Raw genomic sequence first — 115,343 nt, 5'->3', positions numbered from 1 at the left:
CCCCAGAACACCGAACACAGGCACTCGCCGCCCCTCCGGCTCCGCCACAGTGATGCCAGGTTCCCCACCACACCGGCTTGGTGGCCGTCTGACCCCTTTCCTCGCCCGTGCTGCCGACCTCACCCCCGGGCCGGCTGCGGGACGCCGGGTGTTCTGCAGGAGATCGCTGAGGTCTTGTGGCAAGGTTCGAGTCGGGTACAGCCTGGGGAGTTACGAAGGAGGGCTGATGAGCGTTCCCTCTGCACGCGGCCGTTCTGGCCGCAGTGAGCGACCTGCCGCTGGCCAGCCCGCTGACGGCACCCTGATCCCCATCGACCGCATCCGTGCGGACGAGCCGTACTACTCGATGAAGCACCGCCGACATGGCATGAACGTGCAGGTCATCGCCCGCCCGACGGCACACCACTGTGGTATCCCGCGCGACACCGGGACGCACCCACGATCTGACCGCAGCCCGATCCCACGGCATCGTCCAGGCCTGCCTCACCCGGCAGATCCTCGTCCTGGCCGACCGCGCTTACCAGGGTGCCGGCGCCACCGCCCGCACCCCGTACAAGAGCCACCGCGAACACCCCGAGCGCTACCAGCAGTTCAACCGCGACCACGCACGGCTGAGAGCACCCGGCGAACGGGCCTTCGCGCGGTTGAAGTCCTGGCGGATCCTCCTCCGCCGGGCCCGATGCTCCACCCGACGCATCGGCACCATCGTCCAAGCCATCCACACTCTCCTGACCTGCAACTATTCAGGATGTAAAAGGCTCAGTAACGGGACACGGCAGATTTCAAACACGGTCTGGTGGAAGGGATCGCCCCGGCCCGGGTCGTGCTCGCATAATCCGCTGTCCATTCGGACATGGCCGAGGCCCTTGCGGTCGACTCGTTTGTCGATCCGCAAGGGCCTCGGTTTCGGTCCGTCAGGGCTACGGCTCGACCGGGTCACCGCTTCCCAGTTGCAGCCACCACGCTTCATCGGCGCGGGAGAGCTGCACGGTCTGGGTCGTTCCGTCGGCGTACTTGAGCTCGACGCTCGCCAGGTAGGGGACGACGGGATCGGCGACTGTCGCCTTGACCACCTTGTCCGCCTTGCCTCCGTACTGGTCGATGAGGACCTTGGCTGCCTGCTGCTTGGCCGTGAACCACGGCGCGCCCAGGGCGGCCAGGTCCTCCGCGTCGCCGATACGCAGCCGCTGGACGTATGCCTTGATCAGGAGCTCGGCCTCTTCGGCGACCTCCTTCCCCTCCGAGTCGGAGGATGGAGCCGCCCGGAGGTCCACCTGCACCTTCGGCGAGTCGAGCAGGGAATAGGGCTCGTCTTCCCCCAGGGCCCACCAAGTGGCCCCGGCTCCTGCGAGGGCGGCCGAGAGCGCCGCGGCGACGACCCGCCTGGTGCGCGTGGATCCCGGCATCAGTACCACCTTGGCTTGACACGGACGATGTTGGCCCACGTGCCGCGCTGGCTCTGCACATAGACGTCGAGTCGCTGGTTGAGTCGGTTGTTGTTGTGGGCGCTGACGTAGGCCTTGCCTCCGGCCATCTTGGTCACGACTCCGGCGTGGTCCCAGCCGCCCTTGCCGCCCCAGTTGAAGAAGACGACGTCACCGACCGCAGCGTACCTCTGGTGCGTTTCCTGGTACACGGCCCCGCTGCTGTTCCTCGACAGGAACCTCTCCATGTTGTCGGCGACGGTCCACGTGTGGGACCAGAGGTAGTACGTGCCGCCACCGGAGTGCGGCGGGGACATGTGCTTCGTCCGGTACCAGTTGTCGACGTTCTTCTTGTCCTTGTTCACTCCCTTCATCCGCATGCCACCGCCGAAGTGCAGCGCCTTGGAGATGTAGTTGGTGCAGTCCTGAGGGTAGTCGTGGCGGGCGTTCCAGTTGTTCCGTGCCCACGTCGCCGTGCCGTTGGCGGAGATCGAGGCGAACGGGGCGATCTGCACATCGGTGGCGGAGGGGGCGGCAGCCGTGTATGCCGTGCGCTGGGGTGGGGAGGTCGGTTCGGGCCCGTCATTGTCGACGGTTCCGTACACGACCGCGTTGAAGGCGCTCTCGTCCGTGGCCAGACGCTGTTCGACCTGGCCTGCGCTGGCCTTGCTGCGCAGCTTCGGGCTCGCGCCGGCGGAGAAGGAGTAGTAGTAGGGCCCCTCGCTCTGCTCCGGCTCGGACGGCATGTCGGCGGCTGTCTTCTTCTCCAGCACCGTGGCCCGCAGGGTGACGGTGCCGTCGGCGGCCGGCATGGCCAGGACCTCGGACAGCGTCGAGGTCATCCCCGTGTACACGAGGTCCTTGGTCCTCAGCGCGTCGCGCGTGTCGATCAGCCAGGACTCCTCGGTTGCGAGGAGGTTCGAGTACAGCGCGGCGTTGGGTCGTCCCGCGACTGCTTCTTCGGAGGTGTTTTTGGCTCCGGTCACCAGTGCGGCCGTCGATGTCAGGTACTCGTTGACGGCGTCACGGTAGACCGTGGGCGCAAGGGGCGCCGCCAGGGGCGCGACCGCGTTCGTCGTGACGGTGGGGCTTGAACCGTACGGGCTGGAGGCGTGTACAGCGAAGGTGTAGGAGGCGCCGTTGTCCAGGCTGGTGAACACCGCGGCCGTGCTGTTCGTGGTGCGCTGGGCCACGGTCGTACCGGTGCTGTCGACTGCCGTCACGTGGTAGGTGAGGGCGGTGTCCTCGTAGCCGCTGTCCTTGCTCGTGCCCCAAGTCACCAGCGCACCGCCGTCACCGGGACGCGAGTGCGGGGCGACCGGTGCCGACGGGGGCGCCGCAGCCTCGTACTTGACGGTGAGGGTGGCTCCCGTGAAGGTGATGCCCTCGGCCGCGGGTGCGCCCTCCGGCTTGCGCAGGACGATTCCGTGGTTGGCGTCGGCCCCGCCGGTCCAGCCGATGACCAGACCGGTGACATCGACTGCCCAGGGTGCGGTCGCTTCCACGTTCACGCCTGGAGCGGTCACATTGTCGAGGACCGCGCCGGTCTCAGAGGTCGCCCAGGCGGCGTTGAGGGCATGGACGCTTACTTCGGGAACCGTGGTAACTGCCGTGAGCTGCAGCTTCGCGTCCACCACGGTGGCGCCGGCTGGGATTCCCGAGACATCGGCCTTGAGGTAGCCGCGCCAGTTCTTGCCGGACACGGCTCCGACCTTCAGCGTGCTGCCGGTCGTCCCGGTGCAGGTCTCGGAGTCGGTGCACACCGTGGCCTTGGTCAAGGGGAGGACCACGGAGGTGCCGGCGGTTGAGGCGGAAGGCTGCGCCACGGGGTTCGTGGCGATGGCGGTGTTCGCGGTCCAGGCGGAGCACTTGCCCGCGTAGCACCCGCGCATGGACCAGGCGAACGGTCCTCCCGTGGCGAGGTTCTCAGCCGGGATCTGGAAGCCGGCCCTTTCACCGTTCGGAACCAGCTGAGTGCCGAGCGTCTGGGTGGTGGCGCCGTTGTAGAGCCGGAACTGGGCCTCCACCATGCCCCCGTTCGGAGAGGTGACCACTCCGGAGACGAGGGGCGAGGCGGTGTCGGTCGCGCCGGACTGGAGGTGCTGGGGCACGTCCGCGGGCAGCACTGCGTTCGCATCCACGCGGAACGCCAGCCAGCCGGACCATGCGGAGGAAGCGACGCCGTCACTGGAACGGGCGCGGATCCTCAGGTGCGCACCGTCCGGTACGGCAGCGGACGTGGGGATCTGCACCGTGGCCAGTGCCCCGGACACGGCCTGGGCGGTCTTGCCTGTCCAGGTGTACGTCGTGTCCGTATGGGCGGGGTCGGGTTCGACCTGGAACTCCGCCGTCAGGGTCGAGCCCGCGTCGAGGTCGGCAACCTTCGCCTGCAGCGTGGGGGTGAGGGAGGAGACGGTGCGCAGCGAGGCCTCCGCCCTGAGCGGGTTGACGGCCAGGTTGGCGGGAACCGCCGGCGTCGAGTTGTAGGTGACAATCAGCGACGGCTCCGAAGCGGAGTCGTGCGAGCCGTCCACGTAATTCGACGATCGGTAGCGGCGCCAGGTCAGCGGGTCGGTCTCGTCGACCGCGGCAAGGCGCACTCCGTAGTTCGGCTGGCCGTCCGCCCATGCCTGGACGATGCCGTCCACGTCCCACGACACGTGGCCGCCCGGGCAAGTGGCGTTGTACCCCTTGGCGACCTTCGAGACGGGAGCCCCCACACTGGTCGTGGCCGGCTGGGCGGACCAGGTGATCCCGGACGGGTCCCAGTCCGAGGTGACGCGGCGGACCTGGATCCCGGCGTTGTTCGTCGAGCATGACGAGGACCAGTGGGAGAACAGCCGGAGGTCAGCGTCGACCACATTCTTGTCGGCGAACCGTGAGGTGTCGAACTTCAGATACGAGCGTGCGCGCTCGGTTCCGTTGTACGTGCCGGCCTTGAGCTCGGTGGATCCGCGCTGCGAGGTGGGGTACGCCGCGTCCTGGACCCAGGTGTCCGTCAAGGGGCCCAGCAGGGTGTTCGTCGGGTCGATCGTGACCGGGTAGGTGACGTCCGGATTCTTCAGGAAGCCCGAGTCCGGCTTCAGGACCAGTGTCTGCTCTCCGGCCGGTCCCTCCACCGAAGCTGTGACGTCACTGACGTGCTCGGGCTCGTTGGCTGCAGGGCGTTCGTCGGCACCCCACATCATCGGTACCGGAGCCGCGGCGATGTCCTTGCCGTCTGCGCTCTCCCACAACAGGCGCTCGTCCGCGGTCTCGCGAAGCTTGAGCCCTTCGGCGGCCACGGGGATCCGGAGCTCGACCTGCTCCGTCGGGCGCTCGTTGAGGATCAGCAGGTGCGAGAAGCCCTCGGGCAGTGCGGTGACCACCAGGTCGGCATTCGGCTGGACGTTCTTGTACGTCGCGGTGTTGCCCTCGAGCACGGGACGGGGCAGCGGACCGTCCCAACCGAGTCCGAGGGATCTGGCGCCTTCGGTGACCTCGGCCAGAGGCCCTTCCCCTCCGTCGGAGAACTGGATCTCCGCAGCGGCCTGATTGGGCTGCACACTGCCGTCCCGGAACACCAGGGTGGTGTCGACGTCCTGCCAATCGCCGGCTTCGTCCTTGACCCGGACGGGTCCGGTGGTCGACTCCTCGGTCAGGGTGCCGTCCGGATTAGCGTACGTGATCGACGACTCGGTGCGGAGCGGCTCGATCTCCACTCGCTGTCCCAGGATGGCCGCACGTGCTCGCGCGACTCCTGCCGCCTGGTCCGCACTCTGCGGCTGGGCCTCCGCGGACGCTGCGGGCAGCACCCGATGGAGTGGTGCGCTGGACACCAGGCCCGTTTCGATGGCAAGGAATCCGGCCATCGACCACACCATGCCCTGAACCGCGATGGTACGCAGCGGTCTTTTTCTCTTCTCCAAAACCTGTCCCCCTATATCTACTCGCCACAATGGGCGATTTCGGGATTCTCACATGATCGACTCGATGCCTCGAAATCCAGTTCGAAGGTTGAGACGCGGACCACAGTGAGCCGTTTTCATCCTGAAGAGCTGCAGACCTGCAGCGTGTGGACGGCCTGGACGACGGTGCCGATCCGGGGTGGAGCATCGGGCCGTCGGAGCAGTCGCCAGGACTTGAGCCGAGCGCGGGCGTCTTCGCCTGGGGCTCGGAGCCTGATGTGGCTTCGCTTGAACTCCTGGTGATGCAGCAGCTGTTCGCGGTGGTGATGCGGGGTGCGGAAGATGCCAGGACTTCAGCCCTGCGATGCTCGTGCGACTGATGATCGCCCCGCTGACAGGGCCGGGTTGATCGTCCGCTGGGTCGTGGTGAGGTCCTGGCGGGGAAACCGGCTGACGGTCACCCAGAGGCCGACCCTTGGAACAGTACCTCCCACGCCGCCGTGATCACCCCGTCCAGCCGCTCCTTGAGCTCTCCGAACTCCGTGGGAGCGCCCAGCTCTTCGTCGCGGTGATGGAGGCGATCCGGGTGCCCGGAGGGGGCCAGGGCGGCCCCGGGTCCGGACCGATCACTCCCTGGGCGACAAGGGCTACTACGTGAAGGCGATCTGCGCCTGGTTCCGTCGCCACGGCATCCCGTACACGACTCGCGAGCGTGCTGACCAGGTCGGCAACCGAGCCAGGCGGGGCAGCCGCGGAGGCCGCCCGCCGGCCTTCGATCGCGAGCCGTACAGGCACGCAACGTCGTGGAACGCTGCTTCAGCCGCTTCAAGCAGCGGCGCGGCATAGCCACCCGTTGCGACAGACCGCCCAGTCCTACGAAGCAGCCGTCGTCCTCGCATCACGCCTGATGTGGGCCTGACGTTTGACGGCAGAACCTAACGCTTGCCACCCCTGCGAACGGCTTCCGCAGGGGTGGCAAGCGTTACTTCCGACGCCAAAAAACGAGGTCCTTCAGCACGCTACCGACCTCGGCAATGATGGCCGGTCGATCGGCTCCCTTGACGCCGTCGAGGCTGTGGCGGAGAGCACGGAGGAACGTCAGGCAGATAACTGTGATTACAAGGAGGACGGTCGCGAGCACCGCACCAAAGGCATACGGAGAAATGGAAAGGATGTCGATAAGAGACACAGACACAGCAATGGACCCTTCACCTGCACTGCGGAGGGCTCATAGGCTCACTCCGTTGCGGTCAAACAACTGCAAGCTGCCTTCTGCATGAAGGCGTCCACGTGGGTCCACGCCCGTGGTGGCGGCGTCCGGCTTACTAATTCGGTGCGCGAGCACCTTCACATGGGAACACTCTCACAGTCAAGGCGTGTTGACGAAGTGGCCCGGAGCCGGCCGGGCCCCGAGGGCCCCGGCCGGCCGTAAAGGTGCTGGTGCTCTCCGCTTGTACTGGTCTTGGGGGGATCCGGAGCGACTCGCTGTCCTCGCCTCGTGGGTGGGCCGGTAAGTGCCTGCGCAGCGTTCCTGCCGTAAAAGCGCGACTCACTGGCATAGCTGACGAACATGCAGCAGTAGGTGAGAGACTTGAAAGTCTGAACCGTCCCAGGGGGGCGGGCGCCGATACGACGGCATCGCGGCACCCGCACGCCCCTGCGAGCTACTCGTCGAGAGGGGCTCGCTGACTGAGAGCGCGACGACGTCCTGCCTCGACTTCGACCTTTACGTTGTAGTACTCGCGTACGACTTTGCGCGCTTCGCGCAACACAGGGGTGGCCTTCTTGAAGGCCAAGAAGATCATGCCCAGGATCACGCCGACGACGGTGACCCATCCGGAGATGTCCATTCGGTCCCTCACCCTTCTCGGGCGGTCGGACCAGGGCGCAGGCGCACTCGGCCCGACCACACACTGTGTAGTCGAAACCGAGATGCGCTACCCAACAAACCCCGGACTAGCGGGGCGCAGCGGATCTCGAAGAAGCTAGTTCTTGATCTTTTAGGCAAGATTTCTGGCTGTAGTCCACGCCGCCAGCGTTGGGAGCTGGAGGCGGTTAGGGGACCAGCGCCCGTAGGCCCGTTCCCGCTGCCGAGCACCCACTGGGGTCTCGGCAGTGCACACACCGTACCACTCGCGCACTGCAACACCCGCATGGCTGAACCCAGTTAAAGGACCCGCAGCAGCCACGCTGCGGGGCTTGTGTACCTTGGCTTCGAGAGGTAGTGAGGTGCCCGTTGGACGGAATAACCCGTGCGCCCGAGGCGGCCGCACCTTCCTCCCGGTGCTGAACGAGGTCATCGTCGCCGACATCCTGCACTCGCCCGCCGCCGTTTTGCCTGCGAACAGCTGCTGACCGGCAAGGACGGCCCGGTCAGATTGGCTGACTTCGCCATCACGACTGACGTCCCTGCCAGGCTCATCATCCGGGAGCACCTGGGCATGCTCAACGACCCTGCGTACGCCGCCGGTACGTCGAGCAAGGCACCCTTGAGGCGACGGGGGCTCGAACGGGCTGCTGCTGGTCACGGTCGACAGCGGTGGGGGAGTGGGAATAGGAAGCTGCGTTCCCTAAAGCTTTCGGCCCCTCCGTCAGCATCAGGCCACGTTCCACCCCCAGGCGACGCGAACCTCCGGAGAGGCATCGCCACCCGCTGCGACAGCACCACCTGGCCTTACGGGGCGGCCGTCACGCCCGCGTCACTCCAGATGCGGGCGTGACATTTGACGACAGAACCTAGCATCGTGCATACGGCGGATCAGAGGTCCCTCGAAGGGAACACGCGCAGTCTTTGAGGGGTGGCAGATGAACACGGCCAGACCAGGTGCTCTGGGCGGGGCGAGCAACGAGGCAGGTGCCAGTCACCGGTCCGGGATTGCGGCGCTCATCGCCGTCTACGGGCTGCTGGAGGAGGGGGTCCCGTGGCTCCGTTCCGACGCCGTGCCCGTGAAACTGCGCATGGAGGCGGATCTCCACGTCGACGATATCGTTGTTGACCTTGCTGACGGTACGACGGCATTCATCCAGGCCAAGCTTTCCCCCACCCCGGCAGCCTTCAACGCAACCGTCGACCAGTGGTGCAGGGCTGTCGCATCCAGGGAATGCCGCGAGGGCGACGAACTGCTCTTCGTCGTCACCCGGACCGACGGTCCACTTACCCGCACCGCACAGGCTCTCACGACTCACCAGAGCGGTGCGTCGCTGACCACACCCGCCGTCCGGCGGCTGGACGCATTGCGCAACTTGGCAGCCGGGCACGGCCTGGATCACGCCGGCACAGAACAGCTCCTGGCCGCGGCGAAGGTGATCGCTTTGGACGCACGGGACAACGGCCCTGACGAGGCCCTGGGCGCGGCCTGTCTGAACGCGGCCGTCGTTACCGCAGGCCATGGCCGGACAGCCTTCCGTGCCATGAAGGCAGCTGCGCGTAGCCAGGCCGAGCAGCGCACCGCATCCCACGTGACACAGTGGCGTACCTGGCTCGCCGACGCGATGCTGCCCCTGGTCGCAGACGAGGCAGGAACGCGAGCCGCCCGGCTCCAGGCCAGGGACCAGGCGCTGACCCAGTACCGGGAAAACTGGGCAGCCGGCCAGGACACCTTGCCGCTCGCCGACCTCGGCCGCGGACTGACTTCGATGACCGTCCCCGGGGCCGCTGGACACCTCCAAGCCAAAACTCCCGGCCAAGGCCCCGGCCGCAGCGGGCTTGTGGACACCGTCCGCCGCCAAGGCCGTCTCTTCCTCGTCGGAGCCCCCGGCTCGGGAAAGACCGTCGCCTCACGTCTCCTTGCCGCGCACTGGGCCGCACACCCCTATGCCCCCGTCCCCGTGTGGCTGCGGATGAAAGACCTGGTCCCACTTCTGCCGCAGACCGGTCCCTACCTGCTCCAGCCCGCCGACCTGGTCCACGCCGCCGTCGGACTCTCCAGCCCCCTGCTTGCAGCAGCACTTGTCTCGCAGATCGACGCAGGCGAAGCACTCATCGTCCTCGACGCCCTCGACGAAGTCCACGAGCGCCAAGACGCCGTCGTAGAAGCCGTCGCCACCTTGATCAACCAACTGCCCGCCGACTGCGACGTCGTCGTCACCTCCCGGTACTCCTCCCAGCAAGGAGCCAGGCGCCTCGGCCTTCCCCTCTACGAGCTCCGCCCTCCCAACGACCTGAGCAGCACCCTCGACCACCTCCTGGACACCGTTGCAGAGCGAGCCGTCCACTCTTCCGATCAACCTCACTCGCGCGAAGCCCTCCGCCGCCGCGTCGAGCGATCCCGCCGCGCCGAACCCGACCTGTGGAACGTGCCGCTTCTGGCCACACTCATGACGCTGCTCATCGCGGAACGCCCGGATGCCGCCGTGGCAGGCAACAGGGCCCGTCTCCTCACCGAAGTAGTCGACAGCAGTGTCCGCGGATGGGAGATGCGCCGTTCCGCGAAAACCCTGCCCGACACCGATCCCCAGCTGACCGCCGACATCCTGACCGACTGCTTCGACGACATCGCACACGCCATCAATCCCTCCGGTTCGGCAACCTGGGATACCGCCCACCGGGCCGTCGTATCCCGCCTCCAACAGCACTGGGGCAAACCGCCGGGCACCGCCGCGACCATGGCACGCCACGCCCTGGAGTACTGGGACGCCACGGCCGGCGTGTTCATCACCGACACACACCAAGGAAACCTCACCGCCCGCACACGACTGTTTGCCGAGATCGGCGATGCGCGCTGGGCCACACGGCACCCCGATCACATGACCGAGTGGATGCAGAACACCTTCGCGGACCCCGAACGCCGGGAAACCGCCCGACTCGCCGCAAGCCTCTCCCCACATGCCGCAGACGCCCTCATCCGGCAAGCGCTCCGCACAGGCGGATCAGCACTCGACCTGGTAAACGAAGCGCTGACCGACGGAACTGGCTTCGACGACAACGCACTGCACGAATACCGCGACGCCCAGCTCGCCCGCCTCCAGACCCTCCAGCCCCGCTACCCAAAGGCCACCGAAGACGACGGCGTCCTCCATCTCTCCGCCGAAGGATCCCCACGTGCCGAACTCGCAGCCCGCCTCGCCGAAGAAGACCTCGATGCCACCCAAACCCAGCAGCTCATCGAGACCGCAGAAACCCTGGGACCCGAGCAGAAGGCTGTCATCACCGCCCTGCGCGCCCAGCGACAGGCCACCAGACGAGGCAGCGCACCCACCGAGAGCGAACTCGACACCATCGAAGCCGGCCTTGCCGCTGCGGCGACCACTACCTCAGCCCGTGACCCTGGAATCGCCGGAACCGACTCCCTCGCCCGTTTCGCCGTCGAGCACGTCCTGGCCGCACGGCCCAGCATCCTGCCTCACCTGATCGCAACCACCCACCACGTCACCGTAGACACCTTCGAGTGGCTGGAGACAGAACTTTCACAGCGCGGGCACCACGGAGCGCTTGCCACCCTCCTCACGGAGGTGAGCGGGAACATCCTGGCCACCTTCAAAGACTCATACAAGAAGATGGCCGTTCCCTTCGAATTCCTGGCCGCGCTGAACACCACCGGAACCCAGCTCACCCCAGCCCAGGCATGGCACCTGAATGAGGCCGCCGCTCTCACGGCCGCCCTCAGGATGAAAGACCGACCGATGAACGTTGTTGCGGACGCTGTCACACACCACGCCGAGCTGACGCAGGCCCTCTTCAGCCTGATCGCAGAAGCCAGCGGTCTGGACAGGGCACTGGCCGGCTCGCAGCTCCGCAGCCTGCGCGACGAGCTTCCTCAGAACCCGGACTGGGGGCTGCTCTACCTGCCCAGCACCCGCACACCCACACCCCAGCTCCACCTGGAAAGCATCGACGCCGACCTCGTCATCGACACGCTCAACACCAACAATCCCTGGCTCGCGTACCTTGCCCTGTTGCTCACCGCGGCCACCGTCACTCCGCCGCCGGACCTTGCAGAACGCGCGCTCGCGGCACTCCCCAGCCTCACCGCGTTCGACCGCATGAACACCGCTGCCCTTCTCGCTCACCGGTGGCCGGGCCTGGCCCTGCCGGCAGACGATCCACTGGTCAGGGCAGGCGCCGCACGGGTCACCGCCGCCACGCTCAGCCATAGCCGTCGGCACCGCGAAGCCCAGCACCTCCTGGCCGACCCAGACCTGCTCGTACGGCACACCGCAGCACAGGAACTGGATGGCCCGTCACCTGGCGACCGGACCGTCCTTGTAACAGCCCTGCAGTCCCCGGCACAGCAATGGACCTGCAGGTTCTGTGGTGCCACGGGGCCTGCCGATGCCGATACCTGCCCGCGGAACCATCCCAGACCCACTCCACGACTTCCCTAACATGCGTTGTGCAAGTCAAGAGCAAGGCCGGCGTGCTTTCGCGGACTTCCGGACGACGAGCCCTCCTACAAGCCCTGACCGGCAATCTGCTCGATGCGTCTACACCCCGTGTCATCGTGGGCCTCATAAACGACGCGGACGGCCATCCGCGGCGCCGACCTCTGGACGGGCACCCGGGCTACCTCGGTTACCCGACCAGCGACGGCCAGCGATTCATCGTGGCGATGCATGCTGACTGGCCGGTGTACCCGTGCCCGCCTGGAGGCGGGCACGCGCTCTTCGACCTGGCCCCTGCACCCTGGGAGCCTGGATTTCACGGGGCCGCGGCCAACCGTGAGCACCGGCGTACGGATCCCCACCACGGGGGTCGATAGGACGGGCTGCGCGAGGTGGCACACTCTCGATGCGGGAGACGCTGGGATAGCTGCTTGTAGAACCGTCACGCACTGGACCTTCAGGCACCGCCACAGCGGACCGTTTCATCCGTCGTCGCCTGTGAGCTTCTGAGCCGGGCCAGATGCCTCGTCCTGGCAACCTTGGATCAGTGAAACAGGAGCCCTCTCGCCGTACCGCAGGGCGCGAAACCGACGTCCCGCGACTGGGGTCTGGGGTCCGCCGACTGCCGCATCCGATCCTGAGCGCAGCGGTGCCGATGTTCTCGCACGAGACAGCCTGCGACGCGGTGCCACGTCCGATCTCCAAGCCGTCATTCGCGGCCTGGAGGCCGGACCTGACCGGTCAGTGAAGAAGCGCTGTCGCTTCGCCGGCGGTCATGGCGTGCCCCATGCGCGCAGTGCGCTGAGGACGGTGTCGCTTTCCAGTTCGTGGCCCCGGTCCAGGCTCTTGAGGAGAGCGGTGGAATTGTTGAGACGGTCGGGGTAGTACAGCTCGGGCGCCAGGCAGGTGGGGCAGTCGCTCAGAAGACAGAAGGGAGTGAGGGGGACGGGCTGCTCCTGTGGCGTGACGAGGTAGAGACGGTCGTCGGCCAGCGGGTGTGCCGTGTCGAAGGCGACGGGAGCGAAGTCGGGATGGTCTCCCATCAGGGAGGGGCCTGAGACGCGGAACTTTCCGGTGTCGGGCAGCCAGCGGAGCTGCTCCGCGTGAACCCAGCGGGTGGTCGCGAGGAAGGCGCACCCCGAGAGGCTGCTGAGCATCAGCCTTTCGATCTTCTCCAGGCTCTTCTCGAACTCGGCGCGGGTCCGCGGCCCAGCTCCATGGCGGATCTTGTTGCGAAGAGCGATCAGCTGGTCGAGGTCCGCGATGAGGCCCTTCCCGCCTTTCTTGCGGGCCGCCGCCTCGACGAGCCCTGCGGCAGCATCACCGTGCTGGCGGAAGTCCTCGACCACGGCCTTGAATGTCCCCACCCAGTGCCCCAGGGAGACACCACCGCGTGCGACAGACTCCTTCCACTGGTCGATCTGAGGCAGATCCACACGTCCGCGATCCGCGGCCAGCGCGAGCGACATGATGCCAAGGGACAGGATCAGCGACTCGGCGCACTGGATCGCCGCCTCGTGCTTCTCCGCCAGAGACCGTGAGTGCCGGAACTTGCGCACCGCTCGGGCTATGGCATACGGGTACGACTCCTGGAAGAGCTTGTAGGGATCGTTCTGCCGGCGCAGGCTCTGCGCGGTCAAAGAGCTGATGGAAGCCGCCTCGTCCAGACGCCCGCGCCGGGATGCGCTCGTACCGCTTTCGAAGATCCGCATGCGCATGCGCTGCAGCTCGCCCTGGATGCGTGCGGCTTCCTGCTCGCCTTCCTCGAGCATGGAAAGGGAAGCGCGGATGTCTGCCGCGTCGCCGTCGCACCGGGGGACCCAGACGTCAGCCATTCCTGCAGCCCTGACGCGTGGGATGGTTCCGTATTTCGGAAGCTGCTCTTCGGCCAGAGGACTCGCCATGTAAGCCGCCACGTACTCCAGCGGCAGGAGCTCTTCGGTGAGGCGGACGACCAGCAGGCCTTGGCCTGGCTGCACCCCGTCGTATTCGCCCGGCAGGATCGTCCAGTGACGAGCGCCGGCCAGATCACGCCCCACGATGTCGCCTTGCTGCAAACGGTGCCGTGGGTCGCGGGCGTCCCGGCGGACGGGCAGGTCAGCCACATCGGGCAGCGTGCTGGTCAGTGCAGACGGCGTCAGCACCCGGCTGCGTACTTCCGCCTCCGTGCTCGACTCCTTGTCGATGTCGGAGGTGCTGACAGATCCACCGAAGACCTGAGCGAAGTCACCCAGCCGGATGCCGTCCTTAGCCGACTGCTGAGCCACCTGGATCTGCCGGAAACGTGCCAATGACAGCTCATATCCTTGTTCCGAGATCTCTTTCCTTGAGACGCAGAAGCTCTGCTCGGACCGGGAGCGGCGGCGCTCGCTGCTCCTGCGCTGAGACCAGCGCTTCAACACGTCCGGCAGATTGTTGCGAGCGTGATCGGCAGCATCAAGCGTGCTGTCCGGAGCGGGCCCGAGCTTGTCCTCGGCCAACAGCGGGGTACGCCGGGTGTCCAGGCTCCATCCATCCGCCTTGACCTCGTAGAACCACACTTCCTCAGCTGGACCCGCATCCTTCGTGAAGAACAGGATCGACGTCTGGACCCCGGCGTACGGATGAAACGTGCCGGTGGGCAGCTGTACCACGGCTTCCAGGCCGTGCTCCTCGACCAGCCGGCGGCGCAGTTCGACGTGAGCCCTACTCGAACCGAACAGAACACCTTGAGGAACAATGACGGCCGCGCGGCCCTGAGGCCTCAACAACCTCAGGACCGCGGCAAGATGGAGCAGCTCGGCCTTCTTCGTACGGACCACGTCAAGCAGGCCCGGCGAGACGTCCCCGGCATCGACGCTCCCCGCGAACGGAGGGGTGGACAGGACGAGGGAGGCACATCCGTCCCCTGTAGTTTCCCCCTCGTGCAGAAGGTCCCGATAGCGCAGGTCGGCGCTCCCGAAACCCTGGAGCATCAGCCGCATGCTGCTCACGCGAAGCATGGTGATGTCGATCTCGAATCCATGGATTCTGTCACCGCGGGCCGCAGCGGCCTCCTGCGCGGAGGTTTCAGCGCCGTGCTGCCGAACGTACTGGGCGGCAGAGAACAGGAAATCGCCTGCTTTGCAGGCGGGGTCGTATACCTCGTCGCCGGGACCGGGCATGGTCATCGCGACCATCAGGTCGACCAGCTGGCGAGGGGTGCGGAACGCTCCGTAGCGGCCTGCGCCGCTAACCTGGTCGAGGATGCATTCGTACAGTTCACCCGCGCGGTGGGGCTCCGCCGTCAGCGTCTCTTCCAGCAGGTGGGCGGCCTTGGACAGAAGGCTGGGCTTCGGGATGGTGAAGCGGGCGTCCCTGATGTGCTGTGAGTACGCCACCCCGTCGAACGTTTGGCGACGCAACCAGGGAAACACCTCGTCCGCAACCGTGGCGAACATGCGCTGGGGTGTCATACGGATGAGATGCGACCAGCGCAAATGCTGCTCGTCCGCAGAGAAGATCGGCCCCCTTTCCGGTATCCCCCCCTGCTCCCATGCCAGCTGCAGTTGGTCCAGCTCGCGGAGATAGAGAAGGTGTGAGACCTGCTCAACGGCCTCCCCGGAATGCGAGATTCCGGCACTCCAGAAGGCGTCGAAGAGCCGGGCAGCGGTGTGTGCGAGACCGTCATTCATCACGCAGCGCAGACTATCGATACTGTGCGCGAACCCGCGTCGCCCACCTCGTACTGCGTAGACACGACCTGCATTCAGGTGCCCTACCGGGGCCCTCCCCCCGGCCACCTGGCTTGAAAGCCCACCTCGGGGGGCAAGAAAGGCCCGAGGCGCTGGCGTTCCGAGCCACCGCGGGGTCACAGGGCGCCGCCTTGCCGTTCGGTCCATGACCGTTGTGAAGCTTCGGGCCGCGGTGTCAACGTTGCTCCCGTATCCGCCTGATTAGGGGAACTGTCACGCTGAGTGTTGCTAGGAGTATGCCGGCGTCCTCAAGATGATCTACGAAGCGGGGCCGGGCAGCCCCGGACCTGACCTGGTGTTGCCTCGTCCCCGAGCGCCGCATGCGCAGGGCACGGCATGTGTACTGATCTTGGCTTTCCGCGCAGTCCTACACGGGGGAGTACAGCGATGCCCTGGCCGCAGCTTCGTACCTGTCAGCAGGAAGCCTTCGACCAGTACATGGCCGACCGCAAGTGCAAGCGTGAATGGCTGGCCATGCTCACACCCGGAGCCGGCAAGACCATCTTCGCCCTGTACGTGGCGGCCACCCTCAAGCAGATGGGCGTCATCTACCGGGTCGCCGTCTACGTTCCCAGTGACTCCCTGCGCCAGCAGTGGGCCGACGTCGCCTCCGTGTTCGGCCTCGAACTCCTGCCGGTCCGGTTCCCCTCCGACTACAATGACCACGACTCCGACGGCTTCGTCGCCACCTACGCCCAGATGAACCCCGCGGGCGCTGAACGTGCCGCCCGCGCGATCACCTCCGCGCCGACCCTGGCCATCCTCGACGAGGTCCACCACCTCGGCGACGACAAGACCTGGGGCGCCGGAACCCAACGCGCCCTCGCCCACGCCGAGAACATCCTCATGCTCACCGGCACACCGTGGCGCTCCGACGACGCCCGCATCCCCTGGTGCGCCTACGACGAGGAGACCGGTCGGGTCCAGGTCGACTTCGCCTACGAGTACGGCAACGCGGTCGCCGACAGCGTCTGCCGGGCCGTGGAGATCCACGCCTACGACGGCCAGGCCCGCTACCTCGACAACGCCACCGAGGTCACCAAGTCCCTCAAGGACACCAGCAAGGGCCGCGAGCTCGGCAAGATGTTCAACGCCGTGTTCGACCCCGCCCAGCAGTGGACGCCCATGCTCCTGGAGAAGGCCCACCGGCTGCTCGTCGACCGCCGCCGGGATGTGCCCGACGCCGGCGGCCTGGTGGTCACCGACAACAAGGAGACCGCCAAAGCGATCGCCAAGCTTCTGACACGGATCAGCGGCGAGGAACCCACCGTGGTCATCAGCGAGGACGAGGACGCCGTCGCCAAGCTCGACGCGTTCCGCAACGACGGATCGAAACTCTGGCTCGTCGCCATCCGCATGGTCTCCGAAGGCGTCGACGTTCCCCGCCTGATGGTCGGCTGCTACCTCAGCCGCTGGAAAACCCCTCTGTTCTTCCGCCAGTACGTCGGACGCTTCGTCCGCACCCGGGCCGAGTGCCCGCCCCACTACGACGCGCACATCATCATCCCGGCCGTGTCCGTTCTGATGGAACTGAGCACCGAGATCGAGCAGGAACTGCGCGACCAGCTCCACCGGTTCGACGACGACGAACTGGACGCCGACGACGACACCCAACCCACAGGCCGTGAGAGCGCCGCATCCATCCCCGAACAGCGCCAGGAGGCCGCCGCACAAGCCGTCGCCGAGCAGGCCGAACTCTTCGACATCGACGGCAACCCCACCTGCGAGACCGACCGGGCCTCAACGGACACCGTCATCCTGGAAGCAGGCGGCGCAGAGTTCTACCGGTCCGACCGCCGCGGCATCGGGCAATCTGCCGCGATCTACCTGCCCGGCCACCAAGCCTGCATCGACCACAACATCCCCACCACCTACGCCCGCAACATGGCCGAGCTTCTCGCCAAGCAGCGGCCGGCACCGCCAGACACGAGCGCACCGGCCACGACCGCGGCCCCGGTCCTGCCGGCTTACAAGAAGAAGGACATGATCCGGGCGGAAGTCGACCGGCACGTCGACCGCCTGGCCCGCATGCAGTGCCGCCGCGCAGGAAGCGACAGCTCGCAGGAACGAGGAAGGCGACAGACAACGATCAATACCGATCTGATGCGACGCTTCGGTGCCAGGCCGGACTGCACAACCTCTACGCTCAAACGCATCCTCGACCACCTGGCCACGGAGATCCGAAAGGAAGCAGCTCGTGACCTCACACGACACGGAAAAAACCGGGTCAGGTGAGCTGAGAGAACGCGGGCAGCTCGTTGCGTCCCTTGGCTCCTCGCTCCGTTCCGGCGCCAGCTCACTGGGCACTGTTCCCAAGCTCCTGGAACAGCTGCTCACCACAGGTGGATGGAAAGACTTCGTCACCAGGCTCGGCGATCACGTCACCTATGACGACGACGAGTTCGCCGAGTTCGTCGAGACCCTCCCTCTCCAGGGCCTCGGCGCCGACCTCGGCGTGGTGGAGCGCCTGATCGGCCCCCGCCCCGACCTTCTGGCGATCCTCTACGAGCTGACACCCCCCAGCAGCCCGGGCCGCCCCAAAAAGGCGAACAATGTACAGAGTTTCGTTGATGCCGCCGAGCACGCCGACCAGGCGCTCCCGCTGCCGCCGGCCCGCAGGAAGGCTCCGACAGGCAACAGCGTCGAGAACATCATGCGCAAGCTCGCCAGGGAACGCCCCGACCTGCTCCAGGAAGTCACAGAGGGCCGCATGAAGCCCTACACGGCAGCCGTCGAGGCCGGATGGCGCAAGCCTCAGACGACCATCGCGCTCAACGACCCGGCCGCCGTCGCACGCACGCTCCTGGACAAGCTCGGCACCGAACAGGCCCAGCAGGTGTGCAGCGCGCTGACCCAGCTGGTAGCAGACCAGAGCGCCAGCACCTAGCGCGACACCGCTCCCCAAACGCAGGCGGCCATGACGCAGCCGGGCTCACGTCAGAGCGCCGGCATCCGCAGTGCCGAGGGGGTGGGGCGGCCGATCGGCAGGACGCCGACCACGATGAGGCGGGGCACCTCGGTCGCGCTGCGGGCGTAGCGGGCGATCCACACCCGGTCGTCGAAGTCGGAGTATCCGGCCGCGTGACTGCTGTGATCACCGACCAGGAGGATCCCGAACGGCGGCCCTGTGACCGTGTAGTTGGCGGCCTGCGCGAGATAGTCCCGCTCCACGGCTTTGCGCTCGGCTTTGGTCTTGCGCCGTTTCACCTCGATCACCAGACGCCGCCCGGGCTCCGGGGTGTAGGTGACATCGGTGCGTCCCGAGGCCACATCGATGACCTCCCGCTGGACGGTGCCAGGAGTGAGCAGGCCGCTGAGGTGCTGGTGGATGTCATCCTGCACCACCTTCTCCGGCCACACCCCCGCAGAGCCGTCAGGCTTGTTCGGCGCCGGCCCCAGGTAGGCGGTGCGGTCGCCGTACAAGTCGGCCTGCCCGTCGAACCGGTCGTGCAGGAAACGCAGGAAGTACTCCAGCAGCACGGTGAAGTAGGTGCTGTCCGGCGCCTTCCATGCCGGGCTGGTGCGAAGGATGTCGAGGAGAGAGTCCATCTTCTCGTCGACCCGGGCATGACCGGTGGGGGTGAACCCGCGGGCCGCCTGCTGCACCATGCCTTCCAGACGGTCGAGGAGAGCGGAATCAATCCCGTCTGATACCGGTACGGAGCCAAAAAGAGTGCTGAGCCCAGGACGTCCTCGCCAGGCTTTTCCCGGCACCACACCTTCGGACCCGGCTGCGAGCGCCCGCCCCCGCTGTACCGCTGAGAGAAGCGCCTGGGCGTCGGGATGTCCGGAGAACACAGGATCGATCGACAGGGCCTGCTGGAGGTGGTGGAACAGCCCTTCCCTGCGGACGAAGCCCGCCTCCACCGCGGGCGGGATGAGCAGCGCGAGACCGCCCCCGTCAGGAGCCGGGCCGGCCATGCAGCTGTGAACGGAACGACTGGCCTCGTAGACCCCCAGAAGGTCACCCAGCGCACTGGCGGGGGAGTACCAGCTGGGCTGGTCCAGATGCCCGGCCGCGGTCCGCAGGCCGTGCACCAGCCGGGCCCAGGCACCCTGGGCCAGACCCCGGGCGCTGAGCCACGGAAGCTCATACATGCGGCCGCGCCACGCCTGCAGCTGCGCCACGGCCGTCTCCAGACGAGCGGCCCCCGCCTCCACCTCAGGACGCGAAGCTTCGGCGTCCTTGTCGGAGCCCGCGGAGAACGCCAACACGCAGTCCACGGCGGCCGCATACGCGCGGGCGTCCAGGCGAGCCTCCTGCGTACGGTCGAGCTCGGTGAACCGGAACAGCGCCCGGCGCATCGCCTCAGCCGCCTCGGCACGGTCAGGCGCTCCCAGTGCCCGGCGCAGGTCGCCCACCGCAAGTTCGAAGCCCGCGTCCGCCCGGGCGGCAGGAGACAGCGAGGACTGGTTCTCCAGCAGGGACAGGACATCGAGGAGACCGGCGTCGGGGAAGTGGTCGTGCGCGACCCCGATCAGCAACGGCAGGCGTTCCAGTGCTTCTGCGGGTTCCTGGCCCGAGATCTCCGTCAGCAGCAGAAGCAGGCGGTGCGGACTGCCCTGGCCCGCCAGGCACAGGCGCAGAAGGCCCGCGATCGCCGGCTGCGCGAACGCAGGCCCGACATCACCGCTGAGAGCGTCGTCGGCCTGTGTGGCCAAAGCCCGTGCCGCCTGCCGGCCCATGGCATCCAGCAGCACGGGCGACGAGCACAGCACGTCCACCGCCTCTGACACGACCCATGCCGCGTACGGGTCCTTCAGCCCCCGCACTGCCGCCGCGGTCAGGGCCTCACGTTCCGGTCCGGGCAGGCCAGCCGCGTCCTGAGCCACAGCCTGCAGCAGATACGGCAGCTGCGGCCCGCGGACAAGGGTGTCCGCTTCCCGCAGCACCGAGGGGGCGCCGCCGAGGTCGGCGAGAGTGGGGCCGGCGTCCAGCTGAGCCTCATCGGCCTGGGCCGCCCACCGCTGAAGGGCTTGCTCAACGTCACTCACCGCCACACTCCTCCGTCTCCCCGCCACCCAGCGCCGCTCACCCAGCCGCCATGCTAGAACAAATGTTCCCCACTGCTGGTGATGAGGCGCTCACAGGGCACCAGACCCTCCACCAGCTCCGGCTGCGCCGTGGTCAGGACCACCTGCAGACCGGGCAACTCCTCCGACAGAGCCTGCAACTCGGCGATCAGCGTGCGCGCCGGCACCTCCGTCACCTCCTCCGCTGCCACCGAGTCGATCAACAGCAGACCAGGATGCGTGGCGACACCCCGCGCAGCGCCCACCCGCAGCAGCGCAATGACCGTCGCGATCCGCATCCGCAGCCGATCCCCGCGGCTCAGCCGCTTGAACGCCGTCGCCACACCCGCCTTGACGGCGTTGACCTGCCCCGCCCGGTTCAACCGGACACTGTCCAGGTGCTGCACACCGAACCGGGCAGCCAGCTCCACGATCTGCGCATCCATCGCCGGGAAAAGCCGTCGCGCTGCCGCCTCGACATGCGCGCGCACCACCTCGTGCGCCGTCCCCAGCGCCGAACTGGCACCCGCCCCGTCCGCCGGCACCGCTCCCGGCCGCAGGCCTGTGGCGGCCAGCTGCCCCTGCAGCACCGCTGCCTGAAGCTCCAGCTCCCGCAGTCTGCGGTGCGCCCCGGACACCGCAAGAACATCCTGAAGAGCGGCATGAGCCGACCTCTGCGCGGCCTTCGCCTGCTCGACCTCCGCCTTGGCGGCATCCCGCAGATCCCGCGCCTTGCCCTCCGCCGTCTCAGCCGCGGACAGCTGCGTCCGCAGCTGCTCCAGCGCCGCCTCCGCCGTCTGCGCATCTACCTCCGGCAGCGTTCTCGTGCACACCGCGCACGACGCACTCTGCCGTTCCTGGACGCGCCGCTCCGCCTCCAGCGGCTCCTCGCACCGAGGACAGCACACCGGGTCCAGCCGCCCCAGCACACGGCGCGCCTGCCACGTCTCCTGCGTGTCCATCAACGCCTGCTGCGTCCGGACTCGCCCCGCCGTCAGCTCCGCCAGAGCCTGCTCGAGCCCGTCCAGCTGCTCCACCCGGTCCCGCAGCCGCTCACCGGCCCGGTCCGCGGCTGCCAGCACAGGTGTCACATCGCGTCCCTGTTCCTCCCGCAGCTCCGCGATGGTGCTCTGCAGTGCCGTCAGCTCCCGCTGCCAGGCGTCCCGGTCGGACTTGCGCGCCACCGCGTCGTCCTCCGCACGCCGCTCCCGCTGGCGCACCAGTTTCGTCTCCCGCTTGCCGGCGACCGCGAGCTGTGTGAGGGCAGTGCTGTAGGGGACGTCGACGAACAGCTCCAGCAGCCGGCCCGGCAACCCGACCGCGCTGACGTCACCCAGGAGGATCTCCTCGCCACCCGGGTTGAGGTAGCACGCCCCGAAGTACGAAGCCCAGCCGTGGACCTGCGCGGCGCCCTCGCCGTCAGCACCGCCCTTGCCCTGCCACATGGTGATGTGGTCCATGCGCAGGGCGTCCATCAGGTGACCGGAAATGACCCGGCCGGTGTCCTCCAGACCGGATGCCTCGGCGACCAGGCGCAGGTCCTCATCGGCGGAATCCAGCAGCTCGTCCTCGGTACCGGCCGTCCAGATGCGGCACGTGGCTGCCGGACGGGCCGCGGGCGTGAACTCAAGGGAGATCCGTGTGGGGCGGCCGGCGACCATCACGTCGACCGACAGTGTCCGCAGCCAGGACCGGACATCGGGCGGAAGATCACGAGGCGTTCCGCGAAGCGGCCACACCAGGCACTCCAGCAGGCTCGTCTTGCCCGCGCTGTTGGCGGGGTGGGCGATGACCCACACCCCCGGCCCGAAGGACTGCTCGAAGTCGAATCCGTCGCCCGAGTGCTTCAGTCCGCTCAGCCGCAGCCGCAGCACAGTCAGGCGCCGGTCGGCGGGCACCGGGCCTTTCAGTGTGATGGACGCCTCGCGCAGCGCCTCCTCGACCTGCTCGGGCCGCAGACCGACCAGGCCCGCCACTTCTTCCAGCAGCTCTCCAGGGCCCGGCGCCAGCGGGCCGGAATCGGAACCAGACATGATCACGAGGTCTCCTCGTCCGCAGCGGGCAGGGCAGCAGGCGACCCGGCACGCAGGCGGGCCAGCCGCTCGCGTGCCTGGTCGGTGATAGGGGCGATATGCCGGCCGATCACGGTGTCGGCGTAGTCCTTCAACAGGTACTGGCGGTTCTTCAGCTGGGTCCCACCCAGCCCGTCGACCAGCGCGACCAACTGCTTGGTGCGGGTGACGTACCACTCCAGTGCCGGAGCCTCGCCCGTCAGATCACCTGCCACCTCACGTCCACGCTGCAGCAGGAAGTACACATGCTCCGCCACACGGTTCGCGCCAAGGATCTGCGTCTTGCTGATGAGGCCCTTCTCCACCAGCGGAGCCAACGCCTCATCCAGTTCCTCAAAGGCCCCGAATCGATGCCTGAGCATCGGAAACCGTCGAAGGTCCGGCTCCTCGGAACCAAGAATCTCCTCAGCCAGATCCAGCAGGCCGGAATCATCCGGATGCGCCTCGTACTCGTTCATCAGCTCGAAGGCGAGATAGTCCGGATACCGCAGCCAGAAATCCAGCTTCTGCAGACGCACCTGCGTCCGCACCACCCCCACTGCAGCGGCAGGAGCCGGCAGGTCTCCGGACACAGGCTTCGCCGACGCGTCGATCAGGAGCAGCAGCCGCACCGCATCCTGCCACCGGCTCGCCCGGCGTACACCGTCCGCCAAAGCCATCAGCTCCTTTCCCTGCATGTGTGCACGTGATGATCCCAGCCCACCGACAGCAGCCGATCACAATCGGCTATCTGGACAGACCTCCTGCACCCCAAGTCTCTTTCCAGCCACTGATTCCAGCCGCGACCCTGCAGTGGACCCTGTGCCGGTGACACCCCACACATCCGTCAGGTCCCCACCCCCGCGGAACACGGATTAGGTTGTGCACCCATGACCACCGCATCAGCCGGGCTCCCCGCCCACGGCATCGAGTCCGTACGCATCATCGCGGCCCACGACGGTGCCTTCGCTCAGGTCGCTCACCTGTCCTGGGCGTCAGCGACGAACCCGGGCGACGCGAGTCTTTACATACGCCCGTATGTGGGCGAGGGATGGACCGCGTACGGCTCCCTCACCCCGGCCGTGGCGCCAGACCAGAGCGTCAACGTCGAGGCGGAGCGCCACAGGGACGCGAAGTTCGATGAGCTGAAGATGTCGCTGCACGGCAGTGGACAGACCCACGTCTACATCGGGCCTCGAGCAAAGAACAACCGGCTCCCCGCCGTGACGGGCCGGCCTCTCCACGACCCCTCTGGCGGCCACATCGCTACCATCACCTGCTTCGACCTCTCAGGCCTGCCGCTTGTCCAAACCCCCTCCACACAGGCGCCCGATCTCGATCTCGTCGTGCCTGCTCCGGGCGAGGGCGGTACGTCCAAGCTGAACGTCGCCCTGTTCTCCGGCACCGATGAGGAGGCCATGCGCGCCAAACACCCCTGGCTTACTACGGGTCCCCTCATCCGATTCGACCGGACGGGTCTGCCCACCCCGGTCTTCTTCGGACTTCGCTGCGGCTACTTTCCCGGTCCGCGGACCAGCACACCGGGCGTCACCGTCATAGGTGGCTGGGGCCCAGGCGCCCAGCCGAGCGACCCCATCCCCATGGTGTCGATCTGGGCCGCACCCGACCCCGAGCAGGCCCCCGTGTGAGAGCCGGTTCCCCGCGTCCTCCGCGCCCCAGACGTCCGCACCCAGGCCATCAGGCTCGACCCGCGACGGACCAGACCATCGACTCGTCCGCTTCCGGGGGCTCGTCGCCGAACCGCCACGGCAGACACGTGATCCGTTCCAGATGAGTGCCTGATGCGGCGTCCTCGTGAGGCTGCGGCGCGGGCAGCCGGCGCCACTTGCCCTGTACCGGCCGGCTGACGCTCCGGTGCAGCGGAGGGATGCTGTGATGCTGCATCCAGATCTCCACGGGCGCCAGCGCGAGATCCGCGGGCATCTGCCACTCCTCCAGCACGGCGCCCACGGCAGCAAGCCACGCCCTGTCGTGCTCGACGCTCCAGGTCCCCCGCATACGGCGGCGTTCCCGGGCCGCGAGCATCCACGCCAGTCGCATGGTCTCGGGATAGGACACGAGCGGCGCCAGACGAAGGTCACCGCCGGCCTCCTCGCCCAGGAGCCGCCCGCGCGCTTCCCACACCGGCGGGCTCAGCGCGGGGATGTTCCACCACAACGCCGTGATGTGCAGGGCATCGGCGAACAGGGCACGACCCCCGGCACCGAGCCTGCGCTCCAGACCCACCCGGTCACGGTGCGCCCGAACCACGTCGGGCACGTTCCGCAGCGGCAGCCAGGTCGCACCGTCCTCGCGGAGGTTGTCCAGCCACCGGTGATGCCGGGCACACACCCTCCACCGGGTCACCGACACCAGGTACACATCCGACGGATGCCGCCTGGCCGCAGCACACAGATCACACGCCCGCACGAGGAAGACGTCCCTCGCCTCCCACTGCGGCCACCTCCACACCGGCCCTGGCCCCGCCTCGAGCAGGCGATGCGGAGCGAGGCTGGGCAGCGCCCGCTGCAAGACCTCCGGGCCCCGCCCGGCCAGCGCCGCCAGCCGCTCGAGCGCGCCCGGGTTGAGGTACACCTCGGTGTACCGCGGCTGCATCGCCTTGCCGCCCTCGCCGACGAGGCCCATCAGGTCGTCCAGCGGCATGTGGTTGAGCTGCGAGAGGCGGCCGAGGAACGACCCCGTCGACTCATCCGTGATCAGCCGCGCCTGCCGAGGCAGACGCTCTGGCATCCTCCATGCCTTCCGACGCCCCGTGCTCTTCCTCGCCGCCACCCGCCTCAGCCCCCTCACCCCACTCCAGTTCGCCTGAAGACAACCGCAGAATGTCTCAGACTCCCCGCGCCACCAGCGATATCCGGCCGGATTCCCAAGATCCCCGACCTCCCGCTGGACCCGCCTCATACGGTGCATCGCCAGCACACACCGGGGCCCAGGCAGGGCGCCCGGCAGCGATCCCGAGGAACCCACGTGACACCCGCTTTGCCGCGCCTGCGCCCGCACCAGACCGAAGCCGCCGACGCAGCCCTGGCCGCGTTCGCATCCGGCGAGCGCCGCGCCACCGTAGTGTCGGCCTGCGGCACGGGGAAAACGCTCACCGCCGCCCACATCGCCGACCAGACCGCCAAGGATGGCCACGTCCTGGTGGTCGTCCCCACCCTGCAGCTCCTCGTCCAGACCATCCAGAGGTGGCGCCAGGCGGGCCGGGGTGGCAGGGCGATCGGCGTCTCGTCAATGAAGCAGACGACAAGCGGCCTGAGACCCGAGCAGGCGATCATGACCACCGACCCGGACGCTGCCGCCCAGCTGATCGGGCGGGCCCGCGGCCCGGTGACCGTCTTCGTCACCTACGGCTCCTTGCACCGCATCCGGCACGTCCACGAGCAGCACCGGATACCGGCGTGGGACCTGGTCGTGATCGACGAGGCCCACCGCGCCACGCGACGCTCGGGCAAAGGATGGGGCGTCATCCACGACGACGCCCAGATCCCGGCGAAGCTCCGCCTCTACATGACCGCCACCCCGCGCATCTTCCGCACCCCGGCACCGGCCAACGTGCTGTCCTCGCTGTTCGAGTCCCTGCCCGACGCCACCATGGACCGCGTCGACATCTTCGGCCCCACCGTCTACCGCCTCGGCCTGGCCGACGCCATCGAACGCAAGATCCTCGCCGACTACCGCGTCGTCATGCCGGTCATTGAGGATATGGACCTGCGCACCATCCTCACCGCACCGCCCGCCGGCACCAGCCACCACAACGGACTGCGCACCGCGGCCCTCCATGTCGCGGTGCTGCGTGCCATCGCCGACCACGACCTGCGGCGCGTCCTGGTCTTCCACAACCGCATCGCCGCCGCCCACGCCTTCGCCAGAGCCCTTCCCGGCACCGCCTCCCAGGTGACAGGCGACTTGACGATCCCCGACCTGTGGTCCCACGCCGTCGACAGCACACAGCGCACCTGGCAACGCCAACGCCTGCTCCAGGACTTCGACGCAACCAGCGGTCGCGCGGTCCTCAGCAACGTGCGTGTCCTCAACGAAGGCGTCGACATTCCCGCCATCGACGCCGTCGTCTTCGCCGCCGCCCGCAAAAGCGTCATCGACGCCATCCAGTCCATCGGCCGCGCCCTTCGCCAGCAGCCCGGCGAGGGCAAGAAAGCCACCCTCGTCATCCCCGTCTACCTGCCCGACGGCGCCAGCGCCCACGACATCCTGGCCGGCACCAGGTTCGGCGGCCTGTGGAACATCCTGCAGGCCCTGCGCGCCCACGACGACACCTTCCTCGACCGTGTCGCCATGCCGCACTCCAGCGGCTCCACCAGCCGTCCTACGCGTAAAGTCCACTACCACCTGCCCGAACGCGCCCTGGAGATCGCGCACGTCCTCGGCCTGGAGATCACCCTTCCCCCGACAGGGGACTGGGACCAGGCCCACACCAGCGCCACCTCCTACCACGACACCTACGGCCACCTGGACGTGCCCGCCCACTACACAGACCCGGACGGCTTCGCGCTGGGGGAGTGGATCGGCAACCAGCGCACCCGGCACACCATCGGCCGGCTCAGCCCCGAGCACCGCACCGCACTCGACACCCTCGGCATGCTGTGGCTCCCACCCGAAGGCGACTTTCCCCGCATGCTGGACCACGCCCGGGCCTGGGCCGCCCAGCACGGACACCTCGCACCACCCCACGACGCCACGCACGGCGGCCACCGCGTGGGCCGCTGGATCGCCGAATGCCGACGCAAAGCAAAAGCCGGCCTTCTCACCCCCGCCCAAGTACAGACCCTCACCGACATCGACCCCTGGTGGAACCCGCCCTTCACCGTCACCTGGCGCCGCTTCTACGCCTACGCCAAAACCCATGTCGAACAGCACGGCAACGCGCACGTCCCCAACGCCTACAAAACCCCCGACGGCGTTCCTCTGGGCCAGTGGATCAGCCGCCAGCGCAACCACTTCCACACCCTGCACCCCGCCCAGGCAGAACTCCTGCTCGCCATCCACCTCGGCCCCTACGCTGAGAGCATCTACCACGGCCCCCGCGGCACGGAACGGGACCAGGAGTTCCGCGAGCACCTCCAGGCGGCAGTCGCCTACTTCACCCGCGAAGGACGCCTCAGCGTCCCGGCCAGACACGTCGAGATCCTGTGGAACGACCACCCCGTACGCCTCGGCGCCTGGATCCACAAGATCCGAAAAGACCCCACGAGCCTGACCGAGGAACAACGCCAGGCCCTGGAGCGTGTGCATATGGTGTGGGACCCGCAGCTGGGCACCCGCCGCACACCCTCAGCGGACCACACCAGCACAACGACCCGGGCCCGGCCCTGACCTCTCATCCGCGGGCGGAGCACCCGCGTGCCGTGCCGGCGGGCACCGTCCGGTCCCGCCGCCGACACGCCACCGGCGGGACCGGACCGGAGCGGGTGGTCAGATGTGGACGACTCGTCCGACCGTGAGGGTGTCGAGCAGCTCTTCGCTGATGCGTTCCTCGCCGGACAGCATGGCCTCCTGGGCCGCCTGGCAGATGATCTGGGACAGAGCCCGCAGATAGCCCTTGCTGCGCACGTGCAGGACGGGGGAGAGGCTGGTCAGGTCGCCGCTTCGGTGATGGTAGAGCCGCAGGTCCTTGTCGAATTCGTTGACGATGCGGCGGAAGCGGTCCTTGCCTTCCTGGTCGTAGCCCAGGCGGCTGGTCATCAGGACGGGGTGGTCGCCCCAAGGATCCTCGTTCTTGTCCCGGGGTGTTTCGCTGTCGCGCAGGTAGGGGTCGACGATGGCGCGGCTGTTGCGGCCGCAGTAGACGAACGTGGCTCCGGTCTCGTCGCTGATGTGCTCGAGGTAGGCGAAGGTCTGCTTCACATCGGCGCCGTGCTGCAGGCGGTGGATGCCGTCGATGAGGACGAGCTGGGTGTGACAGTGGCGCATCACGTAGCAGATCGAATCGGTCGGGTCGCTGCCCAACGACCCTTCCAGCCCGAGGAAACGGGCGAAGGCCCCGCTCCAGTTCCGTGTTCCTCCCCGGCCCTTGTCCGGCACACTGAGCGCGACGACCGGGATCCGGTCGTCGTTACGGCCGTAGCGCTCGTTCAGCCGCACCTCCAGATCCCGGCCCACGTACCGCACCAGCGAGGTTTTCCCGGTGCCGGACGGGCCCTGGACGATGACACCGAGCCGCCCCGATGTCCTCTTGGCATTGGCGTAGAGCTGGCGCTTCACCACCAGCCGGGCCGTTTTGATGGCCGGCGTCTCCACCGGGCGCATGCTGCCGTGGAACACGAACCGGGGATCGTCCGGGCTGACCTCGGTGCCCAGCGGAGCGCAGTCGGCGAGATCCGGCGGATCAAGGACGCGGTCGACCGAGGCGCGCCAGTTCGTCAGGGTGTCGCACCATTCCGGAGCGGGCGGGCGCAGCTGATCCGGTCCGCCGACCAGATCACGCAGTTCCTCGTCGCCGATTTTCGGCCGTTTCACTCCCAGTCCTCCAGATCGGGGTCGGAAAGATCGAACAGGTCACCGCCGGGACCCGGCAGCCCGGGCTCACCGGGGGGCCCGGCGGAAGGGGCGCTGTCGGCGTCCAGGGGCGGCAGGCCGTCGAAGTAGCTGTCCTTGAACGCGGCCATTGCCTCGGCGCTCCACGTCCCCCCGCCCGCAGGCGTGGTCCTCAGGAACAGCGGATCGCCGCCGTCCAGCGAGCGCCGTGACAGATCGGACGGGCCGGGCAGCCCGTACATGCCGTCGTCGGGCAGATCCATCTCCCCCAGGCTCTGCTCCGCACCAGAGGTGCCCGCCGCAGCGTAGGGGTCGAACACGGCCGCCGCGGCCGGGGGAGGAAACAGCGGCCCCCAGCCGTCCGGGACCACGGCAGCGGTCATCTCCTGCGGGCCCTGCCCGGCACGTTCCAGGAGCTCGGCCAGAGCCTGGGCGATGGAGTCGTCATCATCCTTGCGGCCACCACGCGCCAGATGCTCGGTCGTCGCGATGTCCCACAGATACTGCGTCCACGGCGCATCGATCAGATGCTGATGCCGGAACGTCGCCTCGACCCACTGCCTCTTCTCATGGTCGTACAGCCACACATGCTCGGGGGAGTAGGGGTTGTAGCGCACCTGCCAGCCGCCCCGGCGTTTCCCGCCCAGCCCCGACCGGCGGTTGCGGTACGGATCGAGCTTGCCCTCGGCGTTCTCATAGACACGGTTCATGAACCGGATGCCCTCGTCACTGACCCCCACCCAGGCGGTGGGCAGCAGCCTCAGATAGTCGTCCCGGCCCAGCGGGACCGGCAGATACCCGGCCGCCCGCACGGTAGCGGCATACATCTGGTTCGGGGTGAGCGCGGGAAGATTCGGATCGTAGGGGTTGCGCAGCTCGTCGTGGACACGGTTCTGCCAGCCCAGGACGATCCACTCCTGCAGGATGTCATCGAGCTGCGCAAGCGTGAACAGCATCTCTCCGTCGACGGTCTTCGCCCGGTATCCGGGCCTGTTGCCGGTGTAGGTGTTCACGTACTGACTGAACAGCGACTTGATCGAACCGTTCGTCCGCTCGACGATCGCCTTGTCCGTCGGCGTGCGGACGCGGGAGGGGCGCACCGAGATACCCAGGTAGGCGCAGGCGTCGAAGAACGCCGTTCCCGTGAACACCGAACCGTGGTCGATGACGATCAGATCCGGAAAGATCACCGGCCGGCTCGCCGCCCGCAACATGCGTTCGTCCGCCGCCACCAACTCCTCGTAGGGAAGGTCAGACGCGGAAGCGTGCGCGGCTGGAGAGAAGCCCGGCCGCATCGGCAGCGGAACCAGGCACTGCGCCAGCAGCAAAGTGGCGTCCACTGCCTTCGTGGCACGCCCCGGGCTCTTGGGCGAGGCAATCAGCCCCAGACGCTGCGAGCCTTTGCGCGCCCGGCGGTGCCGGGAGGTCTTGGGGCGCAGGACCGCCGCCAGAATGCAGCGGGTGGCGACATCCACCATCACCGTCAGCTCGACCGATGTCGCCAGGCCGTCATCACCCAGAACCTTCACGTCCAGTTCCGTGGAATCGACCTGCACCAGCTCACCCGGTGCCACCGCGGTCGACGTCCCGTATGGCGGCGCGGGCGTGTTGCCCGCACCCGGCCTCCGACGCGAGGCGGACCGCAGGTCCGTCACCTTGATCCCGATCCGGTCCAGCAGCTTGTACAGCGTGGTATCCGGCGGAACTTTCAGCGCGGCCCCGAATTCGCGGCGTACCGTGCGGCGCACCAGCGTGAACAGCGCCGACCCGGTGATCGCAACCTTGCCCTCACGCTCCCGGACCAGCTGCCACAGCACATCGACCACACGCGGATCGCACCGCCCGTACAGCGACGGCATCCGGGTGCGCCGCTTGTCGACCAGCCCCCACACACCGCTCTTCTCGTACTGCAGACGCTTGCGCTGAACGGTGTGCCACGACACGTCGAAGTCCAGCACCGCATTGAGCTCGGCCGCCTTCGTCCTGTACCGCTCGATCAGCGTGAACTCATCCGGCGCGTACCCCGGCCGAGGCGTGGCGTCCTCAGCCTGCCCGGGCAACAGCCCGGTCGCCACCTCCACGACATGCCGCTCCCAGATACGGGCCTCGCGTTCGGCCTCGGCACTGATTCCCTCCATCAAACCGAAATCAGCAATCGGGGGGTGCTCCACCGGCCGGCCCTCAGTGTCCAGGACAGCGAAGTCACGGGCCGAAGCCAAAAGCCCGACCGGAACAACCACCAAAGGCAGCCCGCTTCCCGGCCGCGGCGCCAGATGCACCATCACCCCGTCCAGCACCACCACCGAGTACCGCTCGCCCCGCCAGCGCACCATGTCCCCGCACGACAGCAGACCATGATGCCCACGCGACACCGCTCCGGAAACAGCCGCCCGGCCCATCATGACGGCTTTCCGAACTCGAACGGCCGCATCGACGGCATGGCGCCCCCGCCCCGGCGAATCACCGTCGCCGGCCCCAGCGGAACACTCCAGTCCATCCTCAGCCGACGGCGCCACATCAGGTGATACAGACGAGGCAGCGCCTCCAGCACCGGCAGCCCTGAGTTCTCGACCCCCTTCAGCAGCCCGGACGGCCTGACGAACGCATCGAGCAGCGCCCGCTCCATCCCCGCATCGCCCATGCGGGGATGCCGGTAGCGAGAGACCCAGCGCAAGTTCGCCAAGGCGACAGGCTGAGGCAGCCGGGGAGACCCCAGTCGCCACCCCGCCTCGGAGCAGGCCTCCCGCAGCACCTCCTGCTGCCGCAGCCACCTGCTGCTGGGCCCCTTCGCCGGAGGACAGGCCACCACCACCGTCTCACCCGCCTGCGTACGCACGAAAAAGTCCGGCACAAGGGACCGGACACGACCCCGCTCACGCCACTGCAGACGCGCCGTCCACGCCGAGAACTCCACAACATTCGGATGGAAATCCAGCAGCATCGCCACCGACAGCCGGTCCAGCGACCGGCACCCCACATGCCCGCCGGTCGTCGCCGACCACCAGTACGTGACAATGCTCCGCTCGGACGGATGCCGCCGCGGAACCCACACCGGCTCCCCGCCCACCATCTCGATGCCCGCCGCCTGCACGACAGGCCTCGTGACCTCCCGTCCCCGCTCGTCACGACGAACGACCTGCAAACCCCGCGACACCCCTGCCGCCCCTTCCCCGCGCCTCCCGCTCACCCCACACCGGACGAACCCTCACGCGATACCCGAACACTGAGGCAGTGGCTCCTCGTAGCCGAGTAAATCCCGTCAAAAACATCAGAGTTGACCGGCCGGAACCTCACAGCGAAAGAGCCGGTCCCCACGCTTCCTCGCCTGATCCGTCGCACTGTCCAGGCATTTCAATGATGGCGCGAACTCGCGTGCCGACTAGACACACCTGAAAGATTCCAGTGCTGTGCGAAACCACCCTGAAGACGCCTTGTTCTCCCGCGTCGACGCCCTCCTCGAATCCCTCAAGACCCCGCTGCCCGACCACCCCGAACGCGTCCGCCTCAGAAACAGCGCCAACCTCTCCCTGACCCAACTGGCCCACGCCCTGCAATGCGACCCCCAACAGGTCGAGGAATGGGAGACCGGCAGCCGCGAACCCCAAGGAATGCAACGAGCCGCCTACGCCCGCCTCCTCAGCGGCCTGCAGGCCATTGCCGCACACCCCCACCAGCCGCAAGACACAGCCGGCAGCACACCTCCGCCCGCGCCCTCCACGCCCCCGCCCCCGCCCCGCCGAGCCTCCCGCCCCGCGGCCACCTCAAGAAAAGCGCCGCCACCCTCCTTGTTCCCCCGAGGACCGCTCGCCGTCATCGACCAGGCGGACGAAGACCTTGTCGCGTACTTCGCCGACCAGACCCGGGCCGATACCGAGGCAGACCATCTCCTCGGCCTGGTCCAGTGGGCGCTCAACGCGGGAATCGGAAGCCCCCGCCTGCACAAAAACGTCAGGGACCATGCCGATCCGCTCCTCGTCCTGACCCCGCCGGCCATGCACTACCTGGGGTTACCCCCTGCTCTGACCGACCGTAACCAGCTGAGACTGCCCGCCAGCCACCCAGAGCTCAGCCGCCTGCGTGAAGCCGGATTCCATTTCACCCGCAGCGGGTTCGGCCCCTGGGCACGCGTCTACCTGCCCATCAAAGACGGCAAACGATCCTGCGTTCAGCTGGCCCTGACCGGATGGGGAGCCCTCTCCGACCGAGACGGCTGGAACCTGCCTGACCTGAGGCCCGGCCCGCTCGCCGCGCTCCTCGGGACCTACGCCGACCGCGTCATCACACCCACTGGTTCCACAGCAGTGTGCGGCCAGGCCCTCATGACAGCACTGCGCCCCCCCACACGCGGAGATTACTCACCAGCAGCGCGCCGCCAGGTCCGTGCCGAGAATGCCAACGCACTCCTCACGCCCCTCGAACCAGCACCGCCCGAGGCCCACGACGCCCACCCCCTCGCCCAAGGCCGACGGCCCGAAGACACGATGAACGAGGAAGCCTGGGACTGGAACCGGCCCCCCACCGACCACGAGGTCACGGCCTATCCCCACGTCGTCGGCATCGACATCAACCTCGCCTTCGTAGCAGCCGCCTCCAGCCTGGAAGTGGGCCTCAACGCACCACCCCGCCACACGGTCAACCCTCCGTTCAACCACAAGATCCCAGGCGCGTGGCTGTGCGACTTCTCCCAAGTCCCCCATGACCCGCGCCTGCCATCCGTCTTCACATCCCATGGCCTGCCGCCCGCAGGGCCCGCCTGGTACACCACCCCCACACTCGCCTACGCCGCAAATGAACTCGGCCTCGAGGTCAATCCCCTGGAGGCGTACCTGCGAGACGACAAGGGCCTCTACCTCGCCCCCTGGTACAAACGCCTGCGCAGCGCCTACATGCAGACCATGGCCGATGCCGGCGTCCACGAGAACATGACGCCACAAGCCTTCCTCCACGCCATGCAGAACCTGCCCGACGCCGGACCGGAACTTCTCGGACTGCTCAAGGCCATCAAAGCCACCGGAAAAGGCGGCATCGGAAAACTACGCGAAGGCCCGCGCGGCATCACCGCCCCCTACCAGCGCTGGGCCGCCCTGGACACTCCGACATGGCGACCCGACATCCGCGCCGCCGTCATCGCCAAGGCCCGCACCCTCACGCACCGCAAGATGCGCAAACTCGCCGACCTCACAGGCCGCTACCCGCTCGCCGTCCTCACCGACTGCGTCGTCTACCCAGCACACCACCCCACAGCGCTCGACGTCGTCCCCTCAACCCCCGACGGCAGCAAACTCCCCGGCCACTTCCACCTCGGCGTCAACCCCGGCTACGCCAAACAGGAAGGAACCCAGCCCATGACCTGGTACCTCCAGCAGCACGACCAGAACCTCAGCCCCGCCCGGCACATCAAGAACACCTGACCCCGCCCCGCAGGCAACACCCCCAGCCTCAGAGCGGCGCGCGCAACCCCGTACTCGTCATCGCAGATCCCAGCCTCCAAGGCAGACAAGACACCCGCTCCAGCGGCCCGCCCAGAGGAACCACACGATGCGGATCCAGCAACTCCATCGGCACACTGCGCGCCGCCGGCCGCACATCCTCAGCAAGCCGCCGCACCACCGGAACCGTGTTGCGATGCGCCATCAGCCACGCCTCCAGAGCACGATGACCACCCTCAGCCATCTCCCCACCCATCCCCAGACGCTCACCCACCCACTCCGTCCAGCGACGCGTCGTCCAACCAGCAGGGCCTCCCGCGAAACTCCGCCCCACCGCCCGCTGCCGCTCCCTGACCGCCATGCACTCCGCCACCACCACAGCCTCCGGATACACCACCAGACCCACCGCCCACAACGCCGACCGGTCCACCCCCAGAATGTCCTGCCGGCGCCGCCACACCCCCTTCGAACCCATCTGCCGACACTGCCACCAATACACCGCCACCTGCATCGCATCAGCCACCAGCGCCCGCCCGTAGAGCCCCGCCCGCCGCTCCAGCCGGACCCTGCGCTCATGCGCCCCCACAACCTCAGCCAGCCCCTCAAGCCCGCTCTGCGCCCGCCCGCCGTCCCCCATCCACCGCCCATGCCGCACACAGACAGCCCACTGCTCACCGTGAACCCGCCACACAGGGCGTCCACTCAGCCCCGCCACACACAACGCGCACGCCTGCACCGGCCGCTCACCCTCAGGCCACGCCTCAACCCGCACCTGCTGACGCGCCCGGGCACCGATACGCCCCTGCGACCACGAGGGCAACGCACGCTCCAACTCCACCACCGAACGACCACAAGCCACCGCCACGAGGCGCTGGGCCACCGGTCCCAAACGCACCTCCTCGAACTCCGCATCCGCCGGCGCCAGCGACCGCGGCCCACCGATCCGCCCGACCAGCGCCTCCCACGTCATCCCATTGCGCTCCGCCAGCCGCCACAGAAAGGACGCGACGCTCTCGCCGCGGACCAGCTCCACCCTCCGGGGCAAAGGCCCCGCACCCGCATCGCCCCGCACCCGCATCCCCTCGTCGACAACCGTGACGTAAGGCCACCATGCCACCCCTCAGACTCCACGCGGACACCGTTCAAGAAGCTCTCGACAGAGCCGACTCCCGCCACTGGACCCGCAACCCGCCCCGAGCCCCGCGAGCCAGACTTAACTACCTCCTGCGCCACCACACCGGCGGCCGAAGCGCACTCGCAGCGCACCTCGGCACCACAACCGCCAGCCTCGAAGCCATCACCCGCAGACCCCCTCAAGCAGAGACACACCCCCTGCACGACGCCATAGAGAGAGAAGTCCTACGTCTGTGGCAGCCGCGCATCCGCCGCAAGGCCCACCGCACCATCCTGGAGAACAACGGACACGTCATGGTCAGCTTCCGCGCGTGGCTCGGCTTCACCGCAGCCGGCGGATCAAGCGACGACCCCCGCCTGCGGATGCTCACCCTGGGCCTCGACGCCCCGTACCCGGAACGCCTCTTCGAAGCCCGACACCGCAACGAACCGGAAACCCGGCTCCTGCAGATCCTCAGCACCGCGCTCGGCACCTGCTACTTCCACCGCAACAGGCCATCAGGCATGACCGAAAGCGTCACCATCGAAAGAGTCGACTACCTCGAGTTCTACTACTGAGGATCTTCAGAGTGGCCACCGATTAGATACGGCCACGGGCGGACAGCAGGCGAGGCGTCCGGCAGCGGTGCGAAAGGCAGCCTTTTTACCGTTGTGCCTGAAGGCCGCATACCAGTGCTCCAGCACCCCGGGCCGGCCTGTACGGTCTATGGGCAGTCCGGTGAGACCACGGAATCGGGGGAGTGGTGGATCTTCAGCACAAGGCGGGCAACTACATCAACGCCTCATGGTCCCTGGTGCGGCTTCGAGACCTGATCTACGACATGGTCGGCCTGCTGTTCACCGAGCTCAGCGCCCACGGGGGGATGGCAGGGGACGACGCTGCGGGCCGCGCCTTCGCCGCGGTGTACAAGCCGGCCGTGAAGACCGTCTTCGAAGCATCCGGACTGGCTCACCAGGTGATGGCGAACGGTGCGGGCGCCATGCTGAAGGCGACCGAGGAATTCCTCAAGCAGGAGAGCGCGGTCGCCGCGTCTCTGCTCGGCCAAAGCGTGGCACCGGACATCGGGGCCCAGCCGGCGAAACCGGACTGCAACCCCCGCGCCAGCCACAACGCTGAGGACCTGCCCGAAGTCGTCGGCGAGACCAGCTGGAGCGACCAGTACCTGCTCAGCTCCCGCTTCCACGGCCAGCGAGACAAGCTCCGCAAGACCGCCACCGCCTGGCGGACGGCGGCCGGCATCCTGGGCGACGCCTACTGGGACTGCGAGAGCGCATGGCGCACCGCATCCGCCCAACAGCTCGGCGACACTGCCGCGGCCGTCCAGACCTTCTTCATCGCCTTCGTCGGCAAGACCCCACCCCCCTCGGAGGTCGGCGAGGACGAGACCCTGATGGCGAACCTCCCCTCCGCCTGCCGGATGATCGCCAACGCCTGCGACGCATACGCGGACCACATCGACACCGCCCTCAAACGCATCCCGGAAGAGACGAACCCCCTCTTCGGCGAACCGCTCGCCATCTGGGAACGACCGATGTTCGGCGGAGAAGGACACGACGGCGGACTGCACGAACTCGTCACCGGCGACATGCGCATCGCCCGCCTGGGCTACGTCCCGCCCGCACTCGACAGCGCGCAGGCCAAAGTCCCGATGCCCCAGCCCGACACCGGCGGATTCCTGCCCCTGCCGTCCGTACCGCCTCTCCTCGCCCCTCTGATCCGCGTGCCCCTCCTGGTGCCCGTCGCCTACAACCCCGCGAACGGCCCCCGCGTCCAGCCCATCGCCCCACCCACACCCCACAACCCCCGCTTCCCACCCCTCACCCCGCCCGAGCAGCAGAACTTCCAGACCTGGCTGAACGGCTTGCGCCCCGGCGACATCTCCGGCGGCATGCCGGCCGACGTCGCCTACCAGAGAAGAGTCGCCGGATACCCCGAGTACGAGGTACCGATTCCCCAGGGCATCAGCGCCAACAGCACACTCATGGTCGACGGCTTCCGCGACAGCGACGGCATGGCCATCGAGGCCAAGTACGTCAGAAACCCCAACAAGCCCTGCTACCGCACCCTCGACGAACTCCGCACCGCCCACCAGACAGGCAAGAAAGACTTCCTCTACGAGAAGGACCGCAAAGAGCTCATCAAGTACAACGCCGCACTCAACGACCCGCGCAACAAAGAGATGCGCGGTGTGGAGACCGTCACCAACCACGCCGACTCCGTCGCCTACTGGCGCGTGATGATGGCCGCCTACGGCGTCCGCGGCTACGCCCGCTACGTACCCTGACCCACGACAGCACCGCACTGCACGACGAAGGAGCCATCGCGTGGACGAGTCCGAACTGGCCGTACTGCGAACCATGTACGTCTTCGGCCCCGCCGAGGGCTCCACATGGAACCTTACCTACGACCTGGTGACCAGCAAGCTGCGTGAGCGGAACCCGGACGAGTTCATCCGTGTCGACGAAGGTGACCAAGGGCCGGTTCCCGGGTCGGTCATGCACTTCGGCATCACTCTCGGAGACGAGACGCTGGAAGGAATGGCCAAGCTGGCCCCTGAAGGGATCACTCTCGAGGACGCCACCGCACAAGCAGCGGCAGCCTTCGTACAGTGGCTGCGAAACAGCATCGTTCCCACCGGCACCAGCGTCTCGTTTAATACCGAATGGGGACTGGAGATCGATCTCCCTGACGCACTCGTCCCTGACGCTCCCCGCCCCCGCGTCGCGGCCACCTTTCTTGCCCACCTCGAAGCCATCGACGCGATGAACTAGAAATTCTCCGCATGCCGCGCGACCACTTCAGGACGTTACCGTCACCGGAGAACGTGAGCGGAACACCCCCGTTCGGGCGGGGAGTCAACCAGGCTGGCCTCACCCTCCACACCTCTCCAGGCTGACAGGCCTGACAACTTGAGTGCCCGGCACACCTGCACCCGAACACCCCACAAAGACAAGGCTGCTGTCCGCCGCCATCGCTCGCATCGTCCCCGGCGACACCGGCGTGAGCACCGTGGGCCGGGTTTGCCGCGTACTGCCGGCAGAACACAGCGCCCCACGGCTGCTTACTGATCGTTTCAGAATGACGAGGTTGCTGAGCGGAGCCGAGTGCAGCTCTGTGTACCGGTTACGGGAGGCTGAGTGCTTCGGCCCAGACATCGACGCCATTGGCCCAGGTCCACAACCATTGCCGCAGTGATCCGGTCGCGTGGCGCAGGCCGTCATGGGGGCCCTCGCCCCAGCTTGGCACCCAGCCGTCTGTGTCATAGAGCTTCCTAATGCTTTTGTCAAGCGGCCGCGGTCACCGGCGGTGTCACTTCGCAGCACCGCCGGTCACGAATCAGAGCCCACAGGACGTTGACACGTCGGCGGGCCAGGGCGAGCACGGCTTGGACGTGCTTCTTCCCCTCGGCTCGTTTGCGGTCGTAGACTTCCGCGAGTTCGGGTCGCATCGGACGCTGACCAGCGCGGAGGTGTAGAAGACGCGCTGGAGCCTTCGGTGGTAGGTGACCGGCCGGTGAAGGTTGCCGCTGACCTTGCCCGAGTCGCGGGGTGCCGGGGCGACGCCGGCGAAGGCCGCCAAGGCGTCCGGGGAGTCGAACTCGCCCAGGCCGCCGCCGACGGCGGCAAGGAACTCGGCGCCGAGGATCGCGCCGATGCCGGGAACGCTCAGGACGATGTCGGCGAGTTCGTGCTCGCGAAACCGACCCTCGATGAGTTTGTCCATCTCGGCGATCTGCTCGTTGAGGGCCATCACCTCCTCGGCCAGGGTGTGGACCAGCTTCGCGATGGTCTTCTCCCCGGGGACGGCCGTGTGCTGCCGCTCGGCCGCCTCGACCGCAGCCTCGGCCAGGGCCCTGGCATTGCGGACCTTGCGGTTGGCGGGCCACTTCGCCAGTCTCGTGACTCCGGCGCGGCGGATTGCGGCCGGACTCTGGTAGCCCGTCAGGAGTCGCAGCGGCCCCGTGTTGGTGACCTCCAGGGCCCTCTCCAGGGCCGGGAACATGCCCAGCAGGGTGCCGCGCAGGCGGTTGACGCTGCGGGTGCGGTCCTCGACCAGGTCGGACCGCCGTCCGGCCAGCAGCTTCAGCTCGACGGCGGCCTCGTCGCCGGGGCGGATGGGCCGCAGGTCGCGGCGCATCCTGGCCTGGTCGGCGATCACGTAGGCGTCGCGAGCATCGGTCTTGCCCTCGCCGCGGTAGCCGTCGGAAGCCCGGTTGACCAGCCGGCCGGGCACGTAGAGGACTTCCTGGCCGTGATTGATCAGCAGGGCCAGCAGCAGCGCGGGCTCACCGCCGGTCATATCGATGGCCCAGGTGACCTGCCGTCCGTCGGCCGACTCCAGGACGTCACCGATCAGCTTCACCAGCTCGGGCTTGTCGTTCGCGACCCGCCGCGACAGCAGCGTCTTGCCGTCCGCGTCCAGGGCGAGGCCGTGATGGTGCCCCTTGCCGCTGTCGATCCCCGCCCATATCCGGCTCATCGTGCTCCTGAGGTGCGTGTTCATTCTGTTCGTGCCACGGACGACCTCGCCGGCATTGCTCTACTCAGCCACTTGTTCGCACTTCCTAATCGGCGGCCGAGTCGTCGTGGGGTGCCGGGCGGCGAAGCGAGGGCAGCCATGAGACGGCAGCAGCCTGATAGCCACACCCAGCACCCCTGGGCGACCCAACTTTACGAATGGCTCGATCAACCCGTTCAAGAAGGTAGAGCGGCCTGACCACCACACCGATGGTGTCCGTCAAAACGGAACAAGCTCAGAGCCGGCTTGTGGCCGAGGCGTTGGTGCCGGACCTGCGATGCAGGTCCGGCGCGCATTGGACGGCTCGGGTGTGGTTGGCGATACGCCCTCCCGCTGGGCGCGGGGACACGGGAGAGGGCAATGTGCTTGCCGCTTCGAACTCTGTGGCGCCTGTGGCGGGTGGTGAGGACGGACCCGCCATCAGGATCGGCGAGGAATTAGACGTGAACATGCCGACGTCAACCAAGGTGCCGGTCTTGCGCAGCGGCTCGGGGTTGCCCGGCGGTCACGGTGCGAAGGAATGCGATCGACGCCGAGTGGATCTGCCCATGGAACGAGAGGTCTTACGGCATGAGGTCCTGGCGCGTTCGGGCGATCTTAGTGATCAGGCGGCGGGCGCCCTCGGCCGGCGCCTCAATGCCCGCCTGGCCGTGGGCCGCAGCTTCGCGACCTGAGGAGAACAAGGGAACGGGGGAGACGTACTCGACCACGGCTCGGTATGTAGAGGCGGTGATGGTGCCGTCGAGCACCCCCAGCCTCAGTGCGAGAAGATCCTCAGCCGCGTGACACCCAGCCCAGCCGCCGCAGATCCGCCGGACGGCGCTGTCGGCATCGGTCTGATGGCACTGGAACAATCCTGTGGGCTGGTCGGGGGTGGCTGCGTCGTAGCGGCGGAGCTTCGCGTACTCCTCATCGGCCCAGATTCCCGCGGGCACATCGCGCCGATAGGGGCAGCTCTCGCAAGGGCGTTGTGCCGGAGGGCGAAGCGACGTGGACATGCAGCCAGTATGACGCGAGGAGACTACCGGCGCGGCCCCTCGCTTCCCGCACTGCTGTGACACGAGGGTGTTGTCCGGGATCCATGGTCGTAGACAGGATGGTCAAGGTACCCGGACCCGGTGCCGAACTGATGATCACAGTGTCCCGTGGCGGCGAGGCGGACGAGTTGTCTACCGCGGCGGATGGTTGCTGCGCGGCTGAAAAGGGCCAGTTAGCTACGGGGAGACGTACGAACAACTCGATGCCCCCGCACGAGATCACACGGCTTATTGTGGGACCATGCAGCGGTGTGCACGACGCTCGGCGGTGCGGCCCCCCCGTCGAGCGGACGCAGGATGTCAGGATCAGCAGTCGCGTTGCCGGGCTTTCTCCATAGGCGGAGTGACAGCACTGCGCGATACCTCGCTCACGCGCCAGACGCCACTTCTCTCGGACGGTCTTGCCGCCCGGATGCTATAACCCTCTAACAGCCCTCACCTATGGCGTCCTTGCGTGGTGGAGGTTGCTCAGATCTACCTCAGACAACACGTGGAATCGTGTGCTCCGTCGGGCCTGCTCGGTAGCTTCATCGAGTCAGCGAGGTCGGCAGGATGTCGACTGCCCCTGTCGATCGCACACAGGAAATGACCAATTCTTACGGGGGATCTGCATCCGACAAAGCACTCCAGCATGCTCAAACGCGCTGTCAGCGCCAGCGTGATCGCCGTCATCGCGCTGGGGGCGGTGCCGGCCACGGCACAGGCGCTCAACACCGTTCGTACGTGGAATGACAGCTCGAACCCGCTGAAGGTCACCGGCTACGCCTACGATACGTGGAAGGTATACAACAGCTCCAACGGCACCCGTTCCCTCGCGAGCACCTACAGCAAGCTGTCGAACGCCGATGACCACAAGGTGTACGTCGAGCTCGGGACGCAGGTGAACGCCGGCCACTGCGTCCAGGCGTCCAAGTGCATGTCCTGCACACAGAGGTATTGGGACCACGCCAGCGACGAGACTGACCATCACAGCAGCAAGTCGTACCTCTACAAGAGTGCCTCCACCGGAGTGTCGGATTCTGCCGACTACGCCCGCTACACTGCCGCGCCCAAGATCACCGGCAACCTCGGGCGATTCAGCCGCCCAGCTACTCCAACGCGCGGGATAAAGATCCAGCAGAAGCGCCCGCTCCCCTAGAGCAGGACGAAAGGATCATCATGCAGCAGGTATGGACGATCGCCGCCGCGCTCATCCTGGCCAATGCCGTTGGATACGGCTTCGCGCTGCTCTTTCGGAAGATCCACAGGATCCGCAGCCGACGCCGAGGATGACTCCTCGCCTCCGCTCCCGCGCAGCCACCACCCAGAGCGCTTTCCCTGCCGGGGCCCGCGAGGCGCCCCTACGCCAGGCAGGCGCAGGCAGGGGATCGCAGAGGCGGAGGCGACGCGGCACTTGGGCCGCTCAGGGCCGGAAAGACGCACACCCATGGGAGTGGTTCGGCCGCAAGCGCAACTTGCGCGGCAGCAATGTTCACCTCGGCGACGCCTGCTGCGGCCCGGTTGAAGGTGAGCAGGGCCGGGTTCTATGAGCTGGCGCGCCTCGGCTGTGGCGGTGGGCGGCCGGCGGTGATGCTGATTCCGCACCGCGAGCCAGGCAAGGAGGAGGCCATGCTTCCATCGGACTGCCGGCGCATCCTTGCTGCCGTGCGGCAGGCCGCCGGAGGTATGCCGCGGCAAGGGCGTGGACGTCGGTGCGAAGAGGAAGGCGGAACCTCTGCGCGGAAAGCCGGTCGGGCTCGTTGATGGTGGCTGATTGCGGAAGCTGCCCGACGGCCGGTTCGCCTGCGCCTGTGACCTGAAACGCCACCGGCGGCTCCGGCGTTCACGATCGGTTTCTCTGGCGTCGGCCGGCGTCGGGCAGCCGTCCCACCCAGAAGGGGGGACTGAATAACGACTGGACTGAATTCAGTCCAGTCGGTTAGGGTCCCGCCCATGGACATTCGAACCGAACTCGACAACTTCCTGGGCGAGAAGCGTGCGCTGATCGACGCGATCACGCGGGAGTTCCGTGCCGGCACACCCGCCAAGGAGATCGCCCGGACGGTCGCACCGGCCTTCAGCCGGGACCAGGTGACCCAGTACCTGTCCGCCGTCGCCCTGGCGGACAAGGCCCGAAAGGCCCTCAAGGAGGCCAACCTCGCCTTCGCCGCCGACGTTTCGGTGACCGGTATCGACGCGCCGCGCGAGGCGCGGCTGATCCCCGCAGCGGATCCGCAGGAGACCCCCGACTACTCTTCCCTGCCCGCGCGGATTAGGGGCGCGCTGCGCGACTTCCACATCACCCTGGGCCTGCTGCAGACCGGCGAGCACGACGAAGACACCGCCGACGCCGAGATCGACGAGTACTTCCTCGACGGCCAGCCCGTACGCCTGATCACACTGAAGCCGCGCACCTGACCCGTCGACAGGTACAGCCCCGAGTAAGGGAGCGATGAGCCAGATCACCGCTACCACGCACGGCCTCGTCTCCATGCCACTCGAGGACAACGAGCCCCTCGGGCAGATTGCCCGACGAGGCGCCGGGGCCATCCAGGGCGGCAGTCGAAGTGAGGCCCGATGGGTACCTCGTTCAACGGATCGGCGGCGGGGCCTGGCCGCTCCCTGACACCTCGGACGCTGAGGCCGGAGCGTTACTTTCCGAAACTCAACCCGTTTGTCTGCAGCGGCCGTTGGGCTCGCATGACAAAATCCAATGAGCACGCCGAGGGTACGGCGTGCGATCGGGCGCTTGGCCGAGCCGCCGACTGACTCGGCACGGCCGGCCGAGAGCGCGTCCGGACCGTCGTGCGTTGGTGCGATGCCCCCGACTGGCACCGGAGGGAGGGTGGTGCGCTCGTGCAGCGTCGTCGAGATCCGCGTGGCGTTTGGCCGTAGCCGATCCGGCGCACCGGTCGGTCCCCGTTGCGTTCGGCGTGCGGACCACTTGAGGAAGCAACAACCTCAATGTGCTCCCGGTCGAATGGGTTCGGACTGTTCGCCAACCTTGAGGAGTTGGGAGAGGTCGTAGAAATCGTGGACTCGATGGCGCTCTGTGATCAGGTGCCAGTCGTAGTTTCCGCGGATGGCCTGATGGATGCCTTGCACGAAGCTGCACACGTTGGGCGATGCGTTGGTCATGATCCGTTCCCCCAGCACCACCGCTTCGGCGACCATGCCGTTGTTGATCCTGACGGCTTCCTCGACGGCTTGCTGTGCGCTCAGCCCTCTCTGCCTCATAAGGACGGCCACGAAGTTGGAGAATTCGTCGTCGAGTTCGTGCTCGATGCCGTACGAGAAGACGTCATTGGTGATGCCGTGGATTCGAGACGCCACGTTGTTGAGGCGGACCAGGTCGGGGGCGTAGTACTCATCAGCGGAGATCTCGTAGCCGGCGGCGACGTCGACGAGGGCGTGGGTGGGGAATCCGGCGCAGTTCAGTCCGCGGCCGGTCAGGTACTCCTCGACTCCCGGTGTGCGATCGGCCGAACACGTCGTCGACTCCCACAGGGTCCCGAAGAAGTACGCCATCATCTCCGCGCACCAACGGCCGTACTGTGCGGTCGTGGACAGTGCCCAGATCCTTCGGGCGATGTCTGTGGTCGCGCCCTGGAGGGCGTTCAAGAAGTCTGCCGCACCGGGAGCCCGCGAGGCGATTTCCTCGCGGGCGGGGCGTGGGCCGTACTCCCACGGGTCGCCGAGGATCCGGCGGATCCACATGTGGACGGCGGCGACGGTGTCGGGGGCCGAGCCCAGTGTGGTCCGACTGCAGACCCCGTCGTCGATCGTGTAGACCCAGCAGGCCCAAAGGGTCACCGTGAGCAGGCCCTCCTCGGTCGCATCGGGGTAGATCCGGGCGAAGTACGGGCCCAAACCCGCACTTCGGATGCGTTGTTCCCAATGAGGCCCCGTCAGGAGGTCTTGTTCCTTGAGCCAGTCGATCAGCTCGTTCTCGGCCCGTTCCCCCCCAGGGTGGATGCGGGACGGAAACGGGTAGTAGAAACGGGGCGGCATCAACATGGAGAACTCCTATTCCGTCGTCGGTCGCCGATCGAAGCGGTGCTCGGCGGTGTGGGGTGTCGTGCGGCGCTCTCACTGTCCGAGCCTGCGGGTGCGGGCGGCGAAGGTCGCCAGAGCGAGGTCCAGCGCGCCACTGTCGAAGTCGGGCCAGGCGGTGTCGGTGAAGTACAGCTCGGCCTGAGTCTCCTGCCAGGGCATGAACCCGGAAAGCCGTTGTTCCCCCGAGGTGCGTACAAGCAGCTCCAGGTCCGGGAGGCCAGCCGACCACAAGTACCGTCCGAGGGCTTCCGCGGTCACACTTTCCGCGCCGATTGATCCGGCCTGGACGTCGGCGAGCAGGGATCGCACCGCCCCAACCAGTTCGTGGCGGCCGTCGTAGGCGATGCCCACGTGCAGACATGTGCCCGGGGCCCCGCAGGTGCGCTGTGCGATGTCCCGCAGGGTCTGGGCGACGTCGGGCTCCAGCAATTCCAGCGATCCGAAGGGGTGGACCTGGCTTCGCCCGACCGCTGCGATCTTCGCCAACCCTGCCACGATGATTCTGATCAGGCTTTTGACCTGGTCAGCGGGGCGGGTCAGATTGTCGCGGGACAGGGCCCATACCGTGACGTGCGCGATCCCCAAGTTGTCACAGTGGCCCACGATCTCCTGCACTCGGCGAGCGCCGGCCTGGTAGGCAGCGGACGGAGCGCAGTCACGCGCTTGGGCCCATCGTCTGTTGCCGTCCATGATCAATGCCAGATGCCGCGGCATGCTCCGTCCGGGAACAGCCGTTGGTGAGGGCAGGCCCGTGGCGATGGGGGAGGAGGGAGATGTCATCAAGGCACCTCGCTGGGATCGATGATGAGAGATCGGACAGTGGTAGACCCCTGCTGCCCACGTAATGGCGATCAGGTGCGTCGGGGAGAACCGGGTCCTGGACCGCAGCGGTTATCGTGCCGCCGCTCCCGGTGATGCCCGTCCCGCACCCGCAGTCAAACGCACGCCTACGCGCCCACGCGGGCGCACGAGGAGCATGCCGCGGGCTCCCCCCCGGGGCCCGCATACGCCCATGAACCTATGCAAGCCCTCCACGCGCCACTGCGCGCCCCGTCGCCGACACGAGGCAGAAGGGGCGAGCCGTTGAGGCCGCCGCCTCGTGGTCGGAGCGGCTGGATCCCCGAGTCAGTACGCGACGGCCGCGTGGGACGAGACCTCTGATGCAGAGCGAGTTCCGGCCTTGCAGCGACTGCGCGGCTGCTGTTGGGGCACAGGCCGTCCCCCCGGCTCGCTTATCCGTCAGGGTGCTGGCGTGTAGTGCACGACGGTCTCGCACGTGTCGGCGTACCCGTCAGTGAGCCCGCTGACTGGCTCTGCGACAGCCCGTGTTGCCGAGATCGTCATTACACGCTGCCGGAACAGACACAGGGAAACCGGACCCCCTCCTGCCCCCCGCCACTATGGAGAGCGGCAGCCGGAGCACCGCACTTCCTCAGTCCGCCGCCGACTGCGTCTGGCACCTTCAAATCCGGTCAGGGGGCGGCCTACGCGGTCGGAGCGCTACAGGTACGGCCTATTTGCGGTACGGCTCAGCGGGTGATGAGGGGCGAGATCCACGGGTCAGCCCACTGCCATCCCGCCGTTCAGGTACCAGTCGCATGCGGCGAGGCCGTGAAGGAGCGCGGTTTCCATGCCGTTGGGGTGTGCTTCCTCCGCGCTCGCGGCTTCCTCTGAGATCGAGGCCCGCAGTTCCTCAGGCCCGGAGGACGTCAGAAGCCGGATGTCCCGCCGGCGCCGATTGGAGAGGCGGCTGGATGTCGCCTTCGCGTACCGGTCGGCGAGCTTGTGGCTCACGAAGTGATGCTGCAGGCGCCGGCTCTTGGTGTCGGGCCAGTGATCAGGCGCCTGGACGAAGTAGGTGGCCGTGACGCCGCCGTTCGCCCGGTGGACGTACGCGAAGAGCCACCGCTCTTCACCGAGGTCGTCGAAGTAGGGGTGGAACGCTTCTTTGGCTGCTTCGAGAGCAAGCTTGTTGCTCTTGCCCTGATTGCAGGGACCACAGGCAGGCACCAGATTCAGCGGCGTCAACGCCCACAGAGGGAAACTGGCCTTCGGTGCGTGGTGATCGATCTGAGCGACAGGCTGGTATCCGCACAGGGGGCACAGGTTGTGCACTGCGGAGGCCATGAGCGCGTCGTAGAGCCTCCGGCCCGGCGCCCGGTCCACCATCGCTGTCTCGTAGACGGCGTGGAAGCGTCCCTTGTCGGAGTCCTTCTTCTGCGAGTCGGCCTCAGAGACGAGCAGCGCCAGCAGCCGGCCGGCTTCTCCCGCTGTCCGGTAGCGCTCCTCGAGTTCTATGAGTTCCGGAAGACGGGCACGGAGTTCTGCGCCCCAGTCCTGTGTGTCGAGCCATGGGGTGCAGGCGTTGAGCACATCCCGGACGGAGAATCCGGGCCTGGGTGGCCACAGCATCAGCGTGCTCCTCGCGCCCGTTCGAACGTCATCGCACGCAGAAGGGCCCGGGCTTCGCTTCCCAGGCCGGTGAACCTGCCGGCGATCTCTTCGTAGGTGCCGCCCTGCTCCACCTCCCGTGCGATCGCAGCGTGGAAACCGGTCGCGTCGACTTCCAGACCGAACGCTTCATAGGTCAGCTCTCCGACGCTCTCGCCGTAGGTCTCCGTGATGGGACGGTGGGCGGTGAGCTCGGCGCCGTGGCGGGACATCAACCACACGCAGGACGCAGGAACTTCCTGCAGAACGACGGGGGAGTGGGTAGCGATCACAGCCATGCCGTTGCGGTCGCTGAGCAGATCGGACAGGGTCCGGGCCAGAGCTGCCAGCAGCGGCGGGTGCAGATGCGTTTCGGGCTCGTCGATCAGGACCAGGGTGCGCTCACCGACTACCTCGAGCAGGCGGGTCACCATCAACAGCACCACCGCATGACCCGAGCTCAGGCTGTCGAAGACTTCACCCATCCGCTCTTCGAACCTGCGGCTGCTGCCTTCCCGGATCATGGCGTCGATCACGGGCATGTGCTCGTCGAGGAAGCCGCTCGCACTGTAGTTGAGTGTGTCGATCGCCTGCCGCCAGCGCCTGCCTCGCGACCCGATCCGGACCGTGGCGAAACTGTCGACGAACTCCTTGCGCCACTCAGCCTCGGTCTTCATCCGCACCCCATCGGGGTGCCGCAGACCGACGAAGTCGAACGACATTGCTGTAGATGCCAGATCGTACGGCTGATCGAAGGGACTGAACGAGACGACGACGCAACCGGTGAACTGGTTGTCCTCGAAGAGGGAAGGGCTGCGCACCGAGATCCGGCCCTCCGTCGCCGCCTCGGCCAGGCGGTGCAGCAGCGTGGACTTCCCCACGCCGTTGCGGCCGATCAGCGCGTGCAGATTCGTGGGAGGCTTGCTCCCCGGCTCCGCCTCGAACTCGAATCTGTGCGCAGGGCGCAGTCCTTCCTGTTCAGGCGTGTAATGCCAGCTGAAGGGAACCACCCGGGCCCGCAGACCCCGGGCAATGAGGTTCGCCGCGGCCAGCTGCTGCTCCGTGCGGCCGCGAAGCAGCGCCTTCTGGTACACCTCAAGCGATCGGATCGTTCTGCCCAAACTTGAGTCGAACGCGACGTCGTTCAGGGCGCGGAGAATCTCGTACCCCATGCCTGCGCCGGGAAGCTTCCGCAGCTCCTCGTAGAAGTCGTCCTCATGAGCCAGGCTGAAGAACCCGTGATTGAGGGCGGTGAACGCATCAGGGAGCAGGTCCGCTGTCCGTCTCGTCCCATCGGAACGCATCGAGACATGGCCGATACGCAGGTACCCGATCCGGAGCAGGCGCGTGTCCGCCAGACGGATGTGGAGGTCGAACGTGGTGATGAACCCACCATCGTTCCAACCGTCGATGATCAGGTAGGCGCCCGGGCGATGCGGCATCGGATCGGTGCGTCTCAGCATGATGAACTGCATGGGGCCCCTGTCTTCGCTGTCTGCTGTGTGGATGCCTCAGTGTCGTCGGGTCTCAGTAAAGTCCTGGCGAGACGCGAAGACTGCAGTAGCCCGTATGCGGCACTTGGCTCGACGCCTGCGATGCACAGCCGCAGGCGTGCATCAATGCCGATCCGACCGCTGCCGACGGCCCCCGTATCCACCCGGAGCGGGCAGATCTGCCGCCTGGGAAGGTGTCTGTCCAGGCGGTGGCTGTCGAGGCGTTGTCAGAGCCGGCTGGCATGGTGCCTGTATGAGTGCGGTAGACCCAGGCGCGGCGCCGGGCCTGTGGGGGCACGGTGCGGTCCGTCCCTGCGGCCGGCTGTTCCACTGCGGGTGGCTGCAGGTGTTGGCCCGAGGGGGGCGAGGGCCGAGCGGAGGGGCGGCCGGTCAGTCGTGCGATTCAGGCTTGGAGATGGGCCCAGACGGCTTTGCCGGTGCCGTCGGCGTGGACGTCGCAGCCCCAGTCGTCGCTGAGCGCGGTGACGATGCGCAGGCCCCGGCCCCCTTCGGCGAGGGGGTCCTGTGTGGTTGTCCGGGGGCGTTGGTCGCTCGGATCGCTGACCGTGCACGTCACCGTCCTGTCGGTGCAGCTCAGTCCCAGCCAGGCCGCCGCGGCTTCCTCGTCGCTCTCCGCAGCCAGAGCGTGCGTCGCTGCGTTGGTCATCAGTTCCGCAGCCACGAGCGTGGCGTCGTCGGCACACCGCTCCAGGCCCCAGGAAGTCAGAGTCTCGTGAGTGAACCGTCGGGCGCCGGACAGGCTCAGGCTGCTTGCAGTGAAGCGGTGCGCGGCGAAGCGCGGTACACCGAGCCCTTGCCCGAGTCCCCAGTCGACGGGTCTGAGGCCGGCGGCATGGACGTCCATGAAGAGATCCCTCCTGGTGCGCGACGAAGCGCCTACATCTTGAACCATCAACGTCCTAACTGCCGCTTCTCAGGCACTCGTTCGGGGGACACTCACCGCCGCGCGCGGCCGATAAGATCCTCACCAACCCACTCCTCATGCAAATGCATATGGGATTGCACGTCCAGGAGCATCTGACTGTGGGGTCCGAGCGCGACGGTCTCGAAGACCGTCCTGCGCGGTGGGGAGGTCGTCATTGAACTGAGAACGGAGACAGTCATGCAGTTCGACAACGGTGTCCCCTCGAACCGGATCCAGGGCGCACTCTGGATCAAGAGCCAGGCCAGCGGGGCGGAGGGCAACTGCGTCGAAGCGACCGCCCTGCCCGGCGGAGCCGTGGCTCTGCGCAACTCGCGCCACCCCGAGGGGCCGGCCCTGATCTACACCACCGCCGAGGTCCGCGCTTTCCTCCAGGGCGCCAAGGACGGTGAGTTCGACCACCTCGTCGGCTGAGGCGTAAAGGTGTGACCATTCCGTCGGACATGCGGTGTCGTTTCTGGAAAACTGGCGGGCAAGAGCCGGTCGTCCACAGGAGCACGCATGTCCGACGGGCACGCCCGGAGTGAGACTCCGTCCGCCCAAGCCGTCCCAGGGGAAGAGCCGCACACGAAGCCCGAGGCCGCAGCGCGGCTTCTGGGCGATTACCTCCGCAGCCTGCGGAGGCAACGCGGCCTGACCCTCGCCCAGGTGGCGCCGGCCATCCGCGGATCTCAGTCCAAAATCAGCCGCCTCGAACGAGGAGAGAGCCCGGCCAAGGAACGCGACGTCCGTGACCTGGCCACGTTCTACGGGCTGCAGGACCGCCGGGAACTCGACAACCTGCTGCGCTACAGCCAGGACAGCGCCTGGTACGAGAAGTACGCCGACGTCACTCCCAACTGGTTCCGGCGATTGGTCGGCTTGGAGGGATCCGCGGATTCCATCCGGACCTATGAGAACAACGTCGTCCCCGGCCTCCTGCAGACCCGCTCCTACGCCCGTGCCGTCGTCGAGGCCGGCCTGCCCCACGCCACAGCGGAAGAGATCGACCTGCGGGTGCGGATGAGAGCGGAGCGCCAGAGCATGCTCAGGCGCCGCGGGAACCGGCCACGGGTCACCGCAGTGCTCAACGAGGGAGTCCTCTGTCAGCCCACGGGCGGCCCTCAAGTCATGGTCGAACAGCTCGAGCACCTCAAGAGGGTTCAGGAACTCGACCGGACCAACGTCGTGATCCTTCCGTTCGACCGCTCGTCAGGCGCCGTGCCCAGCACGCCGATGACACAGCTGACGTTCGGAGACGGGGGCCCTCAGGAACTCATCTATGTCGAGCTCATCGACAGCGCTCTCTACATCAGCAGACCTGCCCAGGTGGCACAGTACCGATCGGTTCTCAACAAGGCGTGCCTGGCTGTAGCGGACAAACAAGAGAGCATCGATCTCATCGACGCCTACATCAGCTACTACCGCGCCCGCGCTGCCAACCGCGCTGTCACCAGCCGACCCGGCATCGAGGTACACGAGCGACACCACCCCACTCGACACACTCCCCGGGCGGCTGTGTAGCAACCGTCAAACCGCCACGCCATGCGGCGACATCGCCCAGGCCGGGGGAGAGTACGTCCAAGTCCTTGAAGAACTTTTTCACCTGCTCCGCCTGCCGCACCCGCCCCCAGCGGCCCTGGGTCTCTTCCTGCATCACCGCGGTGACCTTGGCGCCTACCTCCGAAGCCGAACACACCAGTTGGCTGATCGCGAGGAAACTTCCCGGTGCCAGCGGTGCGGTCCACCGCCTGACCAGGTCGGCCGGGCCCTCCTCATCCGGCAAGCAGTGCAGCACCGAAACCAGCAGGACCGCTGTCGGTTCACGCAGGTCGATCAACCGCCGTACCTTGGCGTGTTCCAGGATGAAGGCGGTGTCGCGCACATCCGCGTGGAGGAACAGGGTGTTGCTGTTCTCCTGCAGGACCGTCCGCCCGTACGCGAGGGCCGTCGGATCCGCATCGACGTACACCACGCGTGACCGGGGGTCCGCTCTCTGGGCCACCTGATGCACATTGTCCTGCGCGGGCAGCCCCGAGCCCAGTTCGATGAATTGACGCACTCCGTACTCCGTGGCCAGCGTGTGCACCGCGCGCTTGAGGAACCGTCTGCCGGCGCGAACGGTCCTGCTGATCTCGGGAGCGACCGACAGCACCCTCCTGCACGCCCGTTGGTCGGCCTCGTAGTTCTCCACGCCCCCCAGCAGCCAGTCGGACATCCGAGCCACACTGGCCACGGAGACATCGATGGTGCGAGAAACTCGATTCTCTCCGCCGCTCATTCGCCCCCACAAGCCTTCAGTAGCGCAAGAAGGCAATGCTAGACGCAGCCTTCGCCAGGCAGGGAGACCACGTTCGGGGGAACGGTGGAGAGATTCCGAAGATTTTCGCACCCGAGGAGAAAAACATTCTCATGTAATGAGCAATACGATCCTGGACTCCCCAGGCATATCCGTCACGCCTCTTTGGTCAGGCATACTTGAATGGCATGTGCCGAAAGGAGCTTCGCCGAACCTCGCGAGTTGGATCGACGGCCACCGGCGTATGCCGGGCGTCATATCCGTCGCCCGTTCACGCGTCAGAACAGGCACCGGCGAAGGCTCGGAGTGCCGTTCGGCCGAGGCCGGCTTCGACCGAGAGGGGCAGGGCGCCCCAGCGCGTTCAGGATCGTCGCGCCAGCGGGGCAGGGGCAGCCGTAACGCCTGGGCCTGCTCGCCCTGCCGTCACAGCGCCTTCTTCGAGCCGGCGCCGTGACGCCTACCTCCCTGTTACGACTCCGTGCCGTCGGCGGAGACACCGCCCTGGGGGAAGATGTCGTGCGAGGCCAAGAACGCGTAGTGCAGCTCTTCCCACAACGGGCGCACTGCTGCCGGGTGGGCACCGAGCCGGATGACAAGCCGGGAGAGCAGCGGCCAGTCAGGGATGCGATCCCCCTTCAGAACTTCACGGATCACCCGCGGCGACAGCACGGCCCCCTCGGCGAGCCGAGCCGGATCCGGGCTCCCGGCCGCCAAGTGCAGTCCCCTCAGCGCAGCGCGCAACAGCGCGGCAGCCTCGCGCACGGGGCGCCGAGGAGGCAGCGTGACACCCCGCGCGGCCTCCCACAAGAACCGGAACTCCAAGGGAGCACCCGACAGGATCGTGGCGAGCATGTGGACGACCGGCCACGACGGAAGACGCTCTCCGGCCAGGACCCGGGACAGATACGGTGCCGACAGGTCCGCTTCGCGCGCCACATCCCCGATGGTCATGCCGGATCGGCGATGCAGATGCGACAGGGCCGAGCTCAACGCGTGACCGGGCAGCCCCGCCGACCCGTCGGGCACCTGACCGTCCCCGCCATCCGTCCCTGACCGCCACGAGACCACCGGCTGCCCGCGCAGCTGTCGCTGCACCCGGGCCGTGCTCCACCTCAGCCGCGCCGTCTCGGCCTGCACCCCGGCCGCCTGCGCCACCTCGTCCCACGACGCCCCGACCCCGCGCGCATCCTGCACGGCAGCCGTCACGTAGCGGTTGACCTCCCGCTCGATGCGATGGGCGCACAGCAGGAGATCGGCCAGCGAAGCCTGGCCGTGCTCGAGCCGCACCAACTGCACGGACAAAGCCTGGACGCTCTCCGCTAGCACGGCGCCCCAGGGGACCGCAGCGGTAGGAGGCGGTGTCCTGTGGCCGTCCCGCTCGCGCTGAGCTCGACGCCGGCACCGCTTGTCACAGTAGCTCCTGCGCCGGCCGGGCCCCGGCCGATGCGGAAAACTCTGGCCGCAGAACCCGCAGCGCCCGACCCCTTGCGATTCGCTCACTGTGAAAGTCCCTCCCCGAAAACAACCCGCCTCCCGCCAGGGAGGCGATGAGGAAACACGGCGGGCCTGCGCCAGGTCCCGCACGCGCAGAGGTGCCCGGCATCCTTGAAGGCGCCGGACACCCCTCGCGCTTGCGCCTCAGCGGCGAATGAACCGCAGGTGGTGGACGGTGGACCGATCAGCGACGGCGATCAGACACATCAGGAACCCCCAGCCCAGCGCGGCCGGGTCACCCCCCGCCCAGATCACCCAGATCGCGATGACCAGCACGACCAGGGTGCTCAGCCTCAGCTTTACATCCCAGGCACGAATCGCGCCCGGACGTGGAACAGGCCAGCTCCCAATGGTAGTTTCACGGGAAGCCGGGGGCCGCTGATTCCCGCCCCGGTTTCGATCGAACATGGCTCTTTCCTTTCAGTTTGATCGGCACAGGCCCCGAGAGTGGACGCAACCCACCTCGGGGCCTTCTGCGTGTCAGACAATGGACTGGACACGAGAGAACCTACAACCACTCTGAGCCCAGCCCGCACGGCCCTCTACCTCACGGGAACCGTCCGTCCCGCCATGCAAGAAATTTGCCCACGAGTAACTCGAAAAACAAGCTGAAAAAACTGATCGATCTCGCTCAAAGCTCAGCCGCTAAAAGACCGGTGACGGATCGATGAGGACAGAGATCGATGCACCCCCGCACTCGTGAGGCCAATCGTGGTAGTGGTGCACAGGCTCTGAGATATTCACCCGTTCGGCCTATGAAAGAGGGGGTGGATGCAAGAAGTGAGGGCGCGGGGGAACCGATCTGCGCCGTAACACGTCCGCCTCTCGCCTCGGTGGCGGCCCGCACGCAGAGAAGACGTCCACTCGGCCGCAGAATCCGGCCTGGAGTGGCGAAACGCTTCTTCGGCCAGGTCTTCTGGCCGAGCGTGGCGTCGAACGACTGCCACGAAGATGCCGGAGCCACCGCCCTTGGCGTCGAACCCCACGGCCCCGAGAGCGGACTGGCACATCCTCAAGAACCACGTGGATCCCAGGGAGAGACACCGACGGTATCCGTCGTCGGGTGGGTGAGGAACGCTGCCCTCGGCGGGGTCGAGGCCGTCTCCATCGACCTTTCGAAGATGCCAGCAGCCCCCGGCGGCATCCTTCTCCCGACTGCCGGCAGCACCGGCGGTGACAGCCTCTCGCCCCCCAGGGAGGAGCTGGCTGCAAGTCGATGGACGGGCGGATGCCATACCCGCCCGCGGAGCGCCGGTTGTGGCGGCGAGCCTCTGTGCAGCTGACGGAGCAGGCATGCGTGTTGCCGTCACACGGACTGTCCGCATCACCAGCAGCCCGAGCCGCGGGAGCATTCGCTGTCCGCCACGCTCGGCAGTGCCCGTTGACCTGGTGGCAACCCTGCGGGGGTTGAGAACTGCTCTCGAATAAGTGTCCATGAGTGTCGTAGGATCTTGTCCTTGAACCTGACGGAATGGGCACGCGCACAGGGGATTGCCCCACGTACTGCGTATCGCTGGTTCCGTGAGGGCACGTTGCCGGTCCCCGCGGAGCGAGTGGGGCCGCGCACGATCCTGGTGAACATCGACGCGAACGCCTCACCCGCCGTGACCGGCGGGGTCGGTCTGTATGCCCGGGTCTCCTCTCACGATCAGAGAGCGGACCTGGAACGGCAGACGGCACGCCTGTCGGCATGGGCGGCGAAGGCCGGACACAAGGTTGTCCGTGTCGAATCCGAGATCGCCTCGGGCATGAACGGTGCCCGGACCAAGGCCCGCCGACTGCTGGCCGACCCGCAGGTGACCACGGTTGTGGTCGAGCACAAGGACCGGCTGGGCCGGATGAACGTCGAGCTGGTCGAGGCCGCCCTGTCCGCGACGGGCCGGCGCCTGGTCGTGCTCGATGACGGCGAGGTCGAAGACGACCCGGTGCGGGACATGGTTGAAGTCCTGACCTCGTTCTGTGCCCGACTGTACGGGCGCCGCTCGGCGAAGAACCGTGCCCGCAAGGCGCTTGAGGCGGCTGCCGCCGATGAGTGAGAAGCAGCTCCGCCCCATCGACGCGCCGTTCGTCGCGCTCGGCCCGTCCGGTGTGGCGATACGCGACCGCCTGGGGCAGCTCACCCCGGCCGACGAGAAGGTTCTCCGTCTGACCGGTGAGCACCTGGGGCGACTGGCGTCCCAGGACCTGGCGTTGCGGTGCGCCCAGGGCCACGAGCACAACAGCGAATCGTGGGCGGCCCGGAAGCAGGGCCTGACCGCAGCGTCCTCGTCCCGCTGGGCCGGGAGCATCACGAAGGCCAGCCATGATCAGTGGGCGCTGTCGCGGCGCGGCCAGCTCGCGTACATCCAGGGTCTGGAAGCCGGGGTCCGGACGCTGATGCACCGCCTGTCCCAACCTCTCGGGGAGAAGGGAACCAGGCGGGACCCCGGCGGCTACCAGTCCCACCACGAGTGGTTCGTCAAGTCGCGGCGTCTGGCGGTCCTGGAGCACCGCCTCGACGTGGCGCGCGCGGAGCGTGAGGCCGGGATCGTGCACGTGGTGCGTGGCGGCCGACGTCTGCTGAACACCCGGCACAACCTCGCCGCGGCCGGGCTGACCGAGGAACAGTGGCGGCAGCGGTGGGAGGCCGAGCGCTGGTTCCTCGCCGCCGACGGGGAGTCCGGCAAAAGGTTCGGTAACGAGACCATCCGCGTCAGCCCGGACGGCGAGGTGTCGATCAAGCTTCCCGCCCCGCTCGCGCACCTGGCCAATACCAAGCACGGCCGGTACGTCCTTGCCTCGAAGGTGGCGTTCGCGCACCGGGGCGCCGAGTGGGCCGACCGGATCGAGGCGAACCGGGCGGTCGCGTACCGCATCCACTACGACGCCGAGCGTGGGCGTTGGTACCTGACCGCGTCGTGGCAGAAGCCGGTGGTCAAGACGGTACCGCTCGACACGGCCCGTGCCCATGGGATGGTCGGCGTCGATACGAACGCCGACCACTTTGCCGCCTACCTGCTCGACCGGCACGGCAACCCTGTCGGCGACCCGCGTCGCTTCCCCTACGACCTGACCGGCACCGCCGGCCACCGTGACGCCCAGGTCCGCCACGCCATCACCCGCCTGCTGCACTGGGCCAAGCGGTGCGGCGTGACGGCGATCGGCCTGGAGAACCTGGACTTCACCGCCGAGAAGACCCGGGAGAAGCACGGCCGCAGGAAGCGGTTCCGTCAGCTGATCTCCGGCATCCCTACCGGAAAGCTCAAAGCCCGTCTGGTGTCGATGGCCGCCGAGCAGGGCCTGGCGATCGTCGCCGTCGATCCGGCTTACACCTCCATGTGGGGCGATCAGCACTGGCGTAAGCCGCTGACCAGCAACAAGCGAAAGATGTCCCGTCACGACGCCGCGAGCGTCGCGATCGGGCGACGCGCCCTCGGGCACCCGATCCGGCGACGGACGGCACCGCCCCACGACGACCAGAGCGATCGTCGTGGGCATCGGACCGCCCAGGCCGAACCGGGCATCCAGGAGCGTCAGGGAACCCGCCCACCCGTCACGGAACGTGCACACGATGCACGACCCCGAACGGGGACAACGAGAACGCGGGTAACCAGCGCATCCAACACCGCTTGGTATGCGCGCAGTTCCGGGAGCTGGCATCCGATGTCACTCCTGGACACTGTTTAGGAACGGTATGCGCCGTCCAGGAGGACCTCCACGTCGGCAGAATGCCGGCAGCAGACCGCGATGGCTTCGCTGCGTGCGACGGTCGCATCGTGCATCCGGCCAGGTCGCAGAGTATCGGTCCAGAGAGTGCGGCCCTGGTGGTCTGCCACGGCGGTCCATCGCGTTTCGCCCAAGACGAACGCGCGGCGTCTGCCAGGGGCCTGCGCACCTGGTTCTCGGTGGCGTCCAGCCGTAGCCCGATGCCCTCGGCCCGGGCATAGGGCGAACACGTCGGCCAGGGAACGCAGTCGCAGACCAGAGCGGTCGGGGACCGTGCATCCCTCTCGGCAGAATTGACTATATTTCCCCAGCGGCCCGGCGACGGTGGAGCGGTCGACACTGAACAGCAGGGGCGAGAACAGGGCACGTCAGATCGTGCCGCAGATGAATCAGAGTGGCGGGACTTGGCGGTCTTCTCGATCTCCCGGCGCTCGAACACGGCAAACATCCTCGGCCGTCCGCCCGGTACTTTTGGCCGGGCGAGACGAAGCCGTCGTTCTTGGCGGCTGTGGTCGTCGACTGCAAAGTGGATGTAGGCGAAGCCCACGCTGCTGCGAGTGACCCGGCCGGCCTGGCGGCCCAGGACCTTGTGGCCGCCGGGATTCGGCCGAGCTTCTCCACGTGGACATGGACGAGTTCACCGGCCGCGTTCGTCGCGGCGGATCGGCGTGCCGGTGGGGCGGTCGAGCCAGGCCAGCCGGTTGAGCCGGTGGCAGGTCGGGATCCGGCACACGGTCGAGTGCGGACAGGCCCAGGACCGGGCCGATGCGGGCGCGACCGAGTTTGCGGCTTGTGCCGCACGTCGCAGACGCGGGCTTCGACCGCGGACGACGTCCGGTGCGGGCTGGTGTGCGGCCTGCCGGACCGGTCATGGAGGCCAGGGCCGCCCTCGCCACCGGCCCATCCATTGGTGGGCGGTGGCCCGGAAGATGCCCATCCCGGCGGCCACATGGGCGACCGGACGGCCTGAGCGGGCACGGTCGACCAGCAGTCTCCCACCAATCACGGCCAGACGGGCGATACCGTGGGGCACGAAGACCTCCGTGCGGTGAGTTCCTAGACAGCGCCCACCACACCGGAGGTCTTCGCCGTGCTCAAGACCAGACCAGTGTCAACAACGCTCGTGATTAATACAGCTAGCACCGAGGCCACAGGCCGCCGAGGGCCGGCTCGGCCGCCTCCCGGCAGACAGGGCCCTGCCGGATCGTTGCCGCCGTGAGTGCCCGGTCAGATGGTGCCCGATCCGCTACGGCACCGGAAGCCAGGTGACGGAGACGAAGCCGTTTCCGCCACGACTTCCAGAGGTGACGGGAGCGGTCTGGGTGGTCTGCGTGCCGCCGTACCCGCCGGCGCCGGCGCCGGCAGGCACCGCCACACCAGTCAGCCCGGCGGGGGAACCGCCACCGCCGCCAGCAGTACCAGCGTTGCCGCCCGCGCCCCCATAGGCGGTAAGCCCGTCGTTGGTGAACTCGCAGGTACCTCCCGCACCGCCTCCACCACCACCGCCATCGGTCCCTTGACCGTCTCCGACGTCCGGCCGTCCGGCGGAACCGTTTCTCGGCGATCCGCCGAGGCCACCCCAGGCGCCGCCCCCGGACTCGCTCAGTCCGCGCACGGAGCCACTTGCGCCCCCTCCGCCGCCGCCGGAGCTGGCGAGGATCCCGCCGTAGCCGCCGCCGGGAGTCAGATTCGTCACGGAGCTCCCGCCCGCCCCGCCGCCACCGCCGCGGCTGAAGCCTTCCGTCCGGGTCGCTCCTGCCCTGCCGGACGCATCGGGATCACTTCCGCTCGCGCCCCCCTGTCCGCCGGTGGTGGTACCTGCGCCGCCGCCTGCACCCACGGTGATGCGAAGGGTGGTGGCGGATGAGGCTGTGACCGTCTTCTCGCACACGGCCAGACCGCCGCCCCCGCCACCTCCGCCGCCCGAGCGGTAGAGCGGATTGGTGCTGTTGAAACCGCTGGAACCGCCTCCGCCACCCGCACCGACGGTGACGAGCGTCAACCGGACACGCGTCAGAAGCGGATTGGTGCTCGCCGGAACGATGAGTGTGTACACGCCGGGCTGGCCGTACGTCGTCGTGCCGACAGCGGCGGCCGGAGCGGCATTGGCGCTGCTGCCCGGGGCGACTGTTGTGCACAGCACCATCGCCACTGCGGCACCGCCGAACCAGCGCTTTGACAAAAGGGGACGGGGCATTGCTCGGGTATCCCTTCTTTCCTCACGGTCGGCCGTGAGCCGTTTCACTCCGTCATGAAAGCCGATGCCCCTCGCTGCATAACAGAAGCCGACCGAGTGACACTGTGCGGGCTGCGTCGCCGCCCCGGCTGGGACCGGGAAATACTGCTGCAAGCCTCGGCGAGGCAGGCTCATCAACCGCCCGGTGGCACCCTCACCCTTCACCTGACCAGCCCAGAGCGGGGATGGAAAGGGCTCTCTGCGCGCCCTGGCACCCGCCAAGGAAGAGACGTTCTGAAAGCTCAGACCCGGATTCGGCACATCTAAAGCAGGAGGGGGCGCGCAGAAGCGGGGGCCGGTGGTCACGGATGCGCCCCCGCGCAGACGAGTCAGCCATCTCGTACGGGCGGTGCACTTGGCGGCCGACAGAGATATGAGCACATTGGACCGAACTGGCCGGCCCCTGCCGGGTCCCCAGTCCATACCGCCTGCACCACGGAGGACGCCGTATGTCCGCACGCCGCCCGGTCGCCACTCTGCTCGCCCTGCTCCTGCCGACTCTCCTGACTCCGCTTCTCCTGGCTGGCCCGGCTCACGCGGGGGTCGCCGACGTGACCTGCCCGGCGGGGACGGACACCGTGACCTACAGCCCCGGCGTCACCCTGACACCCGCCTCGATCGCCATCACTGACACGCAGAACCTGGGAGCCTGCGTGTCCAGCGACCCCACGATCACCAACGGAACAACCATCACCTCCTTCACCGCGGTGCGCTCGTGCCTGAACCTCGGGGCGGCTGGCGCGGGCAACCTGACAATCACGTGGAACAACGCGTCGACCAGCACGCTGTCCCTGAACTTCGTGACCAACACGATCGGCGGCTCCGTCGTCTCCACCGGTACTGGATCCGTCATCGCCGGCAAGTTCGCTGGGGACGCCGCCGTCATTGTCTACACCGGCCCCGTGGTCAACCTCCTCGACTGCGTTGGGCCAGGCATCACCAGCCGCACAGGCGCCGTCAGCCTGGCACTCACCTCGCTCTGACCCGTTGACGCTCAGGGTCGCGTTCGATCGGTCGGCGCCCCGCGGCGTTCGTGGGGCTGCCGGCGGGTTCCGTTGCTGTGGGCCCGGACCGTACGTCCTTGTCCCTCCTGGCACTGGTGAAAGGCTCAGTGTCGGCGGGGACGAGGCGGGCCGAGAGCCTGCGCAGGAAGACGTCGTCGACCGCCGGGGCGGAGATCCCAGCTCGCGGGCGAGCAGCGTGCTTGCCGGAGCCCGGCCAGCCCCTTCGGTGGTCAGGGACGAAGCCGGCGCCGACTGTCACGGGCCAGGGCGGATGGACCATCATTCGTGGAGTTTGGCCGCCCCGCTGGTCGGTGTGTCGGCGTACAAACTGATCTGCAGAGGCCCGTCTCGATGATCCTTCACTCGGAGCGCTGGATGGATCTACGCCTTTTCGCGCCCTGCACGAAGCAGGGCTGAGTCGCGTGTCGATCAAGCGCAGGCTCGTCTCCTGGTGCAGGCCCGCTGAGCCGAGCCCGACAGCGGCGAGTCGGTGATCAGCAGCGGCGGCACGCGGACCTGAGCATCGACGCGGCCGAGATCGCTGAGGGCCAGGAGCAGCGCGATGTTGGTCACGGCCTTCGGGTTACCGCCCATGGAGCTGCCGTCGAACGACTTCTCCGCCTCGTTGCGCTCCTTGACCCGGGTCGTGAAGCCGGCCGGGTCGATGAACGCCGCCTCCACCGCCGGGCTAATCTGCTGCCGACGCCGCGGGAAGAACTCTTCCCGCCGGCCGGTGACCTCCTTACGGTGCACCTCGGCGGCAGCCTTCGCCGTGTCCCTGGTCACCTGGGCGGCCTTCATCCGCTCCTTCGCCGCAGTGATAGCCCGGGCCAGCGCCTTGAGGCAGTCGGCGTTGCCGATCTGCTTCTTCAGCTGCGCGACATCCCGGCTCAGGCCGAACGCTTCCTTCTCCGTCTGCTGTGCCTTCTGGCGGGCGGGAGTCAGATGATCCCGCTCGTAGTCATCGCGCTGCGCGAGCGCCTGCGAGGCCGCCTCCTCAGCGGCCACCGATGCCCGCTCCGCGCCGGCCGAGGCCTCCAGCAGCCCCTTCAGATCTAGCGGACTGGATCCGCGATCCACAGCCCGCTACTGTATGAGCGTCATCGAATATCTGATCGGGCATGGTCGAGGGTGGATGTGCTTCTGACGACAAGCCAAGCCGCTGCGGAACTCGGCTGCGCAGTCACGACCTTCCGGCGTCTGGTGCAGACGGGCCTGATCCCGGGAGTGGTCAGCAGGGGAGTGCGGGTGATGGTTCCCCTGGAAGCCGTCCAGGCGCTCAGTACTAGGCGTAAGGCCGCCCTGCACTGCTTGCCGGTAGCCGAGATCGCCGTGCTCCGCATCCGAGGAGCTGAATCTCGTCATGCCACCTCCGGCGCCGGGCAGCAAGGGTTCTCCGCCGACACGCCGGCCGCGGAGCTGCTGGCGAACCTGCGCGGCTGGTGGCGCTGCGACGCTCCCAGCGTTGCCGCAGGAGGCGTCCTGCCGGTCACCGTCGCCGGTTACGTCGTCGCCGTCCTGACGAACCTGCACCGGTGGGAGAGCAGCAGCGAGGGACGGACACTCTTTCCTGACGCTGTACTGGCCGGCTATGTCACGGATCTCGCCCGGCCCACCGTCCACCTCACCGCCCAGGACGTCACCGACCGGGCAACCGCACAGCTCCTGCTCGGCTCCCGACTCGCCTCCGACTCCGGCGGACCGATCGCATATGTCTCCACCCGCAACCCCGATGTGACCCAGGGATGACGATGGACGCCAAGGCCTACAACGCGAAGCTCGCCGAACTGCGCAAGGACCGCGACCAGATCAAGAAGACGAAAGCCGCTCTCGCCTCCCTCGAAGAGGCCCGGGACAAGAAGATCCGCACGCTCGCCGGATACGAGAGGGCCAGCGCCGAACGCATCGCTCCCGCGGCCGGCCTGGGGCTGGCCGACATCGCGCGCATCGCCCCGGCCCTCACGCCCCCCACCCTCCACGACAGCGCGTCGGCCGCGCCCGACGGTCCAGCGGAAGACAGCCCGCCCACACATGCGGCCTCCGACAACAAGGACACCCCCGCCACGACAGCTCCCAGCGCGGTGACTCCCAGCCGTCCCCGGCCGCAGAACCCGGCCGGGGACGACCACCCCCAACCCGTACCGGCACCCACTGCTGCCCCTGGACGGGACCGTGAACTGCCCTCCATTCCCGACGGAGGGCAGGGCGACCGCTGGTTCGCCCACACCCCGAACCTCGTCTCCACCCACCCGAACTTCACCCAGCAGGCCCGCTCCACCGTCTTCCTCGACACCATCACCGGCGTCCTCGTCCACCGCGACCAGACCCTGCGCCTGACCCTGACCGACACCCGCGCCGCCACCATCCTGCAGGCTGTCTTCCACGCCGTCCCCGAGGGCACCGAGCGGATCTTCATCACCGCAGGCGACCCCTGGCACCACCAGGCCGACCAGCACCCCTTCCTCAAGGACGCCGTCGCCGCCTGGCTGAACGCCCCCATCGACGGCTGGCGCACCGACACGGGCCGAGGCAAGGACAAGATGGCCGGCCACTTCGTCCACCCCCGCAACCCCGTCGGCCGCTACCAGAGTGACAACGGCCGCCACCACGTCGAGATCCGCTCGGTGGGGGAGTGGTTCGACCCCGACGGCGCCGACCCCACCACCATCCGAGACGCGTTCGTCCTGCTGTGGAAAGCCCTGCGCGCCCACTGGAACGACGCCGTCCTGATGGGCTCACCCTCCCAGACCGGCCGCGACCTGTGGACCCGCACCATCCCCACCCGTGGACAGCACTCCGACGGCTACCCCGTCCTGTCCGAAGAGCTCCGCGGTCTCCTGCACGCCACCGCAGGCCAGGGCCGCACCGAACTCATCACCCCGCCCGCCCTCCCCGACCGGCTGCCCGCCCTGGTCGAGTACGACCGCACCTTCGCCTACGCCAAGCACACCTGGAAGTCCCCCGTCGGCACACCCCGCCGCATCACCGCCCGCACCTTCGCCTCCTGGAGCGAGAAAGAGCAGGTCAAGGCTCTCTACGGCTGCGGCCACTGGCACGTGCGCGTCACCGTCCCCGACACCTGGAACCACGTCGGCCTCCTGCCCGCCCCCGCCCCCGGCGACCGCGCCTGGCACTACCCCGCAACCCCCGGCACCACCTTCACCACCTGGGCCGGCGGCCCCGAGATCCACACCGCACTGACCAACCCGCTCACCCCCTGGCGCATCGAAATCATCGACGGCCTGCTCTGGGAGGACGGCAAACCCCTCGACGACTGGGCCAAGAAGCTCAAAGAAGCCTGGGCCACCCTCGCCGCCCAGGCCGACCTCCACGGCGACCCCGCCCAGCGGCAGGCCGCCCGCCTCGCCTCACGCGCCGTCCGCTCCCTGCTCCTCTACGGCATCGGCTCCTTCGCCCAGCGCCCCCGCATGGTCACCGGCACCACCCCCCGCACCCACGAGCGCGACGTCCCCGCCGACGCCGAGATCATCGGCTTCACCGACGAGCAGATCACCTGGCAGCGCCCCACCGGCTTCACCCGCGACCCCAACGCCCACCCCGAATGGGCCGCCGCCATCTGGTCCGGCGCCCGCGCCGCCCTGCTCTCCCAGCGCCACCGCGACGACAACACCTACGCCGGCGCCCTGCACACCCCGCCCGGCACCGTCGTCGCCTTCCGCACCGACGCCGTCTACCTCACCACCCCCCAGCCCTGGCCCTACCACGGCCAGCCCGGCGACTACCTCAACAAAGGCCACCTCGCCGGACCCCTCGCCGCCCCCACCACCGAAGAGCAGCTCCTCGCGCTGCGCGACGCCGGCCGCACAGCCCTCAAGGAGACCTGATGCCCTCCCGCGCTCCACGGACCCCGCAGCCAGGCGAAGCCGCCCGCCTCACCGACGAGCTCCGAGCCGCAGGCTTCACCAAGAGCAGCATCGCCCGCATCATCGACCGCGACGCCTCCCTCGTCTCGCAGTTCTACACGCGAGGCAAAGGCGCCGCCTTCGTGCCCGCCCTCACCCGCGTTCTCGCCGCCGTCCACACCGCGGGCATCACCGACCTCGACGAACTCACCAGCATCGCCGCCCCCCACATCACCCGCCGCACCACCGCCTCCGGCACCCGGGCCCGAGTCCGCACCAAAGCCGTCCTCATCACCCCCGCCGGAACAGGAACCGGCCGCGCCGGCGCCCAGGCCATCGCCTCCGGCGCCGCACGCCTGCGCCCACTGATCGCCGAAGCCGCCCGCCAGGGCCTCCGGCTCGCCTTCACCATCCGCATGCCCAAGAGCGGCTACACCCTCGCCTCGGGCAGCCGAACCGACTCGCCGGGCATCCGCCGCGACGTCGTCCAACGCGCCGACCACACCGAGGAACGCTCCTACGGATCCGCCGCAACGGGAGGATTCGACGCCGCCGACTTCGCCCACCGCGTCGACGCGGCAGGCGGGGACGTCACGGCTGCCGTTCACGGCTGGCTCCTCGAAACGGGTCGCATTCACCCCGACGCCCCCATCACGCACCTGGAGGTACGGACCTGGCGTCCGCGCTGACCGCTCGCACCGGTAAGAACGAACCACTGGCCCTGCACAGCGAGTGAAAGCCGAGCAGTTCACGCGGCTTTCAGCCACACCATCGCGAGAGCGTCGCCGACACCCCCACTCGTGCCCAGCCTGCCCCGCACCCGTCCACCAGAGCTGGATCGGCCCCTTGGCAAAGCGCTCGAACGGCCTCCGACAATCAGGCAGCGGATGATGGAGAGCGTCGAAATAGGCACCATGCGCCGGAGGTTGGAGCCGGATACCATCCGGCTCCACCATCGTGGCCAAGACGCGAGACACTCCCACCCAATTCGCTCTCACGTGCGAACGTAGAGGAGTGTGAGCCCAGCTCACCGAAAGAAGAGGGCCCGGACCGGGGGAGCGGCAAAGCTACCGGCGAGTCCAACTGACGCAAAACATCCTGCAGTTGTTCAACAGCACTTAATATGACGGCCTGTGCCAGTGGCACAGGCGCCTCGTCAGCATCTGCGCTTGCCGCACGCCACGCCTCTGTCCACCGTCGGGCAGAGAGATACGGAGCAGCTCCCGTGTATCTCGACAGCTACTCCGCGCACGGATTCCGCTCCCTGGCCCATGTCGAGGGCATCCCCGTCAGCCGGCCCACCGTCCTGGCCGGCCGCAACGACGGAGGCAAGAGCGCAGTGCTCACCGCACTGGCCTTCCTCCTCGGCACCCACCGCCTGACCGACGAGGACCGCACCTATGCACAGGGCGAAGGAGACGCCAAAGGCCGGCGGTGCACCGAAACCTGGGTAGAGGGCCGTTTCCGGCTGGACACCGAGGAACAAGACGGCAGCGGCCTGGGCGAGCACGTACGCATCCGCCGGCGCTCCGCCCTGGGAGAAGCGGCCTGCCTGGAGTACTTCGGCAGCCGACCTGTCGACCCGAAGCTGCGCGACCTCGATCAGCTGCTCAAGCCTGCGCTTGCTTCCCTCGTCGCCGAGTACGGCCTGTCCCCGGCAGGAACCCTCAAGGAATCCCTGCTGGCAGAACTCACGGCACACGCCAGGACCATCCCCCAGGAGCAGGGATGGCTGGCGCTGCCCAGACTGCTCCAAGAGCGGCTCCCGCGGCTGTTGTCGTTCGGAGGCAAACACGAGAGCCCCGACGACGCCGTGCACACCGCCTTGAACAGCAGCTACAAGACCCACCTGGAGGACGAGACCCTCCAGGGCCGTGTCCGCGAGATCGAACAAGAGATCAACCAGCGGCTGGAGAAGGAAGCCGACTCCCTGTGCAGCCACATCCGCCAGCACTGCGGCGAGTACGTCAACGTCAACGTCAAGCCCATGGTCTCCTTCAGTGGAGGGTTCAAAGGTGCCCCGCTGCATGTCTCGAGGGCCGACGGTGAACTGGTCGACCTGACACGCGCCGGCCAGGGAAGCACCCGCCGTATTGCCCTGGCGGTATGGGAATGGACCAGCAACCTCCTGGAGACCGCCGAACTGGCCGCATCAGGAGAACCCGCAACCACCCAGCCCACCCAGACCATCGTCGTCTACGACGAGCCCGACACCCACCTCGACTACCACCATCAGCGCACGGTCATGGACATCGTCCGCAAGCAGTGCGCCCTGCCCCATGTGAACGTCATGGTCGCCACCCACTCGATGAACCTCATCGACGGCGTCGACATCGCCGACGTGGTCCACCTCAGCCTCGGAGACGACGGCCGCACCATCGTCGAACGCCTCAAGGACGACCAGCACGACGGCATCGACTTCCACCTCGGTCAGATCGCGGCATCACTGGGCCTGCGCAACTCCGTCCTGCTCCACGAACGCTGCTTCCTTGCCGTCGAAGGCGACACCGAGCAAAAAAGCCTTCCCCTGCTCTTCCGCCTGGCCCAGAACATGTCGCTCCAGGCCGCAGGCATCGCCCTGTGGGGCTGCGAGAACAACGAGGGCGCCCTCCACCTGGCCAGCTACCTCGTCAAACACCAGCGCACCGTCATGCTGATGGTCGATGCCGACAGCCGCACCAACAAACTCTTCAGAACAGAGCGACTCCAGCGCGCCGGCCTCGACCTCGAACAGCAGGTGTCCTACGTCGGCGAAGCCGAGGGCTACAACGAACTCGAAGAACTCTTCAGCAACGAGCAGTGGACCACTGCCGCCAACACCCTGTGGCCCAAACCGGCACCCCAGACCTGGCACCCGGACGAATTCGATGCGCACCGCGACGGCCAGAAATTCAGCACCCGCATCCTCCACATGATCAAAGAGGAAGCCGAGGACAACAGCCCTAATGGCAAACCCGCCATGGTCTACGGGCTCGCCACCACCCTCACCACCCCCGAAGACGTGCCCCGCCAGCTGCGGGAGATCTTCACCCGCCTACAGCAGCTCGCTCACTGACCAGACGCCGACTTCCGCGCCCGGCGCAGGAGCATGCGCTCTTTGCGTTGCTCGTCGGTCGGCGCCACCCACGCATGCCAGCCGACCGATTCCACCCACTGACGGGCATGAATCCGGGCGCCGATTCCACACCATCTGCACCCGCCTGGCGAGGGAACACAGCCAGCACGAGCAGACCTCGGAGAGGACATCTCTCCTCCTTCCCATGCCTCCTATCTTCCCTTCCTGCACTGACAAATCACACTGAGTGACGAAGCTCGAGGTGTACGCGCATGAGGTTCCTCCACACATCCGACTGGCACCTGGGCCGACGGTTCCATTCAGAAGACCTGGTACCCGCCCAGCGCATTTTCCTCGACCATCTGGTCGACACCGCACGAACCGAGAACGTCGACGCCGTCCTGGTGGCCGGAGACATCTACGACCGGGCCATCCCCAGCCTCGACGCCGTACGCCTGTTCAACCACGCCCTGCACCAGCTCGCGGACCTGAACGTCCCGATCATCATGATCAGCGGAAACCACGACTCGGCCCACCGCCTCGGCGTCGCCTCCGGCCTCCTGGCACGCACCGGAATCCACCTGCGCACCGACCCCGCCACCTGCCACACCCCCGTCATCCTCGAAGACACCCACGGCCCCGTCGCCGTCTACGGCATCCCCTACCTCGAGCCCTCGATGACCCGCGCCCCGCTGGAAGCCGAAGCCGTCTCCCACCGCGCCGTACTGACCGCGGCCCTGGAACGCATCCGCACCGACCTCGCCACCCACCATCCGGCCGGCACCCGCTGCGTGGTCCTCGCCCACGCCTTCGTCACCCCCGGCACCGGACAGCCCGACGAACGCGACAAGGCCAAGGAATCCGCCAGCGAACGCGACATCACCGTCGGAGGCATCGCCCACGTGGGCGCCGACCTCTTTCACGGCATCGACTACGTCGCCCTCGGCCATCTGCATGGCGCTCAGTCCGTCACCGACCGCATCCACTACAGCGGCTCCCCTCTGGCCTACTCCTTCTCCGAGGCCCGCCACACCAAGACGATCACTCTCGCCAACCTCACCCCCGGGCAGGCCCCCGCCCTCACCCGCCTGCCCTGTCCCGTTCCCCGCCGCCTGGAGCGCGTCACCGGTTTCATCGACGACCTTGTGACCAACCCCGTCCACGAACCCCTGCAAGACGCCTGGCTCGAGGTCACCCTCACCGACACCGCCCTGCCCTTCGAGGCCATGGCCCGGCTGCGCCGCCGCTTCCCCCACACCGCCGAACTCAAGCACCGGCCCGCCCACATCCCCGCCCAGGTCACCTCCAGCACCTACAGCGAACGGGTGCGCGGCCGCAGCGACCTCGGCATCACCACCGACTTCGTCCACAGCATGCGCGGCACCGAACCCACCCCGGAGGAACACGCCCTGCTGCAGCAAGCCGTCGAAGCCTCCCGCCTGAACGAACAGCAGAAGGAAACTGTCTGACATGCGCCTGCACACTCTGCACCTGCAGGCCTTCGGCCCCTTCGCAGGCACCCACACCATCGACTTCGACAGCCTGTCCGCCGACGGCCTGTTCCTCCTCCACGGCGACACCGGCGCCGGGAAGAGCACCGTCTTCGCCGCCATCTGCTACGCCCTCTACGGCAAGCCCCCCGGCGACCGTGACCTGCTGCTGCGCAGCCATCACGCTCCCGAAGGTCTCCTGACCGAAGTCACCTTGGACGTCACCCTCGCAGGCCGCCGCCTGCGCATCCGCCGGGTTCCCGCCCAGATGCGCCCCAAACGATCCGGCCCGGGCGAGACCCAGCAGAAGGCCGAGACCTTCCTCAGCGAGCGAACCACCGACACCACCGGGCAGGAACGCTGGGAACCGTTCAGCAAGTCCCACCAGGAAGCCTCCGCCGAGATCACCGACCTGCTGGGCATGAGCCGGGATCAGTTCTGCCAGGTCGTCCTGCTGCCCCAGAACGAATTCACCAAGTTCCTCCACGCCGATGCCCACGGCCGGCGCGAACTCCTCGGGAAACTCTTCCGCACCCACCGCTTCGCCTTCGTCGAACGCTGGCTGCACGATCACAGCCGCACCATCGAGAAGGACCGCGACACCGCCCGCGCCGACGTCCTTCGCCTGGCCGAACGCATCCACCAGGCCGCCGGAGCCGACCTCGCGACCGAGCACCCCGCACCCACCGCCGAAGACCCCCACACCCTCACCGAGCCCGCACAGACCTGGGCCCAGGACCTCCTGCACGCCAGCCACGAACACCACGACCACACCCTCCAGGCAGCCGCCACGGCCAAGACCCACCTGCTCGAAAAGCAGACCCTCGAAGCCGCAGCACGCGACCTCCACCAACAGCAAGACGCCTACACAGACGCCCGGCGGCAGCTCGACCTGCTGCAGGAACAACAACCACACCAGGCCACCCTCCGCCAGCGCCGCGACCAGGCCCGCCGCGCCCAGCACGCGGCTCCCCAGCTGCACGCCGCCGACACCGCAGCCAGCGACCACGCCGACGCCCAGCGCACTGAGCGCAGCGCCCGCCGCCACCTGCTGCCTCAGCACGCGGACCTGGACGCCGACCAGCTGGAAACCATCGAGCGCACCACCCGCAACGAAGCCGCTGTCCTGGCCGAGCTCATCGCCGAGGAAGACACCGTCCGCCGGCTGACCACCCAGCTTGAGGGTATTGACGCCGAACGGCAGGACTTCGACACCCAGCAACGCACCTCCCAGGACTGGCTCGATCAGGAGCCCGGCATGCGCCGCGACCTCGAGGCACGGCGTGAAGCCGCCCGGCAGGCCGAACTGGAAGGCCTGCGTCATCACGACGCCCTGGACGGCCTCAAGACCCGCATCGAAGCCGCCGAGCTGCGAGACACCCACCTTGCGGAAGTCGCCAAGGCCGAACAGCGCCTGGCAAAGACGCAAGAGATCGCCACCCTGGCCGGCCAGGAGCACCTCGACATTCGCCGCCGGCGCACCGAAGGCATGGCCGCCGAGCTCGCCGCCACCCTCACCGACGGCATTCCCTGCCCGGTCTGCGGCTCCTGCACCCACCCCGCTCCCGCCGCCGCCCAGGACGGACAGCCCACACGCCAAAACGAACAGGACGCCGAAACCGCCCACGAGCGAGCCAACGCCGCCCTGGCCGACGCCCTGGCCCGGGCTGCCGACCAAGGCGCCGTGCAAGAAGAACTCCACGCGCTCGACACCGAGCACACCCACCACACCGAGCAGCACCGCACCGCAACCGCCGGCCTGTCCGCCCGCAACGCCGACTACGACACCCTCACCGTGCAACTCACCGAGCTGACCACCAAGCTCACCACAGCCCGCGGCACCCACCCCACCGTCGCCGCCCGCGCCGCCGAACTCACCCGCACAGCCGACCACCTCAAGCAAGCCGCCCAAGCCTCCCGCACCCTCGCCACCGCGGCCCAGACCCTCCACCACCGCACCGAGCAGGCCCTCCTCACCGCGAAGGATCAGGGGTTCGACACCCTGGCACTCGCCCAGCAGGCCCTCCTCGACGACGAAACCCTGCGCGCCATCGAGGAAGAGATCACCCAATGGCGCGAGAACTGCGCCGTCCACACCGCAGTCCTCCAAGACCCGGCACTGCAACAGGCCGCCGCCCAGCCCCCCGCCGACACCAGCGCAGCCACAGCATCTCGTGCCGCCGCCGACAACCAGCACGCAACAGCAACCGCCGCCGCCGATGCCGCCCGCACCCGCACCCAGGACCTGGCCACACTGGCCACCGACCTCGCCACCGCCGTCCAGCGACTCCAGCCACTCGAACAGGCCTACAGCACCGCACGCCACCTGGCCGACCTCGTCACTGGCACCTCAACCAGCGCCCGCGTCCGCATGCAGCTCGAGGCATACGTCCTGGCAGCACGGCTCGAAGAAGTCGTCACCGCCGCCAACACCCGTCTGCACATCATGTCCGAAGGCCGATACACCCTCTCCCACTCCGACCACCAAGCCCCCCGCGGCGCCCGCTCCGGCCTCGGCCTGCAGATCACCGACTCCTGGACCGGCCGCCCCCGCAAGACCGACACCCTCTCCGGCGGCGAGTCCTTCTTCGCCTCCCTCTCCCTGGCACTCGGACTGGCCGACGTCGTCACCCACGAATCCGGCGGCAACCCCCTCGACACCCTCTTCATCGACGAAGGCTTCGGCACCCTCGACGAAGACACCCTCCACAAAGTCCTCGACGTCCTCGACTCCCTGCGCGCCCACGACCGCACCGTCGGCGTCATCAGCCACATCCCCGAACTACGCCGCCGCATCCCCCACCGCCTGCACGTACGCAAGAACCCCACCGGCTCCACCCTCGCCCACCTGACCGAAGCAGCCGAATAGCCTGACACCCACCAAGCAGAGAGGACCGGGCAACCCGACCCCTCTGCTTGGCACCAGTCGGCCGACCCGTTGGAGCGGTACTCACATGCCCGAGATCGAGCTGCGCCCGCACCAGCAGGAAGCCGTCACCGCCACCGTCAAAGCACTGCGCGTCCATGCCCGGGCCACCGTGGTCGCCGCCTGCGGCACCGGAAAAACCTTCATCGCCGCCCGCACCACAGCCCGCCTCACCCCACGGGGCAGAACCCTGGTCCTGCTGCCCACTCTGGACCTGCTGTCCCAGACCGCCCGCTCCTGGCACACCGCCGGCCGCAAAGGCACCACGGTCGCTGTCTGCTCGGCCAGGCAGGCTTCCGACCACACCCCGGCCGGCGACCTGCCCATGACCACCAGCCCCGCCGAGCTCACCGCCCTCACCACCACCGGCGGACCGGTCACCGTCTACGCCACCTACGCCTCCCTGCCCGCCGTCGTCACCGCCCACCAGACCCACAGCCTTCCTCCCTGGGACCTGCTGGTCGTCGACGAGGCCCACCGCACCGCAGGCCGCCTCGGCAAAGCCTGGGCCGCCGTCCACCACGACGACCAGATCCCCGCCCACCACCGCCTCTACCTCACCGCCACCCCCCGGATCTGGGACGCCGACGCAGAATCCGGCCGCATCGAGGACACCGACACCGTCGCCTCCATGGACGACGAAACCCTTTTCGGCCCCGTCGCCTACCGCCTCACCCTCTCCGACGCCATCGACCTCGGCCTCCTCGCCGACTACCAGATCCTCGTCCCCGTCATCGACGACACCACTCTGCGCGACTGGCTCGCCACCGGCCCCGGAGCCGGCGTCGACGGCCTGCGCCTCGCCGGCCGCCAAGTCGCCGTCCTCAAAGCCATCCACGACCACAAACTCCGCCGCGTCCTCACCTTCCACCACCGCGTCCAAGACGCCCGCGCCTTCGCCACCACCCTCCCCGACACCGCCGCCGCCCTCCCCACCCACCTGCAACCCGACGGCCTGTGGTCACAGTGGATCAGCGGCACCCACCCACCCCGAGTCCGCCGCCGCATCCTCCTCGACTACGCCACCCACACCCACCCCGAACAACCCGCCGTCCTCGCCAACGCCCGCGTCCTGGGCGAAGGCATCGACGTCCCCGCCATCGACGCCGTCGTCTTCGCCGACCCCAAGAACAGCCCCGTCGACACCGTCCAAGCAGTCGGCCGCGCCCTACGCCAACAACCCGGCGCAGGCAAAAAAGCCACCCTGATCGTCCCCGTCTACCTCACCCCCGACGAAAACCCCGACGACCTCCTCGGTGCCGACGCCTACACCCCCCTATGGCGCACCATCCAGGCCCTGCGCGCCCACGACAGCCGCCTCGAAGCACGCCTCGCCGACCCCCGCACCCACCGCCCCACCCTCACCGGCGAACCCGGCCACTGGCTCCACTTCGACCGCCCCACCCAGGCCGACGAAGTCGCCCTCGCCCTTACCTTGCGCGTCCTCAAACCCAAAAGCGCCGAATGGCGCCGCGGCCTCACCTCAGCCCGCCGCTACCACCGCACCCACCACCACCTCGACACCCCCCAGACCTACCAAGACCCCACCGGCTACCCCCTGGGCCGCTGGATCACCTGGCAGCGCCACCTCCACAACCAAAACGCACTCGACCCCGCACGCACCCACGCCCTCGAACAACTCGGCATCATCTGGAACCCCCGCCAGCAAGCCTGGGACCGAGGCCTCACCCACGCAGCCGCCTACGTCACCACCCACGGCCACCTCGCCGTCCCCGTCGACCACCACGACCCCGAAACCGGCTTCGCCCTCGGCCGCTGGCTCGCCACCCAACGCAAACGCGCCGCCCAACTCACCCCCGCCCGCACGAAGGCGCTCCACGACCTCGACCCGCACTGGAACCCCACCTGGCCCCTGACCTGGCAGCGCATGTACCACACGGCGCGACGCCACGAGCAGAACGGCCACCCCCTCACCACCGTTCCACGACACTTCCAGACGGCAAACGGCGAACGCCTGGGGGAGTGGCTCCACACCCAGCGGACCAACCCGCCCCAGACCCCGGAGCAACTAAGCCTGCTCGCCCACCTGAACCTGGCATCGCCAGCCCCGGCCTTGAACGCTGCTACGCCCTCGGGACGGCCCTCCGGTGGGCGGGACCGCGCCTTCCAGCAAGGCCTGACCGCACTCAGACAGTTTTACGCCCGAGAAGGACACAGCCGTGTGCCGCAACGGCACACGGAAGAACTCTCCTCCGGCTCCGTACGCCTCGGTCAGTGGATCAGCAACATCCGCCGGCGTTGGGACCGGCTGACTCCAGAACGCCAGCATGCGCTGACAAGTATGGGCCTCACACCCCAGCACCAGGACAGCCGTACGACGGTCGCTCCACCGCCCGCCCCCGCCACAGTGACATCAACGCCACACGCGTCCCCGACGTGTACTTCCGGGCCTCACCCATGAAACTCCCTTCCAAACCCACGAGGACACCTCCTGCGGCGTAGTCACTCCTGGGCCGCCCCCCGAGGCTGGCAGCAGCCTCATGAACCGAAAGACTCGCCCCGGCGGCAGCTCGCGTCTTCAGCTCAGGTCGCGGGACTGTAAATCGTTCGGCTCTGTCTCATATTCGGTGGTGATGGAGAGTGCCGCTATCCGAGGAGGATGCGGTGGCGAAGAAGGGTGAAGGCTGCTCGTCCGTGCATCTGGCGCGCGATCCGCTTGGTCTTGGTGTTGACGCCTTCGGTGGGGCCGTTGCTGTACGGAAGTGTGAGTGCGGCGATCACAGCGTCGCGGTCTCGGTCCAGGCCCCGGGTGAAGGCGTCAGGATCAAAGAACAAGTGCCGTCGGCCCAGCAGGGCTTCATGCCCTGCCGGACCAACGGCGTCTTATCGAACGGTCACGTCACTTTCGCTTCACACCGAACGCCCGGATGATCTCCTGCCGCACGGACCCGCCGCGGTCGTCCGAGACCGAGGCGCGCAGCGACACCGTCTCCGCGTCACGAGGGACCGCGAGCGTGCCCTTCCAGGCCGCACCCGCACTGTCGCGGAGCTGCACGCGCTGCCAGGTCACGCCGTCGTCGTACGAGACCTCAAGGCTGCTGGAGCCGATCCGACCCGTGTCCGGTGAGCCCTTCACGTACTCCGCGAAGAGGCCGACTGTGAGGGGGCGACCGCCACGGACATTGCCCGCGAGGTCGGTGTCCACGTCGTAGCCGAGGTTGAGCATCGGCAGGAAGGTGGCGCGGTCGGCGGGCGTCGGGGCGGACTTGAAGGTCCACTCCGTGTGGCCCTTGGTGGTCAGCTTGTACCGCGCGGGGTCCGCCGTGGTGTCGGTGACAACCTTGAACTGCTGCTCGCGGGAAGCCACGTCCTCCGGCCGGGCATAGGCGCCGGAGCCCTGCCGGTCGTCGACGAGGCGGCCGTCCACGTACACCTTGGTGGCCTGGGTCAGTCCGGTGCCCTCGCTCCAGACATCACCGAATCCGGTGTGGTCCGGACCCGAGTCGCCCCAACCGGGCACGTTGAACTCGAGGTTGTTGCCGTTGCGGGTCTGACCCCAGCCCAGACCGGTACCGAGCCACGGGTGCTGCACCGGCTTGAACCAGTTGAGCTCCTGCCGGCTGCCACCCTTGTAGGGGAAAACGCCGCTGCGCTGCTCGATCACGCCCGGCCCGGAGGTCACCGACTCGTGCCACTCCTGGCCCGCTCCCGTGGAGACATAGTCCGTGCGCTCGCGCGGGAACGCGATGCGCTCCGGGAAACCGACCCCATACGGGTAGGCATCCGTCATCGAGTAGCGGAACTCGCTGCCCGCCACCGTCTCATCCGCATGGAACTTCTGCTCCACGACGGCGAGTTCACGGCGTGTGGGTGCGAAGGTCAGGGCACGGTCCGGGATCGCACCCGAGTGGCCCTCGGTCAGGTCGTACACGTAAGGGGTGTGCTCGGTGCCCTCGAGTTCCAGCCTGTTGCCCTCATGGGCGGCTTTGCGCAGTCGGTCGCCGTCGGCGTCATTGAGCGTGGCGATGTACAGCTCGCGTGTCTCGTATGCCTCAGTGCCCCACCAGTCCATGAGACGGCCTGGTACGTCGTCGCTGGCGAACAGTGCCTTGGCGCCGGCGTTCTGCGCGTTCTGGGCCAGCTGCGTGGCCGGGGTGGCGCCGTCCGCGTGGATCACCACTGCCTTCCCGCGCACGTCCTTGTCGGCGTACGCGGCCGCGGTGCCGTTGCCCGCGTCGATGACGGGGAGCCGCAGCTTGCCGTCGAGGATCGCGCCGCCGTTTTGCACGGTGGCCCCGTCGATCCGCCGTCCGTCGGTTTCGACGGACAGGAGCGGCTTGCCCAGGCGCCATACGGTCCGGTACTCGTACGTGCCGGTCGAGGGCTTGCTGCTCGGCGCGGCGAACACTGAGTCGTACAGGGGCGGGACCTGCACGGCCTCGGAGATGGCGGTGCCGTTGGCCTCACGCGTGAACTCCATGGCCAGCTGGCGGGTCTCGGTGCGCTGGTCGACCTTGGTGCTCAGCTCCCGCAGCTTGCGCCCGTCCAGGGTGATCTCGCGGTCGCGGTCGAGGGTGATCTCGGGTTCGGTGAAGTAGCCGAGGCCGAGCGAGTCCTTGCCGTGGCTGCCGTGGACGTCGGCGAAGGCGTTGAGCGCATAGGAACCAGGCTGCAGCCGGAGTTCGAGGGTACCGCTCTCTCCCACCCCGTGGCTCTGGGCTTGCTCGCCGGCGGCCAGCTTGAGCAGGCTGAACGAGCCGGGGATTGCCGAGCCGTCACGGTCCTTGACATGGACGGTGAGGGTGTAGCGCTCCTCCTCCTTCACCAGGCCGAACGCGGTGTGCGCGACCGCTTTGTCGCGGGCCTTGGCGGTGATCCGGCCGCCGTTGTTGCCGACGGGGGCCTTGGCGCCATCACCGGTCACGGTTGTGGACGCGGTGCCGTTGGCCGGGACCGTGAGCGTGGTGTCCGCGAGCGTGAGGTAGTTCGCTCCGTCGGCGGCGAGCGTCAACTCAACCGGCTGAGCGGAGTGGTTGGTATAGGTCAGCGTCTTAGTGACCGGCTGGTGGCCCTCGTACGGCCAGCTGTAGAAGCCCAAGTCGAGGCTGCCCGTCGCCGTGACCTCGGCCTCGATGGCGTCGGGTACGGAGACGCGGCCCGCGCCCAGGTCGTACGGGGAGTCGGTGAGCGTCTTGGACGTCGACATCAGCGCGTCCTTGAGCTGCTGGGGCCCCCAGTCCGGGTGCTGCTCGGCGAGCAGTGCCGCGACACCGGAGACGTGCGGGGTCGCCATCGACGTACCGCTGATGCTCCAGTACGAGCCCTCGCCCTCGGAGATGTACTGGGAGCGCGCGGCGAGGATGTTCACGCCGGGTGCGGACAGGTCGGGCTTGAGCGCGTTGTCGCCGACGCGCGGGCCCTTGCTGGTGAAGTACGCGGCGGTGTCGGCGTTGTCGACGGCGCCGATGGTGAGCGCGGAGTCCGCGGAACCGGGCGAGCCGATCGTGCCGCTCGCACCCCGGTTGCCCGCAGCGATCACGAACAGGGCGCCGGTCTCGGCCGTGAGGTTGTTGACGGCCTGTGCCATCGGGTCGGTGCCGTCGGTGGAGTAGGCGGATCCGAGGCTCATCGACACGATCTTCGCGTCGATGTCCTTCGCGGCCCACTCCATGCCCGCGATGATCTCGGAGTCCGAGCCGGAGCCCTCATCGGAGAGCACCTTGCCGACAGCGAGTTCGGCGCCCGGCGCGACACCCTTCTCCTCGCCGTCGCTCGCGGCGCCGCTGCCACCGACGGTCGAGGCGACATGCGTACCGTGGCCGTTGCGGTCGGTGACCTCCTGGCCGGCAATGAACGACTTGGTCGCGACGACCCGGTCCTTGAGGTCGGGGTGGTCGAGGTCGGCGCCGGTGTCGAGGACGGCGACCTTCACGCCCTTGCCGGTCAACCCGGCGTCCCAGGCCTTGGCGCTGCCGATCTGCGCGTTGGACTCGGCCATGTCGACGGTGACCTTGCCGTCAAGCCAGACCTTCCCGATGCCCGCGTCGAAGGAGCGGCTGCGCGCACCATGATCGGTCAGCGTCCGCCACAGCTCGCCGCTGTGTTCTGCCTCGATGGCCGCGCCGTTGATGCTGGGCAGCGTCCGTGTGCGGTCGGCGCCCTTGGGGGTCACGATCCGCGCGTTTTTCCCATACGTGACAATCAGTGGCAGTCCCTCGGCCCGCTGCCCGGCCTTGGCACCGTAGCCCTGACGTATCAGCTCGCTGACGTCGAAGAGGCGCTGGTCGAGTTTGCCCGCCGTGAGGAAGCCACGGGCCTCGTCGGGGACCACGTGGATGTCGCCGTCGTGGTCAGTCTGCGTCCAGACCTTCCCCCGGGCGCCCTGGGGCCGCTCGACGTCCACGGTCTGCTTTCCGCCGCCGATGTCGGTGACGGTCACCTTGTCACCCGTGATCAGCATCACGGTGTGGGCGGCTAGGGCGGTCTGTCCGGCTGCAGCCTTCGGCGCCGCAGCCGGATCGTCGGCGGCCTGCGCCTGCTGCCCCATCGGCAGCAGAACTAGCGCGAGCCCGGCTGCCGTCAGCCGGGCTTTGCGCCGCGAAGGTGCTCTGTTCATGGAACTGCCTCTCCTGCGAAGGACCCGGGCGGGGGGTTCCCGGGTGCTGAGGAGAGTCTCAGTCGTTGAACGTTGCAGAGCGATGGCCTGATCAGGCGGGAAGCCGCCATGGCGGCAACCTGCCAGGAGCGATCGGGACAACCTGCTCACACCGCCGCTGACCTGCACGGTCCGCCCACTATTTCGATCATGGCGGGGTGTTCGACCGGGAGGTGGCCGAGGAAAGCGGTACGGTCAAGGTCGCTGTGCCACGCGGGGCTCCTTCCCTGGATAGGGAGGCGCTGCTGAGCGAGGCTGAGCCCCATGCTCGCCTGCCGTCGACGGGTTCCCACCGTTGGATGGTCTCCTCGTAGTGCTTCGTTAGGTTCTTCGTCTGGTTCTGTTGCGGGGTAGGGATCGGCCGCAGGTGGTGCAGGTGCCGGTCCAGCACTGCAGCAGGTCCTGGAGGGTGTCGAGGACCTGGTAGAGAGTCAGGCCGGCGTGTGGGCTTTTGGGTCGAGCCGCCGCAGGGTGAGGAAAGCCCGGGCGGCGGTGACGAGGGTGACGTGGTGGTGCCAGCCGCGCCAGGTGCGGCCTTCGAAGTGGTCCAGTCCCAGGCCGTGCTTGAGCTCGCGGTAGTCGTGTTCGATGCGCCAGCGCATCTTCGCCCAGCGGACCAGGTCGGCGACCGGGGTGGTGGCGGGCAGGTTCGAGATCCAGTAGCCCGTCGGGGTGTTCTGGCCGTGCGGCCATTCGACCAGGAGGGTCCGGGCGGGCAGGGCACCGTCCCATCGGTTGCGGCCGCCGCCCGCACTCTGGGCCGCGGCCAGGGACTGCTTGCCCGCCGGCCGGATGGTCAGGACGGTGAACCGCGAGGTCATCGGGCCTTTGCTGCCCTGTCGCCAGGTGACCTCGGTGAACTGTTCCGGGCCGGTTTCCTCCGCGAGAACACTGACGGCTCGGGGCGGGGTGCGGTAGCGGGGCAGGGTCGGTGGTCCGAGCCCGCCATAGGCGGGCCGGTGCGGCTCGGCCTGTTCGGCATGAGCGACTTCCCTGCCGGTCAGCGCGAGGACATAGGACAGCCCGCGTTCCTCCAGGCCGGTCCGGAACAGGGTGCTGACGCCGTAGCCCGCGTCGGCGACCACCACCGGCGCCTCCACCTCCCAGCCGGCGAGTGTGTCGAGCATGCCGAGCACCAGGCGCCACTTCTCCTGGTGGGCAACGGCTCCGTCCGGCACTCCGGCCCGACGGCAGCGGTCCGGCATCTCTGTCCACTCCCGCGGCAGATACAGCTGCCAGTCCAGCGGGCACGAGCCGGTGTCGGTGGCGGCGTGGACACTGACCGCGACCTGGCAGTTCGCCCGTTTCCCGAGCGCTCCGCAGTACTGCCGGGCCACCCCGACCGAAGCGGTGCCGCACTTGGGGAACGACACGTCGTCGATCACCCACACCTCCGGGTTGATCGCCCGGCTCAGCCGTTCGGCGATCCGGCGCCGCACCGGCAGCGGATCCCACGGCGACTGGTTCACGAACTGCTGCAGAGCCTGCATGTTCCCGTCCGGCAGCCGCTCGGCCATCGGCTGGACCGACTTCCGCCGACCGTCCAGCATCAACCCCCGCAGATAACACCCGCCCCACCGCCGCTGATCCCGCCGCGGCAACGAAGCGAACACATCGGCAACGAACTCCGATAACTCACCCCGGAGCCGTTCCACCTCCCCCAACCTTATGACCGGAAGATGCCCACCACCAGGCAAAATCACCTAACGTAACGAAGCGCTACTAGCTCTCGCTCGTCGGCGGCTCGATGTCCTGTGAGCGATGCTCCGTCACGGAGAGTGCTATCACGATTCACCTCCCGTCACCGTCGCGGCTTGACAACGCTATTGGGGAGCTCCTTGGGGTCAGCGGGCCGGGGCCGGCACGCTTACAAGAGTCCGGATGTTTGGCGGGGCGGGTTCATGCCCGCATGAGCCTTTCGAGCAGAGGCGGGCCACGGTGGCGCCGCCGCAGGATGGCTCTCCGTTCATCTGCGCGCAGTCAACGGCGATCGTGCGGGCAGCCACCTGCGCCCATGGGAGCATGGACGCAGGCGCCGGCGATGAACCTGTGGCGACCCTGCCGTTTCCTGATGGCAAAGGCGTTCGTTCAGCCCTCCCCGTGGCCTCGGTACACGTCCAGCTCTCCGTCGAGTTCCAGGGCCAGCACCGTTGCGTATGGATCGGTGGAGGCGGGGGCCTGGATGCGGGTCACTCCCGGAACGCCGTGACTCATGAAGCCTCCGACGGTGTCGGCGGACAGTTCCTGCCCGGTGGTCAGACAATGCGCGCGGAGAACCTTGTTGTGCAGGCCCCGCACAATGATGTGCTCACGGGGGATGTCGAAGCAGGTCAGGAACAGGGTGCGGCGATCGGCGGAGAGAGTGGAGGGACCGTAGTGGTGGCCGGGCGGCAAGCCGGCGACCGTGGAGTGCACGGCTTCGGAGTGGCGCCTGATCCATGCGCCGAGGGTACGCAGACGCTCGGCGTGGTCGGGACGGATCGTCCCGTCCGCCAGCGGGCCGGTGTTGAGCAGCAGATTGCCGCCGCCTCCGATGGTCTCCGCGAAGGTACGGATAAGTTCGCGTGCCGACTTGGGCCGGGTGTCGTCCGGTCGGTGGCCCCAGCAGTCGCCGATGGTCAGGCACAGTTCCCAGGGCCCTTCCGGTGGCAGGATCGGTACCCCCTGTTCGGGGGTGGTGTAGTCGCCGTAGCCCAGCATCCGCCCGTTGAGGACGATTTCCGGGTGTCGGTCGAGGATCTCGTTCCGCAACTCCCTCATGCGCCACTGGCGTTCGTCGCGCTCCCACTGGCCGTCGAACCACAGCAGGTCGGGGCGGTAGCGGTCGAGCAGCTCGCGGATCTGGCCGCGGTGCACCCGCTCGAGGTATCGCTCCCAAGCTGCCGGGTCCTCCGCACCGGGTTCGGGCGTCGTGAACCGGTTGCCCTCCAGCCAGTCGCGCTGGGGTTGGGTGGGTCGGATCGTGGGGTAGTCCGGGTGGCTCCAGTCGGAGTGCGAGAAGTAGAGGCCGACCTTGAGCCCGCGCCGGCGCAATGCCTCCGCGTAGGGGCCGACGAGGTCGCGCCCCGCAGGGGTACGGTTGGCCACCGAGAGATCGGTTGCCCCGGTGTCCCACAGGGCGACCCCGTCGTGATGCTTGGCGGTGAGCACCGCATAGCCGGCGCCGGCATCGGTGATCAACTCGGCCCAGGCGTCCGGGTCGTAGCGGTCGGCAGTGAACCCGCCGAGTTGCTGCATGTATGCCTCGGGTGTCAGCCCTCCCGTGAAGATCGACCATGACTCGGCCACGCCGTCGACTGCGTAGATGCCCCAATGCAGGAAGATGCCGAGCTTGGACTCGTTGAACCAAGGCTGCAAAGGCATGCTGATCGGGTTCCTTTCGGTGTTGCGAAGTAGGTGAAGAAGGCTGCTTAAGCGGTGCGGTCGAGCCGTTGCGGGAACACGGGATCGGCGAAGGGTGTGCCGGCCGCGTAGCGGCGGAGTTCTTCGATAGCGAAGGCGGCCAACCGCCGCAGTTCGTTGCCCAGGGAACCCGCCACGTGGGGAGTGAGCAGCACGTTCGGTAGGCCGAAAAGCGGGGAGTCGGCGGGCAGGATCTCCGGATCGGTGACGTCCACGACCGCGTTCAGTCGGCCGGTGGCCAGCTCGTCGATCAGCGCTGCCTGGTCGACCAAGGACCCGCGGGCGGTATTGATCAGCGTCGCGCCGTCAGGCAGCAGCGCCAAGTGGCGGCGATCGATCAGGTGGCGCGTCTCGTTGAGTTCAGGGGCGTGAATGGTGAGGATGTCGACTTCGGCACACAGGGCGTCCAGCGGCAGCAGCCGCACGCCCAAAGTGGACGCTTCCTCGAGCGACAGATGCGGGTCGTGAACGAGTAGGTCCAGGTCGTAGGGGCGCAGCAGTTCGATTACTCGGCGCCCGACGCGGGAAGCGCCGACGAGGCCTATGGTGCGTCGGTAGTTGCCCGCTTGCTGGTAGAGGCCGTGGATCATGGACGGGGCGATGCGTCGGCTGGTGTACTCCCGGTTCATCTCCAGGATGCGTTTTCCGGCGAGCAGGATCATGGCCACGGTGTATTCCGCCACCGGCAGGCTGTTGGCGCCGGCTGCGGTCGACATCGTCAGGCCGCGCTCCCAGCAGGCCGGCGTGGTGAAGTGCTTGACGGAGCCTGCGGCGTGCACGACGGCCCGCAGTTTGGGCGCCGCAGCGAGGACTTCGTCGTCGATCACCGGGACACCCCAGAACGTCAGCAGCACTTCGGCTTCGGCGAGGGCCGCCACGACCTCGGGCCGGCCGAAGTCGTCGGCGATCACGTCCGGAACCACGTCAGCGACCTCGGCGAGTCGGGCACGCAAGTCTTCATCGAAGAGCCGCGAAGTGAAGGCCGGGTCCATGGCGAGCAAGGTGCGGGGCCGGGTCACGGATCTCAGCTGGTAGGTCATGACGGTCCATTCCGAGGAGAGGGTGCGCAGGTGCACAGCGCAGGGTGGGCGGAGGGGCGGCCGACGCGGAGCGGTTCCGGCCATCCCCGTTCACGGGCCACTACTGCCAGATGCGCAGGTAGTCGACGTACACCGTGGAGCTGGCGTCCAGGGGCGCAGAGGTGAGTGACCCCTCGGCGAAGAACAGCAGCTCGTGCGAGAGGATGGGGAACTCCCGTACCTGGCTGATCAGCTTGGGGTCGGTGACGGTCCGTACGACCGCGCCGTCGAAGGTGAACTGGATCTGTGTGGGTGTCCAGGCCATGCCGACCGTGTGATACCAAGTGCTGTGCAGGCCAGGGGCGTTGACAGTCTGCGAGGACACCTTGTGGTCGGCCGCGTAGCCGTCGTAGTGGATGCTGACGGGATACTGGTCGTTTTGCCGGCTGGTTTCGATGATGTCGTACTCGGCTCCGTCGGCGGCCGTGCCGACCTGGGTGCCGTGGTTCGGAGCCTGTACCCAGACGGCTGCGAGGTGGCCGTTGGTGGCGTACGGGGTGTGGATCCGGGCTTCGAGCGTGCCGTAGGCGTAGTCGAATTTGTCCTGGGTGTCGACCCGGCCGCCCGCGTACTGGTTCGTCGTGAGCTTGCGCAAGTCGATGGCGAGATTGCCGCCGTTGTCGGGGATCAGCCGGACGTTGGCTGGCTTGTACCACCAGCGGATGCCGTCGGTGCGGGATGCTTCGGTGCGTTCCTGGTCGCGGGCCGTCCACCTGGTGGTGTCGAGACTGGTTTGGGTGAATTCATCGCTGAAGACCAGGGTTTGCGCTGCTGTCCGGGGTCCTGTGGGCAGCTGGGGCTGGGCGCCTGCGGGGGTTGCGGGATCGACGAGCGGGGCTGTGGCATTGCGCGGTGTGCTCGCGGCCGTGGTTGTCTGGGCGGCTGCCAGAAGGGCCAGTGCGCCGAGGGTGGCGCCGGTGCGCAGTGCGATGGTGCGGATCGGGCGGCGGTGCCCGGTTCTGGTGGCGTGCATGGACGTTCCCCTGACCTCGTTGTCGGGCGAGCCTGACGTGCGGCTCCTTAGGTTCCGTGCGTGCGTTGGGGTGGTGGGCGCGTTCGTTCGGCGGGAAACACGCACGCCGCTCGCCGGCTCGGGTCAGCCCGTCACGGCCTCGTGTTCCGTGGCGAGTTCCTCGGCGGCTTTGGCCCCGCCCTTGTTGCGCCATTCCTTGACGACCGCGTCCCAGTCGGACAGCGGTCGCTTGCCGGAGACGATCGCAGAGATGGCGTCGTTGCGGAGCTGGTCGAGGGTGGCGCCCTTGGCGGAGAGCGTGGCCGAGCGCAGCCCGATTTGGGCGTTCTTGATGCCGCTCGGCACGATCTCTGCCTGCCAGGCGCGCTGGCGCTTGATGACCTCGACGTCGCCCTCGAATCCGAGCGGGTAGAGGACCTGCGGCGCCGAGCCGACCGTCTTGACCGCAAAGCTGTTGCTGTTCTCGCCTTCCAGGCTGCGCTGGGTGGGCTGGGGGGCGCCGCTCTCTGTACGGGTGAAGTGAGTGCCTTCGACACCGAAGTTGATCAGTTCCCATTCCCTGGAGCCGAACGGCGAAGACAGGAAGTCGATGACGCGCAGGAGCAGTTCGATCCGGGCCTTCGGAGCCTTCTTCAGTGCGGTGTAGCTGAAGTAGCCATTGCCGAACCAGTGCTTGGGTTCCGCGCCGTTCGCCGGGGCATAGGGGCGGGCCAGGTCTGCGGTGAACTTGTCCTGGGTGCGACGGGCCAGGTCCTGCAGCCACACCGAGTCCACCTTGACGGCAACCTTGCCGTTCTCCAGGTCGGTTCCGGCAGTGGCGGCGTCGATAGACAAGGCGTCGGCACGGTAGAGGCCCTCCTTGTACCAGGCAGCCATCTGCTCGAGGGCATCGCGCAGCTGGTCGCTTTCCACCGTGCTGTGGAACGCCCCGTTCTTGGTCTCCCACATGTTGGGAGCACCGTGGTTGCCGGCGTGGGCCAGCCAGCCGAAGGCGTTGCCGCTGTGTGCGCCGAAGGCCCACCTGCCCTTGCCGGTGATCTGCTGGGCTCCCGCGGTGAAGTCCGCGACTTTCAGGCCGCCGACCTCAGGCACCCAGATCCCTGCTTCCTTGAGCCGGTCCCGATTGGCGATCATCGCGCCCCAGGGCAGCGGCCGCTCGATCGGGACGCCGAACAGCCGGCCACCGATGCGGCCCACTCCCTGCCACGAGTACGTGGGGATGTTGGCAATGTTCGGATACTGCTTCACCGCGTCACCCGACAGGTGCTCAGTGAGATCCTGGCACTTGGCCTGCACGAACTGGGCCTCGTTCGGCAGCATGGACCCGCCCGCGTTCATGCTGAGGATGTCGGGCAGATCACCGCCCGCCATCATGGTCGACATCTTCGCCACGTACTGATCCGCAGGCACGATGATCAGTTCCAAGTCGACGCCGAGGGCCTTGTTGATGGCCTGGTGCAGCTTATTCTTGGCGAGCGGGGTGGGCGGAGCGGCATACGACATGACCACGGCGGTCACCTTCTTGCCATCCCCGGGCTTTTCGGCGACGGCCTGCACCAGGTCCTGCGGATAGGTGAGATACGCGGCCTGGACGCCCTCGGCGGTCGGCGCCAGATCAGGCTTCGGGCCGTTGAAGGGGATGTACGCGGGCCAGGGAGCGAGCTTCTTGCCGGCGTTGCCGACCGAACCGTCACCACCGGCGCCGTCGCCGGAGCAGGCGGTGAGTGCACCTGAGGTGGCGGCGAAGGCGGTGGTGGCGCCGATGGCCTGCAGGACGGAGCGTCGAGAGATGCCAGAAGACATGGGTGTACTTCCTCGCAGGGTGAAGGAGGCAAGGTGAAGGGGAGTGAGCTGGTGGGAGAACACGCGGGCGAGGGCGTTGTCCGGGTCAGCTCTTGACTGCACCCGTGAGCACGCCTTTGGCGAAGTAGCGCTGCACGAACGGGTAGACGCACAGGATGGGCGCGGTGGCGAGGACAACGACCGCCATGCGCATCGTCTGCGGTGCCTGTACCGCGAGACCGGCGGCGGCCGCGTCACTGGTGAGGTTCTGCCCCTGGGTGACGTACTGGCGCATGACCGTTTGCAGCGGCCACATGCTCGCGTCGTCGAGGTAGAGGACTCCACGGAAGAAGTCGTTCCAGTAGCCGACGGCATAGAAGAGGCCGACCACCGCGACCACGGACTTGGAAAGCGGCAGCACGATGGTGACCAGAGTGCGCAACTCACCCGCGCCGTCCAGGCGGGCTGCCTCGTACAGCTCCTCCGGGATGCCCTGGAAAAAGCCTCGCACGACCACCAGGTTGAAGGCACTGATGAGGACGGGCAGAACCAGCGCCCAGTAGGAGTTGCGCAGTCCGAGGGAGTCCACCACCAGGAAACTGGGGATCATTCCGGGCGGGAAGAGGAACGTGAAGAGAATCAGCAGCATGACCGGCTTGCCGCCGACCACTCCGGGACGGGCCAGGGCGTACGCCAGCATGACCGTGCAGACCAGGCTCGTCAGGGTCCCCAAGACGGTAACCGCAGCTGAGACCAGCAGTGCGCGGGTGATGACACCGCCGGACAGGATCGAGTCGTAGGCCTTGAAGGTCCATTCGTCCGGCCACATCGCCCAGCCGCCGTTGTCGACGACCTGCTGGTCCGGGGCGAAGCTGGTGGCGATCACAATCCAGAAGGGGATCACGACGAGCGCGACGGTGAGCACGAGTGCGACGGCCTTGCCCGCCTGAGTGAGGGGCCTTGGCTTCTCCATCCATGAGGGTCGCTTGGGCATGGGGCGAGGTCCACGAACTCGGCTCCGGTGGCGCTCTCGTATGGCGGATCGGCTCATCAGCGGTACACCCCCTGCTCGCCCAGACGGTGAGCGATCTTGTTGGCGGACGAGACGAGGACTGCGCCGACGACTCCCTTGAACAGCGCCGCAGCAGCGGCGAAGCCCCAGTTGCCTTGGACGATGCCCTGGTAATAGACAAAGGTGTCGATGACTTCGGCGGCCTGCGGTCCGAACGCGTCGCGCTGCAGCAGAATCTGCTCGAAGCCGACCGTCAGCACATCACCGAGGCGCAGGATGAGCAGCAGGATCAAGACCGCCCGGATCGACGGCAGCGTCACATGCCAGAAGCGGCGCCAGGGCCCGGCCCCATCGATGGCAGCGGCCTCGTACAGACCGTCGTCGACGTTGTGCAGAGCGGCCAGGATGATGATGGTGCCCCAGCCGGCGTCTTTCCAGATCAGTTCGAGCACCATCAGCGGCTTGAACGCGTCCGGGTTGCCGATCACATCGACCAGGTGGCCGCCACCGTGACCGAACAGGCCATTCAGCAGTCCATCACCGCCGAGAACCTGTTGGAACAGCGCAACGACGATCACCCAGGACACGAAGTGCGGCAGATAGACCACGCTCTGCACGAATTTCCGCACCCCTGCGCGGGTCACGCTGTGCAAAAGCATCGCCAGGGCGATCGGCAGAGGGAAGAAGAACACGATCTGCAGCAGGGAGAGCAGCACCGTGTTGGCCGTGGCCGCCCAGAACCCGGAGTCCCCCAACAGGGCTTCGAAGTTGTCCAGGCCCACCCATGGGCTGTCCTGCACTCCCAGAAACGGCAGGTAGTTCTTGAAGGCGATGACGTTCCCGAACATCGCCAGGTAGTGGAAGACGAGAAAGTACAGCAGACCGGGGACCATCAGGAGCAGCAGCATCCGGTCCCGCCGCAGGCGGGCAAAGCGGTGCGTACGAGGACCTGGACCGCCGGCCTTGCGCTCTGTGGGCGCCGAGCTAAGCGGCGCACCGTCCTTGGGGCCGTCGGCCCGCAAGGACGTGGCATCCGCCTCCGACGGCGCGGGCACTTTGGGCGCAAGGCTCTTCATGCGGCTCCCTCCAACTGTGCGATCGGGTAGGGGAGGAGGCCGAACTTGCCGTGTAAGGAGCAACAGAGCGAGCGGCCTTCGAATCGAGCGATGGGAGTGTTCCGGCTCCGTGGCGAGATATTCCAGCCATGCCCGGTGAGTGGTCAACCATCAAAGTTCCACTCGCACAATTTCGCACAACCGCTGTACAGCCTCTGCGGCGACCGGTTCCGTAGGTGCATGTTGTCCACTCAGCGCCGCGACGCCATCCTTCGATCACTTCGCCGTGACGGATCTGTGCAGGTGAGTAAGCTCGCCACCCAATTGAACGTCTCCCAGATGACCGTACGCAGAGACGTGGGCGTCTTGGTCGAGCAGGGCCTCGCTGTGCGGGTCCACGGCGGCGTGACGCTTCCTCAAGGGGCCGAAATTCGCCACCCCAGGACGCAAGGAACCACCCCCGGCCTTGAGCGGCCCGTGCTCGGCATGGTCGTCCCCGACGCCTCCCAGTACTACCGGCAGGTCATCCAGGGAGCCCGGCACGCAGCCCATGCCCAGGGTCTGAGGCTCACCCTCGGGGTGTCCTGCTACGAACCCGCAGAAGATCTCGAGCAGGCCAGACAACTTATCGATGCCGGCGTAGACGGATTGCTGCTCACCCCCAGCGAACCGCTCGCCGGGCCACCCGCTGACCTTGCCTGGATCACGGAACTGCCGGTCCCAGTCGTCCTGGTGGAACGCCGCCGCTCGCCGTACGCAGGCCTGGACAGCCTCGACCACGTCACCTCGGACCACATACAAGGAGCTATGGACGCCGCCCGCCATCTCGCCACCCTCGGCCACACACGAATCGCCCTGCTCAGCCGTATTACGCCTAACACCCAGCTGATCGCAGACGGCCTGGACCTGGCTGAGCAGATCTGCGATCTGCAGTCTGGGGCGCCCCGCCTCCACAACCACTCGCCCCACAAGCCCGGCGCGCTTTCAGCCTTCCTGGAGGAGGTCCTCGCCTCCGGTACCACCGCTGTACTCGCCCACCCCGACGCAGAGGCCATCGCACTCCTCGATGCGGCGCGCCACCGGGGGCTGTCCGTGCCCGAAGACTTGTCGATCACGGCATACGACGACGAGGTCGCCTCCCTTGCTCCGGTCCCCCTCACCGCTGTAGCACCGCCCCGGCACGAGGTTGGCCGGCTCGCCGTGGAGCTATTGTCCCGCCGGCTGGAGGAGAAGGCCCGTCTCCTGGAGCTATGGACGACCCCGCAGCAGACACTGCTCTCGCCGCGCGTCGTAGTGCGGAGCTCCACCGCAGAACCTCGGCGGCAGACGAGCTGAGCCGCAAAACAGAGAGACCTCTGGCCGCTGCCCGCCCCGTACGTTACGGTGAGCCCCGTCGTACGGCCTGCCCGTGCATCCGAAGCGTTCCGGCTTCCTCCTCAACACCAGGTTCCACGCACCTGTCGCTGCCTGGTGTCCGCCGCTCGAACGGAGGACCGGACCATGCGCCCTCGCGCGCCTCAACTCTTCACACGACTACTCACCGCCACCGGCGTACCCCGTCGAATCGGCACCCTCGCCCTCGCGACCGCCCTCATTCTCGGGCTGAGCCCCGCCCTGTCAGCGTCGGCGCTCCCGGTACCAGCGGCTGAACCGCCCACGCTCGCCCTGACGACGAAGCCCACGCCTGAGGGCACAGTCGAGCTGAACTGGACGGCGACGCCCAGCGGCCAGGCCGCCGGGATCCGCGGTTACGAGGTACACCGCTCCACCTCCGCCGCCGACTTCGAACCGACGGACGGTACTCGCCTGTACCGGCTTCCCGATGTACCGCACTACCTCGACAGCACCGCCGCACCAGGCTCCAATCCCTGGTACCGGATCTCGGCGCTCAACGCAGAGGGCGAGGTCCTCGCGATCTCCTCCGGAGTGCGCGCCGAGCTACCTGCGCAACCCCAAGACAAGCAACGCACGAGCGTTTTGGCCGCACTTGACGACGCCAGCACTGGCAGCACCCGCCTGTCCTGGCGTGCCACCGCCGGCGCGGCCACCCCGCTGACCGTGTACGCAGGGCCCGCCCACGTCGCCGATGGCAAACTCGACGGCGCATGGAAAGCCGCGACATCCACGACGACCGCCAACGCCCTCACCCTCCGCTCGAGCGGCACAGCCACCTCCGGCTTCGCGCTCGTCGACGCCAAGGGCCAGGTCCTGGCCACCGCGACCCGCGGCCGCGGCGCCCACCCGCGACTGCTCAGCCGCGCCGAGCTGGACGAGCTACGCCAGATCATCAAAACCCCCGGCACCCCGACGCAGACCTGGCAATCCCTGCTGAAGTCGACCGCGACGGGCGCCAACGGTGCACGTGACCAGGCATTCCTCTACGTGGTGACCGGGCAGCAGGCCTATGCAGACCGGGCGTTCACGTACTTCCAGCAGGCCGCCCAAACGCTGCGCACCCAGCAAACCCTGGAGTTCGCCAACTCCGTAAGCCCGATCGCCCTCGCCTACGACCTGGCGTACAACGGCTGGACATCCGCCCAGCGCACCGAAGCGCAGGACACGATGAAACGGGCGCTCGCCTACCTCGGCACCGTCCACCACGCCAACTTCGACAATGACGCCGACAAGTCCAGCAACTGGGTCGCCATTCACCGTGGAGCCGAGCTCTCTGCTCTCCTCGCCGCGCGCGGTGACGGGGATGTAGGTCTCCAGGAGCAGAGGTTGGCCGTGCTGGCCGATGAGCTGCGCCGCCACTTCGACGACGCATTCGGCGAGACGGGCTGGAACCAAGAGGGCTGGGACTACGTCAACTACGGTCTGACCGGCTCCGCTCCCGCCGTGCGCGCTCTGCAAGCCGCGGGAATCGAAGCGGTCGACCGGGCTTGGAAACGACCACGCCTGGCCGAACTGGCCCTGCACACGCAGTCGTTGCGCCCCACGAACGAGAAGCTGCAATTCGGCGTGGGTGAGCGTACCGGCGCCCTCACACCGCATCTGCTCAGCACCGGCTCACCGCAGGCGCAGTCCGCGTACCGCTGGCTGTACGAGCACACGGCTGGCCACGCCTCCACTCGGGTGGGAAACACCGTCACAGGAGACCTGTTCGCGCTTCTGAACTGGCCCGCGGGCATTCCCGCCAAGGACCCCGATGCCTTCCCCCAGCTGAAGTCCGCGCTGCTCGACGACGCCGAGGGCGCCTTCTACTTCCGCAACCGAACCCAGGGCGACGACGACACCCTCATCGGCGTGACCAACCGCAACCGTGCCCACATGGGCTGGTCCCAGCCCGAGGCGTTGAGCCTCAACCTCATCGGACAAGGCACCACCTGGTCGCGGATGCCCGCCAAGGAGAACACGAACACAGCCTTGTTCTCCAAGCCGTTGATCGACCAACTGCCCGCACCCAAAGGCGTCACCCCGGGCCGGGGCAGCACACGCGAGGCGCGGCCCTACCCCGGCCAGGGCGGCGGATTCCTGTCCCTCGACGCCCACCAGGACTACGGAATTGCCACCGCAGACCGCGAACTCGCCGTAGACCTGCGTCCCACTGCAGGCGCCGACGCCGTGCTTGCCGTGCACGACCGATTCACCGACACCACAAGCCACCGCATCGACTGGCAGCTGGCGCCCGAGCCGGGCGTCACGATCACGTACGGCAAGGACGAAGACGGGGCACGTACGTTCCTCTTCCAGCGCGAAGACGCATGGCTCAAGGGATGGCTGCTCGATGCCGACGGAGCCATGATGAGCATCACAGGCGGCGCCTTCCGGATCACGCGTACCGGCGCCTCAGCTGATTTCCGGATCGTCCTTGCCCTAGGCCGAGGCGCCCCGCCCACCGCCGACGCCGACGGCTCCCGCATCACCCTCGGCGGGGTCACGTACGACACCGCAGACCTGGGATCCTTCCGACCGGCCTCGCCCGCTCCGCACGCCGGCAGCACACGGCCGACTCTCCAGTTGACCACGCCCAACGGCCCCTTCATGCCCGGTACCAGCCGCGAAGTCACTGCGGCCTACACCTGGTGGGCCGAGCAACCAGCCCTTGGGCTGACCCTCACCCTGGATGTCCCCGAGGGCTGGCGGGCCGAGCGGATATCCGAACCGGCACCTGCCTCCCTACGCACAGCAGAACGCGCCCTGACGACCTGGAAAGTCACCGCTCCCGAGCGGCTAGCGGCGGGCGACCACCGCCTCGCCACGCGTGCCAGCACCGTAAACGGCGACCCCGCGGACGTCACCGACTCCGCCGCCGCAGCGGCGATCCGGACCAACCTCGCCCTCAACACCCCGGCCGAGCAGTCCAGCACCCAGGGCGCCGCCTCCCGCGCCACTGACGGCAATATCAACGGCATGTGGGGCCAGGGATCGGTCTCCCATACTCTCCAGGAGTCACAGCCCTGGTGGCAGACGGACCTCGGCGCGTCCGCAGACATCGGCCACATCGTGCTGTGGAACCGGGTCGACTGCTGCCCCGAGCGCCTGCGCAACTTCTATGTCCTCGTCTCCCAGCAGCCCTTCGGCACTGCGAGCCTCGATGATCTACTCGAGCGCAGCGATGTATGGAAGCAGGAGCACAAGGCAGTCGCCAGCCGCACCACAACCATCGCTGTTGACCAACCTGGCCGCTATGTCCGCGTGCAACTCGCCGACACCGAACCCGGCTACCTCGCCCTCGCCGAAGTGCAGGTACTGCCGCCCGCACAAGGCCACTTGGCGCAGGGCCAGCCCGCCGAGCAGTCCAGCACCGACGGCGACGCGGCCGCAGGGCGGGCCGTCGACGGCAACACCTCGGGCGCCGCGAGCCTGACCATGAGTGAGAAGAGCCCCTGGTGGCAGACGGACCTCGGAGAGAGCGTCGGCGTTGGCTCCGTCGAGGTGTGGAGCGGCTCTGCGACACCGGGAGACTTCTACTTGCTCGTCTCGGATACGCCGTTCGCCTCTCACGGTCTCGCCGATGTGCTCGCACAACCGGGCGTCACCGCCTACCGACACACTTCGACCGAGCGGCCCGCCAAGGTGAAGGTGGCCAGGGGAGCCCGGTATATCCGCATACAAATCGCCTCAGAACAGGCGGCCTCGCTCAGCCTGTCAGAGGTCCGCGTGCTGCGGTAACGCCTCCGTTCATGCCCGCCGCCCCTGCCATCACACTCGGGCGGCGGGCCCAGCACTCGACACCTGCCTCCCCGAGCAGATACGAACAACAGGCATGGCCGTCACGGCCCGCCTCATCTCAAGGAGCGGTATGCGTCTCACCCCGGCCCAGCGCCAGGAGCGGCTCCGGCAACGCATCCACGAACTCGGCCGCACCTCGGTCGCAGAACTCGCCGTCGAGTTTGCTGTCTCGCACGTCACGCTGCGCAAGGACCTGGCCTATCTGGAGGCTCAGGGGCAGGTGCGGCGCACCCCCGAATCCGTCGATCCCGTCACCGACGCGGACGAACCGGTACCCGGTGCCGTCATCGGCATGGTGCTGCCCAATACCGAGTACTACTTCGCCTCTATTGTCAATGGGGTGCGCGCCGCAGCCGAACGGCACGGCGCCCGCCTCATCGTCGCCACCACCGGCTACGACCCCGCCGAAGACATCGCACAGACGGACAAGCTCCTCGCCGACGGTGCCACCGGCCTGATCCTGGTGCCGAGCTGGCCCACCGGCGAGCCCAGCGCTGAAGAGGGCGACTGGATCCTGCAGCGCAAAATGCCCGCCGTCCTCGTAGAGCGCCGGGTACCCGCGACGCACCCACTGGCCCAGCTGGACCGCGTCGCTACCGACCAGGCCCATGGCATCGCACTGGCCGTGGCCCGACTGCACGCGCAGGGCCACGAACGCATCATCCTGACTGTCCAGAGCACCGTTTACGTCGACCTTCTGAACACCGCTCACCGCGCCGCCCTTGACACACTCGGCCTTCCGACGCCCTCCGTCTCGCCGCTCGTCACCTCGAGCGACCAATCCGAACCCGAACGCCGCGACCACCTCTTCGAAGGACTGTTGCGCGCCGTACGCGAACACGGCGTTACCGCCGCGATCATGCACACCGGACTCGATGCCGTAGTAACCCTGCCTCGGCTTAAGGCGGCAGGCATCCAGGTGCCCGAAGATCTGGCCATCATCGCGTATGACGACGAGGTGGCCGAGCTTGCCGACGTCCCATTGACTTCCATCGCAACACCCAAGGAAGAGGTCGGCACAGCCGCGGTCGACCTCCTCCTGCGCCGCTTCGGTGTTCCGGAAGCGTCAGGCCGCCATCTCGCACTCCTGCCGGGCCTGCGGGTCCGTGAATCCGGCTGAGCGCGCCGAGCGGCCCCGTCTTCCGCGAGGCGAGCCTAGAAGCGGACGGTGTAGTGAAGCCTCGGAGCCTGCAGGCGTCATCGGGCTCCTCGGCGGCCTCAACCGGACTGTCCTCGACGGGCTGTACCAAGAACGGCCGCCTCTGCAAACGAGCCGCGGCCGCCCGGAACGAGGTGGTGGTGGGAGGCTGTCGGCACGGGGCCGGCGCGTATGCGCTCCCACGTGGGGGAGAGCGCAACCTTCGTGAAAGGTGTCCTCCCAACGGTCGGGGTTGCGCGAGTGCCCCGTCGAACTACGCGCCGGGAGGGCTACGGCTGGAGCCGTGCTGTCGGCGATGCGGCTTCAGTACTCCATTGCGCCCGCGAGGAGTCGCGCAAGCAGTGCCGGCCGCAACCCCGGATCAAGGTCCACAGCCTTTTTCCGCCCCCCGCCAGAACGAACCCGCCCCACCAGAACCTGACCAGAGTCCACTTCAGCCGCACCGCGCGAGACCGTGCTCTCTCGAACCCCGGCCGCGGCAGCGACGAGCCTGATCCCACTATGCCCCAGCGACAGCGCTTCCGCCCCTATGGCCAGCCGACGCTGCCGCTCATCCAGATGCGGCAACAATGCCTGGAACTTCGCAGCCAGGACGGCCTCGATCCCCTCCGGTCTCCCCATACCAGAACAACGACTCCGCAGCCGGAAGCCACGACTTGTTTCCCGGCAAGCCCTAAGACCATGTCCTATGCGGTGAGGCGGAGGAGTCGTTTGTAGCAGCAGATGGCTGCGGCGAGGCCGAGGGAGACCAGGTAGTTGCGGGGATAGCGTTCGTCACCGGCATCACCCCTGGCGGTGAGGTGCCGGGCCTGCATTTCGAGTGCCCGATGGCAGGGCTCCGCCCGGCGGTAACACGCGATTGCCTTCCCGAGCGGGCACTGAGGACGTCACGCCTCCAGCTGCGGGTGGTCTTCATGCCAAGACGCGCTGGGGCTGTTGTCGGCAGACCGGGCCGAAAGAGTCAACATGAATATCACTGGCCGGCTGGGGGCGTGGTCGTGAGGTGCCGCAGTGCCGAGTTGTCTTCGTCTCGGTTCAGCGAGGAGGCCAGCCTCCGCAGCGCAGGCAGGACGTCAGAACAGGCAGCCCGCGACGCCGGGCCTCGGTCACCTGCGAGGCGACAGCGTGGCGCGCGACCTCCCTGACGTGCCAGACGCCGCTGCTCTCCACTGTGGTGCCATCTCTCGGGACGACAGGGCACGCTGCGGCGTGAACTGCGAGTCGCACCCGCCGGCCGGAAAGTCGCGTGAGCATCGCGACCTGGAAGGAGCTCGTGGAGCATATGGATGCACGCGAAGTGCTGGCATCGGCAGACACAGGGGCACCCTATGCGGCTTCATGCCGGCCTGTCGCCGCTGAGCGCCGGTGATATCGGCAGTAGTGCGTGCCTGCACGTACTTTGCGCCTCGCCGGCATCATCGAGCCCTCGCCAATGGGGCGGAACTCAGTGGCGGGCAGCCGGACCGACAACGTATCCGTGGACGGCGCCTGTGCGAAGAGGTGTCCGCTCGTTCAGAGGCGGCAGGATCCGAATTCCTCGACTCGGGCGAGGTCCCCGCCCGACACGGCGGCCTCCTCGAGAGTTCCTGTGTCCGGCCAGCTCCACGCCAGGTCTTCTCCGTTGATGAGCGAGCAGTTCCGCAGCACGCCGGAATCGAGCAGACCCTGGGCGGCGATGAGCAGCTCGTGCTGGCTTGTCCCGCACATCCGGGCCAGCGTATGGCTGTCTCCCAGGCCCTTGAAGAGGGCAGGGTGGGTATGGGCCTGAAGCGTCACGAGGGTGAGCCGGCCTGTTGAACTGGAGTGCTGAAGCGAAGAGCCTCGGGACTCGGCCAGAGCCCAGTGGGCCGCCTGAATGCGCAGGCCGCGTCCGGGAAGTCCGAGGAGGGGATCGTTGAGCTGAGCTTGCATGCCCAGCGGGGTGGCGATGGTGCTTCGCAGCCAGCGGGCATCGAGCATCTCCCGCCACAGCGGTTCGGCAACGCCCAGCCGCATGCCGCGGATCAGCCCGTAGGGAAGGGTGAGCGCGCCGTCGGCATCGCACCGCAACACGCACTGCAGGGCCAGGAGACGGGCCTCGGGGGAGGTGCGCAATGGAAGAGAGGCGGCCAGGAGGCTCAGCATGTTCCGGACCAGGGCGCGTTCCCCTCCCGGCTCGACGGGCCTGCGGCGACGAGCTTTCGCCCGCCTGGCGGTGGGCTGCTCGCCCAAGGTCGTGTCCGGAACCACCGAGGCGTGGCGCATCGCCCCGGCGCATGCCGTACAGGTGTCGGCGAGCCGCCACACTCGGCCCGCTCTCTCGCAGGTCAGGACGAGCAGAAGGGGGCCGTCGCACCCGCGGTGGCGTGGATGCCACCGGCATCCACGTTCGTGGCACTGGCAGGTGCGCAGGTACGAAGGGAGCAGTGAATGCCGGGCATGCCGGGCGAGGTGCGCGAGCGCTGCTGAGCGTGCGGTGGAGCCGCCCCCGAGGCGGGGGCGTGTCGGGCACTGCGCGCAGACGAGGACGGGCCCCTGGGGTTCGGGATGCAGTTCGACGACCCACGTCCGCGTCATCCGCGGGTGCGCGACACGCACTGTCACAGCGGCGAGCTCCTTTCGTATTTCATCGTTGCCCTGTCACCGCCAAGAGTCCGGACGGCGGCACACCGTAATGCACCCGGACGGGCTTTCCGACGAGAATGCAAAATAGGGCAGAGGTCTGCACTGACATGGTGTTTGAACGCCGCGTCGGATGGACGCGTGACGATCTTGCCGCCCGATGCCAACCTCGACGAGCTGCCCCGCGCGCTCGCCCGGCTCAGGCACGAACGCCGCTGGAGCTACGACGACCTGGCAGAGCGAACCGGCCTGTCAAGGCGCACCCTCATCGAGATCGAACAGGGCCGCACCACCGGAACCATCGCCACCTGGCACGCGATCAGCCACGCCTTCGACACCCCCCTCGACGGCCTCTTCTCCGTCCTGTGCGAGGGCCACACACCCCCGGGCGCCACTCGGCAGACCCCCGGTGCCGCCTGAACGGATCACCCGAACGAGTCGCCGGCCCCGCCCGAATGTTCGCCGACCGCGACACAGGTACGAACCTGTTGGGCCGACCGAGGGGTAACAGGGTCGGCCTTCCCGCCCTGCGGCGTGTCGCATGGAACCTTTCCGCTCATGCGCCCCTGCCCTACCCCATCCCACCACTGGGACGGCACCCTCCGCCCGCGCCGCCCACGCCGCACCCTGACCGTCACCCCCGACAGCCCGACCCGCGTCCTGCGCTGCGCCCAAACGGCACGCTGCCGTCGATGCGGGAACCGCATCGACCGACACGCCACCACCGGACCGCGGCCGGTGAGCCTGCACCCCCAGGAACTGCCCGTCAATCTCGTCCCCGCCGCCTATCGCTGGCATCTCGCCTCCGCCGTCGCCTACCCCGCAGGCGACGGCAGCCCCTGGTGCCGCATCAGCCACCCCACGGTCTGCCCCGCCGGCATCGACCAACCCACTCTCCCCCCGCACCTCGACGCCATCAGACGGCACCTGGCCCTGCACACCAGACGCCTCATCGACACTGCACTCCTCACCGCACCCCCGACCCTCCCGCCGCCCGCCGCCGGTACCGATCCCGCCTGCCAACCCCAGCACCCTGTGGTCCAGTTCCTCTACACCCGCTACATCGCAGCCACCCCCGTCGAGGCCATCCAGTGCGTCGCACAGACCATCCGACGCACCCGCTGCACCACCCCGGTCCTCGCCCACGCAACCACCCCCGGCCGCTGGACCCTCATGCCGCTCACCCCCCACCGCCCCGGCCCCCGAGCACTCGCCCTGCCCACCGCTGACATCGCCGTGTACGACCTGACCCACCTCAGCTACTCAGAACAGACCCGCTGGCGCACCCAGCGCTGCCCCACACACGCCACCGCCATCACCGCACCCGACCTCGCACTCACCGACTGGGAACCCTTCGACCCCCACCTCCACCACGCCCTCACCGCCACCCGCCTGCCGACTCACCCCGGCCCGCACCCCTGATCCGGCCACGACCCTCCACACACGCCCAGCGACACACCGGAGCACACCCACGTTGTTCACACCCACCGACGAACAGACAGAAGCAGCAGACCACTTCACCGCCGGCCACCATCTGGCCCTCCAGGCAGGAGCCGGCACCGGTAAGACCTCCACCCTCGACTTCCTGGCCCGCAGCACCCAACGCCGCGGGCGCTACTTCGCCTACAACCGCGCCATCGCCCAGGAAGCAGCCACCCGCTTTCCGCCCAGCGTCACCTGCAGGACCGCACACTCCCTCGCCTACGCAGCTCTCGGCCACCGCTACGCACGCCGCCTCGGGGCACCCCGCCGGCCTGCCTGGCAAACCGGCCAGGACCTCGGCATCATCAAGCCCGCCCGCGTCGCCGACCACACCCTCACACCCACCACCCTGTCCAACACCGTTCTGCGCACCGTGACCCGCTTCTGCCACAGCGCAGACCCCGACCTCGCCGACCACCACGTGCCACGCCTCCGCGGCCTCGACCACCCCGAAGCACACGAGGAACTTGCCGGCATCGTGGCCCCCTACGCCCGCAAGGCATGGGCCGACCTGCACAACCCCGACACCGGAGTTGTCCGCTTCGACCCCGACCACTTCCTCAAGATCTGGTCACTGACCCACCCGACAATCCGCGCCGACTTCCTCCTGCTCGACGAAGCCCAGGACACCAACCCCGTCGTCGAGCACATCTTCAACAGCCAGCGCCCCCACGCCCAGCTCGTCATGGTCGGCGACTCCGCCCAGGCCATCTACCACTGGCGCGGCGCCAAAGACGTCATGACCGCCTTCGACGGCCACCACCTCACCCTCTCCCGCTCCTTCCGCTTCGGCCCCGCCCTCGCCACCGAGGCCAACCGATGGCTCACCCTGGCCGAAGCCCCCTTGCGTCTCACCGGGAGCACCACCACACCCACCACCCTCGGCCCCCTGGCCCGTCCCGAAGCAATTCTGTGCCGCACCAATGTCGGTGCCATGAGACAGGTCATGAACCACCTGACAGCCGGCACCCGAGTCGCCCTCGTCGGAGGCGGAGACAGCCTGCGCGCCCTGGCCCTGGCTGCCCAGCAACTCCAGGAAGGCCGCCGCACAGGCCACCCTGAACTCGTCCTCTTCCCCACCTGGGGAGCGGTCCAGGACTATGCCGCACACGACCCTTCCGGACGCGACCTGCAACCCCTGGTCGACCTCGTAGACCAGCACGGAACCGACGCCATCCTCGCCGCAGTCAGCCGCCTCAGCGAAGAACCCCAAGCCGAGATCACCGTCTCCACCGCCCACAAGGCCAAAGGGCGGGAATGGTGCCGCGTGCAGATCGGCGACGACTTTCCGCCCCCGCCAGAGACCGACGAACAAGATCAGGAAGGCCGCCCGATCCTTGATCGCGTCGATCCCGCAGATGCACGCCTCGCATATGTTGCTGTCACCCGAGCACGCCGACACCTCGATGTCGGAGGCCTGTCCTGGATCGAAACCCACCCCAGCGGAAACCCGGCATCATGAATGCGCGCATCCCGGCTGAAACCACCCGCCGCGGTACAACAGACCGACCGGCAGGAGACAGCCGATGACGCCCTCCCGCCGCGCCCTCGCACGTCGACGGCGTGAGCACCCCGCCGTCGACATGCGGAGCCGCATACAGATGAACGTGCAGCACAAGGAGCCTTGTGAAGCGCGAGCGTCGTGGTTCCAGACGATAGAACCGTGCCTCCTCACCGGGTGCACCGCGATCGACCTCAGAACCGTGCCTCTCCACGGGGTGCACCACGATCGGCCTCGGCACCGAGACGCCCGCAAGAAACAGGACTAAGACCAGGCGCCCGGGACGGCCACGGCCGTCGCTCCCAAGCGTGCATCCTGCACCCAGCGACGAATCGCGAGGACTTCTCCCACCCGGAGCGAGCCACTCACGTCGCGGCTACGGTGCCTAGTGGAGGGCCACAGGACCAAAGGATCACAACGAGCGCCGCCGACGGAGCAGGTGCCGGCCTGGCTCACCAGGCCGTGGAGGCACCATGCCGGAGCCGTTGTGCCCAGGCGGAGACTGGTGAGCCGGCGCGTCGTGCCGTCGCCCGGGCCCCTTCTGCACGCAATGTCTCGTTCCAGGCCGGGCAATGGCATCCCCGTCCGCATCGGAGACTGCGTCGTGATCCCGGCGCGCAGCGCTGAGAAGCACAGCCCACGACTCGACTGTCGGCCGACGCCGCAGCAATGCCCGGCGCTCCCGTTCCGTCATCCCGCCCCATACCCCGTACTCGACGCGCTCGTCCAGCGCGTAGGCGAGACACTCGGCCCGCACCGGACAGCCTGCGCACAGAGCTTTGGCACGGTTCTGCGCCGCGCCTGCGACGAATAGCTCGTCCGCGTTTCCCGTACGGCACAGGCTGGACGACATCCAGCTTCCGTTCACCAAGGTGGCCCCCCTCCGCAGACGCCGATCTCCCGGCGCCGTTTGATCTTCGGAACAGGCACGCTACGAAGGCAGCGACACCGGGTCTAGCCATCGATCCGCTCTTACCCCTATCGGGTGACCGTGCAGCCCTCACGGGCGGCCCGCGTAATGAGGAGGACATGGGGCGGAAACGTAAGCGACTTCACGGGGCCTGAGCCCGAACCTGGAAGCGGCATGCACCCGGAGCAGGAGGGAACAGCCCGAGTCGATGCGGGAGGTGGACGCGATGTGAGGGACGAGCTCTTGCGGCGATCCGCAGGCAAGCGCGACGGCCCGGTTTACGAGGCGCGGGCCCATCGCGTTGGTCCCGAGGATGACCGCGAACTGGTGTCGCTGAAGGGTGACGTCGGCTCCCGGCAGGTCTGTGGCGTTGCCGGCCACGGCGCCCAGGGGCGGATGCTCGGACAAGACGCCGTCGATGACCGCGCCGGCGGAGTACGGGCGTGCGGCTTCGAGTTCTGGGACGCCGGCGGCGGAGGCGTGCAGGTCACTGGTGGGTGTGAGGCGTTGCCGGCCGACGGTATAGCGCAGGCTCGCGCAGAGCATGGCGTGAACGGGCCCTGCTGCCAAGCCCGTGCCGGCGACCAGGACGTGAAGTGAACTGCCCGCCACTTTCCATGCTGCGGGAGGGGGGGGGCATGCAGCTGTCTTCGGCTGCCCCAGCGCGGGGACTCCCCGGGTGCGGCCTGCCGCGAAAGAGCTGGGCTCAACGGACGGTGTTCTGACGCATACCGGGCCGTGACCGCCGGATGCGGCTATCGGCTGCGAGTACGACCGCGACCAGAACCGAGGTGATGATCCCGGTGATCAGCACCGGGCTGGGGGCCAGAGTGACCACGAGGATCGCGAGGACGGCCACACCCCAGACGACGTCGATGCCCCGTGCTGCCCCGGGCGAGCGATGCAAGAGCCAGAGCACGGTCACGAAGACGGCGACAGGCAGAGTGTAGGCGGCCGCGGCAGCGGTGTCGCTGATGTGGGCATGGCCGCTGCTCCGGGCGACCCCCACAGCGAGACCTGCGCCCACGGCAGCACCAGAGGCGAAGATCGCGTAATGGCCGTATCCCCAGCGCAGCGCGGCGCGGAACGCGGTGAGCCGCCCCGAGGCGTTCTGGGGAGAAGTACAGCCACCACATCGCGAACACGGTCAGCAGACCACCGATCGTGACAGGAGCGATGTCGCCGAAGGAGGCGTCGGTGTCCAGGGCGGTGCGAACCGCGGCAGTGGCGGCGGTGATGGACTCACCCAGGACGATGATCGTGAACAGGCCGTACCGCTCGGCGATGTGATGGGGATGCCAAGTGGTGCGCGTCGTCTGCTCGGCCCAGACAGGGACGGCGAGTTCGGCCAGCGCAAGAATCGCGAAGGCCGGCAGAGCGCCGTCGCCGGGCAGCGCGAGCCGCCCCACCCAGCCGGCCTGGACCAGCAGGATGCCGACGGCGTAGCGCACGCAGCACTGCCTGCGCTCGGTGTCGGCGCGGGCAGCGCGCATCCACTGGTGCGGCCATGGCCAGCCGCATGACCACATAGCCCCAGGTGATGACGGTGAAGTCGTAGTCCTTCAGCGCCTTGGCCGCCCCGGCGGCCATGATGAGGGCGCCGGTGATCTGGACCAGGGTGAGCAGCCGGTAGGGGACGTCGTCGGTGTCGTAGGCGGAAGCGAACCAGGTGAAGTTCATCCAGGCCCACCAGATCGCGAAGAACACCAGCGCGTAGCCGAGCACTCCGTGCCCGATGTGCCCCTCAACGACCTCGTGCTCGAATGCGGCTGCCGCTTGCGCGACGGCGGTGACGAAGCACAGGTCGAAGAACAGCTCCAGAACGGTGGCGGTACGGTGCCGCTCCCCGGCCGGACGCGCGGTCATCGGCCGGTACCAAGTCCATGAAGGCCCCGTGGAATGCTGCTGGCTCATGGCGGGCTCCCGGGTCGTGGCGTCAGGCCTGACCGGTTTCAAACCGGGTGATCTGACTTCCGGCGACGGTGAAGGACCAGCGGGTGCGCATCGAGCCCCAGGTGGAGTTGGTGTAGGTGGCGGTCAGGGTGCGGCCGTCGGGGGAGACGGAGTCGACGTCCATTCGGCCCTGGGAGGAGAAGACTTCCTTCTCCAGCCACGCGGCCAGGTCACGGTCGGTGCCGTCGTCGGACATGGTGGCGCCGGGTGTCAGAACCGCGAAGAGAGCTTCCCGGTCACCGGTGTTGACGGCATCGACGAACGCGGCCACGGCAGGGTTGTCGAGATGTACGGACATGAGGATTCTCCTGGATGAGAGCGCCAGAAGGGGAGGGGCGCGGGGGAGCGGCCCTCCCCGAGGGCGGGCGAGCCGGCCGGTGCCGCGGGCAGGCCGCGGATGACAGGGGCTGTGTCGTAGGAGACACCGGCGGACTGCGGTGGTCAGCGGGTGGTGTAGCCGCCGTTGAGGAAGAGGGTCTGACCGTTGGCCCACCAGCCGTCGAGCAGCAGATGGCGGACCCACGGCACGATGTCCTCGATCTTGGTCAGGTCACCGTTCATGGCGGAGGACTTGTGGTAGGCGACAGAGTCGTCGTCCTCGGCCGGGTAGAAGAACGAGGTGTCCATCGGTCCCGGCGCGATGTTGTTGACCGAGATGTTCCGGCCGAACAGCTCCTTCGACAGAGCCCGGGTGAAGTGCTCGACGGGGGCCTTGCTGCCGGCGTACGAGGAGTACAGGCCCGTGTATGCGGCCAGCAGCGAGGTCACGATCGTGATGATCTTCCCGCCGTCCTCGACACGGCGGGCCGCCTCACGCATGACGAAGAACGCGGCCTTGGAATTGACCGCGAACATCTGGTCGTACTCCTCCTCCGTGATCTGGGTGAGGGGCTTCTTCAGCACCATGCCAGCGGTGTTGATGCTGTAGTCCAGCTTCCCGAACCGGCCCACCACCTCGTCGAAGACCCGCTCCACTTCAACGACCTTCGTCAGGTCCCCCTGGATCGCGAAGGCCTCGCCGGGACCCTGGTTGATCTGCGCGACGACATCCTCGGCCTTGGCCTTGGAGGAGTCGCTGTTGTAGTGCACCGCGACCAGTGCGCCCTCAGCCCCCAGGGTGGTGCTGATCAGCCCGCCGAGGTTACGCGACGCGCCTCCCACGAAGGCGACCTTGCCGTTGAGTGTCTTGTCCGGGGTGTGCACCATGACAGCCTCCTTGCAGTAAGGGTGGGAACGGCCTCGAGGACGGCTTGACTTGAGCGGTCCTCGGGCCGCAGCTCTATCCCACTGCCGATGGCCCCGAATGCTCTTGAACGATCCGGCCGTCCATGGAAGAAACCGCTCATCAATCGCTCAGCCGGTCCGGTTCACGAGGAGGCATCCGGCGGCAAGGAACACCGTGTGCGAGAGGACGCCGATCAGCAGCCCATCGAGAACGGCCCCGGCGGCGGTGACGCGGAGCGCATGATCTGCCGAAGGTGGTGAGGCGCGGTCGCAGCGGGCGGAGGCGCACCCGTATGCGGGCTCGCAGCCCCGACACCGCGTGGGATCCGGATCGCCAGAGCCAGACCGGGGAGCTACCCAGAGCAGCGGTGCCGGATGAAGACGGGACGCCAGCGGGTAGTGAGCCCGGCAAACCCTCTGACCGCGGACCGACTGAGACCTTCCAAGAGATGGCGCGCAAGGCACGGCAGACGGGCGCCAGACCGGCCAGCAGTGGCCTCGGACGACGCAGCCGGCCCCGAGGCAGGGCGGGCGGACAGCACGACCAGGACCATGAGCAGGCCCGTCGCCCTGCCAAATGAGCACCTCGAAGGCAGAGCAGCGAACTGTCCGGTGCCCTGTTCAGCCCGGCAGTTGCCCGCCGCGGAGCATGCCGGGAGTGGTGCCGGTGTGACGCCGCATCGTGCGCGTCATGTGGCTCTGGTCGGCAAAACCGTGTTCCACCGCGATCTCCGCAATGGGCCTGCTGGTGCGCAACAGGGCCTGACGGGCCCGCTCCAGCCGTACCTGCGTCACGTACTGGTGCGGGGAGACGCCCGTTGCCGTCTTGAACGCCCGCGTGAAGTGGGAGGCGCTCACGCCGGCCACCGCCGCGAGGTCGTCCAGGCCGACTCTGGAGCTGAGGCGGGTGTGAATGTAGTCCAGGACCTCGGCGAGCCGACGCGGTGGGAGACCTCCCCCGCGCACCTCGCGCCGGGCGACACTTCCACACGTACGCATGACCACGGCGGCCGCTGCCTGCACCAGCGACTCCGCGTACAGCCCGTCGTCCGTCCGCGGCCCCTCGAACTCTGCCACGAGCCGCTCGACCAGCACCTTCAGCAACGGGTCGGTGAAATGGAACCGGGGTGCCAGCTCGAACCCGCTCTCTGTCCCGGCCTCGGCGGCCAGTTTCTCCAGCCAGACCGGATCAAAAGCGAGCAGCAGCAGCTCGACGTCGTCCTGCCAGCGCGGTCGTGAGGCCCACCCGGCCGGGTTGACCAAGGCATCCCCCGTGTGAAACCGCTCCCGGCGGGCTGCTCCGTCGGCCGACCAGCGCAGGTTTGCGGAATGCCCGGTGTGGACGACCAGAACATGCCTGCTCGGTCCCACCGGCAACGGAACGGTGTCCGCAAGGCCGGCCGCCCGCTCCACAGAACGCTCGACAACCGCGTGCGCGAGGTGATCACCGCTGCCCGACAGACACCGCAGGTGAGGCTTGATGTACGAACCACTCACACCGCCATCCTGGCCCGGTTCACCGCGCTGCGCCAATCAGGTACCTCGACCAGTCGGAGAAAGGGGGTGCTCTGGCGTTCGCAGATTCGGATGATGCGATGGATTCGGGAAGCAGCCAGGTCGTGAGTGCCGCCCGTCAGCGCGGGCGAGAGCCACAGCAGCCGGCCGCCGGGACGGTGGCAACCCACACGCTCAGGCCGTGGCACCGGTGTTCCTAGGAGTGGCCGCCCGGTTGCACTCAGCGAGAGCCCCGTCGAGCAGGACGAAGCCGAGAATTGCTCGCCCAGCGTCCTCAGCGGACCGGTGCACGTGCGACGACCCCGCTTGGGTAGGTGTGGGCGGTGGACTCTACAGGCCCGGGGACCCGCCAGCGCGCCGGAGTGGTGTGCTTGCGCAGGTGCACCAGCACCACTGCCACCCTCGCGCGCAGGGGCGCACGGACCAATGCGCCCCGCGCTCGGAACCTGCACCACGCCGATTTCCACGCGCCATGCGCACAACTTCCAATAAAAATCGCTCTATGCGCTCCTTTTCGCACCTTCCCGAACGGGACAAGTGGACCCCAACATGCAGGGGACAGGCGAAAGGCATTCCGCTGCACGAAGTTTGCACCTGGCGCAGGCTCTGAGCGCAGCACGGAGGTGCTTACGAGAAATTAGTTGCTTTGCCTTCCCCGCCAGGGGAACGCCCGCAGCGGCGCTTACCGACCTGCAGACCCTGTGGTCACTTCCCGAAACCGGCCTGCCGGCACTGGCCGACCGTACAGCCCGGAGGGCCTTCTGGCTCCCCGTTCCAGAAACGGGGCAGAGTCGGGATTCGGGTATCCGCAGACCAGCGGGACGAAGTGCCCTGTGTCGTCATCAAGTTCATACTCCTGTTTTTCGACCTTGCCACAAGGAATCAGACCCGGGCCCCGCCCGTCCTTGACGCCACCCATGACCGCGGTGAAACCGCCAGCCGGGGCGGAGACGGCACCTGATTTTCTCCAGCGCTGAAGCGACCTCGAAATATTCCATACAAGTGGCACAGCAGCGACCTCCCCGGTATCGCTGCAAGCGGCGAAATAACGCAGCAGGTCGTGCGAACAATTAACTGAGCGAAGATCCTGGCCCGCCTGTCATAAAGCAGAAACCGAAATACCCAAGGAAAGGGGCAGATGTCATGGACGTCTACATCACCGCCTCATCGTCCTACCTCCCCGGAAACCCTGTCGGGAACGACGAAATGGAGGCGAGGCTCGGCCTCGTCTCCAACCGCCCCTCGCCGCTGAAAGCAACGATCCTGCGCCAGAACAAGATCCGAAACCGCCACTACGCCATCGACGAGCAGGGCAACCAAACCCACCTCAATGAGGAACTGGCCGCGCATGCCGTGGACGCCCTGCTGCGCGAACGCGGCATCCCGCTTAACCGGGCGGGGATACTCACGGCCGGAACGACCGTGCCCGACCTGGCCCTGCCCGGCTTCGCCTCCATGGTGCACGGCAAACTGGCCGAACTCGGACACAAGGCCCCGCTGGAAATTCTTTCGGCCGCTGGCGGATGCACCTCGGGGGCCATGGCCCTGCGCCACGCACTGAATGCAGTGCGCTGCGGAGCACACCGCCGCGCCATCGCGTGTGCGTCAGAACTGACAAGCCCCCTCATGCGCGGGCACCGCTTCGACGGGGAAAACGAACGCGCCCCGCTGCGAACAGACACCCCCGAAGGCTTCCACTACTTCAACGCCGAGTTCCTGCGCTGGATGCTCTCCGACGGCGCCGGTGCCGTGCTGCTGGAAGACACGCCTGCCGCGGACCGACCCAGCCTTCGGGTCGACTGGGTCGAGCTGACCTCGTACGCACACATGCTGCCGACGTGCATGTCCATCGGTACCAGCAACGCCAAGGCCCCGGCAGTAGGCAACACCTTGTGGAGCGTACCGACCGTCGCCGAGGCCGAGGCCGAAGGAATGCTGCTGCTGCGCCAGGACACCAAACTGCTCGCCCAGTACGTCGTGGAGCTCATCGGCCAGGAGATCGAGCGGCTGATCAAGACCGGCCGCATCGAGGCCACGGACACCTACGACTGGTATCTGCCACACATCAGCAGCTACTTCTTCCTCGAACCGATCGCCAAACGGATGGCCCAGACCGACCTCGACCTGCCGGTCTCGCGATGGTTCACCAACCTGGAACGGGTCGGCAACATCGGCAGCGCCGCGCTGTACGTGATGCTCGACGAGGCACTACGGACCGAGGTGATCCAACCTGGTCAGCGGATCCTCGCGATGGTCCCGGAATCGGCGCGCTTCGCCTATTCCTTCGCCCAGTTCACCTGCGTCCCCCCAGCTTGAGACGGACCGGTCATGACCGACAACCAGGAAACCACTCCCGCCACCGTACCGTTGCCCGCGGAACTGTCAGTGCTCTGGTACTCCCAGACCGGCCAGGCCGTCGAAGCAGCCAAAGCCCTGCTCGCCCCCCTGGAGAAAGCCGGCACCCGCATTCAGTGGGTGCGGATCGCACCCGAGCACAACTTCCCCTTCCCGTGGAAGTTCTCCCGGTTCGCGGGAATCTTCCCGCAAGCGGTCGATCCGCGTGGCAGCGTCCCGGTACGACTGGAGGAAAACCCCACCGCACCACTGGTGATCCTCGCCGTCCCGGTATGGTTCCTCGCCCCGGCGATCCCACTGCGATCCCTGCTGCTCACCAAGCCCGAGACCGTCACCGGACGGGACGTCATCGCGCTGGTGGCCTGCCGGAACGTGTGGTACTCGGCGGCCCTCCAGATAGCGCGCTTGGTGACTGCGGCCGAAGGACACTACGTCGGCACGATCGCGGCCACCGACACCCATCCACCGCTTGTCAGTGCCATCACCACCATGCGATGGCTGCTCACCGGTCACCGCGAGCAGCGATGGCCGCTTCCCCCGGCCGGCATCACAGACACCGAACTCGAACGACTGACGGACCTCGGCCGCCGCCTCGTTTCTGACGGCGTCAGCGCGATCGCTGCCGCGGACGCTGCTCCCGTGGACCCGCCAATGGCTATAACCGACCTGGTGATGGGGCCGGTCTTCCGTGGGCTGGGAACAGTCATCCGTACCAGTCGGCCGGGAAGCCGCCTGCGCCGGGCACAGCTCGTCGGGGCAGGCGCCGTCATCGTCACTGCGGTGCTCACGGCCCCGCCCATGGCCGCAGTGGCGCGATTGCTGTTCCCAGGCCCCGTCGACGGGTGGCTGCAACGCAGCCTGGCCGAGGCGGTCACCGCCTACCGCAAGCCTCGGTCCGACCGCGCCATTCCCGCGAATTAGCGCCCGGGTCCGCCGGGCACTGTCGCCCCGATATCCCTCAGGAGCGTCATCCGTGAGACCGTCCTCCGCCGACCACCTGTTCCAGCTCGCCAACGGCTTCGCCGCCACGGCAGTGCTCGACACTGCCATCCGGCTCAAGGTCTTCGCCACTCTGCACCACCACGGCCACCTCACCTCCGGTGATCTGGCCGCCGAACTGGGCCTTCCGGCCCGGCCCGCCGAGCAGTTCCTGGCAGCCTGCGCAAGCCTCGGACTCACCGCGGTCGACTCCCGGGGGCGCCACCACAACACCGACATAGCCGCCCACTACCTCGTCCCCGGCCGGCCAGGCTACCTCGGCGACTTCGTGCATCATTTGCGCGACCGTGCCTACCCTGCCTGGCACCGCCTGGCAACCGCACTGCAGAGCGACCGGCCCGTCACATGGCAGCCGGACGAACAGCGCAGCCGACTGTTCGACCCCAGTGACCCCGACACCGCCGCCCTCATAAGCGCGATCTATCCGATGGCCGTCCTCGCAGGCACCCAGCTGGCACAACTGCCCCTGTGGGAGAACCACCACGCGCTCCTGGACATCGGCGGCGGCTCTGGCGGCTACAGCATCGGTCTGTGCCAGAGCCTCACCGAGCTGACGGCCACCGTCTACGACCTCGATCACGTCATCACCGACATCACGCGCAGATTCGTCGGCGGACACGACCGCATCTCCCTCCTGCCCGGCGACTTCCTCACCGACCCCACCCTGCCCACGGGGCACGACGTCGCACTGTTGGCCAACATCCTCCACGACTGGGGACCCGACACCCGGACCCTGCTCCTCGCCAAGGCCCGCACGGCCCTGCCACCCGGTGGCGCGATCATCGTCATCGAGCACATGCTCGACGACGACCTGCTCGGTCCTGCCCAAGCCGCGATCATGGGCCTGAACATGATCGTCGAAACCGAGGGCGGGCGATCCTACACACCCGGTGACCACGCCGCCGCCCTAAACGCCGCAGGCTTCACCGACATCCGCACCCACCCCACCGATCTGCCCACCGGCAACTACGTCCTCACCGCCACGGTCGCGAAGCCATGACCACCACGCCCTCGACGACACCGCGCGCCGCCGTACTGACCGGCCTCGGCACACACGTGCCCTCCAGAGTGGTGACCAATCACGAACTGGCACAACGCATCGACACCTCCGACGAGTGGATTCGTCAGCGCACCGGCATTCGCGAGCGCCGCACTGTTGAGCCCGGCCAGGTCACCTCCGACCTGGCGGTACCAGCGGCAACAGCAGCCCTCCGAAGCGCCGGAACCGACCAGGTCGACGCCGTCGTGCTCGCCACGACGACCCCCGACCGACTGGTACCGGCAACTGCGCCGACGGTGGCACACCGGCTTGGTGTCGGCCATGCCATGGCATTCGACGTGAACTCCGCGTGTTCAGGCTTCATCCACGCACTCGCCTGCGGCGCTGGCCTGATCGCCGCCGGCACTGCCGACAGCGTCCTGGTCATCGGAGCCGATACCATCACCACCCGAATCGATCCCACCGACCGTGCCACGGTAACGCTGTTCGGTGACGGCGCCGGCGCCGTGGTGCTGCAAGCAGGCGGCCCCGATCAACCCGGCGCACTCGGACCCTTCAACCTCGGAAGCGACGGAGCCTTCAGCAGCCTCATCCACGTCCCCGGCAACCACACCGCAAGCCGCCGCTGCGGCGCCGACGACGAAGAACAATTCGTGGTCATGGACGGCAAGAACGCCTACCGTCACGCCGTCGCCCGCCTCACCCAGTCATCGGCCACCGCGCTCGCTGCGGCCGGTTGGACCGCGAAACAGCTTCGATGCCTCGTGGCCCATCAGGCCAACCAACGCATCATCGAGGCAGTGGCGCAACGACTGGACCTGCCCCTTGAACACTGCGCGATCAACATCGGCCGGCTGGGCAACACTGTCGCGGCCTCGGTGCCCCTCGCGCTCGAGCATGCTGCCCGCGCAGGACTCATATCAGCCAACGACAAGATCCTGCTCACTGCGTTCGGCGCGGGCCTCTCCTGGGGCTCGACCACGTTGACCTGGCCGGACATCAGCATCCCGTGACTGCACAGAAAGATGGAGACCATGCCTGACCTGTTCAACATCGTGAGCGACACTCTGACCAGCTCGTTCCAGGCACCGCCCGACCAGGTACGCCCCGAGGCCCACCTGTCGGACCTGCTGCACGACTCCCTGGACCGCGTCGAATTCACCACCGTCCTCGGAACCCGACTGGAGGTCACCATCTCCGACGAAGAGCTCGACCAGGCCGAAACGATCGCCGACGTGGTGGCTCTCGTGGAACGCAAGAAGGTCGATCACTGATGAGCGGCCGGGCGGTGGCGGTCACGGGACTCGGCCTCGTCACGCCAGCCGGAATTGGCCATCAGGCCAACTGGCGACGCCTGTGCGAAGGACGGTCCACCGCCCGAGCCGACCCGGATCTCGTCGGGCTCGAGCCGCAAGTGACCTGCCGAGTAGAAGGATTCGATCCCAGCGCCCTGCTCGGCCCTCGGGACGCACGGCGTCTGGACCGTGTTGCCCAGTTCGCAGTAGTCGCCGCCCGTCAGGCGGTCCAGCACGCAGGACTCGCCCTCGACAACCCTGCGAAGCACAGGATCGCCGTGGTCATGGGATGCGGGATGGGCGGCATGACAACATTGGAGGCCCAGCACCGCAACCTCCTCCAGCACGGCCCGGATTCAGTCTCACCGCTGACAATACCGATGTTCCTTTCCAATATGCCCGCCGCCCAGGTCGGCATCGGCCTCGGCACTACCGGCCCCAACCTGGTGGTGAACACTGCCTGTGCTTCTGGAGCGACCGCGATCGGCATCGGTAGGCAACTCCTGCTCGACGGACAGTGCGACATCGTCATCGCCGGTGCCAGCGAAGCCGCGATCACGCCGCTGGTAGTGACGGCGTTCAGGAGAATGCGAGCGCTCTCGAGGCGGGCCGAGGAACCCGAAAGGGCCTCCAGGCCATTCGACGCTGATCGTGACGGCTTTGTGATAGCCGAAGGGGCAGCCGCCCTGCTCCTGGAACGACCCGCAGACGCCCGCCGGCGCGGTGCTCGAGTCCTCGCGAACCTGGTGGGTTTCGCAGCCTCCGAGGACGCCTACCATCTCAGCGACCCACACCCGCAAGGACAGGGGGCCGAGCAGGCAATCCACGATGCGCTGGCCGATGCCGGCGCATCCGCCCGGGACGTGCACCACATCAACGCCCACGGAACCTCGACAAGGCTCAACGACCACATCGAGGCCCAGGTCCTCCGTCGGATCTTCGGACACGCCCCAGCCGTCACATCCACAAAGGGCGTCACAGGACACACTCTCGGCGCCGCCGGCGCCGTCGAGGCCGCCTACACTGTGCTGGCCCTCCAACACAGCCTGGTGCCACCCACAGCGAACCTGAACCGCCTCGATCCGGAGATCGACATCAACATTGTCGCCGGGCAACCACGACCCCTGGCGATCCGGCAGGCACTGAGCACCTCCTTTGGTTTCGGCGGACAGAACGCTGCTCTAGTGTTCGCCTCACCGCGGCAACGCAGAACCGCCTTCTGAGCTTGTTCTTGCTGGTCCGGCTTCGAACGGTGTATTGAACGGGATCACTGAACCTCTTTCATCCTGAATAGCTGCAGGTCAGGAGCGTGTGGACGGCCTGGACGATCGTGCTGATGCGGCGAGTGAAGCATCGCGCTCGCCGGAGCAGGCGCCAGGACTTCAACCGGGCGAAGGCGCGTTCTCCCAGCGCTCGCAGTCTGGCGTGGTCGCGGTTGAACTGCTGGTAATGCTCGCGTTGTTCACGGTGGTGGTAGTAGAGGGTGCGGAAGGTGGCGCCGGCACCCTGGTAGGCGCGGTCCGCGAGGACGAGGATCTGCCGGGTCAGGCACGCCTGGACGATGCCGTGGGCCCGGGCCGCGGTCAGGTCATGGGTCCTACCCGGCGTCGCGCGGGAGAACCACCGCGGTGTGCCATCGGACCGGGCGATGACCTGCACGTTCACGCCGTGCTTGCGGTGTTTCATCGAGTAGTACGGCTCGTCCGCACCGATCCGGTCGATGGGGATCAGGGTTCCGTCAACGATGACGTGGGCGCCTTCACCGAGGCCGGTGAGGGCTTCATGGAGGCCGGGCGCCCAGCCGGCCAGGACGCCCAGGGCCTCGTCAACGTAGCGCCAGGCGGTGACCTGGGATACCCCGAGACCGGCTCCGAGCTGTGAGAACGTTTCGTTCTTACGGAGATGGACGAGGGCCAGCAGTGCCTGCTTGAAGCAGCCGAGCTTGCGCCAGCGGGTGTTGCAGGCCAGGCGGCGCTCGTGCAGCAACCAGTACCGCGTCGCCTACCCCGTCTGCCGAAAAGGCCCGGCCATGAAGCCGAGCGAGATTCTGACCTGTCGAGACCGCTCTGGTTTCAGCGGGAGAAAGCTGTCGAGTTGCGTACGACCAATTCAGGCTGAAGGACGATGTGCCGGTGTTCGTGGCTTTCCGCCTGGTCGCTCGTCTCTTCCAGGAGGAGGGAGGCGGCCATGGAGCCCATCATCTGGGCCGGCTGGCGAATAGAAGTCAAAGGGACCGTGGCCGCGGCGGCGAACTCGATGTCGTCGTAGCCCACGATCGCCATGTCTTCGGGAACCTTGACACCTACCGCGTACATCGCCTGGAGGACGCCCAGAGCCAGTAGATCATTCGCGCAGAAGACTGCGGTGGGACGTGGCGACAGGCCGAGCAGGCGGGCCCCCGCATCACGACCCGAGCTGACATCGAGGTGGTCGGTGGGGATCTCCTGGAGCGTGCCGGGCGGGAGGCCCGCCTCTTCGATGGCCAGCAGGGCTCCGGACCGTCGGTCCTGTACCTGCTTCAGGTGGGGCGGTCCGCTGACGTAGGCGATGGAGCGATGGCCGGCGGCGATGAGGTGCCTGGCGGCGAGAGCTCCGCCGGTGACGTCGTCGACCGACACCGAGCAGCCCGCTTCACCCGCGGCCACCCGGTCCACGAAGACGTAGGGGATCCCGTGGCGGCTGAATTCTCGGAGGTTGCGACCGCTGGAGTCGGCGGGAGTGATCAGAACGCCGCGCACCCGCTGCTCGGCGAACAGGGAGAGGTACTCCATCTCCTCCCGGGGGTTTTGCGCACTGTTGCACAGCATGACGCCCAGCCCGGCCTCGCGGGCCTGGCGCTCGGCCCCGCGCGCGACCTCGACGAAGAAGGGGTTGGCCATGTCCAGGACGAGGAGTGCCACTATGCGGCTGTGGCCGGCGCGCAGCTGGCGCGCGGACTCGCTGCGGACGTAGCCGAGCTGGCCGATGACCTGCTCGACGTGGCGCCGTGTCCGCTCGGAGACGCGTTCCGGCTGGTTGAGGACGTTGGAGACCGTCCCCACGGAGACGCCCGCTTCTCGCGCCACGTCCTTGATCCCGACTGTTGTCTTGCCGACCGTCATGGCATCCACCTGTGCGCTGTAGTCCTTCCTGTCCCGCGTGCGAGCGACAGGCTGCACTCATTCTATGGAGCTGAGCTAGCGCTCAGTCGAGGTGGAAGACCTCGACGAGGGGCCTCATGGCTGCGTCCGGGGCCTGTCCGTCCAGGGCTTCGAAGTAGGGAGCCATTTCAGCCTGCCAACGAGCGTTGACCTCGGTGGCTTCCATGGCCGTGCGAGCCGCTTCGAAGTCCTCTGCTTCCAGGTAGCCGACCAGCAGCCCGTCCTCGCGGAGGAAGAGCGAATAGTTGTTCCATCCGGCCTCGGACAGTGCGGTGCGCATTTCGGGCCAGACCTCGCTGTGTCGGCGACGGTACTCGTCCTTCTTTTCTTCTCGGATTTTCAGGAGAAAGCAGACGCGCTGCATGTGGTGCCTCATGGTGAGCCGGGAGGCGGGGGCCGCGTCAGGCCGGCCCCCGCCTCCTGTGGGGTTAGAAGTTGTACTTGTCGATGTTGGTGTTGTTGAAGACGGTGGGGTTGCCGGGGGAGAGGGTGTTGTCCTTGCCGATGGTGTAGGTGCCGAGGGGGCCGGCGTTGAGGGTTTCGCCTTCGGTGCCGGTGATCTGGCCGGATTCGAGGGCGATGGCGGCGTGGGCGGCGAGGGCGCCGAGGGTGGCGGGGTCCCAGAGTTCGAAGGCTTCGACGGTGCCGTTCTTGATGTAGGCGCGCATGTCGTTGGGGGTGCCGAGGCCGGTGAGCTTGACGTTGCCCTTGTACTTGGATCCGGAGAGGTACTGGGCGGCTGCCTTGATGCCGACGGTGGTGGGGGAGATGATGCCCTTGAGGTTGGGGTGTTCCTGGAGGAGGCCCTGGGTCTGCTGGAAGGACTTCTGGGCGTCGTCGTCGCCGTAGGCGATCTTGACGAGCTTGATGTTCTTGTAGGCGGGCTTGGTGAGTTCGTCCTTCATGAACTCGATCCAGGTGTTCTGGTTGGTGGCGGTCTGGGCTGCGGAGAGGATGGCGATCTCGCCCTTGCCGCCGATCTGCTTGGCGAGGAGCTGGACCTGGGTGCGGCCGAGGTCTTCGGCGCTGGCGGGGGAGACGAAGAGCTGGCGGCAGTCCTTGTTGGTGTCGGAGTCGTAGGTGACGACGCTGACGCCGTTCTTCATGGCCTGCTTGAGGGCG

General features: G+C 67.8%; 77 protein-coding genes and 10 pseudogenes (1 of these 87 cut by a window edge). 37 read left to right on the top strand and 50 right to left on the bottom strand.

Features of this window, described 5'->3' with window-relative positions:
* Window positions 1-292 precede the first annotated feature (292 nt).
* Window positions 293-749, top strand: a pseudogene (locus ACFYT9_RS27410) (transposase family protein); the annotation flags it as partial.
* A 171-nt stretch (window positions 750-920) separates the two neighbouring features.
* Here the strand turns inward: ACFYT9_RS27410 and ACFYT9_RS27405 are convergent.
* The 4 genes and pseudogenes from ACFYT9_RS27405 to ACFYT9_RS27390 all read right to left on the bottom strand — a co-directional run bounded on the left by ACFYT9_RS27405 (window position 921) and on the right by ACFYT9_RS27390 (window position 7,161).
* Window positions 921-1,406 carry a hypothetical protein gene (locus ACFYT9_RS27405; protein WP_389168310.1) on the bottom strand — a complete coding sequence of 162 codons (486 nt, stop codon included), beginning with the start codon at window positions 1,404-1,406 and terminating at the stop codon, window positions 921-923.
* The gene (locus tag ACFYT9_RS27400) at window positions 1,406-5,125 is read right to left on the bottom strand and encodes a DNRLRE domain-containing protein (protein WP_389168292.1); all 3,720 of its coding nucleotides are present in this window, start codon (window positions 5,123-5,125) and stop codon (window positions 1,406-1,408) included. The genes ACFYT9_RS27405 and ACFYT9_RS27400 overlap by 1 nt, the downstream gene beginning before the upstream one ends.
* 323 nt (window positions 5,126-5,448) lie before the next feature.
* A pseudogene (locus ACFYT9_RS27395) lies at window positions 5,449-5,649 on the bottom strand (IS5/IS1182 family transposase); the annotation flags it as partial.
* A gap of 1,326 nt (window positions 5,650-6,975) precedes the next feature.
* The gene (locus tag ACFYT9_RS27390) at window positions 6,976-7,161 is read right to left on the bottom strand and encodes a hypothetical protein (protein ID WP_389168290.1); all 186 of its coding nucleotides are present in this window, start codon (window positions 7,159-7,161) and stop codon (window positions 6,976-6,978) included.
* Between the two features lie 955 nt (window positions 7,162-8,116).
* Here ACFYT9_RS27390 and ACFYT9_RS27385 point away from each other — a divergent pair.
* On the top strand, window positions 8,117-11,635 hold the full coding sequence (locus tag ACFYT9_RS27385) for an NACHT domain-containing protein (protein ID WP_389168288.1): 3,519 nt from the start codon (window positions 8,117-8,119) through the stop codon (window positions 11,633-11,635).
* A gap of 770 nt (window positions 11,636-12,405) precedes the next feature.
* Here ACFYT9_RS27385 and ACFYT9_RS27380 read toward each other — a convergent pair.
* Entirely contained in the window at window positions 12,406-15,285 is a 2,880-nt protein-coding gene (locus ACFYT9_RS27380; RefSeq protein ID WP_389168306.1) for a class I SAM-dependent DNA methyltransferase, read from the bottom strand.
* A 447-nt stretch (window positions 15,286-15,732) separates the two neighbouring features.
* On the opposite strand from ACFYT9_RS27380, the gene ACFYT9_RS27375 reads away from it, so the two are divergent.
* Together ACFYT9_RS27375 and ACFYT9_RS27370 are read left to right on the top strand one after the other, a co-directional pair.
* Window positions 15,733-17,580: a DEAD/DEAH box helicase gene (locus ACFYT9_RS27375; protein WP_389168286.1), complete on the top strand. Its 1,848-nt coding sequence runs from the start codon at window positions 15,733-15,735 to the stop codon at window positions 17,578-17,580.
* Window positions 17,543-18,232 (top strand): hypothetical protein, encoded by a 690-nt coding sequence (locus ACFYT9_RS27370; protein WP_389168284.1) that lies wholly within the window; start codon window positions 17,543-17,545, stop codon window positions 18,230-18,232. Before ACFYT9_RS27375 ends, ACFYT9_RS27370 begins: the two co-directional genes overlap by 38 nt.
* Window positions 18,233-18,282: 50 nt before the next feature.
* Here ACFYT9_RS27370 and ACFYT9_RS27365 read toward each other — a convergent pair whose 3' ends face one another.
* The 3 genes from ACFYT9_RS27365 to ACFYT9_RS27355 are packed head-to-tail and all read right to left on the bottom strand — an operon-like array spanning window position 18,283 to window position 23,107.
* Complete coding sequence (locus ACFYT9_RS27365; RefSeq protein WP_389168283.1) at window positions 18,283-20,340, bottom strand: hypothetical protein; 2,058 nt, start codon at window positions 20,338-20,340, stop codon at window positions 18,283-18,285.
* A 53-nt stretch (window positions 20,341-20,393) separates the two neighbouring features.
* Window positions 20,394-22,391, bottom strand: coding sequence for a hypothetical protein (locus tag ACFYT9_RS27360; RefSeq protein WP_389168281.1), 1,998 nt, complete (start codon window positions 22,389-22,391; stop codon window positions 20,394-20,396).
* A 2-nt stretch (window positions 22,392-22,393) separates the two neighbouring features.
* Entirely contained in the window at window positions 22,394-23,107 is a 714-nt protein-coding gene (locus ACFYT9_RS27355; protein ID WP_389168279.1) for a hypothetical protein, read from the bottom strand.
* Between the two features lie 192 nt (window positions 23,108-23,299).
* Here ACFYT9_RS27355 and ACFYT9_RS27350 point away from each other — a divergent pair, with 192 nt between their 5' ends.
* Window positions 23,300-24,058, top strand: a complete 759-nt coding sequence (locus ACFYT9_RS27350; RefSeq protein ID WP_389168277.1) for a hypothetical protein — start codon at window positions 23,300-23,302, stop codon at window positions 24,056-24,058.
* A gap of 49 nt (window positions 24,059-24,107) precedes the next feature.
* On the opposite strand, the gene ACFYT9_RS27345 is transcribed toward ACFYT9_RS27350, so the two are convergent.
* Window positions 24,108-25,160, bottom strand: coding sequence for a TniQ family protein (locus tag ACFYT9_RS27345; protein ID WP_389168276.1), 1,053 nt, complete (start codon window positions 25,158-25,160; stop codon window positions 24,108-24,110).
* A gap of 237 nt (window positions 25,161-25,397) precedes the next feature.
* Here ACFYT9_RS27345 and ACFYT9_RS27340 point away from each other — a divergent pair, with 237 nt between their 5' ends.
* Window positions 25,398-27,761: a Helicase associated domain protein gene (locus tag ACFYT9_RS27340; protein WP_389168274.1), complete on the top strand. Its 2,364-nt coding sequence runs from the start codon at window positions 25,398-25,400 to the stop codon at window positions 27,759-27,761.
* 99 nt (window positions 27,762-27,860) lie between these two features.
* Here ACFYT9_RS27340 and ACFYT9_RS27335 read toward each other — a convergent pair whose 3' ends face one another.
* The 3 genes from ACFYT9_RS27335 to ACFYT9_RS27325 form a co-directional block, all read right to left on the bottom strand.
* Window positions 27,861-28,904, bottom strand: coding sequence for an AAA family ATPase (locus tag ACFYT9_RS27335; RefSeq protein WP_389168272.1), 1,044 nt, complete (start codon window positions 28,902-28,904; stop codon window positions 27,861-27,863).
* Entirely contained in the window at window positions 28,901-31,255 is a 2,355-nt protein-coding gene (locus ACFYT9_RS27330; protein ID WP_389168271.1) for an integrase, read from the bottom strand. Before ACFYT9_RS27330 ends, ACFYT9_RS27335 begins: the two co-directional genes overlap by 4 nt.
* Window positions 31,256-31,320: 65 nt before the next feature.
* On the bottom strand, window positions 31,321-32,013 hold the full coding sequence (locus ACFYT9_RS27325) for a TnsA-like heteromeric transposase endonuclease subunit (RefSeq protein ID WP_389168269.1): 693 nt from the start codon (window positions 32,011-32,013) through the stop codon (window positions 31,321-31,323).
* A 316-nt stretch (window positions 32,014-32,329) separates the two neighbouring features.
* Between ACFYT9_RS27325 and tap the strand changes: the two genes are divergently transcribed.
* Window positions 32,330-34,333, top strand: coding sequence for a telomere-associated protein Tap (tap, locus tag ACFYT9_RS27320; RefSeq protein ID WP_389168268.1), 2,004 nt, complete (start codon window positions 32,330-32,332; stop codon window positions 34,331-34,333).
* Window positions 34,334-34,361: 28 nt separating this feature from the next.
* Here the strand turns inward: tap and ACFYT9_RS27315 are convergent, their stop codons facing one another.
* Window positions 34,362-35,384, bottom strand: a complete 1,023-nt coding sequence (locus ACFYT9_RS27315; RefSeq protein WP_389168266.1) for a TniQ family protein — start codon at window positions 35,382-35,384, stop codon at window positions 34,362-34,364.
* 77 nt (window positions 35,385-35,461) lie between these two features.
* Here ACFYT9_RS27315 and tpg point away from each other — a divergent pair, with 77 nt between their 5' ends.
* From tpg to ACFYT9_RS27300, 3 genes are all read left to right on the top strand, one after another.
* Window positions 35,462-36,043, top strand: coding sequence for a telomere-protecting terminal protein Tpg (gene tpg / locus ACFYT9_RS27310; protein ID WP_389168264.1), 582 nt, complete (start codon window positions 35,462-35,464; stop codon window positions 36,041-36,043).
* 185 nt (window positions 36,044-36,228) lie between these two features.
* Complete coding sequence (locus ACFYT9_RS27305) at window positions 36,229-37,770, top strand: restriction endonuclease fold toxin-2 domain-containing protein (protein ID WP_389168262.1); 1,542 nt, start codon at window positions 36,229-36,231, stop codon at window positions 37,768-37,770.
* A gap of 40 nt (window positions 37,771-37,810) precedes the next feature.
* Entirely contained in the window at window positions 37,811-38,257 is a 447-nt protein-coding gene (locus ACFYT9_RS27300) for a hypothetical protein (protein ID WP_389168260.1), read from the top strand.
* Between the two features lie 512 nt (window positions 38,258-38,769).
* Here ACFYT9_RS27300 and ACFYT9_RS27295 read toward each other — a convergent pair.
* Together ACFYT9_RS27295 and ACFYT9_RS27290 are read right to left on the bottom strand one after the other, a co-directional pair.
* Window positions 38,770-39,965: pseudogene (locus ACFYT9_RS27295) on the bottom strand (IS110 family transposase).
* 602 nt (window positions 39,966-40,567) lie between these two features.
* Window positions 40,568-41,002, bottom strand: coding sequence for a DUF6283 family protein (locus tag ACFYT9_RS27290; RefSeq protein WP_389168258.1), 435 nt, complete (start codon window positions 41,000-41,002; stop codon window positions 40,568-40,570).
* Window positions 41,003-41,672: 670 nt separating this feature from the next.
* Between ACFYT9_RS27290 and ACFYT9_RS27285 the strand changes: the two genes are divergently transcribed.
* Together ACFYT9_RS27285 and ACFYT9_RS27280 are read left to right on the top strand one after the other, a co-directional pair.
* The gene (locus ACFYT9_RS27285) at window positions 41,673-42,179 is read left to right on the top strand and encodes a hypothetical protein (RefSeq protein WP_389168256.1); all 507 of its coding nucleotides are present in this window, start codon (window positions 41,673-41,675) and stop codon (window positions 42,177-42,179) included.
* Between the two features lie 794 nt (window positions 42,180-42,973).
* The gene (locus tag ACFYT9_RS27280; protein WP_389168255.1) at window positions 42,974-43,438 is read left to right on the top strand and encodes a hypothetical protein; all 465 of its coding nucleotides are present in this window, start codon (window positions 42,974-42,976) and stop codon (window positions 43,436-43,438) included.
* A gap of 543 nt (window positions 43,439-43,981) precedes the next feature.
* Here ACFYT9_RS27280 and ACFYT9_RS27275 read toward each other — a convergent pair.
* From ACFYT9_RS27275 to ACFYT9_RS27255, 5 genes are all read right to left on the bottom strand, one after another.
* On the bottom strand, window positions 43,982-45,037 hold the full coding sequence (locus tag ACFYT9_RS27275; RefSeq protein ID WP_389168253.1) for a hypothetical protein: 1,056 nt from the start codon (window positions 45,035-45,037) through the stop codon (window positions 43,982-43,984).
* A 72-nt stretch (window positions 45,038-45,109) separates the two neighbouring features.
* Window positions 45,110-45,790, bottom strand: coding sequence for a polyprenyl diphosphate synthase (gene uppS / locus ACFYT9_RS27270; RefSeq protein WP_389168251.1), 681 nt, complete (start codon window positions 45,788-45,790; stop codon window positions 45,110-45,112).
* A gap of 846 nt (window positions 45,791-46,636) precedes the next feature.
* Window positions 46,637-47,488 (bottom strand): hypothetical protein, encoded by an 852-nt coding sequence (locus ACFYT9_RS27265; protein WP_389168249.1) that lies wholly within the window; start codon window positions 47,486-47,488, stop codon window positions 46,637-46,639.
* Window positions 47,488-48,981 carry an AAA family ATPase gene (locus ACFYT9_RS27260; protein ID WP_389168247.1) on the bottom strand — a complete coding sequence of 498 codons (1,494 nt, stop codon included), beginning with the start codon at window positions 48,979-48,981 and terminating at the stop codon, window positions 47,488-47,490. Before ACFYT9_RS27260 ends, ACFYT9_RS27265 begins: the two co-directional genes overlap by 1 nt.
* Before the next feature lie 421 nt (window positions 48,982-49,402).
* Window positions 49,403-49,864 carry an ATP-binding protein gene (locus tag ACFYT9_RS27255; RefSeq protein WP_389168245.1) on the bottom strand — a complete coding sequence of 154 codons (462 nt, stop codon included), beginning with the start codon at window positions 49,862-49,864 and terminating at the stop codon, window positions 49,403-49,405.
* A 258-nt stretch (window positions 49,865-50,122) separates the two neighbouring features.
* On the opposite strand from ACFYT9_RS27255, the gene ACFYT9_RS27250 reads away from it, so the two are divergent.
* Together ACFYT9_RS27250 and ACFYT9_RS27245 are read left to right on the top strand one after the other, a co-directional pair.
* Window positions 50,123-50,356, top strand: coding sequence for a DUF397 domain-containing protein (locus ACFYT9_RS27250; RefSeq protein ID WP_389168244.1), 234 nt, complete (start codon window positions 50,123-50,125; stop codon window positions 50,354-50,356).
* An 87-nt stretch (window positions 50,357-50,443) separates the two neighbouring features.
* Window positions 50,444-51,445, top strand: coding sequence for a helix-turn-helix domain-containing protein (locus ACFYT9_RS27245; protein WP_389168243.1), 1,002 nt, complete (start codon window positions 50,444-50,446; stop codon window positions 51,443-51,445).
* Here ACFYT9_RS27245 and ACFYT9_RS27240 read toward each other — a convergent pair.
* From ACFYT9_RS27240 to ACFYT9_RS27230, 3 genes are all read right to left on the bottom strand, one after another.
* Window positions 51,372-52,139, bottom strand: a complete 768-nt coding sequence (locus tag ACFYT9_RS27240) for an SAM-dependent methyltransferase (RefSeq protein WP_389168241.1) — start codon at window positions 52,137-52,139, stop codon at window positions 51,372-51,374. The genes ACFYT9_RS27245 and ACFYT9_RS27240 overlap by 74 nt on opposite strands.
* Before the next feature lie 549 nt (window positions 52,140-52,688).
* The gene (locus tag ACFYT9_RS27235; protein ID WP_389168239.1) at window positions 52,689-53,516 is read right to left on the bottom strand and encodes a helix-turn-helix domain-containing protein; all 828 of its coding nucleotides are present in this window, start codon (window positions 53,514-53,516) and stop codon (window positions 52,689-52,691) included.
* Window positions 53,517-53,858: 342 nt separating this feature from the next.
* Window positions 53,859-54,122 carry a hypothetical protein gene (locus tag ACFYT9_RS27230; RefSeq protein WP_389168238.1) on the bottom strand — a complete coding sequence of 88 codons (264 nt, stop codon included), beginning with the start codon at window positions 54,120-54,122 and terminating at the stop codon, window positions 53,859-53,861.
* 1,049 nt (window positions 54,123-55,171) lie between these two features.
* Here ACFYT9_RS27230 and ACFYT9_RS27225 point away from each other — a divergent pair.
* A complete protein-coding gene (locus ACFYT9_RS27225) occupies window positions 55,172-55,750 on the top strand; it encodes an IS607 family transposase (RefSeq protein ID WP_389168237.1) in 579 nt (192 codons plus the stop codon).
* Window positions 55,743-57,380 (top strand): IS200/IS605 family accessory protein TnpB-related protein, encoded by a 1,638-nt coding sequence (locus ACFYT9_RS27220; protein WP_389168235.1) that lies wholly within the window; start codon window positions 55,743-55,745, stop codon window positions 57,378-57,380. The genes ACFYT9_RS27225 and ACFYT9_RS27220 overlap by 8 nt, the downstream gene beginning before the upstream one ends.
* Window positions 57,381-57,385: 5 nt before the next feature.
* Here the strand turns inward: ACFYT9_RS27220 and ACFYT9_RS27215 are convergent.
* From ACFYT9_RS27215 to ACFYT9_RS27205, 3 genes and pseudogenes are all read right to left on the bottom strand, one after another.
* Window positions 57,386-57,818 (bottom strand): annotated as a pseudogene (locus ACFYT9_RS27215) (IS5/IS1182 family transposase); the annotation flags it as partial.
* A 103-nt stretch (window positions 57,819-57,921) separates the two neighbouring features.
* A pseudogene (locus ACFYT9_RS27210) lies at window positions 57,922-58,452 on the bottom strand (leucine zipper domain-containing protein); the annotation flags it as partial.
* Between the two features lie 213 nt (window positions 58,453-58,665).
* Entirely contained in the window at window positions 58,666-59,571 is a 906-nt protein-coding gene (locus ACFYT9_RS27205; RefSeq protein WP_389168233.1) for a hypothetical protein, read from the bottom strand.
* A 533-nt stretch (window positions 59,572-60,104) separates the two neighbouring features.
* On the opposite strand from ACFYT9_RS27205, the gene ACFYT9_RS27200 reads away from it, so the two are divergent.
* The gene (locus ACFYT9_RS27200) at window positions 60,105-60,638 is read left to right on the top strand and encodes a hypothetical protein (RefSeq protein ID WP_389168231.1); all 534 of its coding nucleotides are present in this window, start codon (window positions 60,105-60,107) and stop codon (window positions 60,636-60,638) included.
* Between the two features lie 450 nt (window positions 60,639-61,088).
* Here the strand turns inward: ACFYT9_RS27200 and ACFYT9_RS27195 are convergent, their stop codons facing one another.
* The gene (locus ACFYT9_RS27195; protein WP_389168229.1) at window positions 61,089-61,739 is read right to left on the bottom strand and encodes a hypothetical protein; all 651 of its coding nucleotides are present in this window, start codon (window positions 61,737-61,739) and stop codon (window positions 61,089-61,091) included.
* A gap of 51 nt (window positions 61,740-61,790) precedes the next feature.
* Here ACFYT9_RS27195 and ACFYT9_RS27190 point away from each other — a divergent pair, with 51 nt between their 5' ends.
* The 7 genes from ACFYT9_RS27190 to ACFYT9_RS27160 all read left to right on the top strand — a co-directional run bounded on the left by ACFYT9_RS27190 (window position 61,791) and on the right by ACFYT9_RS27160 (window position 74,415).
* A complete protein-coding gene (locus tag ACFYT9_RS27190) occupies window positions 61,791-62,408 on the top strand; it encodes a helix-turn-helix transcriptional regulator (protein ID WP_389168227.1) in 618 nt (205 codons plus the stop codon).
* A 2-nt stretch (window positions 62,409-62,410) separates the two neighbouring features.
* On the top strand, window positions 62,411-64,504 hold the full coding sequence (locus ACFYT9_RS27185; RefSeq protein ID WP_389168225.1) for a hypothetical protein: 2,094 nt from the start codon (window positions 62,411-62,413) through the stop codon (window positions 64,502-64,504).
* The gene (locus tag ACFYT9_RS27180) at window positions 64,504-65,211 is read left to right on the top strand and encodes a helix-turn-helix domain containing protein (RefSeq protein WP_389168223.1); all 708 of its coding nucleotides are present in this window, start codon (window positions 64,504-64,506) and stop codon (window positions 65,209-65,211) included. Before ACFYT9_RS27185 ends, ACFYT9_RS27180 begins: the two co-directional genes overlap by 1 nt.
* Window positions 65,212-65,747: 536 nt before the next feature.
* Window positions 65,748-67,577: an ATP-dependent endonuclease gene (locus ACFYT9_RS27175; protein ID WP_389168221.1), complete on the top strand. Its 1,830-nt coding sequence runs from the start codon at window positions 65,748-65,750 to the stop codon at window positions 67,575-67,577.
* A 272-nt stretch (window positions 67,578-67,849) separates the two neighbouring features.
* Window positions 67,850-69,046, top strand: a complete 1,197-nt coding sequence (locus tag ACFYT9_RS27170) for an exonuclease SbcCD subunit D (protein WP_389168219.1) — start codon at window positions 67,850-67,852, stop codon at window positions 69,044-69,046.
* Between the two features lies 1 nt (window position 69,047).
* Window positions 69,048-71,936 carry an AAA family ATPase gene (locus ACFYT9_RS27165; RefSeq protein ID WP_389168218.1) on the top strand — a complete coding sequence of 963 codons (2,889 nt, stop codon included), beginning with the start codon at window positions 69,048-69,050 and terminating at the stop codon, window positions 71,934-71,936.
* 85 nt (window positions 71,937-72,021) lie between these two features.
* Window positions 72,022-74,415: a Helicase associated domain protein gene (locus ACFYT9_RS27160; protein ID WP_389168216.1), complete on the top strand. Its 2,394-nt coding sequence runs from the start codon at window positions 72,022-72,024 to the stop codon at window positions 74,413-74,415.
* 185 nt (window positions 74,416-74,600) lie between these two features.
* Here the strand turns inward: ACFYT9_RS27160 and ACFYT9_RS27155 are convergent.
* From ACFYT9_RS27155 to ACFYT9_RS27115, 9 genes and pseudogenes are all read right to left on the bottom strand, one after another.
* Window positions 74,601-74,771, bottom strand: a pseudogene (locus tag ACFYT9_RS27155) (transposase); the annotation flags it as partial.
* 82 nt (window positions 74,772-74,853) lie between these two features.
* Window positions 74,854-78,570 (bottom strand): S8 family serine peptidase, encoded by a 3,717-nt coding sequence (locus tag ACFYT9_RS27150; protein WP_389168214.1) that lies wholly within the window; start codon window positions 78,568-78,570, stop codon window positions 74,854-74,856.
* A 470-nt stretch (window positions 78,571-79,040) separates the two neighbouring features.
* Entirely contained in the window at window positions 79,041-80,279 is a 1,239-nt protein-coding gene (locus ACFYT9_RS27145; RefSeq protein ID WP_389168304.1) for an IS701 family transposase, read from the bottom strand.
* Window positions 80,280-80,697: 418 nt separating this feature from the next.
* Entirely contained in the window at window positions 80,698-81,972 is a 1,275-nt protein-coding gene (locus ACFYT9_RS27140; protein ID WP_389168213.1) for an alpha-L-fucosidase, read from the bottom strand.
* A 47-nt stretch (window positions 81,973-82,019) separates the two neighbouring features.
* Window positions 82,020-83,051: a hydroxyacid dehydrogenase gene (locus tag ACFYT9_RS27135; protein WP_389168211.1), complete on the bottom strand. Its 1,032-nt coding sequence runs from the start codon at window positions 83,049-83,051 to the stop codon at window positions 82,020-82,022.
* A 100-nt stretch (window positions 83,052-83,151) separates the two neighbouring features.
* Window positions 83,152-84,063 (bottom strand): family 16 glycosylhydrolase, encoded by a 912-nt coding sequence (locus tag ACFYT9_RS27130; RefSeq protein ID WP_389168209.1) that lies wholly within the window; start codon window positions 84,061-84,063, stop codon window positions 83,152-83,154.
* Between the two features lie 123 nt (window positions 84,064-84,186).
* Entirely contained in the window at window positions 84,187-85,866 is a 1,680-nt protein-coding gene (locus ACFYT9_RS27125; protein ID WP_389168207.1) for an extracellular solute-binding protein, read from the bottom strand.
* 85 nt (window positions 85,867-85,951) lie between these two features.
* On the bottom strand, window positions 85,952-86,839 hold the full coding sequence (locus ACFYT9_RS27120) for a carbohydrate ABC transporter permease (protein ID WP_389168204.1): 888 nt from the start codon (window positions 86,837-86,839) through the stop codon (window positions 85,952-85,954).
* A 56-nt stretch (window positions 86,840-86,895) separates the two neighbouring features.
* Window positions 86,896-87,750: an ABC transporter permease gene (locus tag ACFYT9_RS27115; protein WP_389168303.1), complete on the bottom strand. Its 855-nt coding sequence runs from the start codon at window positions 87,748-87,750 to the stop codon at window positions 86,896-86,898.
* A 273-nt stretch (window positions 87,751-88,023) separates the two neighbouring features.
* Here ACFYT9_RS27115 and ACFYT9_RS27110 point away from each other — a divergent pair, with 273 nt between their 5' ends.
* The 3 genes from ACFYT9_RS27110 to ACFYT9_RS27100 all read left to right on the top strand — a co-directional run bounded on the left by ACFYT9_RS27110 (window position 88,024) and on the right by ACFYT9_RS27100 (window position 94,207).
* The gene (locus ACFYT9_RS27110; protein ID WP_389168202.1) at window positions 88,024-89,247 is read left to right on the top strand and encodes a substrate-binding domain-containing protein; all 1,224 of its coding nucleotides are present in this window, start codon (window positions 88,024-88,026) and stop codon (window positions 89,245-89,247) included.
* 165 nt (window positions 89,248-89,412) lie between these two features.
* A complete protein-coding gene (locus tag ACFYT9_RS27105; RefSeq protein ID WP_389168199.1) occupies window positions 89,413-93,027 on the top strand; it encodes a discoidin domain-containing protein in 3,615 nt (1,204 codons plus the stop codon).
* Between the two features lie 130 nt (window positions 93,028-93,157).
* Window positions 93,158-94,207 carry a substrate-binding domain-containing protein gene (locus ACFYT9_RS27100; protein WP_389168197.1) on the top strand — a complete coding sequence of 350 codons (1,050 nt, stop codon included), beginning with the start codon at window positions 93,158-93,160 and terminating at the stop codon, window positions 94,205-94,207.
* Between the two features lie 372 nt (window positions 94,208-94,579).
* Here the strand turns inward: ACFYT9_RS27100 and ACFYT9_RS27095 are convergent.
* From ACFYT9_RS27095 to ACFYT9_RS27085, 3 genes and pseudogenes are all read right to left on the bottom strand, one after another.
* Window positions 94,580-94,867 (bottom strand): annotated as a pseudogene (locus ACFYT9_RS27095) (ISAzo13 family transposase); the annotation flags it as partial.
* Between the two features lie 65 nt (window positions 94,868-94,932).
* Window positions 94,933-95,061, bottom strand: coding sequence for a hypothetical protein (locus ACFYT9_RS27090; protein ID WP_389168308.1), 129 nt, complete (start codon window positions 95,059-95,061; stop codon window positions 94,933-94,935).
* A 697-nt stretch (window positions 95,062-95,758) separates the two neighbouring features.
* On the bottom strand, window positions 95,759-96,370 hold the full coding sequence (locus ACFYT9_RS27085; protein ID WP_389168194.1) for a hypothetical protein: 612 nt from the start codon (window positions 96,368-96,370) through the stop codon (window positions 95,759-95,761).
* A 618-nt stretch (window positions 96,371-96,988) separates the two neighbouring features.
* On the opposite strand from ACFYT9_RS27085, the gene ACFYT9_RS27080 reads away from it, so the two are divergent.
* The 3 genes from ACFYT9_RS27080 (at window position 96,989) to ACFYT9_RS27070 (ending at window position 99,791) form a co-directional block, all read left to right on the top strand.
* Window positions 96,989-97,267, top strand: coding sequence for a helix-turn-helix transcriptional regulator (locus tag ACFYT9_RS27080; RefSeq protein WP_389168191.1), 279 nt, complete (start codon window positions 96,989-96,991; stop codon window positions 97,265-97,267).
* A 138-nt stretch (window positions 97,268-97,405) separates the two neighbouring features.
* Window positions 97,406-98,269: a DUF6083 domain-containing protein gene (locus tag ACFYT9_RS27075; RefSeq protein WP_389168188.1), complete on the top strand. Its 864-nt coding sequence runs from the start codon at window positions 97,406-97,408 to the stop codon at window positions 98,267-98,269.
* 52 nt (window positions 98,270-98,321) lie between these two features.
* Window positions 98,322-99,791 (top strand): UvrD-helicase domain-containing protein, encoded by a 1,470-nt coding sequence (locus ACFYT9_RS27070; protein ID WP_389168185.1) that lies wholly within the window; start codon window positions 98,322-98,324, stop codon window positions 99,789-99,791.
* Between the two features lie 451 nt (window positions 99,792-100,242).
* Here the strand turns inward: ACFYT9_RS27070 and ACFYT9_RS27065 are convergent, their stop codons facing one another.
* Window positions 100,243-100,683 carry a WhiB family transcriptional regulator gene (locus ACFYT9_RS27065; protein WP_389168182.1) on the bottom strand — a complete coding sequence of 147 codons (441 nt, stop codon included), beginning with the start codon at window positions 100,681-100,683 and terminating at the stop codon, window positions 100,243-100,245.
* A gap of 285 nt (window positions 100,684-100,968) precedes the next feature.
* Between ACFYT9_RS27065 and ACFYT9_RS27060 the strand changes: the two genes are divergently transcribed.
* Window positions 100,969-101,340 (top strand): hypothetical protein, encoded by a 372-nt coding sequence (locus ACFYT9_RS27060; protein WP_389168179.1) that lies wholly within the window; start codon window positions 100,969-100,971, stop codon window positions 101,338-101,340.
* Between the two features lie 106 nt (window positions 101,341-101,446).
* Here ACFYT9_RS27060 and ACFYT9_RS27055 read toward each other — a convergent pair.
* From ACFYT9_RS27055 to ACFYT9_RS27030, 6 genes and pseudogenes are all read right to left on the bottom strand, one after another.
* A pseudogene (locus ACFYT9_RS27055) lies at window positions 101,447-102,233 on the bottom strand (low temperature requirement protein A).
* A 67-nt stretch (window positions 102,234-102,300) separates the two neighbouring features.
* A pseudogene (locus tag ACFYT9_RS27050) lies at window positions 102,301-102,606 on the bottom strand (low temperature requirement protein A); the annotation flags it as partial.
* Window positions 102,607-102,676: 70 nt separating this feature from the next.
* Window positions 102,677-102,991, bottom strand: a complete 315-nt coding sequence (locus ACFYT9_RS27045; RefSeq protein ID WP_389168177.1) for a nuclear transport factor 2 family protein — start codon at window positions 102,989-102,991, stop codon at window positions 102,677-102,679.
* Between the two features lie 143 nt (window positions 102,992-103,134).
* Entirely contained in the window at window positions 103,135-103,899 is a 765-nt protein-coding gene (locus ACFYT9_RS27040) for an SDR family oxidoreductase (protein ID WP_389168175.1), read from the bottom strand.
* A 639-nt stretch (window positions 103,900-104,538) separates the two neighbouring features.
* Complete coding sequence (locus tag ACFYT9_RS27035; protein WP_389168172.1) at window positions 104,539-105,414, bottom strand: helix-turn-helix domain-containing protein; 876 nt, start codon at window positions 105,412-105,414, stop codon at window positions 104,539-104,541.
* Between the two features lie 56 nt (window positions 105,415-105,470).
* Window positions 105,471-105,835 (bottom strand): annotated as a pseudogene (locus tag ACFYT9_RS27030) (IS5/IS1182 family transposase); the annotation flags it as partial.
* A gap of 740 nt (window positions 105,836-106,575) precedes the next feature.
* Here ACFYT9_RS27030 and ACFYT9_RS27025 point away from each other — a divergent pair.
* The 6 genes from ACFYT9_RS27025 to ACFYT9_RS27000 are packed head-to-tail and all read left to right on the top strand — an operon-like array spanning window position 106,576 to window position 112,304.
* Window positions 106,576-107,748: a 3-oxoacyl-[acyl-carrier-protein] synthase III C-terminal domain-containing protein gene (locus ACFYT9_RS27025; RefSeq protein ID WP_389168169.1), complete on the top strand. Its 1,173-nt coding sequence runs from the start codon at window positions 106,576-106,578 to the stop codon at window positions 107,746-107,748.
* Between the two features lie 12 nt (window positions 107,749-107,760).
* The gene (locus tag ACFYT9_RS27020) at window positions 107,761-108,708 is read left to right on the top strand and encodes a hypothetical protein (RefSeq protein ID WP_389168167.1); all 948 of its coding nucleotides are present in this window, start codon (window positions 107,761-107,763) and stop codon (window positions 108,706-108,708) included.
* A gap of 52 nt (window positions 108,709-108,760) precedes the next feature.
* Window positions 108,761-109,786 (top strand): methyltransferase, encoded by a 1,026-nt coding sequence (locus tag ACFYT9_RS27015; RefSeq protein WP_389168164.1) that lies wholly within the window; start codon window positions 108,761-108,763, stop codon window positions 109,784-109,786.
* Entirely contained in the window at window positions 109,783-110,799 is a 1,017-nt protein-coding gene (locus tag ACFYT9_RS27010; protein ID WP_389168161.1) for a beta-ketoacyl-ACP synthase III, read from the top strand. The genes ACFYT9_RS27015 and ACFYT9_RS27010 overlap by 4 nt, the downstream gene beginning before the upstream one ends.
* Window positions 110,800-110,820: 21 nt before the next feature.
* On the top strand, window positions 110,821-111,060 hold the full coding sequence (locus ACFYT9_RS27005) for an acyl carrier protein (RefSeq protein ID WP_389168159.1): 240 nt from the start codon (window positions 110,821-110,823) through the stop codon (window positions 111,058-111,060).
* Entirely contained in the window at window positions 111,060-112,304 is a 1,245-nt protein-coding gene (locus ACFYT9_RS27000) for a beta-ketoacyl-[acyl-carrier-protein] synthase family protein (RefSeq protein ID WP_389168156.1), read from the top strand. Before ACFYT9_RS27005 ends, ACFYT9_RS27000 begins: the two co-directional genes overlap by 1 nt.
* 58 nt (window positions 112,305-112,362) lie before the next feature.
* Here the strand turns inward: ACFYT9_RS27000 and ACFYT9_RS26995 are convergent, their stop codons facing one another.
* From ACFYT9_RS26995 to rhaS, 4 genes are all read right to left on the bottom strand, one after another.
* Window positions 112,363-113,067: a transposase family protein gene (locus ACFYT9_RS26995; RefSeq protein WP_389168153.1), complete on the bottom strand. Its 705-nt coding sequence runs from the start codon at window positions 113,065-113,067 to the stop codon at window positions 112,363-112,365.
* A gap of 86 nt (window positions 113,068-113,153) precedes the next feature.
* Window positions 113,154-114,182 (bottom strand): LacI family DNA-binding transcriptional regulator, encoded by a 1,029-nt coding sequence (locus ACFYT9_RS26990; protein WP_389168151.1) that lies wholly within the window; start codon window positions 114,180-114,182, stop codon window positions 113,154-113,156.
* A gap of 82 nt (window positions 114,183-114,264) precedes the next feature.
* Window positions 114,265-114,585: an L-rhamnose mutarotase gene (locus tag ACFYT9_RS26985; RefSeq protein ID WP_389168150.1), complete on the bottom strand. Its 321-nt coding sequence runs from the start codon at window positions 114,583-114,585 to the stop codon at window positions 114,265-114,267.
* A 64-nt stretch (window positions 114,586-114,649) separates the two neighbouring features.
* Window positions 114,650-115,343 carry the 3' portion of a rhamnose ABC transporter substrate-binding protein gene (rhaS, locus tag ACFYT9_RS26980; RefSeq protein WP_389168148.1) on the bottom strand. 395 nt of this gene lie beyond the right edge of the window, so only the last 694 of its 1,089 coding nucleotides appear in the window; its start codon lies off the right edge, out of view; its stop codon occupies window positions 114,650-114,652.

This window comes from Streptomyces sp. NPDC004435 (assembly GCF_042873895.1).
GTDB lineage: Bacteria > Actinomycetota > Actinomycetes > Streptomycetales > Streptomycetaceae > Streptomyces.
The sequence above is the reverse complement of the archived record's forward strand: the minus strand, read 5'-3'. Positions and strand labels throughout refer to the sequence as shown.

Bases quoted from the DNA above. Each gene is read 5' to 3' on its own strand.
- ACFYT9_RS27405 (WP_389168310.1), bottom strand. From the start codon at position 1,406: ATGCCGGGATCCACGCGCACCAGGCGGGTCGTCGCCGCGGCGCTCTCG.
- ACFYT9_RS27390 (WP_389168290.1), bottom strand. From the start codon at position 7,161: ATGGACATCTCCGGATGGGTCACCGTCGTCGGCGTGATCCTGGGCATG.
- ACFYT9_RS27385 (WP_389168288.1), top strand. From the start codon at position 8,117: ATGAACACGGCCAGACCAGGTGCTCTGGGCGGGGCGAGCAACGAGGCA.
- ACFYT9_RS27380 (WP_389168306.1), bottom strand. From the start codon at position 15,285: ATGAATGACGGTCTCGCACACACCGCTGCCCGGCTCTTCGACGCCTTC.
- ACFYT9_RS27375 (WP_389168286.1), top strand. From the start codon at position 15,733: ATGCCCTGGCCGCAGCTTCGTACCTGTCAGCAGGAAGCCTTCGACCAG.
- ACFYT9_RS27360 (WP_389168281.1), bottom strand. From the start codon at position 22,391: ATGTCTGGTTCCGATTCCGGCCCGCTGGCGCCGGGCCCTGGAGAGCTG.
- ACFYT9_RS27355 (WP_389168279.1), bottom strand. From the start codon at position 23,107: ATGCAGGGAAAGGAGCTGATGGCTTTGGCGGACGGTGTACGCCGGGCG.
- ACFYT9_RS27350 (WP_389168277.1), top strand. From the start codon at position 23,300: ATGACCACCGCATCAGCCGGGCTCCCCGCCCACGGCATCGAGTCCGTA.
- ACFYT9_RS27345 (WP_389168276.1), bottom strand. From the start codon at position 25,160: ATGCCAGAGCGTCTGCCTCGGCAGGCGCGGCTGATCACGGATGAGTCG.
- ACFYT9_RS27330 (WP_389168271.1), bottom strand. From the start codon at position 31,255: ATGGTGCGCTGGCGGGGCGAGCGGTACTCGGTGGTGGTGCTGGACGGG.
- tpg (WP_389168264.1), top strand. From the start codon at position 35,462: ATGCCACCCCTCAGACTCCACGCGGACACCGTTCAAGAAGCTCTCGAC.
- ACFYT9_RS27290 (WP_389168258.1), bottom strand. From the start codon at position 41,002: ATGTCCACGTCGCTTCGCCCTCCGGCACAACGCCCTTGCGAGAGCTGC.
- ACFYT9_RS27285 (WP_389168256.1), top strand. From the start codon at position 41,673: ATGCTCAAACGCGCTGTCAGCGCCAGCGTGATCGCCGTCATCGCGCTG.
- ACFYT9_RS27280 (WP_389168255.1), top strand. From the start codon at position 42,974: ATGGACATTCGAACCGAACTCGACAACTTCCTGGGCGAGAAGCGTGCG.
- ACFYT9_RS27275 (WP_389168253.1), bottom strand. From the start codon at position 45,037: ATGTTGATGCCGCCCCGTTTCTACTACCCGTTTCCGTCCCGCATCCAC.
- uppS (WP_389168251.1), bottom strand. From the start codon at position 45,790: ATGCCGCGGCATCTGGCATTGATCATGGACGGCAACAGACGATGGGCC.
- ACFYT9_RS27265 (WP_389168249.1), bottom strand. From the start codon at position 47,488: ATGCTGTGGCCACCCAGGCCCGGATTCTCCGTCCGGGATGTGCTCAAC.
- ACFYT9_RS27260 (WP_389168247.1), bottom strand. From the start codon at position 48,981: ATGCAGTTCATCATGCTGAGACGCACCGATCCGATGCCGCATCGCCCG.
- ACFYT9_RS27255 (WP_389168245.1), bottom strand. From the start codon at position 49,864: ATGGACGTCCATGCCGCCGGCCTCAGACCCGTCGACTGGGGACTCGGG.
- ACFYT9_RS27250 (WP_389168244.1), top strand. From the start codon at position 50,123: ATGCAGTTCGACAACGGTGTCCCCTCGAACCGGATCCAGGGCGCACTC.
- ACFYT9_RS27245 (WP_389168243.1), top strand. From the start codon at position 50,444: ATGTCCGACGGGCACGCCCGGAGTGAGACTCCGTCCGCCCAAGCCGTC.
- ACFYT9_RS27240 (WP_389168241.1), bottom strand. From the start codon at position 52,139: ATGTCCGACTGGCTGCTGGGGGGCGTGGAGAACTACGAGGCCGACCAA.
- ACFYT9_RS27230 (WP_389168238.1), bottom strand. From the start codon at position 54,122: ATGTTCGATCGAAACCGGGGCGGGAATCAGCGGCCCCCGGCTTCCCGT.
- ACFYT9_RS27220 (WP_389168235.1), top strand. From the start codon at position 55,743: ATGAGTGAGAAGCAGCTCCGCCCCATCGACGCGCCGTTCGTCGCGCTC.
- ACFYT9_RS27200 (WP_389168231.1), top strand. From the start codon at position 60,105: ATGTCCGCACGCCGCCCGGTCGCCACTCTGCTCGCCCTGCTCCTGCCG.
- ACFYT9_RS27185 (WP_389168225.1), top strand. From the start codon at position 62,411: ATGGACGCCAAGGCCTACAACGCGAAGCTCGCCGAACTGCGCAAGGAC.
- ACFYT9_RS27180 (WP_389168223.1), top strand. From the start codon at position 64,504: ATGCCCTCCCGCGCTCCACGGACCCCGCAGCCAGGCGAAGCCGCCCGC.
- ACFYT9_RS27170 (WP_389168219.1), top strand. From the start codon at position 67,850: ATGAGGTTCCTCCACACATCCGACTGGCACCTGGGCCGACGGTTCCAT.
- ACFYT9_RS27165 (WP_389168218.1), top strand. From the start codon at position 69,048: ATGCGCCTGCACACTCTGCACCTGCAGGCCTTCGGCCCCTTCGCAGGC.
- ACFYT9_RS27160 (WP_389168216.1), top strand. From the start codon at position 72,022: ATGCCCGAGATCGAGCTGCGCCCGCACCAGCAGGAAGCCGTCACCGCC.
- ACFYT9_RS27150 (WP_389168214.1), bottom strand. From the start codon at position 78,570: ATGAACAGAGCACCTTCGCGGCGCAAAGCCCGGCTGACGGCAGCCGGG.
- ACFYT9_RS27140 (WP_389168213.1), bottom strand. From the start codon at position 81,972: ATGCCTTTGCAGCCTTGGTTCAACGAGTCCAAGCTCGGCATCTTCCTG.
- ACFYT9_RS27135 (WP_389168211.1), bottom strand. From the start codon at position 83,051: ATGACCTACCAGCTGAGATCCGTGACCCGGCCCCGCACCTTGCTCGCC.
- ACFYT9_RS27130 (WP_389168209.1), bottom strand. From the start codon at position 84,063: ATGCACGCCACCAGAACCGGGCACCGCCGCCCGATCCGCACCATCGCA.
- ACFYT9_RS27125 (WP_389168207.1), bottom strand. From the start codon at position 85,866: ATGTCTTCTGGCATCTCTCGACGCTCCGTCCTGCAGGCCATCGGCGCC.
- ACFYT9_RS27120 (WP_389168204.1), bottom strand. From the start codon at position 86,839: ATGCCCAAGCGACCCTCATGGATGGAGAAGCCAAGGCCCCTCACTCAG.
- ACFYT9_RS27115 (WP_389168303.1), bottom strand. From the start codon at position 87,750: ATGGTCCCCGGTCTGCTGTACTTTCTCGTCTTCCACTACCTGGCGATG.
- ACFYT9_RS27110 (WP_389168202.1), top strand. From the start codon at position 88,024: ATGGGAGTGTTCCGGCTCCGTGGCGAGATATTCCAGCCATGCCCGGTG.
- ACFYT9_RS27105 (WP_389168199.1), top strand. From the start codon at position 89,413: ATGCGCCCTCGCGCGCCTCAACTCTTCACACGACTACTCACCGCCACC.
- ACFYT9_RS27100 (WP_389168197.1), top strand. From the start codon at position 93,158: ATGCGTCTCACCCCGGCCCAGCGCCAGGAGCGGCTCCGGCAACGCATC.
- ACFYT9_RS27090 (WP_389168308.1), bottom strand. From the start codon at position 95,061: ATGCAGGCCCGGCACCTCACCGCCAGGGGTGATGCCGGTGACGAACGC.
- ACFYT9_RS27085 (WP_389168194.1), bottom strand. From the start codon at position 96,370: ATGCTGAGCCTCCTGGCCGCCTCTCTTCCATTGCGCACCTCCCCCGAG.
- ACFYT9_RS27075 (WP_389168188.1), top strand. From the start codon at position 97,406: ATGCGCCCCTGCCCTACCCCATCCCACCACTGGGACGGCACCCTCCGC.
- ACFYT9_RS27065 (WP_389168182.1), bottom strand. From the start codon at position 100,683: ATGTCGTCCAGCCTGTGCCGTACGGGAAACGCGGACGAGCTATTCGTC.
- ACFYT9_RS27045 (WP_389168177.1), bottom strand. From the start codon at position 102,991: ATGTCCGTACATCTCGACAACCCTGCCGTGGCCGCGTTCGTCGATGCC.
- ACFYT9_RS27040 (WP_389168175.1), bottom strand. From the start codon at position 103,899: ATGGTGCACACCCCGGACAAGACACTCAACGGCAAGGTCGCCTTCGTG.
- ACFYT9_RS27025 (WP_389168169.1), top strand. From the start codon at position 106,576: ATGGACGTCTACATCACCGCCTCATCGTCCTACCTCCCCGGAAACCCT.
- ACFYT9_RS27020 (WP_389168167.1), top strand. From the start codon at position 107,761: ATGACCGACAACCAGGAAACCACTCCCGCCACCGTACCGTTGCCCGCG.
- ACFYT9_RS27010 (WP_389168161.1), top strand. From the start codon at position 109,783: ATGACCACCACGCCCTCGACGACACCGCGCGCCGCCGTACTGACCGGC.
- ACFYT9_RS27005 (WP_389168159.1), top strand. From the start codon at position 110,821: ATGCCTGACCTGTTCAACATCGTGAGCGACACTCTGACCAGCTCGTTC.
- ACFYT9_RS27000 (WP_389168156.1), top strand. From the start codon at position 111,060: ATGAGCGGCCGGGCGGTGGCGGTCACGGGACTCGGCCTCGTCACGCCA.
- ACFYT9_RS26990 (WP_389168151.1), bottom strand. From the start codon at position 114,182: ATGACGGTCGGCAAGACAACAGTCGGGATCAAGGACGTGGCGCGAGAA.
- ACFYT9_RS26985 (WP_389168150.1), bottom strand. From the start codon at position 114,585: ATGCAGCGCGTCTGCTTTCTCCTGAAAATCCGAGAAGAAAAGAAGGAC.